The sequence below is a fragment of the Streptomyces erythrochromogenes genome (genome assembly GCF_036170895.1).
Classification (GTDB): Bacteria; Actinomycetota; Actinomycetes; order Streptomycetales; family Streptomycetaceae; genus Streptomyces; species Streptomyces erythrochromogenes.
Genome location: NZ_CP108036.1, coordinates 2041418 through 2155439, shown reverse-complemented (window position 1 = coordinate 2155439; position 114022 = coordinate 2041418). Strand labels below are relative to the sequence as shown.

Annotated in this window: 97 protein-coding genes, 1 tRNA gene and 3 pseudogenes (2 of these 101 cut by a window edge); 51 read left to right on the top strand and 50 right to left on the bottom strand. The window is 72.0% G+C overall.

The window, feature by feature from the left end; all coding sequences use genetic code 11:
• The 11 genes from OHA91_RS09875 to OHA91_RS09825 all read left to right on the top strand — a co-directional run.
• Nucleotides 1-542, top strand: the 3' portion of a protein-coding gene (locus tag OHA91_RS09875) for a GntR family transcriptional regulator (protein ID WP_031151082.1). The gene continues 169 nt to the left of window position 1, outside the view; 542 of the gene's 711 nt are visible here — the last part of the coding sequence; its start codon lies beyond the left edge, outside the window; its stop codon occupies nt 540-542.
• A gap of 81 nt (nt 543-623) precedes the next feature.
• Nucleotides 624-2744, top strand: coding sequence for a CHAT domain-containing protein (locus tag OHA91_RS09870; RefSeq protein WP_031151084.1), 2121 nt, complete (start codon nt 624-626; stop codon nt 2742-2744).
• 13 nt (nt 2745-2757) lie between these two features.
• Nucleotides 2758-3186, top strand: a complete 429-nt coding sequence (locus OHA91_RS09865) for a hypothetical protein (protein WP_328739076.1) — start codon at nt 2758-2760, stop codon at nt 3184-3186.
• Between the two features lie 26 nt (nt 3187-3212).
• Nucleotides 3213-3680, top strand: a complete 468-nt coding sequence (locus OHA91_RS09860) for a CD225/dispanin family protein (RefSeq protein ID WP_328739075.1) — start codon at nt 3213-3215, stop codon at nt 3678-3680.
• Complete coding sequence (locus tag OHA91_RS09855) at nt 3677-4111, top strand: DUF2752 domain-containing protein (protein ID WP_158714777.1); 435 nt, start codon at nt 3677-3679, stop codon at nt 4109-4111. The genes OHA91_RS09860 and OHA91_RS09855 overlap by 4 nt, the downstream gene beginning before the upstream one ends.
• Before the next feature lie 159 nt (nt 4112-4270).
• Nucleotides 4271-6013 carry an ABC transporter substrate-binding protein gene (locus tag OHA91_RS09850; protein ID WP_266492631.1) on the top strand — a complete coding sequence of 581 codons (1743 nt, stop codon included), beginning with the start codon at nt 4271-4273 and terminating at the stop codon, nt 6011-6013.
• Nucleotides 6014-6036: 23 nt separating this feature from the next.
• Nucleotides 6037-6990: an ABC transporter permease gene (locus tag OHA91_RS09845; protein ID WP_328739074.1), complete on the top strand. Its 954-nt coding sequence runs from the start codon at nt 6037-6039 to the stop codon at nt 6988-6990.
• Nucleotides 6987-7973, top strand: a complete 987-nt coding sequence (locus tag OHA91_RS09840; protein ID WP_031151097.1) for an ABC transporter permease — start codon at nt 6987-6989, stop codon at nt 7971-7973. Before OHA91_RS09845 ends, OHA91_RS09840 begins: the two co-directional genes overlap by 4 nt.
• A gap of 8 nt (nt 7974-7981) precedes the next feature.
• Nucleotides 7982-8980 (top strand): ABC transporter ATP-binding protein, encoded by a 999-nt coding sequence (locus OHA91_RS09835; RefSeq protein ID WP_031151099.1) that lies wholly within the window; start codon nt 7982-7984, stop codon nt 8978-8980.
• Nucleotides 8977-9981, top strand: coding sequence for an ABC transporter ATP-binding protein (locus OHA91_RS09830; RefSeq protein WP_031151101.1), 1005 nt, complete (start codon nt 8977-8979; stop codon nt 9979-9981). The genes OHA91_RS09835 and OHA91_RS09830 overlap by 4 nt, the downstream gene beginning before the upstream one ends.
• A 121-nt stretch (nt 9982-10102) precedes the next feature.
• On the top strand, nt 10103-10435 hold the full coding sequence (locus OHA91_RS09825) for a hypothetical protein (protein ID WP_266492641.1): 333 nt from the start codon (nt 10103-10105) through the stop codon (nt 10433-10435).
• A gap of 76 nt (nt 10436-10511) precedes the next feature.
• Here OHA91_RS09825 and OHA91_RS09820 read toward each other — a convergent pair whose 3' ends face one another.
• Nucleotides 10512-11504 carry a hypothetical protein gene (locus OHA91_RS09820; protein ID WP_266492644.1) on the bottom strand — a complete coding sequence of 331 codons (993 nt, stop codon included), beginning with the start codon at nt 11502-11504 and terminating at the stop codon, nt 10512-10514.
• 257 nt (nt 11505-11761) lie between these two features.
• Here OHA91_RS09820 and OHA91_RS09815 point away from each other — a divergent pair, with 257 nt between their 5' ends.
• Nucleotides 11762-14509, top strand: a complete 2748-nt coding sequence (locus tag OHA91_RS09815; RefSeq protein WP_328739073.1) for a M4 family metallopeptidase — start codon at nt 11762-11764, stop codon at nt 14507-14509.
• 90 nt (nt 14510-14599) lie between these two features.
• Here OHA91_RS09815 and OHA91_RS09810 read toward each other — a convergent pair whose 3' ends face one another.
• The gene (locus OHA91_RS09810; protein ID WP_328739072.1) at nt 14600-16651 is read right to left on the bottom strand and encodes a S9 family peptidase; all 2052 of its coding nucleotides are present in this window, start codon (nt 16649-16651) and stop codon (nt 14600-14602) included.
• Between the two features lie 83 nt (nt 16652-16734).
• Here OHA91_RS09810 and OHA91_RS09805 point away from each other — a divergent pair, with 83 nt between their 5' ends.
• The gene (locus OHA91_RS09805; RefSeq protein ID WP_266492651.1) at nt 16735-18297 is read left to right on the top strand and encodes an MFS transporter; all 1563 of its coding nucleotides are present in this window, start codon (nt 16735-16737) and stop codon (nt 18295-18297) included.
• A gap of 32 nt (nt 18298-18329) precedes the next feature.
• Here OHA91_RS09805 and OHA91_RS09800 read toward each other — a convergent pair whose 3' ends face one another.
• Genes OHA91_RS09800 through OHA91_RS09790 form a run of 3 tightly spaced genes read right to left on the bottom strand, consistent with a single transcriptional unit; the run spans nt 18330 to nt 21009 of the window.
• Nucleotides 18330-18842 carry an FBP domain-containing protein gene (locus OHA91_RS09800; protein WP_031151113.1) on the bottom strand — a complete coding sequence of 171 codons (513 nt, stop codon included), beginning with the start codon at nt 18840-18842 and terminating at the stop codon, nt 18330-18332.
• A complete protein-coding gene (locus OHA91_RS09795) occupies nt 18826-19536 on the bottom strand; it encodes a hypothetical protein (RefSeq protein WP_328739070.1) in 711 nt (236 codons plus the stop codon). The genes OHA91_RS09800 and OHA91_RS09795 overlap by 17 nt, the downstream gene beginning before the upstream one ends.
• 24 nt (nt 19537-19560) lie before the next feature.
• A complete protein-coding gene (locus OHA91_RS09790; protein ID WP_328739069.1) occupies nt 19561-21009 on the bottom strand; it encodes a cytochrome P450 in 1449 nt (482 codons plus the stop codon).
• Nucleotides 21010-21171: 162 nt separating this feature from the next.
• On the opposite strand from OHA91_RS09790, the pseudogene OHA91_RS09785 reads away from it, so the two are divergent.
• The 5 genes and pseudogenes from OHA91_RS09785 to OHA91_RS09765 all read left to right on the top strand — a co-directional run.
• Nucleotides 21172-21720: pseudogene (locus tag OHA91_RS09785) on the top strand (glycosyltransferase family 2 protein); the annotation flags it as partial.
• Nucleotides 21721-21940: 220 nt separating this feature from the next.
• Nucleotides 21941-23014, top strand: a complete 1074-nt coding sequence (locus tag OHA91_RS09780; protein WP_328739068.1) for a tyrosine-type recombinase/integrase — start codon at nt 21941-21943, stop codon at nt 23012-23014.
• Nucleotides 23011-25605 carry a tyrosine-type recombinase/integrase gene (locus OHA91_RS09775; RefSeq protein ID WP_209441498.1) on the top strand — a complete coding sequence of 865 codons (2595 nt, stop codon included), beginning with the start codon at nt 23011-23013 and terminating at the stop codon, nt 25603-25605. The genes OHA91_RS09780 and OHA91_RS09775 overlap by 4 nt, the downstream gene beginning before the upstream one ends.
• Nucleotides 25602-26219 (top strand): DUF6262 family protein, encoded by a 618-nt coding sequence (locus OHA91_RS09770; protein WP_051893177.1) that lies wholly within the window; start codon nt 25602-25604, stop codon nt 26217-26219. The genes OHA91_RS09775 and OHA91_RS09770 overlap by 4 nt, the downstream gene beginning before the upstream one ends.
• A gap of 208 nt (nt 26220-26427) precedes the next feature.
• Entirely contained in the window at nt 26428-27261 is an 834-nt protein-coding gene (locus OHA91_RS09765) for a S1 RNA-binding domain-containing protein (protein WP_031151124.1), read from the top strand.
• A gap of 93 nt (nt 27262-27354) precedes the next feature.
• Here the strand turns inward: OHA91_RS09765 and OHA91_RS09760 are convergent, their stop codons facing one another.
• Nucleotides 27355-28107, bottom strand: coding sequence for a hypothetical protein (locus OHA91_RS09760; RefSeq protein ID WP_328739067.1), 753 nt, complete (start codon nt 28105-28107; stop codon nt 27355-27357).
• A gap of 184 nt (nt 28108-28291) precedes the next feature.
• A complete protein-coding gene (locus OHA91_RS09755; RefSeq protein WP_031151129.1) occupies nt 28292-29167 on the bottom strand; it encodes a glycosyltransferase family 2 protein in 876 nt (291 codons plus the stop codon).
• 134 nt (nt 29168-29301) lie between these two features.
• Here OHA91_RS09755 and OHA91_RS09750 point away from each other — a divergent pair.
• Nucleotides 29302-29658, top strand: a pseudogene (locus OHA91_RS09750) (glycosyltransferase family 2 protein); the annotation flags it as partial.
• Here the strand turns inward: OHA91_RS09750 and OHA91_RS09745 are convergent.
• From OHA91_RS09745 to OHA91_RS09705, 9 genes and pseudogenes are all read right to left on the bottom strand, one after another.
• A complete protein-coding gene (locus tag OHA91_RS09745; protein ID WP_328739066.1) occupies nt 29655-29975 on the bottom strand; it encodes a hypothetical protein in 321 nt (106 codons plus the stop codon). The pseudogene OHA91_RS09750 and the gene OHA91_RS09745 overlap by 4 nt on opposite strands.
• A 5-nt stretch (nt 29976-29980) precedes the next feature.
• Entirely contained in the window at nt 29981-30400 is a 420-nt protein-coding gene (locus OHA91_RS09740; protein WP_328739065.1) for an Imm7 family immunity protein, read from the bottom strand.
• 4 nt (nt 30401-30404) lie between these two features.
• A complete protein-coding gene (locus tag OHA91_RS09735; protein WP_266492665.1) occupies nt 30405-30923 on the bottom strand; it encodes a GNAT family N-acetyltransferase in 519 nt (172 codons plus the stop codon).
• An 87-nt stretch (nt 30924-31010) separates the two neighbouring features.
• Nucleotides 31011-31478, bottom strand: coding sequence for a hypothetical protein (locus OHA91_RS09730; protein ID WP_328739064.1), 468 nt, complete (start codon nt 31476-31478; stop codon nt 31011-31013).
• Between the two features lie 64 nt (nt 31479-31542).
• Complete coding sequence (locus tag OHA91_RS09725) at nt 31543-32412, bottom strand: AraC family transcriptional regulator (RefSeq protein ID WP_031151139.1); 870 nt, start codon at nt 32410-32412, stop codon at nt 31543-31545.
• Nucleotides 32413-32483: 71 nt separating this feature from the next.
• Nucleotides 32484-33818 carry a tetratricopeptide repeat protein gene (locus OHA91_RS09720; RefSeq protein ID WP_328739063.1) on the bottom strand — a complete coding sequence of 445 codons (1335 nt, stop codon included), beginning with the start codon at nt 33816-33818 and terminating at the stop codon, nt 32484-32486.
• A 15-nt stretch (nt 33819-33833) separates the two neighbouring features.
• Nucleotides 33834-34424 carry a hypothetical protein gene (locus tag OHA91_RS09715; protein ID WP_328739062.1) on the bottom strand — a complete coding sequence of 197 codons (591 nt, stop codon included), beginning with the start codon at nt 34422-34424 and terminating at the stop codon, nt 33834-33836.
• Between the two features lie 239 nt (nt 34425-34663).
• On the bottom strand, nt 34664-36193 hold the full coding sequence (locus OHA91_RS09710; RefSeq protein WP_031151146.1) for a helix-turn-helix domain-containing protein: 1530 nt from the start codon (nt 36191-36193) through the stop codon (nt 34664-34666).
• Between the two features lie 381 nt (nt 36194-36574).
• A pseudogene (locus OHA91_RS09705) lies at nt 36575-36643 on the bottom strand (MarR family transcriptional regulator); the annotation flags it as partial.
• Nucleotides 36644-36710: 67 nt separating this feature from the next.
• Between OHA91_RS09705 and OHA91_RS09700 the strand changes: the two are divergent.
• Nucleotides 36711-36863 carry a hypothetical protein gene (locus OHA91_RS09700; protein WP_328739061.1) on the top strand — a complete coding sequence of 51 codons (153 nt, stop codon included), beginning with the start codon at nt 36711-36713 and terminating at the stop codon, nt 36861-36863.
• 16 nt (nt 36864-36879) lie between these two features.
• On the opposite strand, the gene OHA91_RS09695 is transcribed toward OHA91_RS09700, so the two are convergent.
• The gene (locus tag OHA91_RS09695; protein WP_031151150.1) at nt 36880-37740 is read right to left on the bottom strand and encodes a transglutaminase domain-containing protein; all 861 of its coding nucleotides are present in this window, start codon (nt 37738-37740) and stop codon (nt 36880-36882) included.
• A gap of 398 nt (nt 37741-38138) precedes the next feature.
• Here OHA91_RS09695 and acnA point away from each other — a divergent pair, with 398 nt between their 5' ends.
• The 4 genes from acnA (at nt 38139) to OHA91_RS09675 (ending at nt 44530) form a co-directional block, all read left to right on the top strand.
• The gene (acnA, locus tag OHA91_RS09690) at nt 38139-40856 is read left to right on the top strand and encodes an aconitate hydratase AcnA (RefSeq protein WP_031151152.1); all 2718 of its coding nucleotides are present in this window, start codon (nt 38139-38141) and stop codon (nt 40854-40856) included.
• Between the two features lie 322 nt (nt 40857-41178).
• Nucleotides 41179-42603 (top strand): N-acetylglucosamine/diacetylchitobiose ABC transporter substrate-binding protein, encoded by a 1425-nt coding sequence (gene ngcE / locus OHA91_RS09685; protein ID WP_031151154.1) that lies wholly within the window; start codon nt 41179-41181, stop codon nt 42601-42603.
• Nucleotides 42604-42645: 42 nt separating this feature from the next.
• On the top strand, nt 42646-43590 hold the full coding sequence (locus OHA91_RS09680; RefSeq protein ID WP_328739060.1) for a carbohydrate ABC transporter permease: 945 nt from the start codon (nt 42646-42648) through the stop codon (nt 43588-43590).
• Nucleotides 43591-43603: 13 nt separating this feature from the next.
• Nucleotides 43604-44530 (top strand): carbohydrate ABC transporter permease, encoded by a 927-nt coding sequence (locus OHA91_RS09675; RefSeq protein WP_031151158.1) that lies wholly within the window; start codon nt 43604-43606, stop codon nt 44528-44530.
• Nucleotides 44531-44534: 4 nt separating this feature from the next.
• On the opposite strand, the gene OHA91_RS09670 is transcribed toward OHA91_RS09675, so the two are convergent.
• Together OHA91_RS09670 and mgtA are read right to left on the bottom strand one after the other, a co-directional pair.
• Nucleotides 44535-45401, bottom strand: a complete 867-nt coding sequence (locus OHA91_RS09670) for a hypothetical protein (protein ID WP_328739059.1) — start codon at nt 45399-45401, stop codon at nt 44535-44537.
• Nucleotides 45402-45636: 235 nt separating this feature from the next.
• Nucleotides 45637-48357 carry a magnesium-translocating P-type ATPase gene (gene mgtA, locus OHA91_RS09665; RefSeq protein WP_328739058.1) on the bottom strand — a complete coding sequence of 907 codons (2721 nt, stop codon included), beginning with the start codon at nt 48355-48357 and terminating at the stop codon, nt 45637-45639.
• A gap of 585 nt (nt 48358-48942) precedes the next feature.
• On the opposite strand from mgtA, the gene OHA91_RS09660 reads away from it, so the two are divergent.
• The 6 genes from OHA91_RS09660 to OHA91_RS09635 all read left to right on the top strand — a co-directional run bounded on the left by OHA91_RS09660 (nt 48943) and on the right by OHA91_RS09635 (nt 57482).
• Nucleotides 48943-50157, top strand: a complete 1215-nt coding sequence (locus OHA91_RS09660; RefSeq protein WP_031151165.1) for an ROK family transcriptional regulator — start codon at nt 48943-48945, stop codon at nt 50155-50157.
• A gap of 117 nt (nt 50158-50274) precedes the next feature.
• Complete coding sequence (locus OHA91_RS09655) at nt 50275-51387, top strand: sugar ABC transporter substrate-binding protein (RefSeq protein WP_031151167.1); 1113 nt, start codon at nt 50275-50277, stop codon at nt 51385-51387.
• Nucleotides 51388-51550: 163 nt separating this feature from the next.
• Nucleotides 51551-52339 carry an ATP-binding cassette domain-containing protein gene (locus OHA91_RS09650; RefSeq protein ID WP_030847635.1) on the top strand — a complete coding sequence of 263 codons (789 nt, stop codon included), beginning with the start codon at nt 51551-51553 and terminating at the stop codon, nt 52337-52339.
• Nucleotides 52340-52365: 26 nt separating this feature from the next.
• Complete coding sequence (locus tag OHA91_RS09645) at nt 52366-53652, top strand: sugar ABC transporter permease (RefSeq protein ID WP_031151170.1); 1287 nt, start codon at nt 52366-52368, stop codon at nt 53650-53652.
• A 262-nt stretch (nt 53653-53914) separates the two neighbouring features.
• Nucleotides 53915-55864, top strand: coding sequence for a 1-deoxy-D-xylulose-5-phosphate synthase (gene dxs, locus OHA91_RS09640; RefSeq protein ID WP_031151172.1), 1950 nt, complete (start codon nt 53915-53917; stop codon nt 55862-55864).
• A 130-nt stretch (nt 55865-55994) separates the two neighbouring features.
• Nucleotides 55995-57482, top strand: a complete 1488-nt coding sequence (locus tag OHA91_RS09635) for an amino acid permease (protein WP_031151174.1) — start codon at nt 55995-55997, stop codon at nt 57480-57482.
• 78 nt (nt 57483-57560) lie between these two features.
• Here the strand turns inward: OHA91_RS09635 and OHA91_RS09630 are convergent, their stop codons facing one another.
• The 6 genes from OHA91_RS09630 to OHA91_RS09605 all read right to left on the bottom strand — a co-directional run bounded on the left by OHA91_RS09630 (nt 57561) and on the right by OHA91_RS09605 (nt 65257).
• The gene (locus OHA91_RS09630) at nt 57561-58601 is read right to left on the bottom strand and encodes an LCP family protein (protein WP_031151176.1); all 1041 of its coding nucleotides are present in this window, start codon (nt 58599-58601) and stop codon (nt 57561-57563) included.
• 91 nt (nt 58602-58692) lie between these two features.
• Nucleotides 58693-60822, bottom strand: a complete 2130-nt coding sequence (locus OHA91_RS09625) for a 3-hydroxyacyl-CoA dehydrogenase NAD-binding domain-containing protein (RefSeq protein WP_328739054.1) — start codon at nt 60820-60822, stop codon at nt 58693-58695.
• On the bottom strand, nt 60819-62045 hold the full coding sequence (locus OHA91_RS09620; protein WP_328739053.1) for a thiolase family protein: 1227 nt from the start codon (nt 62043-62045) through the stop codon (nt 60819-60821). The genes OHA91_RS09625 and OHA91_RS09620 overlap by 4 nt, the downstream gene beginning before the upstream one ends.
• A gap of 220 nt (nt 62046-62265) precedes the next feature.
• The gene (locus OHA91_RS09615) at nt 62266-63549 is read right to left on the bottom strand and encodes an HRDC domain-containing protein (RefSeq protein ID WP_031151182.1); all 1284 of its coding nucleotides are present in this window, start codon (nt 63547-63549) and stop codon (nt 62266-62268) included.
• Between the two features lie 124 nt (nt 63550-63673).
• Entirely contained in the window at nt 63674-64336 is a 663-nt protein-coding gene (locus tag OHA91_RS09610; RefSeq protein WP_007267191.1) for a helix-turn-helix transcriptional regulator, read from the bottom strand.
• 264 nt (nt 64337-64600) lie between these two features.
• Nucleotides 64601-65257, bottom strand: a complete 657-nt coding sequence (locus tag OHA91_RS09605; RefSeq protein WP_030651584.1) for a DUF3000 domain-containing protein — start codon at nt 65255-65257, stop codon at nt 64601-64603.
• A gap of 91 nt (nt 65258-65348) precedes the next feature.
• Here OHA91_RS09605 and hemE point away from each other — a divergent pair, with 91 nt between their 5' ends.
• On the top strand, nt 65349-66413 hold the full coding sequence (gene hemE, locus OHA91_RS09600) for a uroporphyrinogen decarboxylase (RefSeq protein WP_031151185.1): 1065 nt from the start codon (nt 65349-65351) through the stop codon (nt 66411-66413).
• A 120-nt stretch (nt 66414-66533) separates the two neighbouring features.
• Here the strand turns inward: hemE and OHA91_RS09595 are convergent, their stop codons facing one another.
• A complete protein-coding gene (locus tag OHA91_RS09595; RefSeq protein WP_031151187.1) occupies nt 66534-67916 on the bottom strand; it encodes an FAD-dependent oxidoreductase in 1383 nt (460 codons plus the stop codon).
• A 59-nt stretch (nt 67917-67975) separates the two neighbouring features.
• A complete protein-coding gene (locus OHA91_RS09590; protein ID WP_328739047.1) occupies nt 67976-68998 on the bottom strand; it encodes a DUF4349 domain-containing protein in 1023 nt (340 codons plus the stop codon).
• Between the two features lie 154 nt (nt 68999-69152).
• Between OHA91_RS09590 and hemG the strand changes: the two genes are divergently transcribed.
• Nucleotides 69153-70637 (top strand): protoporphyrinogen oxidase, encoded by a 1485-nt coding sequence (gene hemG / locus OHA91_RS09585; protein ID WP_051893185.1) that lies wholly within the window; start codon nt 69153-69155, stop codon nt 70635-70637.
• A 4-nt stretch (nt 70638-70641) separates the two neighbouring features.
• Nucleotides 70642-71355: a hydrogen peroxide-dependent heme synthase gene (gene hemQ, locus OHA91_RS09580; RefSeq protein WP_030032685.1), complete on the top strand. Its 714-nt coding sequence runs from the start codon at nt 70642-70644 to the stop codon at nt 71353-71355.
• A gap of 113 nt (nt 71356-71468) precedes the next feature.
• Here the strand turns inward: hemQ and OHA91_RS09575 are convergent, their stop codons facing one another.
• The 4 genes from OHA91_RS09575 to OHA91_RS09560 all read right to left on the bottom strand — a co-directional run bounded on the left by OHA91_RS09575 (nt 71469) and on the right by OHA91_RS09560 (nt 76581).
• The gene (locus OHA91_RS09575; RefSeq protein ID WP_031151193.1) at nt 71469-73142 is read right to left on the bottom strand and encodes an alpha/beta hydrolase; all 1674 of its coding nucleotides are present in this window, start codon (nt 73140-73142) and stop codon (nt 71469-71471) included.
• A gap of 101 nt (nt 73143-73243) precedes the next feature.
• On the bottom strand, nt 73244-74287 hold the full coding sequence (locus tag OHA91_RS09570) for a TIGR04222 domain-containing membrane protein (RefSeq protein WP_031151196.1): 1044 nt from the start codon (nt 74285-74287) through the stop codon (nt 73244-73246).
• A complete protein-coding gene (locus OHA91_RS09565; protein WP_328739044.1) occupies nt 74284-75696 on the bottom strand; it encodes a multinuclear nonheme iron-dependent oxidase in 1413 nt (470 codons plus the stop codon). Before OHA91_RS09565 ends, OHA91_RS09570 begins: the two co-directional genes overlap by 4 nt.
• Before the next feature lie 132 nt (nt 75697-75828).
• Nucleotides 75829-76581: an aminoacyl-tRNA hydrolase gene (locus tag OHA91_RS09560; RefSeq protein WP_266492791.1), complete on the bottom strand. Its 753-nt coding sequence runs from the start codon at nt 76579-76581 to the stop codon at nt 75829-75831.
• 71 nt (nt 76582-76652) lie between these two features.
• Here OHA91_RS09560 and OHA91_RS09555 point away from each other — a divergent pair, with 71 nt between their 5' ends.
• Nucleotides 76653-77324, top strand: a complete 672-nt coding sequence (locus OHA91_RS09555) for an AIM24 family protein (RefSeq protein WP_031151203.1) — start codon at nt 76653-76655, stop codon at nt 77322-77324.
• 285 nt (nt 77325-77609) lie between these two features.
• On the opposite strand, the gene OHA91_RS09545 is transcribed toward OHA91_RS09555, so the two are convergent.
• From OHA91_RS09545 to OHA91_RS09535, 3 genes are all read right to left on the bottom strand, one after another.
• Entirely contained in the window at nt 77610-78536 is a 927-nt protein-coding gene (locus tag OHA91_RS09545) for a polysaccharide deacetylase family protein (RefSeq protein ID WP_031151206.1), read from the bottom strand.
• A 71-nt stretch (nt 78537-78607) separates the two neighbouring features.
• A complete protein-coding gene (locus OHA91_RS09540) occupies nt 78608-79966 on the bottom strand; it encodes an alkaline phosphatase PhoX (protein ID WP_031151208.1) in 1359 nt (452 codons plus the stop codon).
• A 116-nt stretch (nt 79967-80082) separates the two neighbouring features.
• Nucleotides 80083-80640: a hypothetical protein gene (locus OHA91_RS09535; RefSeq protein WP_031151211.1), complete on the bottom strand. Its 558-nt coding sequence runs from the start codon at nt 80638-80640 to the stop codon at nt 80083-80085.
• Nucleotides 80641-80972: 332 nt separating this feature from the next.
• On the opposite strand from OHA91_RS09535, the gene OHA91_RS09530 reads away from it, so the two are divergent.
• Together OHA91_RS09530 and OHA91_RS09525 are read left to right on the top strand one after the other, a co-directional pair.
• Nucleotides 80973-82307 (top strand): cytochrome P450 family protein, encoded by a 1335-nt coding sequence (locus OHA91_RS09530; protein WP_328739043.1) that lies wholly within the window; start codon nt 80973-80975, stop codon nt 82305-82307.
• A 38-nt stretch (nt 82308-82345) separates the two neighbouring features.
• Nucleotides 82346-83437 carry an amidohydrolase family protein gene (locus OHA91_RS09525; protein ID WP_245240111.1) on the top strand — a complete coding sequence of 364 codons (1092 nt, stop codon included), beginning with the start codon at nt 82346-82348 and terminating at the stop codon, nt 83435-83437.
• A gap of 71 nt (nt 83438-83508) precedes the next feature.
• On the opposite strand, the gene OHA91_RS09520 is transcribed toward OHA91_RS09525, so the two are convergent.
• Nucleotides 83509-83934: an OsmC family peroxiredoxin gene (locus OHA91_RS09520; RefSeq protein ID WP_031151218.1), complete on the bottom strand. Its 426-nt coding sequence runs from the start codon at nt 83932-83934 to the stop codon at nt 83509-83511.
• Nucleotides 83935-83999: 65 nt separating this feature from the next.
• A complete protein-coding gene (gene zapE, locus OHA91_RS09515; protein WP_381627066.1) occupies nt 84000-85055 on the bottom strand; it encodes a cell division protein ZapE in 1056 nt (351 codons plus the stop codon).
• Nucleotides 85056-85139: 84 nt separating this feature from the next.
• Between zapE and OHA91_RS09510 the strand changes: the two genes are divergently transcribed.
• From OHA91_RS09510 to msrB, 4 genes are all read left to right on the top strand, one after another.
• Complete coding sequence (locus OHA91_RS09510) at nt 85140-85922, top strand: pyrimidine reductase family protein (protein ID WP_328739042.1); 783 nt, start codon at nt 85140-85142, stop codon at nt 85920-85922.
• Nucleotides 85923-86057: 135 nt separating this feature from the next.
• Nucleotides 86058-86525, top strand: coding sequence for a hypothetical protein (locus OHA91_RS09505; protein WP_037632411.1), 468 nt, complete (start codon nt 86058-86060; stop codon nt 86523-86525).
• A 58-nt stretch (nt 86526-86583) separates the two neighbouring features.
• Nucleotides 86584-87981 carry a UDP-N-acetylmuramate--L-alanine ligase gene (gene murC, locus OHA91_RS09500; RefSeq protein ID WP_328739041.1) on the top strand — a complete coding sequence of 466 codons (1398 nt, stop codon included), beginning with the start codon at nt 86584-86586 and terminating at the stop codon, nt 87979-87981.
• Nucleotides 87982-88004: 23 nt separating this feature from the next.
• A complete protein-coding gene (gene msrB, locus OHA91_RS09495) occupies nt 88005-88418 on the top strand; it encodes a peptide-methionine (R)-S-oxide reductase MsrB (protein WP_031151228.1) in 414 nt (137 codons plus the stop codon).
• A 108-nt stretch (nt 88419-88526) separates the two neighbouring features.
• Here msrB and OHA91_RS09490 read toward each other — a convergent pair whose 3' ends face one another.
• A complete protein-coding gene (locus tag OHA91_RS09490; RefSeq protein WP_031151230.1) occupies nt 88527-88850 on the bottom strand; it encodes a hypothetical protein in 324 nt (107 codons plus the stop codon).
• A gap of 430 nt (nt 88851-89280) precedes the next feature.
• Between OHA91_RS09490 and OHA91_RS09485 the strand changes: the two genes are divergently transcribed.
• Genes OHA91_RS09485 through OHA91_RS09470 form a run of 4 tightly spaced genes read left to right on the top strand, consistent with a single transcriptional unit; the run spans nt 89281 to nt 92993 of the window.
• Nucleotides 89281-91608 carry a sensor histidine kinase gene (locus OHA91_RS09485; RefSeq protein ID WP_328739040.1) on the top strand — a complete coding sequence of 776 codons (2328 nt, stop codon included), beginning with the start codon at nt 89281-89283 and terminating at the stop codon, nt 91606-91608.
• Entirely contained in the window at nt 91605-92024 is a 420-nt protein-coding gene (locus OHA91_RS09480) for a roadblock/LC7 domain-containing protein (RefSeq protein ID WP_030824337.1), read from the top strand. The genes OHA91_RS09485 and OHA91_RS09480 overlap by 4 nt, the downstream gene beginning before the upstream one ends.
• Nucleotides 92024-92395 (top strand): DUF742 domain-containing protein, encoded by a 372-nt coding sequence (locus OHA91_RS09475; protein WP_031151238.1) that lies wholly within the window; start codon nt 92024-92026, stop codon nt 92393-92395. Before OHA91_RS09480 ends, OHA91_RS09475 begins: the two co-directional genes overlap by 1 nt.
• A complete protein-coding gene (locus tag OHA91_RS09470; RefSeq protein WP_031151240.1) occupies nt 92382-92993 on the top strand; it encodes a GTP-binding protein in 612 nt (203 codons plus the stop codon). Before OHA91_RS09475 ends, OHA91_RS09470 begins: the two co-directional genes overlap by 14 nt.
• Here the strand turns inward: OHA91_RS09470 and OHA91_RS09465 are convergent.
• The 5 genes from OHA91_RS09465 to OHA91_RS09445 form a co-directional block, all read right to left on the bottom strand.
• On the bottom strand, nt 92983-93894 hold the full coding sequence (locus OHA91_RS09465; protein ID WP_328739038.1) for an NAD-dependent epimerase/dehydratase family protein: 912 nt from the start codon (nt 93892-93894) through the stop codon (nt 92983-92985). The two genes, OHA91_RS09470 and OHA91_RS09465, sit on opposite strands and share 11 nt — an antisense overlap.
• A complete protein-coding gene (locus OHA91_RS09460) occupies nt 93891-95153 on the bottom strand; it encodes a cytochrome P450 family protein (protein ID WP_328739037.1) in 1263 nt (420 codons plus the stop codon). Before OHA91_RS09460 ends, OHA91_RS09465 begins: the two co-directional genes overlap by 4 nt.
• Nucleotides 95154-95256: 103 nt before the next feature.
• A complete protein-coding gene (locus OHA91_RS09455; RefSeq protein WP_266492856.1) occupies nt 95257-96738 on the bottom strand; it encodes a class I adenylate-forming enzyme family protein in 1482 nt (493 codons plus the stop codon).
• On the bottom strand, nt 96738-97472 hold the full coding sequence (locus tag OHA91_RS09450; RefSeq protein ID WP_266496802.1) for a glycosyltransferase family 2 protein: 735 nt from the start codon (nt 97470-97472) through the stop codon (nt 96738-96740). The genes OHA91_RS09455 and OHA91_RS09450 overlap by 1 nt, the downstream gene beginning before the upstream one ends.
• A 5-nt stretch (nt 97473-97477) precedes the next feature.
• A complete protein-coding gene (locus OHA91_RS09445; protein WP_031151254.1) occupies nt 97478-98500 on the bottom strand; it encodes a 3-oxoacyl-ACP synthase III family protein in 1023 nt (340 codons plus the stop codon).
• Between the two features lie 337 nt (nt 98501-98837).
• On the opposite strand from OHA91_RS09445, the gene OHA91_RS09440 reads away from it, so the two are divergent.
• Nucleotides 98838-100898 (top strand): phosphocholine-specific phospholipase C, encoded by a 2061-nt coding sequence (locus OHA91_RS09440; RefSeq protein WP_328739036.1) that lies wholly within the window; start codon nt 98838-98840, stop codon nt 100896-100898.
• Here OHA91_RS09440 and OHA91_RS09435 read toward each other — a convergent pair.
• Nucleotides 100885-101598, bottom strand: coding sequence for a hypothetical protein (locus OHA91_RS09435; protein WP_266492863.1), 714 nt, complete (start codon nt 101596-101598; stop codon nt 100885-100887). The two genes, OHA91_RS09440 and OHA91_RS09435, sit on opposite strands and share 14 nt — an antisense overlap.
• Before the next feature lie 73 nt (nt 101599-101671).
• On the opposite strand from OHA91_RS09435, the gene OHA91_RS09430 reads away from it, so the two are divergent.
• Nucleotides 101672-102427, top strand: a complete 756-nt coding sequence (locus tag OHA91_RS09430; RefSeq protein ID WP_031151260.1) for an alpha/beta fold hydrolase — start codon at nt 101672-101674, stop codon at nt 102425-102427.
• Nucleotides 102428-102479: 52 nt separating this feature from the next.
• Here OHA91_RS09430 and OHA91_RS09425 read toward each other — a convergent pair.
• Nucleotides 102480-102552: transfer RNA gene (locus tag OHA91_RS09425), tRNA-His, on the bottom strand.
• Nucleotides 102553-102625: 73 nt separating this feature from the next.
• Complete coding sequence (locus tag OHA91_RS09420; RefSeq protein WP_328739035.1) at nt 102626-103423, bottom strand: CTP synthase C-terminal region-related (seleno)protein; 798 nt, start codon at nt 103421-103423, stop codon at nt 102626-102628.
• Between the two features lie 77 nt (nt 103424-103500).
• Between OHA91_RS09420 and OHA91_RS09415 the strand changes: the two genes are divergently transcribed.
• Both OHA91_RS09415 and OHA91_RS09410 read left to right on the top strand, forming a co-directional pair.
• Nucleotides 103501-104346, top strand: a complete 846-nt coding sequence (locus OHA91_RS09415) for a LysR family transcriptional regulator (protein WP_037632461.1) — start codon at nt 103501-103503, stop codon at nt 104344-104346.
• Nucleotides 104343-105482, top strand: coding sequence for an aminopeptidase P family protein (locus OHA91_RS09410; RefSeq protein WP_266492877.1), 1140 nt, complete (start codon nt 104343-104345; stop codon nt 105480-105482). The genes OHA91_RS09415 and OHA91_RS09410 overlap by 4 nt, the downstream gene beginning before the upstream one ends.
• Nucleotides 105483-105493: 11 nt before the next feature.
• Here the strand turns inward: OHA91_RS09410 and treZ are convergent, their stop codons facing one another.
• On the bottom strand, nt 105494-107242 hold the full coding sequence (treZ, locus tag OHA91_RS09405) for a malto-oligosyltrehalose trehalohydrolase (RefSeq protein ID WP_266492880.1): 1749 nt from the start codon (nt 107240-107242) through the stop codon (nt 105494-105496).
• Nucleotides 107243-107352: 110 nt separating this feature from the next.
• On the opposite strand from treZ, the gene OHA91_RS09400 reads away from it, so the two are divergent.
• Nucleotides 107353-107916, top strand: coding sequence for a DUF1707 and FHA domain-containing protein (locus OHA91_RS09400; protein WP_031151271.1), 564 nt, complete (start codon nt 107353-107355; stop codon nt 107914-107916).
• A 91-nt stretch (nt 107917-108007) separates the two neighbouring features.
• Nucleotides 108008-108493 (top strand): GNAT family N-acetyltransferase, encoded by a 486-nt coding sequence (locus tag OHA91_RS09395; RefSeq protein ID WP_037632414.1) that lies wholly within the window; start codon nt 108008-108010, stop codon nt 108491-108493.
• Here the strand turns inward: OHA91_RS09395 and OHA91_RS09390 are convergent.
• The gene (locus tag OHA91_RS09390) at nt 108448-109923 is read right to left on the bottom strand and encodes a M14 family zinc carboxypeptidase (protein WP_328739034.1); all 1476 of its coding nucleotides are present in this window, start codon (nt 109921-109923) and stop codon (nt 108448-108450) included. The two genes, OHA91_RS09395 and OHA91_RS09390, sit on opposite strands and share 46 nt — an antisense overlap.
• Before the next feature lie 135 nt (nt 109924-110058).
• Nucleotides 110059-111471, bottom strand: coding sequence for a dihydrolipoyl dehydrogenase (gene lpdA, locus OHA91_RS09385; protein ID WP_328739033.1), 1413 nt, complete (start codon nt 111469-111471; stop codon nt 110059-110061).
• 83 nt (nt 111472-111554) lie between these two features.
• On the opposite strand from lpdA, the gene OHA91_RS09380 reads away from it, so the two are divergent.
• Nucleotides 111555-112478 carry a LysR family transcriptional regulator gene (locus tag OHA91_RS09380; RefSeq protein ID WP_266492890.1) on the top strand — a complete coding sequence of 308 codons (924 nt, stop codon included), beginning with the start codon at nt 111555-111557 and terminating at the stop codon, nt 112476-112478.
• Here OHA91_RS09380 and OHA91_RS09375 read toward each other — a convergent pair.
• The gene (locus OHA91_RS09375; protein ID WP_328739032.1) at nt 112441-113541 is read right to left on the bottom strand and encodes a hypothetical protein; all 1101 of its coding nucleotides are present in this window, start codon (nt 113539-113541) and stop codon (nt 112441-112443) included. The genes OHA91_RS09380 and OHA91_RS09375 overlap by 38 nt on opposite strands.
• On the bottom strand, nt 113538-114022 hold the final stretch of the coding sequence (locus OHA91_RS09370) for a hypothetical protein (RefSeq protein ID WP_266492894.1). It continues 817 nt past the right edge of the window; 485 of the gene's 1302 nt are visible here — the last part of the coding sequence; the start codon falls outside the window, past its right edge — the gene reads right to left on this strand; it ends in the stop codon at nt 113538-113540. Before OHA91_RS09370 ends, OHA91_RS09375 begins: the two co-directional genes overlap by 4 nt.

Here is a 114022-nt window from a genome sequence, read left to right as displayed (position 1 = left end):
AGGCCATGCTCGACCTGGCACGGGAGGGCCTGGTCGAGCCGGTCCGCAACAAGGGCTTCCGGATCACCGAGGTCAGCGAGCGCGACCTCGACCAGTACACCGAGCTGCGCACCATGATCGAGGTGCCGACCATCGGCCGGATCACGAAGACGGCCACGGCCGAGCAGCTGGAGGAACTGCGCCCCATCGCGCAGGAGATCGTCACCAGCGCCCGCGAGCACAACCTCATCGGGTACCTGGAGGCCGACCGCCGCTTCCACCTCACGCTGCTGGGCCTCGCGGGCAACGAACGGCTCGTGGAGACCGTCGGCGACCTGCGCAAGCGCTCCCGCCTGTACGGGCTGACCGGCCTGGACGAGGCGGGCAAGCTGGTCTCCTCCGCCGAGGAGCACCTGGAGCTGCTGGACCTGATGATCAGCGGCGACGCGAAGTCGGCGGAGGCCTGCATGCAGCGCCACCTGGGCCACGTCCGCTCCCTCTGGGCCCAGGGCCGCGACGAACCGGTCGGCCGCACCGCAGGAGTCCTCGGGTCGGGCCTCTAGATACTCCTCCCCCCTCGTACCCCTGGGTGGACGCCGCGAAATATCGGGTGTGCAATATATCCAGGGGTGGAGGTGGGTTGGATGAAAAATCTCCCATTCCAGCTCGAAATTATTGAAGCCGACACCAACTGGATTGTGTCGTGTGCTTCCGAGTATGGCGAGGCGCTGATCCGTGTCGCGGCGCCGTATTCCGAGGGTGAACTCCAGTCGGCGCTCGCGTCCGTACAGGAGTCACTGGCCCGTTCGTACAGTCCTGTGGTGCGAGGTGCATCGGTCTCGGAAAGGCCGGTGAGGGAATTCGGAGAACGTCTCACCGAGGCGGTCTTTCGGGAGGATATATTCCTCCTCTTCGACCGCTGGCGGAGTCGTGCTCGGGCGCAGGAGCACCCGTTGCGTATCCTGCTGCGAACGAACGGGCCGAATCTCTCGCATATCCCCTGGGAATTCCTCGTCGATCCCACCCGTGATGACTACCTCGCGCTTCGCGTGCCGGTCGTTCGGTATTTGCGGCTTATGGATCCCGTGCCCCCGCTGCCGCTGACTCTGCCGTTGAGGGTGCTGGGAATTTCCGCCCAGCCCCACGACCTGCCCGCACTGGAAGGGAAGCGGGAGGGGGAGCAGATCTCGCGCGCCCTTCTGCAGGAGTGCAGCTCGGAGAGCGTGGACGTGCACTGGCTTGTGGGGGACCGGTGGCAGGATCTGGCGAAGGAGTTGAGATTCGGCTCCTGGCACGTCCTGCACTGTGTGAGTCATGGAGGGTTCGACGAGGAGAGGAACGCCGGATACATTCAGCTTTCGGGCTCCGACGGGTTGTCCAAGAAGATCTATGCCAGCGATTTCGAGCGGCTGATCGCGGACAGTCCGAACCTGCGTCTCATCGTGCTGAATTCCTGTGAGTCCGCGGTCGGTGGATCCGAGGACGTGTTCGCGGGCACCGCCGCCAACCTCGTACGAGCCGGTGTGCCGGCCGTGGTCGCCATGCAGTACGAGATCACCGACAAGGCCGCTCTCGTCTTCGCCTCGTCGTTCTACGAGCGGATAGCCCAGGGGGTGCCCGTCGACCGGGCGGTGACCCTCGCCCGGGAGTACGTGAAGGTGGAGCAGGAGAGCCTGGAGTGGGCCACGCCCGTGCTCTTCCTCGCATCCGACGAGACCCGGCTCTTCTCGCTGCCGAAGGCGGCTCAGGGCCCGCCGGCACAGGCCACACCGCCGACCCCGCAGGGACCGGATCGTCCACAGGTGCCGGGATCGGAGGCGCCGCGCCCTCCGCCCGCACCACCGCCGCTGCGCACGCCGTCGCCCAGGCTTTCCCAGAGGGCGCTGCTCGCCGAGATCGGTCCGTGCAGCGACCTGGTGCTCGGCCCCGGCGATCTCCTCGCAGCTGCCTGCGACGACGGAGCGGTGCGGGTGCTGAACGCAGCCGACGGGGCGCTGTACAGGCAGTGCCCGCCTGTACAGCGCGAGAACCCGGTGCGGGTGGCGTGGGGCCCCTGGAGACGGAACGTGGCCAGTCGGCACCATGACGGCACCGTCGTCGTCTGGGACCTCCAGACCGAAGCGCCGGCCCGTGTGATGAACGTGGGCGAAGAGGGCGACGCCCTCACGTTCAGCGCCGACGGCCACTGGCTCGCCGTGACGGTCAAGGACCGCGTCTACGTGTACAACACGTGGGGAGCCCGGGTACGCGACCTGCCCGCCCGTCCGGGCAAGGAGTCGAGGACCTGGCAGCGGATGGGCGGGCGCAGTCGCATCGGTCCCCTCGCCTTCGCGCCGGGCGACCGGCACGTCGTCGTCGCGACCGGGGACGGCCTGGTGCGGCAACTGGACGTGCAGGGACACCAGGTGGCGGCCTGGCGGCATCCGGTGCCCGTGAGCTGCCTCGGGCTCACCGCCAACGGTCTCGCCACCGGCTGCGGGGACGGGAGGGTGCGGCTGTGGTCCTGGGACGGCCGTCTCCTGCGACAGACGGAACACCGTCGGCAGGCCTCCCATCTCGTGTTCTCCGCGGGGGCTTCGGCCCTCGCGGTGTGCGACGGCGACGGGTCGGTGTCCCTGTGGGACCTGAGGACCGGACAGCTTTCCCTGGTGGCGGAGTTGGTGCACCAAGTCGTAGGGCTGGCATTCCTCGAGAACGGCAGGTGCCTGATGACCTGCACCCGCGCGGGTCGTATCGAACGCTGGTCGCTGCCTCACCGGTCGTAGAGGGAGAGATGTCATGACGCACTCCGAGGTCGAGATCTACTGGCCCGCCGCACTCCCTTCCACCCCTGCACTCGAGCAGCGCGACGTGTTGCGCGATGCCGGGGTGAGTGCCACGTGCTTGCTGAGGCCGACACGGAGGGGGGCGGCCGATGCCGTGCTGGTCCTGGTGACGTCCGCGGTTCTGGAGCCGTTCCTCAGCGCTCTGTTCGGACGCCTCGCCGAAGAGGCGCACAAGGCGCTGAAGGCTTTCGTGGACGGACTCCTGAGTGGAGGGGACGGCGCGCAGGCGCCCGGAGGTGTGGTCGTCGAGTCGGGGGCCGGCGGCCGCGTGACCTTCACCGCAGATCTGCCGGACCAGGCGTACGAGCAGGCCGTCGGCCTGGAGGCGTGTGGTGACCGGTGGGTCTGGGATTCCCGACGAGCAATGTGGACCCCTGCCTGAGGGCGGGTCCGGAGAGGTGCGCAGCCATGTCCGACCGTCAGCAACCTCCGTCTTCCGAAGGTGAGAACTGGGGCCCGGAGACGCCCTGGCAGGAGCCGCTCCTGCCGCCGCCCACCAAGCCGCCACCCCGGACGGCGTCCGCTCAGCCCCCGCAGCCCGAGGCCCCTCCCGCCCAGCCGCCGACCTCGCAGCCGGGGTGGGAGCGGGATCAGTGGGGAATGACCGCGCCAATGCGGATGCCCGAGACGTACCTGGCCGGTGCCATCCTCGTCACGCTCTTCTGCTTCCTGCCGACGGGTATCGCCGCCATCATCTTCGCCTCGCAGGTTTCGGAGAAGTGGAAGGCGGGGGATGTCGTGGGATCCGCCGAATCGTCACGGAAGGCGAGACTCTGGATGATCGTGAGCCTCGTCGTCGGCTGCATCGCGTGGTTGTTCTTCATCGCCATCGGCATGGCCGCCGACCCGAACACCACGTCCATGCCCGCGCCGTGAACAGGCCGAACGCCCGGGCCTTCCACCCGGTCCTGTGGGCTTCGAGGCCTCAACCCGTCCGCGACGCCTGGCTGGCCGCAGCACTCTTCGCATGGGTTGCCGTCGCCGTACGACTCGCGGATCCCACACGACCGGGCCGGTTCCCCCGGTGTCCGTTCCACGTACTCACGGGCCTGGACTGTCCGGGCTGCGGCAGCCTGCGGGCTCTTCACCAGCTCACGCGCGCCGATGTGGTCGCCGCCGCGGATTACAACCTCCTCCTCGTCCTCGCACTGCCGGCCATCGCCCTCGCGTGGCTACGAGTCGTCACCGGCAGGACCACCCGGCGAGCTCGCCCTGCCTGGAGGGGCCCCCGGGTGATCCTCGCCGGGATCGCCCTGTGGACGGTGGTGCGCAACCTTCCCGTCCTCGGGGGAGTGCTGGGCGCCTGACGCGCGCCGACCGGCTCGGCGGGCGAACGCCCGACCAGAGCAAGGGCTTTGGACACGGCTGGATAACGGGGGACCCAACCCCTTGTCAGTGCAATTTCACATTACTATGTTACCGGTCACATCGTAGAGCCGCTGAGCGTGCCCTTCCCTGGAGTGACCATGACCAAGCGCACCCAACTCGCCCTCGCCACCGCCCTGGTGGCCGCACTCGCACTCGGCGCCTCGGGCTGCTCCGGCACCAAGAAGGGCTCCAGCGGCGCCGGCGCCGAGAACCCGGCCGCCGCCAACGACGGCAAGGTCCTCGGCGGCACCCCGGTCAAGGGCGGCACCCTCACGGTCCTGTCCAACCAGGACTTCGCGCACCTCGACCCCGCCCGCAACTGGGTCATGCCGACCATGGACTTCGGCACCCGCCTGCTCTACCGCACGCTCGTCACCTTCAAGGCCGAGCCCGGCAAGGCGGGCAGCGAGCTGGTCCCCGACCTCGCCACCGACCTCGGCACCCCCTCCAACGGCGGCCGCACCTGGACCTTCACCCTCAAGGAGGGCGTGAAGTACGAGGACGGCACCCCGGTCAAGGCCCAGGACATCAAGTACAACGTCGAGCGCTCCTTCGCCCCCGACCTCACCGGCGGCCCCGACTACGCCGCCCAGTACCTGGCCGGCACCGAGGGCTACAAGGGGCCCCTCCAAGGGCAGCACCTCGACTCCGTCAAGACCCCGGACGACCGCACGATCGTCTTCGAACTGAAGCGCCCCGTCGCCGAGTTCTCCGCCACCGCCACCCTGCCGACCTTCGCCCCCGTGCCCCAGTCCCAGGAGAAGGGCACCCAGTACGACGCCCGTCCGTTCTCCTCCGGCCCGTACAAGATCGAGTCGTACGACCGCGACAAGAAGCTCGTCCTCGTCCGCAACGAACACTGGGACCCGGGCACCGACACCGTCCGCAAGGCCTACCCGGACAAGTTCGTGGTCGTCATGGGCCTCAAGGGCGGCCAGATCGACGACCGGATCATCGCCGGCGAGGGCGCCGACGCCTCCACCGTGCAGTACGCCGACATGCGCCCCGAGAGCGCCCCCAAGGTGCTGCCCAAGCCCGAGGTCAGGTCCCGGCTGCTCGCCGAGTCCCAGGGCTGCACCGAGATGCTCCACCTGAACAACTCACGCGCCCCCTTCGACGACCCCAAGGTCCGCGAGGCCATGCAGTACGCCGTCGACAAGGAGGCCGTCGTCACCGCGGGCGGCGGACCGGCCCTCAATGAGATCGCCACCGCTTACCTGCCCCCGGCCCTCTCCGGCGGCAAGCAGGCCGACACCCTGAAGATCCCCCCGGCCGGCGACCCGGCCAAGGCCAAGGAACTCCTCAAGGCCGCCGGCAAGGAGACCCTGAAGGTCTCCCTCTCCGTCTCCACCGGCGACAAGGGCAAGGCCGAGGCCATCCAGCAGGGCCTGTCCCGCGCGGGCATCGAGGTCGTCATCGACACCGTCGACCCGGGCGCCTACTACGACGTGATCGGCGACCTGTCCACCACCCCCGACATGACCCTCACCGGCTGGTGCCCGGACTACCCCTCCGGCTCCACCTGGATCCCCTTCGTCTTCGACGGACGCACCATCAAGCCGAAGGGAAACCAGGGCAACTACAGCCAGTTCCGCGACGAGGAGGTCATCAAGCGCATCGACGAGATCAACGCCATGGCCGACGCCAAGCAGGCCAACCAGGCCTGGATCGACCTCGACGCGACCCTGATGGCCAAGTCCCCGAACGTCCCGATCCTGCTGGAGCGCAAGCCGCTCCTCGTCGGCACGAACATCGCGGGCGCCTTCGGCCACCCCGTGTGGACCGGCACCATCGACTACGCCACGGTCGGCCTCAAGGACCCCTCGAAGAGCCAGGGCTGAGGCAACCCGGAGCCCCCGACCCCATGACCACCACAGCACCGGCCCCCGACGCCGCCGCGGCCGGGCCCGCGGCGGCGCCCGGCAGCAGCCCCTGGCAGCTCGCCCGGCGGGAACTGAGCCGCCGCCCCGCCGTCCGCATCAGCCTCTGCATCGTCGTCCTCTTCGCCCTGATGGCCGTCACCGCCCCCTGGCTGGGCGCGCTCGGCGGCTGGTCCCCGCGCGAGTTCGACAAGTCCGCCGTCGACCCCTATCTCGGGGGCCAGCCGCTCGGCCCCCTCGGCGGGATCAGCGCCGATCACTGGCTCGGCGTGGAACCCGTCACCGGCCGCGACCTGTTCGCCCGCGTCGTCCACGGCGCACAGGTCTCCCTCCTGATCGCCTTCGCCGCCACCGCCATCGTGGTACTCGCCGGCACCGCCGCCGGGATCGCCGCCGGCTACTTCGGCGGCCGCACCGACACGGCCCTGTCCCGGCTCATGGACCTGACCATGTCCTTCCCCTCCCTGATCTTCATGATCGCCATGCTGTCCGTGGCCAAGGACGTCAACCGGCTCGTCCTCATGACCGTCGTCATCGGCGTCTTCGGCTGGCCCGGCATCGCCCGCGTGGTCCGCGGCCAGACCCTCTCCCTCAAACACCGCGAGTACGTCGACGCCGCCCGCGTCGGCGGCGCCGGCCCCTGGCGGATCCTCACCCGCGAGATCCTGCCGGGCGTGGCGGGCCCGGTCATCGCCTACACCACCCTGCTCATCCCCGGAATGATCAGCACCGAGGCCGCCCTCAGCTACCTCGGCGTCGGCGTCCGCCCGCCCACCCCCTCCTGGGGCCAGATGATCGCCGAGTCCGTCGCCTACTACGAGACCGACCCCATGTACTTCGTCATCCCCAGCGTCTTCCTCTTCCTCGCCGTGCTCGCCTTCACCCTGCTCGGCGACGCGCTGCGCGACATCCTCGACCCGAGGGGCGGCCGCAGTTGATCGTCTACCTCGCCCGCCGGCTCCTCGCCCTCGCCGGCGTGCTCCTCGCCATCGCGGCCGTCACCTTCCTCATCTTCTACGTCCTGCCCGCCGACCCGGCTGCCGCCGCCTGCGGCAAGACCTGCAGCGCCGAACGACTGGCCGACGTACGCGTACACCTGGGCCTCGACCAGCCCCTGTGGAAGCAGTTCGCCGACTTCCTGACCGGCATCTTCACCGGCCGCACCCTCGGCACCGGCCAGTACGCCGTCGTCTGCGACTTCCCCTGCCTGGGCTACTCCTACGAGAGCTCCCTGCCCGTGTGGGACCTGCTCATGGACCGCCTCCCGGTCTCCGCCTCCCTCGCCCTCGGCGCCGCCGTGCTGTGGCTGCTCCTCGGCCTCGGCGCCGGGGTCACCGCCGCCCTGCGCAAGGACACCGCCACCGACAAGGCCCTGATGGTCGGCGCCGTCGCCGCCGCCTCGCTGCCCGTGTACTTCACCTCGGTGATGCTCATCTACGGCGTCATCCGCATCGCGGGACTGCTGCCCTACCCCACCTACCAGGCCTTCACCGACAACCCGCTCGGCTGGGCCTCCAACCTGCTCCTGCCCTGGACCGCGCTCGCGCTGCTCTACGCCGCCATGTACGCGCGCCAGAGCCGGGGTTCGATGATCGAGGCGATGGCCGAGCCCTACATCCGCACCGCCCGCGCCAAGGGCATGCCCGAGCGGACGGTCGTCGTCAAACACGGCCTGCGCTCCGGGATGACGCCGATCCTGACCATTTTCGGCATCGACCTCGGCGGGCTGCTCGCCGGCGCCGTCATCACCGAGTCGATCTTCGGACTCCCGGGCATCGGACGCCTCTTCTACGGCGCCCTCGTCAACTCCGACCAGCCCGTGGTCCTCGGCGTCACCCTCCTCGCCGCCTTCTTCATCGTCGTCGCCAACCTCGTCGTCGACCTCCTGTACGCCGTCATCGACCCGAGAGTGAGGTACTGATGGCGCTGATGGCCGATCCGCTCCTCGAAGTACGCGACCTGCGCGTCACCTTCACCACCCCTCGGGGCACCGTCCGGGCCGTCGACTCCGTCGGCTTCACCGTCGAGGCCGGCCGCACCCTCGGCATCGTCGGCGAATCAGGCTCCGGCAAGTCCGTCACCTCGCTCGCCGTCATGGGACTGCACCGCGGCGCCGTCGAGGTCGGCGGCTCCGTCGCGCTCGCCGGACGGCCGCTCATCGGCCTGAGCGAGCGCGAGCTCGGGAAGGTCCGCGGCCGCCGGATGGCCATGATCTTCCAGGACCCGCTCTCCAGCCTGCACCCCTACTACACCGTCGGCGAGCAGATCGCCGAGCACTTCAGGGTGCACTTCAAGGCCGGGCGGGCCGCCGCGCGCAGGCGCGCCGTCGACATGCTCGGCGAGGTCGGCATCCCGGAACCGGCGCGCCGGGCGGGGGAGTACCCGCACCAGTTCTCCGGCGGCATGCGCCAGCGCGCGATGATCGCCATGGCGCTGGCCTGCGAACCCGACCTGCTGATCGCCGACGAACCGACCACCGCCCTGGACGTCACCGTGCAGGCGCAGATCCTCGAACTGATCGCGAAACTCCAGCAGGAACGCGGACTGGGCGTCGTAATGATCACCCACGACCTGGGCGTCGTCGCCCGCGTCGCCCACGAGGTCCTGGTCATGTACGGCGGCCGCGCCGCCGAACAGGCCCCCGTCGACGCGCTCTTCGCCGACCCCGCCCACCCTTACACCCGGGGGCTGCTCGACTCGCTGCCCCGCCTCGACACCGCCGACGACGAACCCCTCCCCTTCATCCCCGGCTCCCCGCCGTCCCTCCTCGCACCGGCGCCCGGCTGCGCCTTCGCACCGCGCTGCCCCCGGGCGGCCGAACGCTGCACCGGCGAGCGGCCGGAGCCGGCCGCGTACGGGGACGGCCCCGGACGGACCGTGGCCTGCCACTTCGCCGGGGCCCGCGCCGTCGAGGAGGCGGCCCGATGACCGGGACCACGGCCGACACGAAGAAGCGGACCACCGCACCGCTGCTGTCCGTGCAGGACCTCACCATGACCTTCCCCGGCCGACGATCCGCGACCGGGCGCCGGGGGGCGCCCGTGCGCGCCGTCGACGGGGTCTCCTTCGACCTGGCGGCCGGCCGGACCCTCGGCCTCGTCGGGGAGTCGGGCTGCGGGAAGTCCACCACCGGACGGATGCTCGTACGGCTGCTGGAGCCCACCTCGGGCCGGATCGCCTTCGAGGGCGAGGACATCAGCCGCCTGTCGCAGGGGGCCCTGCGCCCGCTGCGCAAGAACATCCAGATGGTCTTCCAGGACCCGCACTCCTCGCTCAACCCCCGCCAGACCGTGGCCCGGATCATCTCCGAACCGCTGCTGGTCCAGGGCATGGGCGCGGGGGACGCCCGGCGCCGCGCCGCCGACCTGATGGAGCTCGTCGGGCTGATCCCCGAACACATCGACCGCTACCCGCACGAGTTCTCCGGCGGCCAGGCCCAGCGCATCGGCATCGCCCGCTCGCTGGCCACCAGCCCGCGGCTGATCGTCGCCGACGAACCGGTGTCCGCGCTCGACGTCTCCGTCCAGGCCCAGATCGTCAACCTGATGGAGCGGCTGCGCGCGGAACTGGGCCTCGCCTACGTGTTCATCGCGCACGACCTGTCGGTGGTCAAACGGGTCAGCGACCGGGTCGCCGTGATGTACCTCGGCCGGATCGTCGAGATCGGGGACAAGGCGTCCCTCTACGAGAACCCCCAGCACCCTTACACCCGGGCGCTGTTGTCCGCCGTACCGCTGCCCGACCCGGCGGCGGAGCGGCGGCGGGAGCGGATCGTGCTGCTCGGCGACCCGCCGAGCCCGGCCGCTCCACCTCCGGGCTGCACCTTCCACCCACGCTGCCCCAAGGCCCAGGAGATCTGCCGAACGGAGCGCCCGCTGCTGCGTCTTGCCGCCTCGCGAGAGGTGGCGTGCCACTTCCCGGGTGACTGACGGGGATCGCGGGAAGAGGGGGCCCGGGGCCGACACGATCGCCCCCGGGTCCCCCGACCGCCCCCGAGGGCGCGACACTGTGGCGAAGGACCACGGGTCGAGCCGGAACGGGGGGCACCGCATGACCGAGCAGGAGACACAAGGAACACCGGCGCCCACCCGGCGCCGTCCGGTGGCGACGGCCGCGTGGGCGACCGTGCTCCTGGGGCTGCACGCGGTGGCGGCGTTCTTCGTGCTGGGCGCGGTGCTCACCCACTCCGAAGGGCCCTGGGACCGTACGGTAACGGGCACCGCGCGGCTGATGGCGGGACTCGGGCTGGTGGCGGAGCTGATGGCCCTCGCGGGGACGGCGGCCGGTGTGAACACGGGCCGGCTGCGGCGTTGGTGGTACGCGCCGGTGGCGGTGCTGGTCGCCGTCGCCCTGCTGCGCATGGTGTTCGCCCCGCAGCCCTGACCGCTCCGCGGGCCGGCAGGACTGCGCAGGGCACGGCGCCGGTCGCGGGTCGCCTCCCGGCGGTCCTGGCCATCCGTCAGGTCGCCCCTGCCGGCCGGGGCGCGCCCTGGGGTTCGGCGGGGTGGGGTTGCAGCCAGCCACGGATGGCGGCTTGGACTCCGGCCTGGAAGCGGGTGTCGGCGTCGAGTTCCTCCAGCATGCGGGTGATCCGGCGGCGGGCGGTGTGTACGTGTACGCCGAGTCGGCGGGCGATGGTCTCGTCCTTCAGGCCGGAAGCGAGCAGCCCGAGGAGTTCCCCCTGCTCCGCGCTGAGGGGGCTGACGGGGCTGCCGACGGGGGTGGCGCGTGCCCACAGGGACTCGAACAGCGGTAGTGCGGCGCGGTGCAGCAGGGAGTCACCGAAGACCAGGGCCGCTCCCTCGGCTCCTCCGTCGTCCGAGGGCGGTGTGGGCAGCAGGCAGGTGCGCCGGTCCACGAGGACCAGGCCGGTGGGCAGGTGTCGTCCGATCCGGGCCTGGAGGCCGAGGCGGGTGAGGGCGATCAGTTCTCGGGCCCATTCGGGGAAGTCGGTACCGCGCCGGTCGGTGACTGTCCGTACGGCGACGCCGCGGGCCAGCAGAGGGCGTATGCGGTCAGCGCACGCTTCCCCCGCATCGCCGGCCTCCCCCGCTCCCGCGGACCGGGACGCCGTCAGCGCGCTGCGGTTGAGGACGAGTACTTCCGTCTCGGCGGAGTCGAGCATGGTGTCGAGGCGGGCCGTGACGGCTTCGGTGCCGGTGAGGACCTCTACACCGGCCGGGGGACCGGGGGGTAAGGAGGGCGTCGGCGGTAGCTCGTGGGCCAGCCGGTCGGCGTAGGTGCGCAGGGACCTCAACTCCGCCGATTCGCGGTGCAGGAGGGCCTGTCGGCGTTGGATGAGGATGCGCAGTACGGCGGCCGGATCGACGGGCGAGCCGGGGGCCGAGCCGACGACTGGGGCGGTGGCCGGGCCGGCGGCCGTGTGGGTCGTCGCCCTGCTGTCTTCCTGTGTGCGGGCCGGAGTCCGGTCGTGCGGGTCGGTTTCGATCATGCCGGGGATTTTGACCGCCTTCACAGGGCCCCCACAACTGTGCATGGCCACTTCTGAGGGGCTCTCGGCTCTGGCCGCCGGCCGCCTGCGGCGCTTGCATGGCGGCGACTCACAGCAATGCATCAGGCACTCATGGTTGAGGAGACCCCTTGCCCAAGTACAGCGCAGGTTCGTCGGCTCCGACCCCGACCGCACGACGGATATGGCGGAAAGAGCTCCGATCCGCCGGAGGAATCGCGGTTCTGCTGGCCGCCGCAATGACCTTGCAGGCATCGCCGGCGTGGGCCGCGGACCCCGGCCCCTCGAACGTCCTGCCCGGCCGGGACACGGCGACCCCGGTGCTCGTCGAGGGCATACGGGAGTCCGTGGACGCCAAGGCCGCCCCGGCCGACGCGGCCCGCAAACACCTCGCGGCGAACAAGAGTCGTTACAAGATCCCGCGGGCGGGCAGCGATCTCGCCACCCTGTCGGCGACGGCCACCGGAGCCCAGGACGAGACGGTCCGGCTGCAGCAGAAGCACCGCGGAGTCGACGTCCTGGGCGGCCAGTACGTCGTGCGCATGCAGAAGCAGGACGGCAAGCGCGTGGTCACCGGCACCTCGGGGCACTACTTCACGGCCCTGAAGACCGAGGTCACCCCCCAGGTCGCCGAGGACGTCGCGGTCCGCCGCGCAGTCGCCGCCACGGCCCGCCGGCTGGGGGCCACCCTCGACAAGAGCCAGGCGCCCCGGTCGGAGTCGGGTGATCCGGCGGCCACCGGCATGACCGGCGAGGCCAAGGGACTCGTCGTCCTGCCCAAGGGCGGCGGGGTACTCGCCTACCGCGTCACCGTGCGCGGCACCGCCCCCGGCACCGGCGCGCCGGTCATGGACGAGGTGTACGTGGACGCCCGCTCGGGCTACCCGGCGCTGCAGTACAGCGCGCTGAAGACGCTGGCGGCCCCGAAGGCCGCCACGGGGACGGCCGGTCAGCCCGCGGAGGGTGCGACGGCGGACGGCCCGCCCGCCGCTCCCCCGAACCTGGTCCCCGAGACCGGTTCCGGCGCCCGGCTCGGCGGCGCCGCGGCCTCGCTGGACATCGCCTACGACCCTGCGGCGGGGAACTACCTCCTCGCGGACGCGGGCCGGATGCGCGCCACATCGAAGAGCCTGCTGTCCACTTGGGACGCCCGGGGCAAGTCGGTGTCGGAGACGTCGGGCAAGTGGCCTTCGGGCATCAAGATCTTCTCCTCCCCGACCACCGCCTTCGGCGGGACGGCGACGGAATCGGGGGCCGTGGACGCCCACTGGAACGCGGGCCAGGTCTACGACTTCTACAAGAAGAACTTCGGGCGCGACAGCCTCGACGGGGCCGGTGGGGCGGTCAACTCCCTGGTCGGGGTGACCTATTACGGCCTGCCCTACGCCAACGCGTTCTGGGACGGCACCAAGATGGTCTACGGCAACGGCGACGACGAGTTCAGGCCGATGTCCGCCGACACCGACGTCGTGGGCCACGAGATGACCCACGGGGTCATCGAGCACACGGCGAACCTGGTCTACGCGGGCCAGTCCGGCGCCCTGAACGAGGCTCTGGCCGACTACTTCGGCAACGCGATCGACGTGACCGCGAGCGGCACACCGATGGGCGATCCGGCCGCAGGCCTGATCGGCGAGGACCTGTGCCGCACGAAGGCCGCTGCCGACTGCGCGCTGCGCGACCTCAACGACGGGGCCACCACGTCGAAGAGCTTCCTGGGCGTGTCGTTCGCCACCGACAACGGCGGCGTTCACCTGAACTCGACGATCTTCTCCGGCGCGCTGTGGGACATGCGCGAGGACCTCGGTGGGGCACTCGCCGACAAGATCGTCTACAAGGCCGTCACCGAGTACATGACGCCGATCGACGGGTTCACCGAGGCGCGGGGCGCGGTGCTCGCCGCGGCCAAGGCGCTGGGCGCGACCTCCGCCCAGCAGAACACCGTCAAGCGGTCCTTCAACGCCCACGGCATCGTCCCGGGCTGGGAGCAGGCCCTCGGCGTCGACAGCGACACCCTCTTCGGGACGCTGAACACCACGGACTCCGGGGTGGGCGCGGGCGGCGGCTGGTGGACCGCCTCCAAGTCCAACGACGACGGCTCCGAGCCCTACTCGGTCTACGCCGGCCGCCTTGACGGCAAGGGGGCGCCGAAGGTGATCAGCCCCAATGACGGCCGCTACCACACCGCCCCGGCTACGGACGGCAAAACGGTGGTGTGGACGGCGTACGGCCCGACCTCGGTCGACGTGCTCTCCCGTCCGGTGGCGGGCGGCCCGGTCAAGACGCTCTACAGCTCGACGACGGGCGTCGCGGGCCTGCGGGTGGAGAAGGACACGGTCGTGTTCGAGGAGTACGACGTTCTCGGCGGCCGCCACGTCGGCTACATGCGGCCCACGGACAAGGCGCCGGTCTTCACCGACGGCAAGAAGTGGAACACTCTGACGGCACTGCCTTCCATCAGCGACAACAGGATCGCCTACGCGAAGCTGTACTCGCAGGGCGGCGCGTACCGACTGGGCGTGGAGGTGGTCGACCTGGCCACCGGCAAGGCGGTCCTGACCGAACAGCTGGACGAGCCGGTGGGCCTGGGCCAGACCGGCATCAACGGCAAGAACGTGTTCTGGCTGGCGGACAGCGACGAGAGCGACGGCGGTCTGATGTCGGTCGTCAGCGCCGGCCTGGACGGCCGTGGCGCCTTCATCGTCAGCAGCGAGCACAAGCCGGGCGCGTTCATGGCCTCCGAGCTGACGGTCTCACAGGACGCGCTGACCCTGGTGGCCCGGACACCCGACACGCGGTACCGCAACGAGTCGCTGCCGAAGCTGTGGCAGCTGACCACCGACGGCTCCCGCCGCGAACGGGTGTCCTGCAACCGTGGTGAGCAGAACCACCCGGCGGCCGGCACCGGCCGCCAGGTCGCCTGGCTGGACGCGACGACCGGCTCCACCGACCTGGTGGTCCGGGAACGCCCGGCCGGTACCTGCTGATCCTCACTGCTGAGTGACGGGGCCGACGGCTGCAGCCGTCGGCCCCGTCCATGTGTCTTCCGTCATCGCCGAGGTCGTGCCGTAACACCTTCAGGCGAGTTCGCGGCGGAAGAAGTCGAGTTCCAGCGCCATGATCTTCTCGCGGGTGCCGCCCGGGGTCATGTGGGTGACGCCGGGGAGGGCCAGCAGCTGGTGGGGGCGGCCCGCGTCCGTCAGGGCCTGGGACAGGCGCAGGGTGTGCGAGGGGTGGACGTTGTCGTCGGCCAGGCCGGTGACCAGCAGCAGCGGCCGGGACAGCTTCGGGGCGTCGGGCAGCAGCGAGTCCCGTTCGTAGACGTCCGGGTGCTCCTGCGGCAGGCCCAGGTACCGCTCGGTGTACGCGGTGTCGTAGTGCCGGAAGTCGGTCGGCGCGGCCCCGGCGGCCGCGGCGTGGAAGACGTCGGGACGGCGCAGCACGGCCATCGCCGACAGGTAGCCGCCGTAGGACCAGCCGCGGATGCCGACCCGGCCGAGGTCGAGGTCGCCGTGGCGCGCGGCCAGCGCGTGCAGCGCCGCGACCTGGTCGTCCAGGGTGACCTCGGAGAAGCCGCGGTACATGGCGTGGGTGTGGGCGGGCGAGACGTGCGCGGTGCCGCGGTTGTCGACGGTCACCACCGCGAAGCCCTGGTCGGCCCACCACTGGCGGTGCTGCCAGCGGCGCGGGTCGGCGGTGATGTCCTGGGCGCCGGGGCCGCCGTAGCTGTCCATCAGGACGGGCAGCTTCCGGCCGGGGACGTGACCGCGGGGCAGCACGAGGGCGGTGGGGACGCCGTGCTCGGTGACCCGCTCCAGGACCGGCGCCACGCGGTACGGCAGCGGCTGCGACAGGTCCGCGGGGGCCAGCTCCCGCCCGTCGGGGGTGCGTACGACGCGCCGCACGCCGCCCGCGTCGGCGGAGGTCAGCAGCAGGAACCCGGCCGAGGCGGTCACGTTGTGGACGCCGGGCCCGTCCGCGAGCGGGGTCGCCTCCCCGGTGGCGGTGTCCAGCAGCAGCACCTGCTGCTCGGCCGGGTCGCGCAGTCCGGCCTCGATCAGCAGCCGGCCTTCGTGGACCCCGGCCACGCGGCGCACCTGGACGTCGTCTCCGGTGAGGAGGACCCCGTCCACGGCGAGGGCGCGGGCGGCCCCGCCGGGGGTGTCGGCCGAGGTCAGCATCCGCCCGTCGGGCAGGCGCGCCGGGGTGCCGGGGACCAGGGGGTCCACCCACTGGGGGTGCGTGGTGCGGGACAGCTCCCGGGTGCGGCCGGTGGCCGGGTCGGCGGAGAGCAGCAGTACCGTGCGCTGGAGCCGGTCCTGGACCGTCAGCAGGATCTCCTCGGCCGACTCCCAGCCCGCGTCGGAGACGTAGGGGTAGCTCTCGGCGTCCCACTCGATCCGTACCCGGGTCTCCCCGAGCACCCACAGCTGCACCTCGGCGTTGGGTCCGCCCGCCTCCGGGTAGGCGAAGTCCTCGGCCGCCAGCTCGGGGTGGGCGGGGTCGGCGAACCACCGTCGCTGCAGGGCCGATTCGTCGACGCGGGCGGCGAGCAGCGCGATCCCGTCGGGGGACCACCAGTGGCCCCGGGAGCGGCCGAGCTCCTCGGCGGCGGCGAATTCGGCCAGGCCCCAGCGGGCTCCGTCGTCGGGGCTGACCCGGCCGCCCGGGGCGACGTACAGGGCGTCGTCGGCGACGTACGCGGTGCGCGAGCCGTCGGAGTCGGGCCGCGGGTCCAGCGCGGGGCCGGCGGCGGGGATCTCCCTGAGGGTTCCGGCGCCGTCCGCGGTGACCTCGAAGAGCCGTCCGTACAGCGCGAAGGCGGCGCGGCGCCCGTCGCCGGACAGGGCGTAGGAGCCGATCCCGGCGGCGACGAGCCGGGTCCGCTCGCGCAGCCGCCGCTCGGCGGTGGGCAGGGGGCCGGGCTCGGGGCACAGCTCGCGGGGATCGGCAAGCCGGATCTCTGCGCCGGTGCTGGTATCGAGCACCCAGAGGCTGTCGAAAGCGTCGGTGGGTCCGGTCGACCGGAGGAACCAGAGCAGGCGGCCGTCGTCCCCGAAGGACAGTGCCCGCGGGGCGCCGTGGGTGAATCGGGCCGTGCTCGCGGAGAGCCTGAGGAAGTCATCCATGATCGTAGTGTGACATGTGAAATGTCACCGGCACTAGGCCGTTCGAGTGGTGACCCCAGGGGCGCGGGCTTAGCGTCGGGAGGGTGGACCCGAACGCAACGCCGAGCAGCAAACGGACCGACGGCAAGGACGGCACGGTCCGAGGAAGCGGCAACGGACTCGCCCTGTTCGTCATCGCGTCCTGCCAACTCATGGTGGTTCTCGACATCACGATCGTGAACATCGCCCTGCCGCACATCCAGACCGCGCTGAACTTCTCGACCGAGAGCCTCTCCTGGGTCGTCAACGCCTACACCCTCGCCTTCGGCGGCCTGCTGCTCCTCGGCGGCCGCACCGGCGACATCCTCGGCCGCAAACGCGTCTTCATCTTCGGCGTCCTGCTCTTCGGCCTGGCCTCGCTCCTCGGCGGGCTCGCCCAGAACGAGGGCCAGTTGATGGCCGCACGAGCCCTCCAGGGCGTCGGCGGCGCCATCGCCTCACCGACCTCCCTCGCGCTGATCACCACCACCTTCCGCGAAGGCCCTGCCCGCAACCGGGCGTTCGGCGTGTTCGCCGGGGTCTCGGCGGCCGGCGGCGCGATCGGACTCCTCGCGGGCGGCATCCTCGTCGAGTGGCTCGACTGGCGCTGGGTCCTCTTCGTCAACGTCCCCATCGCGCTGGTGATCGCCGTACTGGCCTCGAAGGTCCTGCGCGAGTCCGAACGCCACCCCGGACACTTCGACTTCGCGGGCGCGCTGCTGTCCACCCTGGGCATGGTCGCGCTCGTCTACGGCTTCATCCGTGCCTCCCAGGAGGGCTGGCGCGACCCGGTGACGCTCGCCTCCTTCGGCACCGCGGTCGTCCTGCTGACGCTGTTCGTCCTCAACGAGCGGCGCTCGCCGCAGCCGATCACCCCGCTGCACATGTTCGCCGACCGCAACCGGGCCGGGACCTACGGGATCATGCTCATGCTCGCCTGCGCGATCTTCGGCATGTTCTTCTTCCTGACCCTCTTCGTGCAGATCGTGCTCGGCTTCAGCCCGATCCAGGCCGGCCTCGCCTTCCTGCCCGTCAGCGTGGTGATCGCGGTGGGCGCGGGCCTCACCGCGAAACTCCTGCCGAAGTTCGGGCCCAAACCGTTCATGGTCTGCGGCGCGTTGTCATCGGCGATCGGACTGGCCTGGCTGACCCAGATCGACGTCCACTCCACCTACCTCGGCAGCATCCTCGGCCCGATGCTGTTCTTCGCCCTCGGCATGGGCCTGCAGTTCGTCTCGCTGACGCTGATGGCCCTGTCCAACGTCCCCGACCGGGAGTCGGGAGCGGCATCCGGACTGCTGAACACGATGCAGCAGGTGGGCGGCTCGCTCGGCCTGTCGATCCTGGTGACCGTCTACGGCACGGCCAGCCGCAACGAGGCCAAGGAGCAGGTGCCGGACTTCCTCGCCACGGCGGGCCCCGTGCAGAAGGCCTTCTTCGAACGCACCGGGCAGCTCCCGAAGCCGTGGGGCGACCTGGTCCTGACCTCGGGCATCAGCACGGCCTTCGTCGTGGCGGCCCTGTTCACCCTGGTCGGGGCGGCGATCGCGCTGTTCGTCATCCAGGTCCGCCCCTCCGACCTCGAACGCCTCCAGGGCAACCACCAGCCGGCGGCCGACCGTATCTGAGCCTTCGGCCGCCGGGTAGGGGTGCGGGCGGTTCAGGCGACCGTGACCCCGGTGACGCGGGACACGAAGCCGTTCAGGTTGGCCTCCAGGCGCGCGAGGCGCTCGTCCACGGTCAGCGACTCCTCCTGCCGGCCGGCGCGCAGCTTCGGCTGCCGCTTGCCGCGCACGTACAGGGAGCAGGCCAGGTCCGCGCAGATGTACGTGCCGACCGTGTTCCCCTCGCGGCCGCGGGCGCCCGCCAGCGGCGCGGCGAGCAGGGTGACGCCGGAGGAGGCGTGGCCCGTCAGGCAGATCTGGCACAGGCTGGACTTCACCGCGCTGGTGCGGCCCACGGACGGCACGCGCAGGGAGATCCCCAGCGGGCCCTCTTCCCGGGGCAGCACGACATGGGCGCGCAGCGGTGCGCCCGGGTCCACCCAGCCCAGGAAGTCCAGGTCCTCCCAGGGCAGCTCGGCGAAGTCGAGGGGCAGGCGCATGCGCGCCGCCTCGCCCTTGGTGCAGTTCACGAAGGACGCACGGATCTGTTTCTCACTGAGTGGTTCCACGGGCATCGACCCTATGGGGTGCCCCCGCCGGCCCGCACCCCGATATCGGGCTCGGGCTCGGGTGGGAAAGCCGGTGCCGGTGCCTGTGAGGTGACGATGCCGTGCCCGGTACGGCCGTACTCCGCGCGGGCCCGAGCGCGGCGCGCAGCCGGGCGGCGTCGGCCCGGGTGTTCAGCCGCAGGGCGAGCCACGAGCCGTCGGCGAAGACCAGGTCCACCCTGACCGGCCTGCGGCGCAGCCGGGGTACGCGGCGCAGGGAGCAGACGGCGGTGTGCGCCCCGCGGCCCGGGTCGCCGCGGCCCCAGGGCGGCCGGGCGGTGACCGTGCCCGCGGCCCCCGGGCCGTCGCCGCGCCGGGCGGTGAACATGGCCTCGGGCCCGTCGGTCTCGGCCTGCCAGTGCGTCCAGTGGAAGCCGTGCAGGGCCAGGGCGAAGCGGCGGGCCGCGCTCGTCCGGCCGCCGCGCAGGGCCGGCCCGTGGACGAGCCGGCCGGCCAGGCGGGCGGCCCGTTCGAAGGGATCGAGCAGCGCGGCCACGGCGTCGGCGAGGTCGTCGGGCAGCGCGGTCAGGAACCGGAAGAGGAAGAAGCCGCCGATCCGGCGCCGCAGCGGCAGCGGGGCGGGCGACCCGGGCAGCAACGCGCGCTTCGGCCTGCGTGCGTACGGGGACAGACGGCCCGGAATCTCCTCGTCCATCCGGCCATGATGGCCGGGCGGCCGCTACCGGTCCAAGCGACGGACCCGGCAGCGCGCCGGACCCTCCGTCCGCAGGGTGATTCCCGCGCCGACCGGGATCTCCGTGTCCACCGCCTCGAACGAGTACGCCCGAAGGATCATCGCCAGGGCGACCACCGACTCCAGCATCGAGAAGTGCTGCCCGATGCAGGCGCGCGGGCCGCCGCCGAAGGGGAACCACGCGTAGCGCGGCCGCCCGGCCTCCGCCTCCGGGGTGAAGCGCTCCGGGTCGAAGCGGTCCGGGTCGGGCCAGTGCTCCGGGTGGCGGTGCGTCACCCAGGGAGCCAGGATCACGTCCGCGCCCGCGGGGATGGCGTGCTCGCCGATCCGGGTGGCGGCGACGGCCTTGCGGCCGATGACCGGGGCCGCCGGGTACAGCCGCATGGCCTCCTTGACCACCTGCGAGAGGTACGGGAGCCGGTCCAGGTCGGAGGCCTGCGGCGTCCGGCCGCCCAGGACGCGGGTGATCTCCTCGCGGGCCCGGTCCTGCTGCTCGGGGTGGCGGGACAGCAGGTGCAGGGCGAAGCAGAGGGAGGTGGCGGTCGTCTCGTGCCCGGCGAGCAGGAAGATCAGCACCTGGTCGCGGAGTTCGGCGGCGTCGAACTCCCCGTCGTCCGAACTCCGGGCGGCGGCCAGCAGCGTCAGCAGGTCCTCACCGGAGGCGTCCTCGGCGCAAGCGACCCCGGCGGACGCGTCTTCGGCGGCGTCTTCGCCCGGGGCGTCCGCGCCGGCCCGCCGACGCTGCCCGATGATCTGGTCGCAGACCCCGTACAGCTCGTCCATCGCGGCGGCTGCCCGCCTGTTGCCCGGGGTCGGCCAGTGGCGCGGGACGTTGGCGGGGGAGTACCCGCGGCGCAGCACGTAGTCCGTGATCACCGGGAAGCAGCGGGCCACCACGTCGGCGGTGGCCTCGACGTCGGTGCCGAAGAGGATCCGGGCGACCGCCCGCAGCGCGAGGTGCGTCATCTCGTCGGAGACGTCGACGACACCGTCCACCGCCTCCTCCCACGCGGCGACGACCGACGCGGTCTCGGCGGCGACGGCCCCGGCGTACCCGTCCACCCGGCGCCGCGTGAACAGCGGCTGCACGAGGCGGCGCTGGCGCAGGTAGTCCTCGTCCTGGCTGGTCAGCAGGCCGTTGCCGAAGGACTCCCGGACCTCCTGGTAGAAGGCGTTGTCCTTGCGGAAGTTGGCCGCCTGCGAGGCGAGTACCTGCTGGACGCCCTCGGGGGAGAACACGCAGTACAGATCGGCCCGCATCCCGGGCGGCCCGGCCGAGACCCGTACGACGTCACCGCGCCGCTGCTGTGCCCGCAGATAGGTGCCGAGGGAGTCCGACTTCAGGTCGTGGAGCGATCCGAGCAGCGGTGCCCCGGGGAGTACGGGAACCTCCGTACCCAAGTCGACGCCGCCTGCGTTCCTGCCGAATGCCATGCCGATGCCCGTCCCCTCGTTCCCTGCCGGAGCCCGATTCTGCCGCCCCGCCTCCGCTCCTGGCGAGACCGCGTGCCCCATCGGGCCGAATCGGGCCGGGAGGGGCCGGGGCCGGGCGGCGGTAGGCTCGCGGGGCGGGTGGCCTGGTGCCGGAGGGACGTGATGGGTGTGGCCCGACCGCGGGTGGGCGTGGCCGTGCTGACGATGGGCGACCGGATGCCCGAGCTGCGGGCTCTGCTGGACTCGGTCGCCGCGCAGGACGAGCCCGCGGCCCGGATCGTCGTGGTCGGCAACGGCTGCGCGCTGCCCGGCCTGCCGGACGGCGTCGTCGGCGTGGAGCTGGCGGAGAACCTCGGCGTCTCCGGCGGCCGCAACGTCGCCTGGCGGCGGCTGCGGGAGTACGGGGACGTCGACGTACTCGTGGACCTCGACGACGACGGGCTCCTCGTCGACACCGACGTCGTCCGCCGTACCGCCGACCTGTACGAGACGCGGCCCGGGGCACGCCTGGGCATCGTCGGCTTCCGGATCGCCGACGAGGCGGGCGGGACCCAGCGCCGCCACGTCCCGCGCCTGCGCGCGACGGACCCGATGCGGCGGGGCCTGGTCACGACGTTCCTCGGCGGCGCCCACGCCCTGTCGATGGAGATGCTGGAACAGACGGGCGGCTGGCCGGACGCGTTCTTCTTCACCCACGAGTTAACTTCCCTGCCCGCCATGTGTAGTTGATGTGTGTCTATGGCGTTGCCTTCTGCGTCCCAGCCTCGTTAACCGGCCGAGCACACGGTGTGTGTGATGTGTGACCAGGTGAGGCGAGGGGTGGAGAGTGAGCCGACGTACAGTCATCGGCGATCTGCGAGTACAGGAGATCCGTCGACGGGACGGCAGAGTCGCGTACACGATCGTGGAACCTGGCGGACAGGTGGATCCTGTGGCCGACAGCTTCCTGCGAGCATGCGACGTAGGTACGGCGAGAACGTACGCCTACCTCCTCGTGGACCATTTGCGATGGCTGCCATACGAGGGCCTGTCGCCGGAGACGGTGACGCTCTATGACCTCGAGCGGTACATGGGCGCGGTCGGTGCCGAGTTCAACGGCCCGATCGGACAGCCATGGCGGGCGGGGAAGAAGCCGTACCAACAGAGGACCCTGGAGACCGCGGCGGCGGCGTTGAAGGGGTTCTATAACCACCAGGGCAAGCTGGGAATCAACGAGGCCGTCGCCGGAGAGTTCGGCGGGACGCGCCTGCCGACGAAGGCAGACCGGAACCGCGCCCTGCTCGGGCACATCCTGAAGGAGATGCCGACCAACAAGCTACGGCCGAAGCGCGTGGTCCGGCGGCGCCATCCGAAGCTGCCTCCGGAGGGCGCCCGGGAGGTCCTGCTGGAGGACTTCAAGACGGCACGGGACCGGATGGTCGTGACGTGGCTGGACGACGGCGGCTTCCGTATCGGTGAGCTGACCGGAATGCACCTGGTAGATCTGCACCTTCGAGAGAACGCGCAGTGTGGTGAGTGCAGTTCGGCGCATGTGCACATCTGTCATCGCGAGACGAACGTGAACCGCTCCCGCGTGAAGACCAAGCAGGACTGGAGCATCCGTAGCGGGGTCGTGCAGGGAGGCAAGATCCGGCGAGCGAGTCCCGCGATGGTCCACACCTACTTCGCGTACATGACGACCGAGTATCCGCCGGATGCCAAGCACGGGATGCTCCTGGTCAATCTCTGCGGACCAACCGCCGGCCTGCCCTGGACGACCGACTCGGCACGCAAGCTGCTGAAGCGGGCTGGCTACCGGCTGGACCTTGGCCCGGTTCGGCCACACATGTTCCGGCATCAGTTCGGCAGCGATGTCCTCGACGCCGCGGGCGGCAATGCGGTGATCGCGCGGGATGCGGGCGGCTGGGCCTCCGCGCAGACCGTCGAAGAGATCTACGGGCACGTCGACGTCCACGACCCGGCGTTCGTCACTGCGCTGAACGCCGTTTGGGGTGAGTCGAGTTGAGCTCGCCTCTGCGCGCACTGCCTGATCGCGGTCTCGGACAGGTCGGACGGGACCGCCTCGAACTGCTGGAGGCTCTGATCAACGGGCCGCGCTTTGATCCTCTGTTCCGCGGCGACGTGCTGGACATCCCACCCGATCACGAGGAGTACGGGTGGGGCTGTGCGGTCCCGGAGTGCCTGCGCACCCGGACCAGCACCAGTGATTTCTGCTCTACACACCGGAAGGAGTGGATCGACCACCTGGCCCGTGATCCGCAGGACGCGACCCGGGCCGGATTCCTGGGCGTCGCCGAGCCACTGGAGCCCACCGAGGGGCGCGAGGAGATCCTCTGCGCGGTCTGTCCAGACCGGCCCGCCTATAACTATGCGAAACGGGTCTGTATGTTCCACTACCGACTGTGGGACAACTACACCCGCCGGGCGGGGGCATCCGCCGACTTTGCCTCATGGCTGATTGACCAGGTCCCCTATCCGCAGGGCTACGGGACCTGCCGCGCGGTGACGTGTGCACGTCTGGCTGACACGCCTCTGGGATTGTGTTCTCAGCACAGGGAGCGGTACATCGCCGCTGGCCGGCCAGGCAGAGTTAGCCTCCCCCGGCTGTGGGAGCGGCACTACGAACGGACAGGCGGGGCCGTCCCCGTGTCTACCGAGGATCCCTCGGCGTTCGCGGCATGGTGCGCCAGGCAGCAGCCCGTCTACCAGATCGGGCAGATCAGCATGGTCGGCATGCGCCCGCTGGCCAAGGCCGAGTTGCGGTGGGGTCTTGAGGCCCACACCCGAGATGGCAGCCGCACTCGGTGGACCGTCACTGACCTGCGGATGCTGACGAACGAGTGCAGGGAGTACGACGTCGAGTCGCTCGCGGGTCTCGATCTGGACCGGTGCCGGATGAGGCCCCGCCAGATCGTCAGGGAGGTTCTGAGTCGGCTGCGCCCCCTCTACTACACGAAGGAGGACAGCCGGGAGGCAGGGTTCATCGAGACCGAGCATTTCGGGCGTCGGTTCCCAAGCATGGACACCTGTTTTGACTTGTCCGCGGTGCCGCAGCGCTGGCTACGCAACGTGCTGTGGGACCACGTCGCCCGTCTGTTGCAGTCAGTGGACTGCCCCCGCTCGCGCAGTCCACTGGACTCGGCCCGACGGGCACTGTCGGAACTGGGGGCCTTCCTGGAGATCGATGCGCCGGAAGCTGGCCGCGCCCCGAAGCTGCTGACGAGCAGGCATGCAGAGAACTTCGCCGCCGATCACCGACAGCGGGCGGCCGGCAACCTGCCGTCACTGGTCCTGCGCCGCACCGACGGCACCCCTGGCACCGTGACGCAGGACAGCGCCAGGATCACCTTCAACTACGTACGCAAACTCCTCTACGAGCTCCTGGAACAAGGGAAGGCCGAGGCAATCGGCCTGGACCGGTCGTTCATCACCGCGCTGCCACGCGGCGGAAGGCTGCCGGAGCGCAAGCGGCGTCCGTTCGACGACCGGCTCGCGCGGGCACTGGCCGACGAGGACAGCCTGCGGCGATTTGCTGCGACGTGGGACGGCAACGACCGCGGGCTGCGGGACGCCTGGGAGGCATTGGTCTACACCGGCCGACGGTGCTCGGAGGTCCTGAAGCTCCGGTTCAACTGCATCTCCTACCTCAACGGGGTCCCGATGCTCTGGCACGATCAGACCAAGGTCGGCAACCTCGACGAAGGCATCCGCATCCCCGAATACCTCTTCACACGCCTCGACGACCGGCGCAAGACCACGCTTCAGCGTTTCGAGCGGCGCCAGGGACGCCTGCCCACCGTGCTGGAGCAGGAGCGGATGGCCCTGTTCCCCACCCATGTGAAGAACCCCCGGGAGACCGAGTCGATCTCCTACGGCTTCTTCAGCAGCTCGTTCCGGGAGTGGGTGGCGACCCTCGACCTGGGGCGGGGAGTCCCTCACCAGGCTCGCCACACGCTGGCCACCAAGCTGCTCCGGGCCGGGGCGTCGCTCGCGCACATCAAGAAGTACCTCGGGCAGATCTCCGAGCACATGGCCGAGCACTACGTCGACATCGCCAGCTCCGAACTGGACGACGTCCTGCCCCGCGTCTGGGTCAACGGACCGGGCTCCGCCAACCCCGGTGAGCCGCTCTTCAACACCGCCACGAACCCGCTCAGCCGGGAAACCGCGCTGGCCATGGCGGTGGACGTGGGGCGCCGTTGCACACCAACCCTGGGCGGTCTGTGCACGGCCCAGGTCGTTGTGGACGGCGGGAAATGCCCCCGGGATCTGGACTGCGACAGCTGCGACAAGCTCGTGATGACCGGTGCCGACCTTCTCTACTGGCGGCGCAAGCGCGAGCAGTGGTACTCCGTCGCTGAACGGGCTCCGGACGACGCAACCGCCAGCTACCTCCACAAGGTCTTCGAGCCCACCGCGCGGGCGATCGACGGCCTGGAGAAGGCCCTCGCTGGGCTCGATCTGCTCGACCAGGCACTCGCCATGGACCTACGGCGCCCGCAGGACTACTTCAGCCACATGTGGAACACCGGCTTCCCCATCGAGTACCTCGCCGATCCGGACAGCTTCGACCGCGCGGAGGATGAAGTCGCATGAGCGGCAGTACATCAACCCAGACAGCCGGCGCCATCCAGGCCCGTCGCCAGCACACCGAGAAGCTCCTCACCCGGGTCCGGAGTACGCTCGCGGCGATGCGCAAGGAGAGGGCCCAAGTGACTGTCCGGGCCGTCGAACGACGCGCCGGGGTCTCGCGCGCCTTCCTCTACCAGAACGCCATTGCCCGTCAGCTCGTCGCCGAAGCCGTCGCCCAGGCGGAGGGACATCAGGCCCGTGGCCGGCAGGAAGCTGCCGAGGCGGTGGAATCGTCCTGGCGCGAACGCGCGCTGAACGCCGAGGACGCGCTGCGGCAGGCAGTGGCAGAGATCCAGGTCCAGCGCAGGCACATCGGTGAACTCATGGGCCGGATCCGGGACCTCGAGCTGGACCTGCCCGCGGACGCCGTCCAGCGGCTGACCACCGAAAACACCACCCTCAAGCAGCAGCTCCGCACGCTGACCGCGGATCACCACACGCTGACGAACCGGCTCGCCGCCGCCCGGGACAACAACCGCTCTCAGGACCGCAAGATCGCGGAACTCCAGGCGCTTCTGCTCGAACAGCAACCGTCAGCGACCGTCCGCCCCCTTCGTCCTCTGCGTGACCGCAAGTGAATTGCCCGGAGCTGCGCTGGGTCTTCTCACCGTGGTCGGGTGGCGCCACGCCGCCTCCCCCCGTTGGACGCCCTGGCCACCGAACGCCGCGAGCGTGCCCGGGGCCGCAAGGAGAAAGGCATCCGCTCGAGCGGGCCTACCTTCAAGCCGAAGCCTGACAACACCGTCGCCGAGTCAGCACACGGCTCTCCATGAGAGGCTGGCCTGCATGGGGGCAGCGACGGGCGATCAGGATTTTCGGGAGTTCCTGGCAGGAATCCACATTGGCGACATCTGCAGCGGGACTGTCGCGGAGGTGACACGGTCTCAGGGGGTGACGGTCACCCTGGACGGATTCTCCGCACGCCCGCTGGGGACCATCTGGCCTTTGGACATCTCCTGGAGTTGGAAGCAGCCTGCGGCCGTGAAGGTCGGCCAGCGGATCACCGCCGAGGTGCTCGCCGTTGATCTGGATGAGGGCCAAGCCCGACTGGCAATGACCGCCACCGAGAACCCGGAACTATGGGCGTTCTTGAAAGCACGTTACCGCGGCGAGATTCTTTCCGGCACGATCGCGGCCATCGAACGGTTCGGGGTGTTCGTGGCGCTGGACGACGGCCCCAACCATCCGGTGTTCCCCGGCGTCGGGTTCATCACAATCCCCGAATTGTCCTGGCGACACAACGAAGCGGTTTCAGACGTCGTCCAGGTCGGACAGCGCGTCTCATGTGAGTTCCTTCAGTTCGATACATGGAACGGAGAGGCCAGGCTGTCCCTGAAAGCGAAACAGCCGGACCCCTTCCAGGCTTTCGCCGACAGCGTCGAGGTTGGCCAAACGCTGCAGGGGCAGGTCACCAAACTGGTTCCGTTCGGCGTCTTCGTCCAGGTCGCCGACGGTATTGAGGGGCTGGTCCATCTTCAAGAGCTCACCTCAGCGCCCGTGGCAACGCCACAGGGCGTCGTTGAGGTCGGCGACGAGCTGACTGTCGTCGTCACGGACGTCGACCGAGAGTGGCGCAGGCTGGCCCTCTCCCGTCGGCAGCTGCCTCCCGACTCTTGGTGACACCTGCACGTCACGGTCACAGCGGTTCCCTTACCCGGGCACTCAGGGGCCGAGCGCTGTCACGCAGATGAAGCACACAAGTCGAGCGCCCAGCTACAGCGAGGGCGCGGCTTTCCATGTCGTGGATACCAAGGCTCCCGCCGGTGTGCCCTTGAGTAGCTCTTCCCATCTGGCATCCGTCATCCGGGAGGACCAGCGGAAGCTGCCAGAGACCGACAGATAGTCCGACAGCCCGTGCGTGGTGAGGACGGCGAACTGGACCAGGACGCTCAGAGCATTCGTGGCGTGGTGCGAATGGATGGAAATCTTATCCTTCGGGGTGAGGGTAGCAATCCCCGGGAATGCGGGAGGCTTTTGAGCCTTGTCTTGATGTGCGAAGCCGTGTCGGACCTTGACCATGGCGTCTAGAAACGTAGAAGCGTCAGATCCTTGGTACTGCTTGGCTGCCACACGCCAGGCACTGCCCCGACCAATTTCGGCCGGGGCAACCTGGACGACCCAGTCCCAGACTGTGGTGGGGTCGTAGCGGAAGAAGGTCCAGAACATCTTGCGAAGGTTGTATGGACTGGGTGTCTGCACCATCCCGCTCTTACCGTCGATCTTGTACCAGTCGCTCGGTGGAGTGGCCTGGGGGTCGAGGGGCTGCGCTGTCAGTGCGAGGTCTTCGTTGAATGCCTCGAGTGCCCCCACGGCCGCCACGACGACGGCACGGTTGAGGGAAGAATGCTCCCTGCCTGGTTGACCGCCACCAGTCTTGCCCTGAGCCCGCCGGTCGGCGGTCGTCTGTTGGAGCCGCTGCTGGATCACCCCATGTATGAGCTGGGCGTCACTCAGGTAGTCGATCACGCTGTCCAGCGGCCGCTGGAGTGGGTGCAGTGCCATTGGAGTGCCCTTTCAGGGGCGTCATTCGGGCGGTTCACCAACCGAGAGGTCGGCAGGCTACTGGAGTGGGCTAGCGAGACAGTGCTTTGCCCGGCCGCATGAGCGGGTCCCGAGACCCTGAGCTGGCTGGGCTCTGGGCGATGATCACTCAGAGGATCGGCGGGCGCCCCAGCCGGGTCATACGCCAAACCGTGCGCCACTTCATCGGCTTGCGGGGGCCGCACGGCGTTCGCGCACCCTCGAGGAAGCCGCCCCACCATGCCTTCGCGCCCGCCAGGGACCGCATCCGCAGCATGGCGAGGAGGATCCATACGCCGAGATAGACCGGAATCAGGGGGATCGGGAGTCGGCGGCGGGCCAGCCAGACACGGTTTCGGGCGGTGAACCGGTAGTAGACCGCGTGCCGCGCTGGGGACGTCTTCGGATGTTGGAGGACGAGCTCGGGTTCGTAGAGGATCTTCCACCCCGCATCCAGCGCACGCCATGCCAAATCGGACTCTTCATGTCCAAAGAAGAACTCCGCCGGCCACAGATCGATCTGCCTGAGCATGGGCAGCGAGAAGGCGTGGCCACCCCCGAGGAAGGCGGTCACCAGACCGCGGCGCATCGGATCGTCCGCACGCAACCGGGGCACCCAGCGTCGCTCCGTATGCCCGTTTTCGTCGGCAACCCTGAACCCGATGATCCCCAGCTTCGGGTCCTCAGCGAAGAGCTGCTGGACTTTGCGGAACACGTCTTCGGCGATTAGGAGGCCGTCGTCGTCCAATTCGATGACGACGTCGACCTCGCCCGACTCGCGCAGCATCTTCAAACCGACGTTGCGGCCGCCGGGACAGCCCAGATTCTCCTCAAGTGGAATCTTGGTCGCGTCCGTCGAGATCTCGGTCAGGGGCGTCGCGTTGCCCACCAGAGCTACCCGCGCCGCAGGCACATCCTGCTTCTCCACCGAAGCGAGCAGAGCCTTGAGCTCCTGCGGGCGAGTGCCCATGGTCACGATGACGACTCCGATACGCGGCAACGACATAGTGGCGAACTCCAGTGGTCGGCAGACTGCCGATGCTAGCGTCGCGCGACGCGGTCACCTCACCGCGTCACACACATGCCTGCAGCGTGCTGTCCCACGTCAATCGGCACGCTCAGGGCCTCGAGGTCAGAAAACACGAGGAGACCGACCTGGCCTGGCGCGCACTGGACGCGGGCTGGGACATCCTCTACGAGCCGCAGCTCGTGCTGCAGCACCCGAGGACTTCGCCCGCCCGGCACGCGGTCTACCACCGGATGACCGCCCGCAACCGGGTCTGGCTCGCCAGACGCCACCTGCCGGCGCCGCTCGTCCCCGTATACCTCGGCGTGTGGACCGTGCTGACGGTGGCCCGGACGCGTTCGGCGTCCGGGCTGCGGGCCTGGTTCGGCGGCTTCGCCGAGGGCCTGCGGACGGACCCGGGCCCCCGCAGACCGATGCGCTGGCGCACCGTCGCCCGGATGACGAGCCTGGGCCGGCCACCGGTCGTCTAGGGGGTGTCCGCAACCCCCTGGGCCGGCCACGGGCCGAGCACGCCGAGCCCGACCTCCTCGAAGACGCGCGACCACCAGGAGTCCTCGTCCTCGAACGCCCCGAGGAACGCGGCCCGTCCCTGCGGAAGTTCGCGGCCCGACAGCTCCCGGCCTGCGTCCCTGACGTACATGCGGTCGCAGTCGCCCAGGCCGCGCCCGCCCGGCTCGGCCGCGCCCTCGCCCGGCCCGAGGCGGGCGAGGGCCTCTGCGTCGTACGGGGGCGGTCCACGTACGCATCCATGGAGGCCGATCCTCCCGGACCCGGCGGGCCGCACCATCCGGTCTATCCCGGGTAGGGGTCTTCCAGTACGGGGATGCACGGCGACAGCGCCGCCTCCACGTCCTCGTGCACCCGCCCCCGGACCATCCGCAGGACGCGGACCTCGTTCTCGCGACCGGGGTCCTCGTCATCGCGCACGTGCATCACTCCGTACGAACCGGGTGCCAGGCGGCCGACCTCGCCGAAGAACTCCAGGACCTCCGGGTCGCGGTGGTTGCGCAAGCCGCCGAGGTGGAGGAACAGCTCGCCGTTCATCCACCGCAGGTCGAGCAGACCGGGACTGTCGATCTCCCCGTTCCGGGCCTCGACGGCCTCGGCGATCCGGGCGAGCAGGACGTCCCCGTGGTCGCTGTCGCTGTCGCTGTCGCTGTCGTCGGCGTCGGCGCTCTCCTGGACGCTGATCCAGCCGTGGTACTCGAACACGCCGTCAGAGCGCCCGCCGGTAGCGGAGTTCGGAGAGGGTGACGTCGTCGTAGACGTCGTCCTGCGTCGCGCCGTCGGCCCGGTAGCCGGCGCGTTCGTAGAAGCGCCGGGCCCGGAGGTTGTCCTGCAGGACCCACAGGGCCGACGTCTCGAAGCCCCGGCCCGTCATCGCGGCGTGGGCCTCGGTGAGGAGCCCGCGGCCGATGCCCGTGCCGATCAGGTCCGGGGCCACGTACAGGGCGTAGACCTCACCCACCCGCTCCGTCACGCCGGACACCTCACCCCGGGACGGCCCGAAGCAGACCCACCCCACCGGGCCGCGGTCGCCGACCGCCACGAGGTCCCCGGACTCGCGCCCGGGGTGGCGGAACCACTGCCGCCGCCGGTCGGCGTCGTCCTCGACCGTCATCGCGTCCAGGTGTCCCTGGGGAACGATGCCGGCGTACGCCGCCTGCCAGCCCCGGACCCGGACCGCCGAAACGGCCTCGATGTCGGCCTCTTCCATCTCACGCACGCGCACCATCGCGCCAAGGTAGGCCACGCCCCCGGCGCCGAGCCACCGATTACCGCCCGTCGGCCGGTGCCCCGTGCTGGTGCTCGGCGCTGGTATTCAGACGTGGGCCCGGACCTGCTTCACGGGATGACCGAGAGCGTCCGCCACGGCGGCCAGCTCGGCGTCGTCGAACCAGAGCCGCTCGGGGTTCCAGACGGCGATCTCGAACCGGGCGAAGCCGCAGGGCCATTCGTACCGCAGTGCGTCCAGGGTCGTCGCTCCTGCGCAGCACGGCGTCACGGTGTCCAGCGTGGTGAAACCGTCGTCGCAGTGGGCCTCGAGGAGATCTCCCCACCACTGCGTGTCGATCGACGCCCCGCACAGCGGGCAGCCGATCCTCTCCAGGTTGGCCCCGCAGTCCACGGCGCTCACCGCGTCGTGCCACGTCATGTCGATCTCCACGTCCGCCCCGTCGGTGACGCCGGGAGTCAGCCTCTCGACCAGCACGAGTGCGCGGTCGGCCGCGTCCTGGCCGGGCTGCCACCCGGGATCGGTCGGAATGATCGACAGGACGTCATCGCTCATGGCTCTCCACCTGCTCGGATACGACGAAACCGCATCGCGATGCTATCGATGGTCCGCTACGCGGCTACGCCGGTTCGACGGGCAGCCACAGCTCGCACGTAGCGGTGCTGAAGTCGGCCGCGCGCTCCAGGGTGGCGACGATCGAGGGACCCGGTCGCAGGCGCCACGGGTTGGAGGGGAACCAGTCGGTCGCGGTCGCCGCCCAGGTCGTCTGCAGGGCCTGCGGATGCGGTCCGCTGGTACGGAAGACCGCCCACATCCCGCCCGGCACCTCGATGGTGTCGAGGCCGTCCGGGGCCGGGGTGTCCCGGTCGAGGGCGACCCCGTGCAGGTAGGTCAGTTCGCTGCCCTCCGTGCCGTCGGGGTCGACGTCGTCGGAGACCTGCAGCAGGCCGCCCGGTTCGGTGTCGCCCAGGGCCTTCAGCCGCAGGTGTTCCTCCGGCGGCAGTGCCGCGATGTGCTCCTGGATGTGCGGGTTGACGCCCTGGTGGATGAGCGGGACCCGGGTGGCGTGTCCGGCGAGCCGGAACGCGGGTCGGCTGACGAGGCGGGTGTCCATGGGAGTGCTCCCTTCGACGGTCAGGCGGAACCTGAGCTGCGGTTGTGTGCGCAAGGGGCCGCCGGTACGCCGCACTTCACCGGGCCCGGCACCGTGGACCGCACGGAACGCCCGTCCGAACGCTTCGCTCGATCCGTATCCGTGCCGGACCGCGATGCTCAGCAGATCCGCCTCGCCGCGGACGACTTCGGCCGCGGCAACGGTCATGCGCCGCCGCCGCACGTACTCCGACAGCGGCATGCCGGCCAAGGACGAGAACATCCGCCGCAGGTGGTACTCGGTGGTGCCGAGCGCCCCCGCCAGCCCATGGACGTCGGGCTCTTCGGCGAGATGCTCCTCGACTAGATCGACCAGCTGGTTCAGTGCAGAGATCACGAGGCCTCCTTTCGACTCCCACCCTGACAGCGGACGCCCCTGCCGCACCCGACCGCTGCGGACCGATCCGATCAGAGATGCTCTCTCCGGAGCACCTTCGGGCCGTCCAGGCGGTCACGGAGCAGAGCCACCGCCCGGTCCGGCTCGCCGCGGCGTACGAGGCGCTCGGCGCGGGCGATCGCCCCCGCCGACGTCCCGTCGAGGGCCTCGTCCTCGGGGTCGTCGGTGTACTCGATCCCGAGGTCGTGGCCCGGAAGGAGTCTCTCCAGGGCGTCCCCGACGTACCGGGTGACGGGTCCGGCGGCGCGGATGTCGGCGACGACCTCCGCGGGGCGCCCGCAGCGGGCATGGACCTCGGCCCGCTCCCAGAGGCGTTCGCCGACCGTGCCCCCGTGGCGGGCGTAGAAGTCGTCGATGTGGGCGAGGGCCTCGTCGGGGCGGCCCTCGTCGGCGAGCAGGCGGCACAGGGGGCGCATGATCCACTCCGGATCGCCGCCCATGGTGTGCGGTACCGGCCGCAGCACCTCGATGGCCTCGGCACGACGGCCGTGCCGGACCAGGAGCTCGGCGAGGTGCAGGGCCACATGGGGATCGGCCGGGACGCCGGCCGCACGTCGCAGGGTCTCGACGGCCTCGCCGACCCTGTGCCGCCCCTCCAGGTGGTCGGCCAGGGCGAACAGGGCGTACTCCTCGCCTCCGTCCGCGGCGAACGCCCGCAGTTCGGCCTCGCGGCCGTGCCGGGCGAGGAGGCGGGCGAGCTGCTGCGCGTGGTCGGCGTACATCACGCCGTCGACGTGTACGTGACGGCGCAGGAGGCCGGCGGCCTCGTCCACGCGGCCCTGGCGCTCCAGCAGGGTGGCGTGCAGGGGGACGGTGTTCCACGCGTCCGACGACCCCCGTCCGAAGGGATCCGTCGCACCGACGCCCACGGCGGGGATGAGCGCGGCGATCTCCGCGTCGCGCCCGTGGCCGCACGTCACCTCCACCAGGATCTCGGCCGACGACGGGTCTGCGGCACGCGGTCCCAGCAGGGCGACGACCTCGTCGATGCGGCCCAGTCGGGCCAGCAGGGGCGCCAGTTGCAGGGCGGCCCGCCGGTCCCCCGAGCCGGCGGGCCCGCTGAGCAGGGCGACGGCCTCGCCGACGCGGTCCCACTCGGCGAGCATCCCGGCGACCGTACGGAGCGCCGGCATCCATCCGGTGGCGACGAAGGGTTCGAGGAGCGCCAGTGCCTCCCCCTGGTCCGCCGCGGCCCGAGCGAGGCGGTGCGCGCAGAACCAGTCGCCCGCCCCGGCGCGGTCGCGCAGGACGCGGAGGTGCCCGTACTCCAGGAGCAGCGCGGCCACGGTGGGCGGTATCCAGCCGTCGTAGGTGCGGTGGCGGCGGTCGAGATCGACGGCATCCATGCGTGCCCCGCCCCCCTACCGGGTCAGTGCGAACGTGGCGGCCGCGACGACCCCGCCCATGGCGGCGCCCGCAAGGACCTGGGCGGGGGTGTGGTCGCGGAGCTCCACCCGGGACCAGCCGACGACGGCGACCAGCGGGCAGGCGAGGAGCATCCAGGCGCCGTAGGTCATGGCGAGCATGGCCACGCTCCCGCAGGACACGCCCGCGTGCACGCTGATCTTCCATGCGGGGGTCACGGCGAGGAGGGCCGCCAGGGTGACCAGCATGGCCGCGATCAGCGCGATCATCGTCCGGGGAGCGCCGAAGGCCCACAGCAGCAGCGTGCCGGTGGCGACCGAGGCGCTGGCGAAGGTCATCACGAGGATGCGCTGCGGCCGCGGCCCGACGTGCCGGTCGGCCCAACGGCCCCGGCGGATCCCGTACTTGATAAAGGCGAGCGGGATGCCGGCGGCGAACAGGCAGCCGAGCAGCCCCCATCCGACCCCCGCGAGGCGGCCGGTGTGCCAGCCGATGAGCACGGTGTCGGCGATGATCCAGGTCTTGGGATCGAGCCCGTCGGTGACCAGCCGCGCGGCCCGGGACGCGCCGTCTTCCGTACGGGGCATCAGACGCTGTCGAGGATGCTGCCGAACGTTTCCGTGAGCCGGTGCCTCCACTTGTGCCGGCGGTTGCAGTACTGGCTCGGGAACCAGCGCCGTTCCTGCGGAAGCTGCCGGTTGCACCATTTGCACAGGACCGTTCGGCCCCTGCTCGCGAAATCCCCCATGGGGGGAGTTTAGCGACCGTGACCTGCGCCTTCCCCTGCAGGGCCCGGCAGTTCGCCGGGCCCCGGCCTGCGGGCGGCTCAGATGTCGCGGAAGATCTCGATCTGGGCGCCCACCGAGTTGAGGCGTTCGGCGAGTTCCTCGTAGCCGCGGTTGATCACGTAGACGTTGCGCAGGACCGAAGTGCCTTCGGCCGCCATCATCGCCAGGAGGACGACCACCGCCGGGCGGAGGGCCGGCGGGCACATCATCTCCGCCGCGCGCCAGCGGGTGGGGCCCTCGACCAGGACGCGGTGGGGGTCCAGCAGCTGGAGGCGGCCGCCCAGGCGGTTCAGGTCCGTCAGGTAGATGGCGCGGTTGTCGTACACCCAGTCGTGGATGAGGGTCTGGCCCTGGGCGACGGCAGCGATGGCCGCGAAGAAGGGGACGTTGTCGATGTTCAGCCCGGGGAAGGGCATCGGGTGGATCTTGTCGATCGGCGCCTCGAGCTTCGAGGGGCGGACCGTGAGGTCGACGAGCCGGGTGCGGCCGTTGTCCGCCGAGTACTCCGCCGAGCGGTCGTGGTCGAGGCCCATCTCCTCCAGCACCGCGAGCTCGATCTCCATGAACTCGATCGGCACCCGGCGGATCGTCAGCTCCGACTCCGTGACGACCGCGGCGGCCAGCAGGCTCATCGCCTCGACCGGGTCCTCGGAGGGGGAGTAGTCCACGTCCACGTCGATGTTCGGGACTCCGTGGACGGTGAGCGTGGTGGTGCCGACGCCCTCGACCTTGACGCCCAGCGCCTCCAGGAAGAAGCACAGGTCCTGGACCATGTAGTTGGAGGAGGCGTTGCGGATGACGGTGACGCCGTCGTGCCGGGCGGCCGCCAGCAGCGCGTTCTCGGTGACCGTGTCCCCGCGTTCGGTCAGCACGATCGGGCGGTCGGGGGAGATCCCGGCCGCGACCTTCGCGTGGTAGATGCCCTCGGTCGCGGTGATGTCCAGGCCGAAGCGGCGCAGGGCGATCATGTGCGGCTCGATGGTGCGGGTGCCGAGGTCGCAGCCGCCCGCGTAGGGCAGGCGGAAGGTCTCCATGCGGTGCAGCAGGGGGCCCAGGAACATGATGATGCTCCGGGTCCGGCGGGCCGCGTCCGCGTCCATGGCCTCCATGTCGAGGCGGGCCGGCGGGACCAGCTCCAGGTCGACACCGTCGTTGATCCAGCGGCTGCGGACGCCGATGGAGTTCAGGACCTCCAGGAGGCGGTAGACCTCCTCGATGCGGGCCACCCGCCGCAGGACCGTACGGCCCTTGTTGAGCAGCGAGGCGCAGAGCAGCGCGACGCACGCGTTCTTGCTCGTCTTGACGTCGATGGCGCCCGACAGCCGGCGGCCGCCGACCACGCGCAGGTGCATCGGGCCGGCGTAGCCGAGAGAGACGATCTCGCTGTCGAGAGCTTCACCGATTCGGGCGATCATCTCAAGGCTGATGTTCTGGTTGCCGCGCTCGATCCGGTTAACTGCGCTCTGGCTGGTGCCGAGGGCTTCGGCGAGCTGACTCTGTGTCCAGCCCCGGTGCTGCCGGGCGTCACGGATGAGCTTGCCGATGCGTGCGAGGTAGTCGTCTGCCATGGGGGCACCGTATCTCAGATATGAGATGACTCCTGCGCCGGGTGGGGCAGACGGGTGTGTCGGACGGCGTGTCGTGCGCGTGTTGCCGCGCCCTCTCGCGGCCTCCCGCGCGTTACTGACCGTCAGGTCCCATGGCGGGGCCGCCGTATGCGTGGTGCTCGACGATCCGCCCCAGCAGGCGGGTGAGCTGCTCGCGCTCCGCCGCCGACAGCGGCGCCAGGAGTTCGTCCTGGGCCGTGTCGAGGATCTGCTCCAGCCGGCGCAGCCGCCGCCGGCCGAGCGGGGTGAGGGTGATGGCATTGCGCCTGCGGTCCTCGGGATCGGGGGCCGTTCGACCAGTTCGCGCTCGGCGAGTTCGTTGATGACGGCGACCAGGTCGCTGCGGTGGATGCCGGTGCGGTCGCTGAGCGCGGCCTGGCTCGCCGGCCCGGACTCCTCCAGGGCGACCATGGCCGCATAGTGCCTTTTGCGGGCATCTGCCCGACTGAGGGCGTCGGTCACCAGGCGTTGCGCGCGGGTGGACGCCTGCCCCAGTAGCCGGCTGGGCAGTTCGCGCAGTGGCGAGAGCGAGTACTGCGGGCCCGCCGCCCACCTCTGCCCGGAGGACCGGCCCGAGGAGACCGCCGCGGCCGTCAACGCCTGGGCCGCCCGCCACGCCCTCGCCGAGTGACCCGGGCGGACACCCCCTAAGCCGCGCCCCGGCGGCCCAGGACCGGTTCGGCCACCAGCCTGGCCAGGCCGCACAGGGTCTGGCCGTGCCGTGCGAAGAGTTCGTCGCGCGAGTCGTAGTGGCCGAGGTCGGACAGGACGTACGCCGACAGGTCGCACGCGGCGCCCGCTCCGGGGCCAGTGCCCGGGCAGGCGGCCGGCGCCGCGTCCCAGTCGATCGCCGTCCGCGAGAGCGCCTCGAAGAGGGTCTCCGACCCGGCGTTGGTGAAGCCCCCGCCCCGTGCCCCGCCCTGCTCCCCGCCCCCGGGGCGCATTCCGCCGAGGAGCTGCGACACCGTCAGCCAGGGCGCGGGAGCCCCACCCGCCCCCGCCGGGCTTCCGAGCCGGAACTCCGGCCAGGCCAGCAGCACCTGGTCCGGCACGATCCGGCGCAACCGGGGGAACCGCGGGTACCAGAACGTGCCGTCCACCAGCAGGCCGCGCACCCGCGTGGGTACCCCGTACGCCCGCGCCACCGCCTCCAGTACGGCCAGCCGCTGGCTGCACGAACCCCGCCCCCGGCGCAGCACCTCCGACACGGGCCGCTCGTCCTGGACGGAGTAGACCGGCCGGACGGCCGCGGCGATCCACGCGTGGGCCCGGTGCAGGGCCTCGATCTGCCGCGCGGGGTCCACGGGGTCCGCCGGGCCCCCGTCCGCCGGGTGGCCGGAAGCCGCGCCCAGCTCGCGTACCAGCGCGGCGACCCGGGGGTCCCGCCAGTCCAGGATCCGGGTCGGGGCGGCGCTCCCCTCCGGCGCCGCCCCGACCGGCATCCCGCCGGACGACCCGCCGGACGCCGTGCGGGCCCGGCCCCGAGGCCTGAGCAGCGAGCTCGTCATGGACGCGTCCTCTCGTCAGGCCCTCCCGCCGAGGGCTGGACGCATCCTGACAGAAAATCTGAACACGTTCAATGTCGGGGCGCGCCCCGCTTTCCCGCCGCTTTCCCGTCACCCTTCCGCCGCCTGCCCCGCCGCCCTCCTCGCCGTCTCGCGAGCCGGATCAGGGCATGCGGAATCGCCCTCCCGGCCCGTCGCCCCTCCGGGCTCGGGTGCGTGCCTCGTCGTCGCACCCGGACATGTACTAGAGTTATCTCGACATCGAGATATCTGCCGAAGGCGTACCGCAGCCGCCCCCGCTGGTAAGGGTTACCTAACTTAGCCTTACCTTAGCGGATTGGCCAAGGGGCGTGGCGGCAGGATGCGGTAAACGCGCGAATTCATGCATGAAGGAGACTGTCGTGTCGGCGAACAGCTTCGACGCCCGCAGCACGCTGCAGGTGGGCGACGAGTCGTACGAGATCTTCCGGCTGGACAAGGTCGAGGGCTCCGCCCGCCTGCCCTACAGCCTGAAGGTGCTGCTGGAGAACCTGCTCCGCACCGAGGACGGCGCGAACATCACCGCCGACCACATCCGGGCGCTCGGCGGCTGGGACTCCCAGGCCCAGCCCAGCCAGGAGATCCAGTTCACGCCGGCCCGCGTGATCATGCAGGACTTCACCGGCGTCCCCTGCGTCGTGGACCTCGCCACGATGCGCGAGGCCGTGAAGGCCCTCGGCGGCGACCCGGCGAAGATCAACCCGCTCTCGCCCGCCGAGATGGTCATCGACCACTCGGTCATCGCCGACAAGTTCGGTACGAAGGACGCCTTCGCGCAGAACGTCGAGCTGGAGTACGGCCGCAACAAGGAGCGCTACCAGTTCCTGCGCTGGGGCCAGACCGCCTTCGACGACTTCAAGGTCGTCCCCCCGGGCACCGGCATCGTCCACCAGGTCAACATCGAGCACCTGGCCCGCACGGTCATGGTCCGCAATGGCCAGGCCTACCCCGACACCCTCGTCGGCACCGACTCGCACACCACCATGGTCAACGGCCTCGGCGTGCTGGGCTGGGGCGTCGGCGGCATCGAGGCCGAGGCCGCGATGCTCGGCCAGCCGGTCTCCATGCTGATCCCGCGCGTCGTCGGCTTCAAGCTGACCGGCGAGCTGCCCACCGGCACCACCGCCACCGACCTGGTGCTGACCATCACCGAGATGCTGCGCAAGCACGGTGTCGTCGGCAAGTTCGTCGAGTTCTACGGTGAGGGCGTCGCCGCCACCTCCCTCGCGAACCGCGCCACCATCGGCAACATGTCGCCGGAGTTCGGCTCCACCGCCGCGATCTTCCCGATCGACGGCGAGACCCTGAAGTACCTGCGTCTCACCGGCCGCTCCGAGCAGCAGGTCGCGCTCGTCGAGGCGTACGCCAAGGAGCAGGGCCTGTGGCTGGACCCGGCCGCCGAGCCGGACTTCTCCGAGAAGCTGGAGCTCGACCTCTCCACGGTCGTCCCCTCCATCGCCGGCCCGAAGCGCCCGCAGGACCGCATCGTCCTCGCCAACGCCGCCGAGCAGTTCGCCGTGGACGTGCGCAACTACGTCGACGACGTGGACGAGGCGGGCAAGGAGTCCTTCCCGGCCTCCGACGCCCCGGCGAACCACCCGAACGGCAGCCCCTCGAAGCCCACCCTGGTCACCCTGGCCGACGGCTCCTCCTTCGAGATCGACCACGGCGCCGTCACCGTCGCCGCGATCACCTCCTGCACCAACACCTCGAACCCCTACGTCATGGTCGCCGCGGCGCTCGTGGCGAAGAAGGCGGTCGAGAAGGGCCTGACCCGCAAGCCGTGGGTCAAGACCACCCTGGCCCCGGGCTCGAAGGTCGTCACCGACTACTTCGACAAGGCCGGCCTGACCCCGTACCTCGACAAGATGGGCTTCAACCTCGTCGGGTACGGCTGCACCACCTGCATCGGCAACTCCGGTCCGCTGGACGAGGAGATCTCGAAGGCGATCAACGAGCACGACCTCGCGGTCACCTCGGTGCTCTCCGGCAACCGCAACTTCGAGGGCCGGATCAACCCCGACGTCAAGATGAACTACCTGGCCTCCCCGCCGCTGGTCGTCGCGTACGCCATCGCGGGCTCCATGAAGGTGGACATCACCACCGAGGCCATCGGCATCGACACCGAGGGCAACCCGGTCTACCTCAAGGACATCTGGCCCTCCGAGGCCGAGGTCAACGACGTCGTGGCGAACGCCATCGGCGAGGACATGTTCAGCAAGTCCTACAGCGACGTCTTCGCGGGCGACGCCCAGTGGCAGGCGCTGTCGATCCCGACCGGCAACACCTTCGAGTGGGACCCGCAGTCCACCTACGTCCGCAAGCCCCCCTACTTCGAGGGCATGACGATGGAGACCACCCCGGTCTCCGACATCGCCGGCGCCCGCGTGCTGGCGAAGCTGGGCGACTCGGTCACCACCGACCACATCTCCCCGGCCGGTGCGATCAAGGCCGACACCCCGGCCGGCAAGTACCTCACCGAGCACGGCGTCGAGCGCCGCGACTTCAACTCGTACGGTTCCCGCCGCGGCAACCACGAGGTCATGATCCGCGGTACGTTCGCCAACATCCGCCTGCGCAACCAGATCGCGCCGGGCACCGAGGGCGGCTTCACCCGCGACTTCACCGTCGAGGGCGCGCCGGTCTCGTTCATCTACGACGCCTCGCAGAACTACCAGGCCGCCGGCATCCCGCTGGTCATCCTGGCCGGCAAGGAGTACGGCTCCGGCTCGTCCCGCGACTGGGCGGCCAAGGGCACCGCGCTGCTCGGCGTCAAGGCCGTCATCGCCGAGTCCTACGAGCGCATCCACCGCTCCAACCTGATCGGCATGGGCGTCCTGCCCCTGCAGTTCCCCGAGGGCGCCACCGCGGTCTCGCTGGGCCTCACCGGCGAGGAGACCTTCTCCTTCACCGGTGTGGAGGAGCTGAACAACGGCACCACCCCGCGCACGGTCAAGGTCACCACCGACACCGGTGTGGAGTTCGACGCGGTCGTCCGCATCGACACGCCGGGTGAGGCCGACTACTACCGCAACGGCGGCATCATGCAGTACGTCCTGCGGAACCTCATCCGCGGCTAAGGGCGCGCCAGGCGGAGCGATCCGCCGTCTGTCGGCACCATAGGGCCGTACCCCCGACGAGGGGGTGCGGCCCTTGTCGCTTTTCGCGGCGGCGGTCTCAGGTGACGGACAGGTCTCAACTCGGAAAAGCCGGGAACGATCCTTGTGCACGATCTTGCTCAGTCGAGCGGAAGTGGACTATACCTGTGCCCGTCCGGGCCACTGCGTGACGAGCGGTCCCGGGCCGGGGGATGCCGGGGGACCTGCGGTGATGCCCGCATGCACGGTAACTGCCGCGATTTCCGGCCTCCTTCACACTCCTGACGAAGGCGAGGACATGAGCATGGGATCCACCGGTGAGGGCTTCGGCCGCCGTGATCTGATCAAGCGTTCCGCAGCGCTCGGACTGATCAGCGTGCCGACGATGAGCTTCCTGTCCGCCTGCGCCTCCGGCGGTGAGGACACCACGAAGGGCCCCGACAAGGGGGCCGTGTCCAAGGAGAACCCCTTCGGCGTCGCGAAGGGCGGCAAGATGGACGTCGTCGTCTTCAAGGGCGGCTTCGGCGACGACTACGCGAAGGCCTGGGAAGCGGCCTTCGACAAGAAGTGGGGGACCACCAGCTCCCACCTCGGCACCCAGGAGATCACCGGAAAGCTCCAGACCCGCTTCAACGGCGGCAACCCGCCGGACGTCGTCGACAACTCGGGCGCCCAGAAGATCAAGCTGGACGTGCTCTTCAAGAGCAACCAGCTCGCCGACCTCACCCCCGTGCTGGACGCCCCGTCCCTCGACGACCCGAGCAAGAAGGTCCGCGACACGCTCATCGCGGGCACCATCGAACAGGGCACGCAGGGCGGCAAGTTCGTCTCGCTGAACTACGTCTACACCGTCTACGGCTTCTGGTACTCCGGGAAGCTCTTCAAGGAGAAGGGCTGGACGCCGCCCAAGACCTGGGACGAGTTCCTCGCGGTCTGCGCCAAGGCCAAGGAGGCCGGCCTCGGCGGCCTCGCCCACCAGGGCAAGTACCCGTACTACATCAACGTCGTCATCATGGACCTGATCGCCAAGAAGGGCGGTCTGGAGGCCATGAAGGCGATCGACAACCTGGAGCCGAACGCCTTCGAGGGCAACGCGGCCGCCCTCGCCGCCGTCGAGGCGGTCTACGAGGTGGTCGAGAAGGACCTGCTCCTCCCGGGGACGAACGGCCTGACCCACACCGAGTCCCAGACCGCCTGGAACCAGTACAAGGCCGCCTTCATCCCCTCCGGCTCCTGGCTGGAGAACGAGCAGCTCAAGCAGACCCCCGACGACTTCGACATGCAGTTCCTGCCGGTCCCGGTGCTCGCGGACAGCAAGCTGCCCTTCGAGGCCATCCGGGCCGGCGCCGGCGAGCCCTTCATCGTCCCGGAGAAGGCCGCCAACAAGCCCGGCGGCCTGGAATTCATCCGTTCGATGCTGTCCCGCGAATGGTCGACCATCTTCGCCCAGCAGGCCAACTCGCTCACCGTGGTCAGGGACGGCGTGGACCCGGGCGTGAAACTGCGGCCCGGCACCCAGTCGGCGGTGACCGCCCTCAAGGCGGCGGGAACGAACACCTTCAACTACCTTTACACCGACTGGTACAGCGAGATGGACACGGCGATCCAGGACGCGTCCAACGAGCTGATGGCCAAGCGGATTCAGCCGAAGGAGTGGATCAAGCGGGCCCAGGCGGCGGTCAACAAGGCGGCGCAGGATCCCAACGCCAAGAACAACCGTCGCAGCTGACAGCACGCCCCACCGGTCACCGGCACACCAGGGACGGACACCATGAGCCAAGTAGTCCGGGGCAGGGGAAGGACCGGCTTCATCGCCGGCTTCCTCCTCGCACCCCTCGCGCTGTATCTGACCTTCGTCATCTGGCCGTACGTACAGACGTTCGGCTACTCCTTCACCAACTGGACGGGTCAGTCCCCGACGTTCGACTTCGTCGGCGTGGACAACTACTCCGCCCTGATGAAGGACGAGGTCTTCCGCGGGGCCCTCTGGAACAACCTGCTGCTCCTGGTGTTCGTCCCGGCGGTCACCATCCTGCTCGCCCTCTTCTTCGCCTTCATGGTGAACGCGGGCGGGCGGGGTGGGGCCGGCGGTGTGCAGGGCGTGGCGGGATCACGCTTCTACAAGATCGTCTACTTCTTCCCGCAGGTGCTCTCCCTCGCCATCCTCGCGGTGCTCTTCGGCGCCGTGTACCGCACCGACGAGGGCGGCCTGCTCAACGGCGTCCTCATCCGGCTCGGCATCGTCGACCGGATGCACCCGATCGAATGGCTGAACGAGCCGAGGCTCGTCCTGTGGTGCCTGCTCCTCGTGGTGGTCTGGCACGGCGTGGGCTTCTACCTCGTCCTGTTCTCCGCGGCCATGCAGTCCGTCCCCAAGGACATCTACGAGGCGGCCCTCCTCGACGGGGCGGGCCGCGCCCAGACCTTCTTCAGGGTCACCCTGCCCCTGCTGTGGGACTCCGTGCAGACCTCCGCGGTCTATCTGGGCATCGCCGCGATGGACATGTTCGTCCTGGTGTCGACCATGACCTCCGGCCAGTTCGGCGGCGGCCCCGACCACCACAGCGAGGTCATGGCCACGGTGCTGATGAGGAACTTCCTCTACTTCGGCAAGAGCGGCTACGCCTGCGCCATGGGCGTGGTCATGCTCGTCCTCACCATGATCCTTTCCGTCATCACGCTGCGCGCCACCCGCCGCGAGCGCATCGAGTTCTGAGCGGGAGACCGTCATGACCACAGTGATCAAGGCTCCGGGCGAATCCGCTGCGGAGCGGTCCGGCGGAGCCGGCCCCAGCGGGGAACAGAGCGCCGGACGCTCCGAGGGCATGGTCCTCAACGTCTTCTCCCACGGCTTCCTCGTCCTCTGGGCCGTGCTGATCGTGCTGCCCCTGATCTGGCTGGCGCTCGGCTCCTTCAAGACCGACGCGCAGATCGGCGGCTCGGCCCTCAGCTGGCCCTCCAACTGGAACCTCGACGCCTTCGGGCGGGCCTGGGACAAGGGCATCGGCGACTACTTCGCCAACACCCTCATCGTGATGGTGTTCTCGGTCCCGCTGACGATGCTGCTCGGCTCGATGGCGGCGTACGTCCTGGCCCGCTACCCCTTCCCGGGCAACCGGTTCGTCTACTACTTCTTCGTCAGCGGGGCGATGTTCCCCGTCTTCCTCGCACTCGTCCCGCTGTTCTTCATGGTCAAGCGGTTCGACATGCTGAACACGTACCAGGGCCTGATCCTCGTGTACGTGGCGTACTCGATGCCGTTCACCGTCTTCTTCATGCACTCGTTCTTCCGCACGCTGCCCACGGCGGTGCACGAGGCCGCGGTGATCGACGGCGCCTCCGACACCCGGATCTTCTTCCAGGTGATGGTGCCGATGGCCAAGCCCGGCCTGATCAGCGTCGGGATCTTCAACGTCCTGGGCCAGTGGAACCAGTACATCCTGCCGTCCGTGCTGATGCAGCCCCAGACCGGATCCGACCCCGAGCGCTACCTGCTCACCCAGGGCCTGATCCAGCTCCAGCAGCAGCAGGGCTACGAGACCGACCTGCCCGTGCTCTTCGCAGGCGTGACCATCGCGATGATCCCGATGCTGGTGGTCTACCTCTCCTTCCAGCGCCAGATCCAGGCGGGCCTGACCTCGGCGACGCTGAAGTAGCGGCTCAGGAGACCTTGCGCAGCTTGTACAGCTGCCCGGAGCCCGGGTCGCCGACCTCCTGGCTGATCCGGGGCTCCCGGTCGGTGCCGTCGACGCCCCAGGCCGGCCAGTGGCACTCCGGGATCTGTACCCGGACCTTCTGCGACCGGACGTCCCGCCCGGGCTCGTACGACCAGGTGCCGGAGCCCGAGCACCGCCCTGACGGGTCGCCGGTGCGGTCGCCGGGGCGGTGCAGGCCGACGCCGGAGGCGGTGACCCGGCCGTCCGGGGTGAAGACCAGTGTCCCGGTGGTGTGGTCGATCCAGGTGCCGGTCATGGTCTGCGGCCCGATCCTCGGCGGCTCGTAGGAGGGCAGCAGGCCCACCGCGAGTCCGAGCGCGCCGAACAGGCCCGTCCCCGCCACCACCGCCGTGCCCCACAGCCCCACCCGCCGCAGCAGGCCCTCGCCGCGGGGGAGGGCGATCAACGCCCCCAGGGAGAGCGAGGCCGTGGCCGAGGCCCAGAAGACCAGCGTGGATTCCGTCTCCGTGTCGTTGTGGGTCGCGAAGATCAGGACGGGCGGCGCCAGCAGCGCCGCCACCGCCGGCGGGGCGGACCACCACGCCGCGCGCCCGCCGAGCCCCCGGGCGACGAGGTCGGCCAGCGCGACCGCCGGCAGTACGAAGACCAGAGACAGCAGGAACGCGATGAAGCCGACGAGCGGCACGGCGGAGACCAGGCTCCCCGCGATGGCCGCCCAGTCGGGGGCCGTGTCCGGCGGCGGCTGCGTCTGCACGTACAGCAGGACCACCACGACCGTGAGCGCGACCTCCAGGCACCCCACCAGCGTCGAGACCACCAGCACGCGGCCGTACGACCGTTTCTGACGCATGCCCAACCCCCCTAGCGGCCCGGCGGACCGACGCTTCAGCCCGGCCGGCGAATCCTGGATCCATAGTGCCAGCCGGGCTGAACGTGTTCAATTCATTCTTCGCGCCGCCTCGTGAGGGGACCACCGGCCAGCTGTCCGCCGACACCGACGGATCCGGCGAGAGGTCGCTGACCGCCTCCTCCAGCGCCCGGGCCAGGACGAACAGGCCCGCGCGCGGCGGCCGGGTGCGCGGCTCCTACAGCCAGGTGCCGAAGCGGCGGATGTACCAGGTCTTCACGAGCTGGGTGAGCGTGCAGTACGCGAGCAGTACGCCGATCAGCCACGGGAAGTAGCTCGCCGGCAGGGCGACGAAGCCCAGCGAGGGGGCCAGCGGCGAGAAGGGCAGCCAGAGCCCGGTCAGCACCGCGAGGACGGTCATGACCATCACCGGCCAGGAGGCGCGGGACTGGATGAACGGAATCTTCCGGGTGCGGATCATGTGGACGATCAGGGTCTGCGAGAGCAGGCCCTCGATGAACCAGCCCGACTGGAAGAGGGACTGGCTCGCCTCGCTGTTGGCGGCGAAGACGTGCCACATGATCAGGAACATCGCGATGTCGAAGATCGAGCTGATCGGGCCGATGGTGACCATGAAGCGGCCGATGCCCTTGGCGTCCCAGTTGCGGGGCCTGCGCAGGTACTCCTCGTCCATCCGGTCCCACGGGGTGGCCAGCTGGGCGATGTCGTAGACGAGGTTCTGCACCAGCAGCATGATCGCGAGCATCGGCTGGAAGGGGATGAAGGCGCTCGCGACCAGGACCGAGAAGACGTTGCCGAAGTTCGACGACGCCGTCATCTTGATGTACTTGATCGTATTGCCGAAGGTGGTGCGGCCCTGGAGGACGCCCTGCTCCAGGACGGTGAGGTCCTTCTCCAGCAGGATGATGTCCGCGGACTCCTTGGCGATGTCGACGGCGCTGTCCACGGAGATGCCGACGTCGGCGTCGCGCAGCGCGGCGGCGTCGTTGATGCCGTCGCCGAGGAAGCCGACGGTGTGCCCGTCGGCCTGGAGGGCCCGGACGATCCTGGCCTTCTGGACCGGGTTGACCTTGGCGAAGACCGTCGTACGGGCGGCCAGCGCGCGCAGTTCGGTGTCGTCGAGGGCGTCGGTCTCGGGGCCGAGGACCACGGTGCCCACGGCGATGCCGACGTCCGAGCAGACCCGGGCGGCGACGAGGTCGTTGTCGCCGGTGACGACCTTCACCGCGATGCCCTTGTCGGCGAGGGCCTCCAGGGCCCGGGCGGCGTCGGCCTTCGGCGGGTCGAGGAAGGCGAGGAAGCCGACCAGGGTCAGCCCGTCCTCGTCGGCGACGGAGTAGGCGTCGCGCGGGGTGTCGACGGTGCGGGTGGCGACGGCGAGGACGCGCAGGCCCCGCCGGTTGTTGTCCTCGGCGATCCGGGTGACGTGCCACCGCAGCTGCTCGGTCAGCTCCACGGTCTCGCCGCGGTCGGTCATGTGCGTGCAGAGGTCCAGGACCTCTTCGACCGCACCCTTGGTGATCATTACGTGTTCGCCGGGTCCGGAGCCGCCCATGAGCGTGTTGCGGGCCAGGACCACGGACATCCGGCGCCGGGCGAAGTCGAAGGGGATCTCGTCGACCATCGAGAACCGTGCGTCGACGACAACCTCCTCGGCCTCGCCCGCGCGGTCGATGACCGCCTGGTCCATCAGGTTGCGCAAGCCGGTCTGGAAGTGCGCGTTGAGGTAGCCGTACTCCAGGACCTCGCCGTCCTCGTTGCCGTGCACGTCCAGGTAGCGGTCCAGCACGATCCGGTCCTCGGTGAGGGTGCCGGTCTTGTCGGTGCACAGCACGTCCATCGCGCCCAGGTTCTGGATCGCGTTGAGCCGCTTGACGACCACCTTGTGCTCGGCCATGGCGACGGCGCCGCGCGCCAGGTTGGCGGAGACGACCATCGGGAGCATCTCGGGGGTCAGGCCGACGGCGACGGCGATGCCGAAGAGGAAGGCCTCGTCCCAGTCGCCCTTGGTCAAGCCGTTGATCATGAAGACGACCGGGACCATGACCAGCATGAAGCGGATCAGCAGGAAGCTGACCTTGCGCACGCCGGTGTCGAAGTTGGTCTGCGGGCGCTCGCCGACCAGGGAGCCGGCCATCGAGCCGAAGTAGGTGTCGCCACCGGTGGCGACGACGACCCCGGTGGCGGTGCCGGAGGTGACGGAGGTCCCCATCAGGGCCAGGTTGTCGGCCTCGACCGGGTCGGTGGTGGCCCGCTGGCCCGGATCCTGTGCGCGCGTGTCGGCCTTGGCCACCGGCAGGGACTCGCCTGAGAGCGCGGCCTGGCTGATCATCAGGTCCTTGGCGGTGAGGAGCCGCAGGTCAGCCGGTATCAGGTCGCCGGCGGCCAGCTTGACCACGTCGCCCGGGACCACCTGGTCCATGGGCACCTCGAAGGTGGTGGGGGCGGAGCCGCTGCCGGCCCGGCGCTGGACCGCGCAGGTCGTGGTGACCAGCTGCCCCAGGGCGTCGGCGGCGCGGCCGGAGCGGTACTCCTGCCAGAAGCGCAGCAGCCCGCTGATCCCCACCATCACGGAGAGGATGACGACGCCCGGGTCCGCGGGGTCCTGCCAGTACATGACGGCGGCCAGGAAGGCCAGGACGGCGATGAAGGGGTTCCGGAAGGCCTTCGCCAGCTGGACGTACCAGCGCGGCGCACGCTCCTGGGCGACGACGTTGGCGCCGTGGCGCTCCAGGCGCAGTGCGGCCTCGGCGTGGGTGAGGCCGCTCGGGGAGGCGTCCACGGACTGCAGGGCGCGCACGCCCGGGCCGGCGCTGATGGCGGCGAGGCGCTCGCCGACGAGCCGGGTACGGGACTCCAGCTCGGCGGCCCTGCGCTCGCGACGGGACCGGCCCGGCGGCGCGAGCTTGGCCGGGGTGCGGGGAGTGAGCATGGTCATGGCAATTACCTCCCTCCACGGTTCCGGGCAGCGCGAAGCCGAACGGTCACGTGGAGTGATCAGGAGTCGGCGTGCGGCGGCCGCGCGGGCCGTCGCCTGCGCCGACGGACATGGATGACGCACGCCGGACTGAGCCGTCCGGTCATGCGGAAGGGGAGGAACGCGGGAGGAACGCAGCAGCGCACGGGAACAGCGGGAGATCGCTGCCGTGCGCACTCATGGAAAGGTCGGCCGATCAGCCGTTCGGCGGGTCAGCCGCAGAGAGCGCTGCGAGGACTTCGATCGGGACTCATCCCGAACACCTCCTCGCGTCGCGCTGACATGGCAGGCGCCCGGTCCGGCCGGAAGGGCCGCAGAGGACCGGCGCCTCAGCGACCGTAACACGATCCGGTGGGCCGCTCCCTCCCACTTTCGGCCGTTAGGCCCGTTTCGTGTCGTGTCAGCCTCTTGACGTGCGGATGCGCAAAGGCTCGACTTAAGGTTCACAAGTTGGAGAGACGCCGGGGTCTCGGAGCGCGAAGCCGCGATGTGTCCCGGCCGGGGGGCGACGGCCAGCCGTCGCTAATGGGCAGGAGTGGATGAGTCGTGCAGACTCCCGGATCGCAGTCGTCGCTGCACCGCGCGAATCTCGAACGGGTCGTACGGGCGGTGCGGCTCGCGGGGTCGCTGACCCAGGCGGAGATCGCCCGTACCACCGGACTGTCGGCGGCCACGGTCTCCAACATCGTCCGGGAGCTGAAGGACGGCGGGACCGTCGAGGTCACCGACACGTCGGCCGGCGGCCGGCGGGCACGGAGCGTGTCGCTCAGCGGTGACGCGGGCATCGTGATCGGCGTCGACTTCGGCCACACCCACCTGCGGGTGGCCGTCGGCAACCTCGCCCACCAGGTGCTGGCCGAGGAGTCCGAACCGCTGGACGTCGACGCATCCTGGGCGGACGGCTTCGACCGGGCGGAAGCGCTGGTCGGGCGCCTGATCGCGGGCATAGAAGTCGGGCTGGACAAGGTCATCGGCGTCGGCCTCGGCGTCCCCGGCCCCATCGACGTGGAGTCCGGGACCCTGGGCTCCACCGCGATCCTGCCGGGCTGGGCGGGGATCAATCCGCGCCAGGAGCTCTCGCAGCGCCTCGGCGTGCCCGTCTACGTGGACAACGACGCCAACCTCGGCGCCCTCGGTGAACTCGTCTGGGGGAGTGGGCGGGGGGTGAAAGACCTGGCCTACATCAAGGTGGCCAGCGGCGTCGGCGCCGGCCTGGTGATCAACGGCCAGATCTACCGCGGCCCGGGCGGCACGGCGGGCGAGATCGGGCACATCACGCTCGACGAATCGGGCCCGGTCTGCCGCTGCGGCAACCGCGGCTGCCTGGAGACCTTCGCCGCGGCCCGGTACGTCCTGCCGCTGCTCCAGGGCACGCACGGGCCGGAGTTGACGATGGAGCGGGTGGTGGAGCTGGCCCGGGACGGGGACCCGGGCTGCCGCCGGGTGATCACCGACGTCGGCCGCCACATCGGCAGCGGGGTGGCCAGCCTGTGCAACCTCCTGAACCCGAGCCGGGTGGTGTTGGGCGGCTCTCTGGCGGAGGCGGGTGAACTCGTCCTGGCCCCCATCCGTGAATCAGTCGGGAGGTACGCGATTCCCAGCGCGGCCCGGCAGTTGTCGGTGCTGACGGGGTCCCTGGGCGGCCGGGCCGAGGTGCTGGGCGCACTGGCTCTCGTGCTGAGCGAGATGGGCGATTCGACACTTTTGTCAGATCATGGAAGTGGAGTGCGAGCTCCAGCCGTCTTGCCTTCAGGTAGATAACGAATGGCACCGTTGTCATCTCGTTAAGAATTCACTCCTTGACGGCAAAACGCGGCCGGGGTTGACTCACATCCACCTCGGCCGCGGCGTAGCGGCCTCGTCAGGGAGGTTCAAGTAATGAACACGCGTATGCGCAGAGCCGCCGTAGCCGTTGCCGCCGGCGCCATGGCCGTTTCCCTTGCCGCTTGTGGCAGTGCCAAGGAGGCCGGCGACAAGACGAAGGAGTCCTCCGGCGCTGCCAAGGGCGACGCGATCAAGGTCGGTCTGCTCCTGCCGGAGAACCAGACCGCGCGTTACGAGAAGTTCGACAAGCCGCTCATCGAGAAGAAGGTCGCCGAGCTCACCGGCGGCAAGGGCGAGGTCGTCTACGCCAACGCCAAGCAGGACGCGACCACGCAGAACTCCCAGGTCGACACGATGATCACCAACAAGGTGGACGTCCTGATCATCGACGCGGTGGACTCCAAGGCGATCGCCGGCTCGGTCAAGAAGGCCAAGGACGCCGGCATCCCGGTCGTCTCCTACGACCGTCTGGCCGAGGGCCCGATCGACGCCTACACCTCCTTCGACAACGAAGAGGTTGGCAAGGTCCAGGGCAAGGCCCTGCTCGAGGCGCTGGGCGACAAGGCCAAGGACGGCCAGATCGTCATGATGAACGGTTCGGTCACCGACCCGAACGCCAAGCTCTTCAAGTCCGGCGCGCACTCCGAGCTCGACGGCAAGGTGAACGTCGGCAAGGAGTACGACACCGTCGAGTGGAAGCCGGAGAACGCCAACACCAACATGGCGGCCGCGCTCTCCGCGCTCGGCAAGGACAAGGTCATCGGCGTCTACTCCGCCAACGACGGCATGGCCGGCGGCATCATCACCGCCCTCAAGGCCGCCGGCGTCTCCCCGCTGCCCCCGGTCACCGGCCAGGACGCCGAACTCGCCGGCGTCCAGCGCATCGTCGCGGGCGAGCAGTTCATGAGCGTCTACAAGCCGTACGCCCCCGAGGCCGAGGCCGCCGCGAAGATGGCGGTCGCCCTCGCCAAGGGCGGGAAGCCCGAAGGCACCACCTCCACGGTCGACAGCCCCACCACCAAGGGCGTCCCCTCCGTGCTGATCCCGGTCATCTCGCTGACCAAGGCCAACATCAAGGACACCGTCGTCAAGGACGGCGTCTACACGGTCGACGAGATCTGCACCGACAAGTACGCGGCCGCCTGCGCCGCCGCCGGCCTGAAGTAGCGGCCCCCGTCGCCTCCCCGTGAGGCGGCCCCACGTGCCTGACCGGCGCCCCTCCCCCTCCATCCCCGCCACCGGGCGGGGCGCCGGGCAGAAACGTTCCTCCCCCATTCGTCCCGCTCCTGCTCTTTTGCACGACATCCCCGCCGGTCAGGCGGCGAAGGAGATGGTTCATGTGTCCGCTGCGCCCGTGCTGGCGTTGCGAGGGGTCTCGAAGCGGTTCGGCGCCGTTCAGGCCCTCACCGACGTAGAACTCGAGATCCACTCCGGTGAAGTGGTCGCCCTCGTCGGCGACAACGGAGCCGGAAAGTCCACGCTGGTCAAGACGATCGCCGGCGTGCACCCCATCGATGAAGGTGTCATCGAGTGGGAAGGGCGCCCGGTCTCCATCGGCAAGCCCCACGACGCCCAGAACCTGGGCATCGCGACGGTCTACCAGGACCTGGCGCTGTGCGACAACATCGACGTCGTCGGCAACCTCTTCCTCGGCCGGGAACTCAAGAAGTTCGGCGTCCTCGACGAGGTGGAGATGGAGCGGCGCGCCCGCGAGCTCCTGACCACCCTGTCCATCCGGATCCCCAGCGTCCGGATTCCCATCGCCTCGCTGTCGGGCGGTCAGCGCCAGACCGTGGCGATCGCCCGTTCCATGCTGGGCGAGCCCCAGCTCGTCATCCTCGACGAGCCCACCGCGGCCCTCGGCGTCGAGCAGACCGCCCAGGTCCTCGACCTGGTCGAGCGGCTGCGCGAGCGCGGCCACGCCGTCATCCTCATCAGCCACAACATGGCCGATGTGAAGGCCGTCGCCGACAAGGTGGCGGTCCTGCGGCTGGGCCGCAACAACGGTGTCTTCAACGTCGCCGACACCTCGCAGGAAGAGATCATCTCCGCCATCACCGGTGCCACGGACAACGCCGTGACCCGCCGGGCGGCCCGCACCTCGGAGGCCGGCAAGTGAGCACCCAGAACCCTGCCACCGGTCCACTGGACAAGGGCCCCGTCGCGCAGGAGCACATCGACCCGGTCAACCCCGCGGCCGCCCACGACGCGATCCCGGCCGTGGACCCCCGCCTGCTCGTCAGGGAAGAGGGCCTCGCCGGCTACTGGGGCGAGTTCAAGCGCAAGATGAAGGCCGGCGACCTGGGCTCCCTCCCGGTCGTCATCGGTCTCATCGTCATCTGGTCCATCTTCCAGGGGCTGAACTCGAACTTCCTCTCCCCGGAGAACCTCACCAACATCGCGATCACGATGACCGGCACCGGCATGATCGCCATCGGCATCATCTTCGTGCTGCTCCTCGGCGAGATCGACCTCTCGGTCGGCTCGGTCAGCGGTGTCTCGGGCGCGATCGTCGCCGTCCTCGCCGTCACCCACGGCGTGAACGAATGGCTGGCCATCCTCGCGGCCATCGTCGGAGGCGCCCTGATCGGCTCCATCCACGGCTTCTTCTTCGCCAAGGTCGGGGCCCCGGCCTTCGCCGTCACCCTGTCGGGCCTGCTCTTCTGGCTCGGCGCGATGCTGCAGATCCTCGGCAGCAACGGCACGATCAACATCGACTCCGACGGCGTGGTCGGCCAGCTGACCACGTACTTCTTCTCGGACGTGGCCGTCGCCTACGGGCTGGCCGCGCTCGCGGTGGCCGGCTACTTCCTCGCGGCCTTCCTCGATGCGAGGCGCCGCGAGGCCGCCGGGATGCCCTCCCGGCCGCTCGCCGAGATCCTGCTGCGCACCGGCCTGCTCGCGCTGTGCGCCTTCGGCCCCGCCGTGCTGTTCAACCAGTACAAGGGCCTGCCGCTCGCGGTGGTGCTCTTCCTGCTGGCCCTGGTCGTCACGGACTTCCTGCTGCGCCGCACGACCTTCGGACGAAACGTTTTCGCACTGGGCGGCAGCGTCGAGGCCTCCCGCCGTGCGGGCATCAACGTCACCCGCATCCGGATCACGGTCTTCGCGATCTCCAGCACCTTCGCCGCCGTCGGCGGTCTGTTCTGGGCCTCCAAGATCGCGGCGGCCAACCAGAGCGCCGGCGCCGGCGACCTGCTGATGAACGTGATCGCGGCGGCCGTCATCGGCGGCACCAGCCTCTTCGGCGGCCGCGGCCGGACCTGGAACGCCCTCCTCGGCGTCATGGTCATCGTCTCGATCCAGTACGGTCTGGCACTGGAGGGCATCGCGACGCCGATCCAGTACATGATCACCGGCGCGGTCCTGCTCGCCACCGTGGTGATCGACTCGATCACCCGCAAGACCCAGAAGACGGCCGGACGCGCCTGACCGCGCGCCCGACTGCCCGCCGCAGCACATCGCGGCGGTAAGAACGGTCACAGTGCCCGGCGCCACCTCGCGTGGCGCCGGGCATCCGTGCGTACAAATGTGGGCACTCCTGTGCGGGTATACGCCCGTATGCGATGTGTGGCTGTGCGGTGGTGCGCACATGTATGACAAAGCTGTAACTCCGCCGGGACGGCCCGATGACCGCGCCCGCGAGCGGAACATTAGACTCGACAGACCAGCAAGCAACTGCAAGGAGGCACGGGTGCTGCTGACCCGCATCAAGGGACCGCGCGATCTGGACCGGCTCAGCCAGGAGGAGCTGACCCAGCTCGCCGCAGAGATCAGGTCCTTCCTCGTCGACGCCGTCTCCAAGACCGGCGGGCACCTCGGCCCCAACCTCGGCGTGGTCGAACTGACGATCGCCCTGCACCGGGTCTTCGAATCGCCCAAGGACAAGGTCCTCTTCGACACCGGCCACCAGGCCTACGTCCACAAGCTGCTCACGGGCCGCCAGGACTTCGCCGGCCTGCGCACCAAGAACGGCCTCTCCGGCTACCCCTCGCGCGCCGAGTCCGAGCACGACGTGATCGAGAACTCGCACGCCTCCACCGTGCTCGGCTGGGCCGACGGCCTGGCCAAGGCCAACGAAGTGCTGGGCCGCGAGGACCACCACGTCGCCGCCGTCATCGGCGACGGCGCGCTGACCGGAGGCATGGCCTGGGAGGCGCTGAACAACATCGCCGCCGCCAAGGACCGCCCCCTCGTCATCGTCGTCAACGACAACGAGCGCTCCTACGGCCCCACCATCGGCGGCCTCGCCAACCACCTGGCCACCCTGCGCACCACGGACGGCTACGAGCGCTTCCTGGCCCGCGGCAAGGAGCTCCTGGAGCGCACCCCGGTCGTGGGGAAGCCGCTCTTCGAGACCCTGCACGGCGCCAAGAAGGGCCTGAAGGACTTCATCGCCCCGCAGGGCATGTTCGAGGACCTAGGCCTGAAGTACATCGGGCCCATCGACGGCCACGACATCGAGGCCCTGGAGTCCGCCCTGCAGCGCGCCAAGCGCTTCAGCGGCCCGGTCATCGTCCACTGCCTCACCCAGAAGGGCCGCGGCTACACCCCGGCCCTGGAGCACGAGGCGGACCGCTTCCACGCGGTCGGCGTCATCCACCCGGACACCGGCCTGCCGGTCAAGACCGCGGCCGCCAGCTGGACCTCCGTCTTCGCCGACGAGATGGTCAAGATCGGCCACGAGCGCGAGGACATCGTCGGCATCACCGCCGCCATGCTCCACCCGGTCGGCCTGAACAAGTTCGCCGAGGCCTTCCCGGACCGCATCTACGACGTCGGCATCGCCGAGCAGCACGGCGCCACCTCGGCGGCGGGCCTCGCCACCGGCGGCGTCCACCCGGTCTTCGCGGTGTACGCCACCTTCCTCAACCGCGCCTTCGACCAGGTCCTGATGGACGTCGCCCTGCACAAGTGCGGCGTCACCTTCGTCCTGGACCGGGCCGGCGTGACGGGCGACGACGGTGCCTCCCACAACGGCATGTGGGACATGTCCATCCTCCAGGTCGTCCCTGGCCTGCGCCTCGCCGCCCCGCGCGACGCCGAGCAGCTGCGCGCCCAGCTCCGCGAGGCCGTCGAGGTCAAGGACGCCCCGACCGTGGTCCGGTTCTCCAAGGGCGTCGTCGGCCCGGCCGTACCGGCCGTCGGCCGCATCGGCGGCATGGACCTGCTGCGCACCCCGGCCCCCGAGGTCACCCACCCCCTCGGCCCTTCGGGCCTGGGGGGACCCCTTGGGGACGTACTGCTCGTCTCGGTCGGCGCACTCGCCCCGATGTGCCTGGAGATCGCCGACCTCCTCGACAAGCAGGGCATCTCCACCACCGTGGTCGACCCCCGCTGGGTCAAGCCCGTGGACGAGGCCCTGGCCCCGCTCGCAGACCGGCACCGGGTGGTCGTCACCGTCGAGGACAACGGCCGTACCGGAGGTGTGGGCGCCGCCGTCTCGCAGGCACTGCGGGACGCGGGTGTCGACGTACCGCTGCGCGACTTCGGCATCCCGCAGCGCTTCCTCGACCACGCCCTCCGCAAGGAGATCATGGCCGAGATCGGCCTGACCGCGCCGGACATCGCCCGGCAGGTCACGGGCCTGGTGGCCAAGCTCGACGGCCGCTACGACAGCGAGGCGGCCGCCACCGTCGACTAGACGGCTACCGGCCACTAGATCGCCGCGCGGTTGCACGTCACGGGCCGGGAGATCACTCTTGAGGAGTGGGCCTCCCGGCCCGTTCGCGTGCGTCGACACCTGTTTCGGAGGTGCGTCGGTGAGTAGGGATATGAACAGCCCCTTCCGCACCAAGACGGTGGAGCAGTCCATCCGCGACACGGAGGAGCCGGAACACGCGCTCCGGAAGTCGCTCTCCGCCTGGGACCTGACGGTGTTCGGTGTGGGTGTCATCATCGGCACCGGCATCTTCGTCCTGACGGGCATCGCGGCCCGGAACAACGCCGGCCCCGCCACCGCCCTCGCCTTCGTGGCAGCGGGCATCGTCTGCGCCCTCGCGGCGCTCTGCTACGCCGAGTTCGCGTCCACCGTGCCGGTGGCCGGATCGGCGTACACCTTCAGCTACGCCTCCATCGGCGAGCTGCCCGCGTGGATCATCGGCTGGGACCTGGTGCTCGAGTTCGCGCTCGGTACGGCGGTGGTCGCCGTCGGCTGGTCCGGCTACGTGCGCCACCTCATGGACACCAACCTCGGCTGGACCCTGCCGACCTCCCTGTCCGGCCCAGACGCCGGCGGCCACTTCGACCTGCTGGCGTTCCTGCTGGTCCTGGTCCTGACGTGGATCCTGGTCGTCGGGACGAAGCTCTCGGCGCGCATCACCGCCGTCGTCGTCGCCATCAAGGTGACCGTCGTCCTGCTGGTCATCATCGCGGGCCTGTTCTTCATCAAGGCCGACAACTACTCGCCGTTCATCCCGCCGGCCCAGCCGCAGGCCGAGGGCGTCAGCGGCTGGCACTCGCCGCTGGTCCAGCTGCTCTTCGGCTACGAACCCACCAACTTCGGCGTCATGGGCATCTTCACGGCGGCCTCGCTCATCTTCTTCGCCTTCATCGGCTTCGACGTGGTGGCCACGGCGGCCGAGGAGACCAAGAACCCCCAGCGGGACATGCCGCGCGGCATCCTCGGCTCGCTGCTCATCTGCACCGTGCTCTACGTCGCGGTGACCCTCGTGGTCACCGGCATGCAGAAGTACTCGGAGATGTCCGCGACCGCGCCGCTCGCCGAGGCCTTCAAATCGGTGAACCAGCCATTCTTCTCGGGTGCGATCAGTCTCGGCGCGTCCGTCGGGCTGATCACCGTGTGCATGATCCTGCTGCTCGGCCAGACCCGTGTGTTCTTCGCCATGAGCCGTGACGGACTCCTGCCCCGGGTCTTCTCCGTGACGCACCCGAAGTACCGCACCCCCTACCGGGCGACCATCCTGCTCGGCGGGATCATCGCGATCGTCGCGGGCTTCACGAGCCTGGAGAGCCTCGCGGAACTCGTCAACATCGGCACCCTGTTCGCCTTCGTCGTGGTCGCGCTCGGTGTCATCGTCCTCCGCAAGACCCGCCCCGACCTGCACCGGTCCTTCCGCACCCCGTGGGTGCCGGTCGTCCCGATCCTGTCGATCGCGGCCTCGTTCTGGCTGATGCTCAACCTGCCGGCCGAGACCTGGGCGCGATTCGGCATCTGGATGGGCATCGGCGTCATCGTCTACTTCCTCTACGGCCGTCAGCACAGCCGTCTGGGCAAGGTCGGCGCGGACGCCAAGTTCTGAGAACAATGACAGACGCGCGAACGCCGAAGCCGGCCGTACGGGTCACCCGTACGGCCGGCTCCGTGTGCGCGGGACCCGTCAGCCCTTGGCCGGGGAGTCCTTCGCGGAGGCGGGGACCTTCTCGTCCTTGCGCAGGGCGTCCCACAGCTGGGTGGCCTGCGGCTCGGCCACGACCACGCGGTTGGGGTCCACCTTGTCGTAGGCGACCGGCAGCATGATGGTCTCCATCGTCTCCGGGTTCACGCCCTTCATGCTCTGCGCGAAGTCGGACAGCGCCGTCAGCGAGGCCAGATCGGAGTCCGTGGTCAGCGACTTGGTGCCGGCGTCCGCGAGCTTGTAGAGCCGCGCCGGATTGCCGAGGGCGTCCTGCTTCTTGATCTCCGACAGCATCGCCAGCATGAACTGCTGCTGCAGGCCTATGCGTCCGAGGTCGCTGCCGTCGCCGTAGCCGTACCGGGTACGGACGAACTTGAGCGAGTCGGTGCCGTTCAGCCGGTGCGTGCCCGCGTCGAGCTTCAGACCGCCCTTGGCGCCGCTCATCGGCTTGTCCAGGGTGACGGTGACCCCGCCCAGCGCGTCCACCAGGCCCTTGAAGCCGGCGAAGTCCACCTCGACGAAGTGGTCCACGCGCACACCGGACATCTGCTCGACGGTGTTGACGACACAGGCCGGGCCGGCCAGCGAGTAGACGGAGTTGAACATGACCCGCTTCGCGGACGGCACGGACTTGCCGGCGCGGTCCTTGCACTCGGGCCGGGTGACCAGGGTGTCGCGGGGGATGCTCACCGCGGTCGCCTTGGCCCGGCCCTCGGGTATGTGCACCAGCATCGCGGTGTCCGAGCGGGCCCCGCTGACGGAGCCGTGGTCGAGGTCCCCGTTGGCCCCGGCCCGCGAGTCGGAGCCGAGCACCAGGACGTTCTGCGCGTTCGCGACCACCTTGGCGGGCCGGTTGTCCCCGATCGCCTGGTCCAGGTCGACGCTGTCGATGTTGTCGTTGAGGTGGCTGTACGTCCACCAGCCCGCCCCGGCCGCGCCCAGGATCAGCACGGCGACCAGCAGCAGGGTGATCCGCAGAATGCGGCGTCGGCGGCGCCTGGGCCGCGCGTGCGTTTCCGTCATGGGGGTGAATCTTAGACAGGTATTCGAACGGCCGGAGCCCGCCCCCCGGAGGGAGCGGGCCCGGCCGTCGAACAGCCGTCTACGACCCGGACTACGCCGGGACGCTCGCGATGCCGGGGGCGAGGAACTTCTTGCCGTTCACGCGCTCCGAGACGCCCTCACGGTCCAGGTACGGCGTGATGCCGCCCAGGTGGAAGGGCCAGCCGGCACCGGTGATGAGGCAGAGGTCGATGTCCTGGGCCTCGGCCACGACACCCTCCTCCAGCATCAGGCCGATCTCCTGCGCCACCGCGTCCAGGACGCGGATCCGGACCTGCTCCTCGGTCAGGACGGAGTCGCCCTGGACCAGGAGCGCGGCGACCTCGGGGTCCAGCTCCGGCTTGCCGGAATCGTAGACGTAGAAGCCGCGCTTGCCGGCCTTGACGACCGCAGCGAGGTTCGGGGAGACGGTGAAGCGCTCGGGGAAGGAGCGGTTCAGGGTCTCGGAGACGTGCAGACCGATCGCCGGGCCCACGAGCTCCAGCAGCACCAGCGGGGACATCGGCAGGCCGAGCGGCTCGATGGCCTTCTCCGCCGTGACGACCGGGGTGCCCTCGTCGATGACGTTCTGGATCTCGCCCATGAAGCGGGTCAGGATGCGGTTCACGACGAACGCCGGGGCGTCCTTGGTGAGGACCGCGGTCTTCTTCAGCTTCTTGGCGACACCGAAGGCCGTGGCCAGCGAGGCGTCGTCGGTCTGCTCACCGCGGACGATCTCCAGCAGCGGGAGGATCGCGACCGGGTTGAAGAAGTGGAAGCCGACCACGCGCTCCGGGTGCTGGAGCCCCGCGGCCATCTCCGACACCGACAGCGAGGAGGTGTTGGTGGCGAGGATCGCGTGCGCCGGGGCGACCGCCTCGACCTCCGCGAACACCTTCTGCTTGACGGACATCTCCTCGAACACGGCCTCGATGATGAAGTCCGCGTCCGCGAAGCCCTCGGCCTTGTCCAGGACACCGGTCACCAGGGCGGTCAGGCGGTTGGCCTTGTCCTGGCTGATGCGGCCCTTGCCGAGCAGCTTCTGGATCTCGGCGTGGACGTAGCCCACACCCTTGTTCACGCGCTCCTGGTCGATGTCGGTGAGGACGACCGGCACCTCCAGGCGGCGCAGGAACAGCAGCGCCAGCTGCGAGGCCATCAGGCCCGCGCCGACGACGCCGACCTTGGTGACCGGACGGGCCAGGGACTTGTCCGGGGCACCGGCCGGGCGCTTGGCGCGCTTCTGGACCAGGTTGAAGGCGTAGATGCCCGAGCGCAGCTCGCCGCCCATGATGAGGTCGGCCAGGGCCGTGTCCTCGGCGTCGAAGCCGGCCTGGAGGTCGCCGTCCTTGGCCGCGGCGATGATGTCCAGGGCGCGGTAGGCGGCCGGAGCGGCGCCGTGCACCTTGGAGTCCGCGATGAAGCGGCCCTTGGCGACGGCCGCGTCCCAGGCCTCGCCGCGGTCGATCTCGTCGCGGACGACCTCGGTGGTGCCGTTCAGGACGTTCGCGGTCCACAGGAGCGACTGCTCCAGGAAGTCCGCACCCTCGAAGATCGCGTCGGCGATGCCGAGCTCGAAGACCTGCTTGCCCTTGAGCTGGCGGTTCTGGTTCAGCGAGTTCTCGATGATGACCGAGACCGCGCGCTCGGCGCCGATCAGGTTCGGCAGGATGGCGCAGCCGCCCCAGCCGGGAACCAGGCCGAGGAAGACCTCGGGCAGCGAGAAGGCCGGGATGGCCTTCGAGACGGTGCGGTAGCTGCAGTGCAGACCGACCTCGACGCCGCCGCCCATCGCCGCACCGTTGTAGTACGCGAAGGTCGGGACGGCCAGCGCGGAGAGGCGCTTGAAGACGTCGTGGCCGCCCTTGCCGATGGCGAGCGCCTCGTCGTGCTTCTTCAGCAGCTCGACACCCTTGAGGTCGGCGCCGACCGCGAAGATGAACGGCTTGCCGGTGATGCCCGCGCCGACGATGGTGCCGGCGGTGGCCTCCTGCTCGACCAGGTCGATCGCCGCGTTCAGGTTGGCGAGGGACTGCGGGCCGAAGGTGGTCGGCTTGGTGTGGTCGAAGCCGTTGTCCAGCGTGATGAGCGCGAAGCGCCCGGCGCCGAACGGCAGGTCCAGGTGGCGGACGTGCGCGGACGTGACGACCTCGTCCGGGAACAGCTCGGCCGCGCCCTTCAGGAGCTCAGCGGTGGTGCTCACTTGGAGTCTCCCTCGGCGTTGAAGTTCGGGTTCTCCCAGATGACCGTGGCGCCCATGCCGAAGCCGACGCACATGGTGGTCAGGCCGTAGCGGACGTGCGGCTGCTCCTCGAACTGGCGGGCCAGCTGCGTCATCAGGCGCACGCCGGAGGAGGCCAGCGGGTGGCCGAAGGCGATGGCGCCGCCGTACTGGTTCACGCGCGCGTCGTCATCGGCGATGCCGTAGTGCTCCAGGAACGCGAGGACCTGGACCGCGAAGGCCTCGTTGACCTCGAAGAGACCGATGTCGTCGATGGTCAGGCCGGCCTGGGCCAGGGCCTTCTCGGTGGCCGGGATCGGGCCGTAGCCCATGACCTCCGGCTCGACACCCGCGAAGGAGTACGAGACGAGGCGCATCTTGACCGTGAGGTTGTTCTCGCGGGCGAAGTCCTCGGACGCGATGATCGCGGCGGTGGCACCGTCGTTGAGACCGGCGGCGTTGCCCGCGGTGACCCGGCCGTGCGTACGGAACGGGGTCTTCAGGTTCGCCAGGTTCTCCAGCGTGGTGCCCGGGCGCATCGGCTCGTCGGTGGTGACCAGGCCCCAGCCCGTCTCGCCCGCGGCCTCGCTGGTGTTGCGCACCGAGATCGGGACCAGGTCCTGCTGGATCTTGCCGTCGGCGTACGCCTTGGCGGCCTTCTCCTGCGAGCGCACGGCGTACTCGTCGGCGCGGAGCTTGGTGATCGTCGGGTACCGGTCGTGCAGGTTCTCGGCGGTCATGCCCATGAACAGGGCGGACTCGTCGACCAGCTTCTCGGAGACGAAGCGCGGGTTCGGGTCCACGCCCTCGCCCATGGGGTGGCGGCCCATGTGCTCGACACCGCCGGCGAGGGCGACGTCGTACGCACCGAAGGCCACACCGCCCGCGACGGCGGTCACGGCGGTCAGCGCGCCGGCGCACATGCGGTCGATGGAGTAGCCCGGGACGGACTGCGGGAGACCCGCGAGGATGCCGGCCGTGCGGCCCAGCGTCAGGCCCTGGTCGCCGATCTGCGTGGTCGCGGCGATGGCGACCTCGTCGATCTTCTTGGGGTCCAGGTCCGGGTTGCGGCGCAGCAGCTCCCGGATCGCCTTCACGACGAGATCGTCGGCGCGGGTCTCGTTGTAGATGCCCTTCGGGCCCGCCTTGCCGAACGGGGTGCGGACGCCGTCGACGAAGACGACGTCCCTGACGGTACGAGGCACGTTGGCTCTCCTCCAGGTGCGGGATGGCACTGCTGCGCGGGGGTGCGTTCGGCATACGTTGCTGAGCGCCCGCTCACCCGACCATGCTACTTGCGGGTAACCAATGTGCACACCCCCTCCCCGAGGAGCGGCGAAGGTCACACTCGGACCGCGCCGCCGAGGCGGGCGACGAAAGAGCCCCCGGCCGGGGGCCGGGGGCTCTGCCGCTGTGCGGGAGGGGTCAGTCCGTGGCCGCCAGGGCCGTGACCAGGACCGGGGTCACCTGCTCGATCTGCCACGGCCGGGCGCCGTGCAGGGCCAGGGCCTGGGCCACCGCGTCCGCCTCCAGCCGCTGCGGGGGCTCCCAGCACAGGCGGCGGACCGTGTCCGGGGTGATCAGGTTCTCCTGGGGCAGGTTCAGCTGCTCCGCCAGCGCAGAGACGGCGGTGCGGGCCGCGGCCAGCCGGGCCGCGGCGGCCGGGTCCTTGTCGGCCCAGGAACGCGGCGGGGGCGGGCCGGCCGGGGTCGCACCCGGCTGCGGCAGCTCGTTCTCGGGCAGCGCCTTCGCCCGGTCCACGGCGGCCATCCACTGGTCGAGCTGGCGGCGGCCCATCCGCTGCCCGTAGCCGGGCAGGGCCGACAGGGTGTGCACGTTCGCCGGCAGGGCCAGCGCGGCCTCGACGATCGCCGCGTCGCCCAGCACCTTGCCCGGCGACACGTCGCGCCGCTGCGCGATCCGGTCCCGGGACTCCCACAGCTCCCGTACGACGGCCATCTGCCGACGGCGGCGCACCTTGTGCATGCCGGACGTACGGCGCCAGGGGTCCTTGCGCGGCGGGGCCGGGGGAGCGGCGGCGATGGCGTCGAACTCCTGCCGGGCCCACTCCAGCTTGCCCTGCCGGTCCAGCTCCTTCTCCAGGGCGTCCCGCAGGTCCACCAGCAGCTCCACGTCCAGGGCGGCGTAGCGCAGCCACGGCTCGGGCAGCGGGCGGGTGGACCAGTCGACGGCGGAGTGGCCCTTCTCCAGGGCGTAGCCGAGAACGCTCTCGACCATCGCGCCGAGTCCGACCCGCGGGAAGCCGGCGAGCCGGCCCGCCAGCTCGGTGTCGAACAGCGAGGTGGGAACCATGCCTATTTCGCGCAGGCACGGCAGGTCCTGGGTGGCGGCGTGCAGGATCCACTCGGTGCCGGAGAGGGCCTCGCCCAGTGCGGACAGGTCGGGGCAGCCCACCGGGTCGATGAGGGCTGACCCGGCACCCTCGCGGCGCAGCTGCACGAGGTAGGCGCGCTGGCCGTAGCGGTATCCGGAGGCGCGTTCGGCGTCGACGGCCACGGGGCCGGTGCCCGCGGCGAAGGCCGCGACCACCTCGGCGAGGGCGTCCGCGTCGGCGACCACCGGCGGAATCCCCTCGCGGGGCTCCAGCAAAGGAGTCGGCACCCCACCGGGCGGAACAACGACGTCGTCCGGGGGGCCGCCCCCGGTGGTGGTGCGCAGGTCTGCTGCGGTCTCTTGGGCGTCGGTCACCGGTCAAGGGTATCCGTGTATACGACGCGCCCGTCGCCGGAACGTTCCGTCGACGGGCGCGATCAGTAAGCGGGATGTTTTCCGGGGGTATCCCGGACGTCTATCCGGGCGCTCCGGCCCGTGCTCAGTGGATGATCCCGGTCCGCAGGGCCACGGCGACCATTCCCGCGCGGTCACCGGTGCCCAGCTTGCGGGCGATGCGGGCGAGGTGGGACTTGACGGTCAGGGCGGACAGGCCCATCGAGACGCCGATGGCCTTGTTGGACTGGCCCTCCGCGACGAGGCGCAGGACCTCGACCTCGCGGCCGGAGAGCTCCCGGTAGCCGCCCGGGTGGCTCGGGGCACCCGGGGGGCGGCGGTGCATACGGGCGGCGGCAGCGCCGATGGGGGCGGCGCCGGGCCGGGTGGGGAGCCCGATGTTGGTCCGCGTACCGGTGACGACGTAGCCCTTCACGCCGCCCGCGAGGGCGTTGCGCACGGCGCCGATGTCGTCGGCGGCGGACAGGGCCAGGCCGTTCGGCCAGCCTGCGGCACGGGTCTCGGAGAGCAGGGTGAGACCGGAACCGTCGGGCAGGTGTACGTCGGCCACGCAGATGTCGCGCGGGCTGCCGACGCGGGGGCGGGCCTCCGCGATGGACGACGCCTCGATCACGTCACGGACTCCGAGGGCCCACAGATGGCGGGTCACGGTGGAACGGACGCGCGGGTCGGCCACGACGACCATGGCCGTCGGCTTGTTCGGGCGGTAGGCGACCAGGCTTGCGGGCTGCTCGAGAAGAACGGACACCTAGGCCTCCTGGGGGAGTGGCGGGACGGCCGGCTCGGGGAAGGAAGCCGGTGCGAACCGTGCGGATGGTCACTGACTCCTTCGGCACGTCACCCGCCCGGCTTTAGAGAATGATCACGATTTGGTGAGTAACAATTCGGGCAATTCGGACGCACGATCGATCATCGGGTGATCAGAAGCCCACAACGGAGGCCGGGTTGTGACACTCCGTTGCGGGCTTCGGCCGGGCGTTCCCCGTCCCGTGGCGGCCGTACGGCCCCGTGCCTACGGGTGGTGCGGACCGCGGCGCTGTGGCAGGGAGACCACGCCCGTCGCCGTGTCCGTCGGACCCACCGGCGGCAGCCCCGCGATCTGGCAGATCAGTTCGCACCACGCCGACAGGTGCGCCGGGGTGTCCGGGACCCCGCCCACGCCCTCGCGCGGCGTCCAGGAGGCTCTGATCTCGATCTGCGTCGCGGGCCGCCGCTCCGCGAGCCCGCCGAAGTAGTGCGAGCTCGCCATGGTCACCGTTCCGCTCGCCTCGCCGTAGGCCAGCCCGCGCGCCTCCAGGGCCCCCGTCAGCCAGGACCAGCACACCTCGGGCAGCAGCGGGTCCGCGGCCATCTCGGGCTCCAGCTCCGCCCGTACGAGCGTCACCAGCCGGAAGGTCCCGTGCCAGGCGTCGTGCCCGGCCGGATCGTGGAGCAGGATGAGCCGGCCGTCGGCCAGGTCGTCCTCCCCGTCCACCACCGCGGCCTCCAGCGCGTAGGCGTACGGGGCCAGCCGCTGGGGCGGCTTCGTCGGATCGATCTCGACCCCCGGGCGCAGCCGGGCCTTCTTCAATCCTTCGACCGCCCGGCGGAACGGGAGTGGGACGGAGCTCTCCTTCGCACTGTCCGTACCGTCGGCGCCATCTGAAAATCGTCCCTGAGCCGCAGCCATGCGGGGAAGACTAGGCGGTATGTGCGGCCGTACGGCGCAGGGACACCCGCGCCGGGACGGGCACTTCTTCATACGTGCGAAGATTTGGGTCGTGAGCGCCAACGACAGCCCCAAGGGCCAGCCGAGCCAGACGTACGATTCCGCCTTCCTGAAGGCGTGCCGGCGGGAGCCGGTGCCGCACACGCCGGTGTGGTTCATGCGGCAGGCCGGGCGCTCACTCCCCGAGTACCGCAAGGTCCGCGAGGGCACCGCGATGCTCGAGTCCTGCATGCGGCCCGACCTGGTCACCGAGATCACCATGCAGCCGGTGCGGCGCCACAACGTCGACGCGGCGATCTTCTTCTCCGACATCGTGGTCCCGCTCAAGGCCATCGGCGTCGACCTGGACATCAAGCCGGGCGTCGGCCCGGTCGTAGCCCAGCCGATCCGCCGCCGCGAGGACCTCGCACAACTGCGCGACCTCACCCCTGAGGACGTCTCGTACGTCACCGAGGCGATCGGCATGCTCACGGGTGAACTGGGCTCCACGCCGTTGATCGGTTTCGCGGGCGCGCCTTTCACCCTCGCGAGCTACCTGGTCGAGGGCGGCCCCTCCAAGAACCACGAGCACACCAAGGCCCTCATGTACGGGGACCCGCAGCTCTGGGCCGACCTGCTCGACCGCCTCGCGGAGATCACCTCCGCCTTCCTGAAGGTCCAGATCGAGGCCGGCGCCTCCGCCGTCCAGCTCTTCGACTCCTGGGTCGGCGCGCTCGCCCCGGCGGACTACCGCCGCTCCGTCATGCCCGCCTCGGCGAAGGTCCTGCAGTCCGTCGCCTCCTACGGGGTCCCGCGGATCCACTTCGGCGTCGGCACCGGCGAGCTCCTCGGCCTGATGGGCGAAGCCGGTGCGGACGTCGTGGGCGTCGACTACCGCGTCGCGCTCGACGAGGCGGCCCGCCGGGTCGGCCCGGGCAAGGCCCTCCAGGGCAACCTGGACCCGGCCGTGCTCTTCTCCACCACGGAGGCGGTCGAGGCCAAGACGGACGAGGTCCTCGCTGCGGCCGCCGGCCTGGAGGGCCACGTCTTCAACCTCGGCCACGGCGTCCTCCCGACGACCGACCCCGAGGCGCTGACCCGCCTGGTGGACTACGTCCACACCAAGACGGCCCGCTGAGCGGAACCCGCACCCGAGCAGGACCGAAACGTCGGTCCGCGCCCTGCATGACATGGCACGGACCGACGTTTCGCATGTCCGACGGAGGGTCCGCTCGGAGTCGAGCCCCGGGCAGAGCGGTCAGACGCCCGCTGCGCGGACCGCGGAGACCGCCTTGCGGGCCGCCACCAGGACCGGGTCCCAGACCGGGGAGAACGGCGGGGCGTAGCCGAGGTCGAGCGAGACCACCTGCTCGACCGTCATGCCCGCCGTGAGGGCCACCGCCGCGACGTCCACCCGCTTCGCGGAACCGGCGCCGCCGACGATCTGTACGCCCAGGAGGCGGCCCGTACGGCGCTCCGCCAGCATCTTCACCGTCATCTGCGCCGCCTGCGGGTAGTAGCCCGCCGTGTTGGTGGAGGTGATGGTGGCCGTCACGAAGCGCAGGCCCGCCTCCAGCGCGTCCCGCTCGCGCAGCCCCGTACGGGCGATCTCCAGGTCGCAGACCTTGCTGACCGCCGTGCCGACCACCCCCGGGAAGGTCGCGTAGCCGCCGCCCACCCCGGAGCCGATGACCTGGCCGTGCTTGTTGGCGTGGGTGCCCAGCGGGATGTGCCGGGTGCGGCCCGCGACCAGGTCGAGGACCTCCACGCAGTCGCCGCCCGCCCAGACGTTCTCGTGACCGCGCACGCGCATCGACAGGTCCGTGAGGATCCCGCCCGAAGGGCCGAGCGGGAGGCCGGCGTCGCGGGCCAGCGCCGTCCGCGGCTCCACGCCGATGCCGAGCACGACCACGTCCGCCGGGTACTCCTCGCCGGCGGACGTTGCCACCGCGCGGGCCCGGCCCTCTTCGTCGGCGAGGATCTTGGTGACCTCGGCGCGCGCCACCGTGACGATCCCCATGCGGTTCATCGCGCTGTGCACCAGGCCGCCCATGTCCGGGTCCAGCGTGGCCATCGGCTGCTCGCCCCGGTGCAGGACGGTCACCTCGTAGCCCCGCAGCACCAGGGCCTCGGCCATCTCCACGCCGATGTAGCCCGCGCCGACCACGACCGCCCGCCGGCCCCGCGTGCGCTCCAGCGAGTCCATGAGCCGCTGGCCGTCGTCCAGGGTCTGGATGCCGTGCACCCCGTGCGCGCCGATGCCGGGCAGGCGGGGGCGCACGGGCCGGGCGCCGGTGGCGAGGACGAGCTTGTCGTAGGGGGTCCACGACTCGGATCCGCCGTCCAGATCGCGGGCGCGGACCCGCGACCCGGCCAGATCGAGCTCCACCACCTCCGTGCGGGTGTGCAGGTCGATGTCCCGGGCCCGGTGCTCCTCGGGGGTGCGGGCGATCAGGTCGTCGCGCTCGGCGACCAGGCCGCCGACCCAGTACGGGATGCCGCACGCAGAGTAGGAGGTGAAGCGGCCGCGCTCGAAGGCGACGATCTCCAGCTCCTGCGGACCCTTCAGCCTGCGGGCCTGCGACGCGGCGGACATCCCCGCCGCGTCGCCCCCGACCACCACCAGTCGTTCCGTCGCCATCGCCCGTACCGCCCCTTCACCGCTGTCGAATGGTGAACACGCTACGGGCGAACGCGCGTTCAGTCCCGCACGTCGGCCTCGGAGTCCGGGGCAGGAGCCCCGGCCGGAGGCGCCGTCCGCGCCGCCGGCACCGGCACCCGCTTCGGGGTCAGGCCCGTCTTCGGCCGCGCCGGCCGCCACCGCCGGTACACCCGGACCAGCACCACCACCGCCGAAGCCGTCAGCAGGAACGGCAGCAGCGCCCCGAGCGCCACCATCAGGTAGCGCAGGATCTTCGTGAAGACCTCCCAGCCGCCGCTCAGCGCACCGAGGAAGGTGGGCTCCTTCTCCTTCTTCTTCTCCTCCTCCGCCGCGGGGGCCGGTTCGGAGACCTCCAGCGTGATCGTGCCCATCGAGGTCTGGTCCTTCAGCGCCGTCTGCTGCGCCAGCAGCGACTCCAGGTCCGACTGGCGCCGGCTCAGCTCGCTCTCCAGCATCACCACCTCGCTCAGCGCCGAGGCCTTGCCCATCATCTCGCGCACCCGCGCCACGCTCGCCTGCTGCGAGGAGACACGGCTGTTGATGTCGGCGACCTTCTCGGTGACGTCCTGCGCGTCGACCTTGCGGTGCAGCAGCTTCCCGCTGCCTTCCATGGCGCCGAGCACGGCGTCGTAGCGCTCGCCGGGCACCCGCAGGGTCACCGTCGAGGTCATCCGGCCGTCCTCGCCGCGCTTGGTCGACTCGTTGCCGACGTAGCCGCCCGCGCCGTCGGCCGCGGTGCGGGCGGCCGCGAGCGTCTTCTGGACGTCGGTCGTCTCGATGCCGAGCGTGGCCGTACGGATGACGTTCGGGCGCACCGCGACCGGCGCCCCGTCGTTCTTGGCGGCCGACCCCGCCGACCCCGCCGACCCCGCCGGCGCCGGGGCCGCCGCGGCGCCCGCCGCCCCCTCCCGGGCCTTGCCGTCCGCCGCGGGCGGTGCGACCGCCGCCTTGTCGCTCGCCGAGCCCTGGCCGTCCGCGCCGCAGCCGGTGAGCGCGAGCACCCCGGTGAGGGAGAGGGCGGCCAGGGCCGCCGCGGAACGGTGTCTGCTGATGCTGTGCATCGCTGTAAACCCCCGATGATCGGCTGGTGTTGCCGTTTCGACGTACAGGGTCCCGTCGCGGGTTTCGCACACGCGGTTCCGGGCCGGTCCCGATGCGGTCACGGTCCGGCCTCGGTGATCGGTCTGAGACGATGTGTCCATGCACGAAGCGGACATGCGTACGGATCGGCCGGGGAGCCCCACCCGGCCCGCCGGCTCCCCGGGCCACGTCGTCGTCATCGGCGGCGGGATCGCGGGCCTCGCGGCGGCCCACCGGCTGCTCGCCGAAGGCGCCCGCGTCACGCTGCTGGAGGCCGGACCGAGGCTCGGCGGAAAGCTGTACTCCGGCGAACTCGCCGGGGCCCCCGTCGACCTCGGCGCCGAGTCCATGCTCGCCCGCCGCCCCGAGGCCGTCGCCCTCGCCGAGGCCGTGGGCCTGGCCGACGCCGTGCAGCCGCCCGCCACCGCCACCGCCCACCTGTGGACCAGGGGCGCGCTGCGGCCGATGCCGCGCGGCCACGTCATGGGCGTCCCCGGCGACCTCGGTCCGCTGGCCGCCTCCGGGGTCCTCTCCGCAGAGGGCCTGGCCCGCATCGAGGCCGAGCGGACGCTGCCGCCCACCGAGATCGGCGAGGACGTCGCCGTCGGCGCGTACGTGGCTGCCCGCCTCGGCCGCGAGGTCGTCGACCGGCTGGTGGAACCGCTGCTCGGCGGGGTCTACGCGGGCGACGCCTACCGCATCTCCATGCGGGCCGCCGTGCCCCAGCTCTTCGAGGCCGCCCGCACGCACGCCCTGCTGGGCGACGGCGTACGGGAACTGCAGCGCAAGGCGCAGAGCGGGCCCCAGCAGGCCGGCCCGGTCTTCGCCGGTATCGACGGGGGCATCGGACGCCTCCCGCTCGCCGTGGCCGAGGCCTGCCGCAAGGCCGGTGCGCGGATCGTCACCGGCACCCCCGTGCGGGAGGTCCTTCGTACGGCTGAAGGCTGGCGGGTCGTGGCCGCCGAGGAGACCTTCGAGGCCGACGGCGTCGTCCTGGCCGTCCCGGCCGGGCCCGCCGCCCGGCTGCTGGACTCCCTCGCGCCGGCCGCCGCGGCCGAGCTGAACCAGGTCGAATACGCCTCCATGGCGCTGGTCACCATGGCCTTCCGGCGCCGCGACCTGCCGGCCGCCGTCACCGGCGGCGGCGCCAGCGGATTCCTCGTGCCGCCCGTCGACGGCCGGACCATCAAGGCGTCCACCTTCTCCAGCAACAAGTGGGCCTGGGCCGGCAAGGACCCCGACCTCTTCCTGCTGCGCACCTCCGTCGGCCGGTACGCCGACGAGCGCGACCTGGAGCGCGAGGACGGCGAGCTCGTCGAGGTGTCCCTCACCGACCTCGGCGAGGCCGTGGGCCTGACGGCCCGGCCGGTCGCCTCCACCGTCACCCGCTGGGACGGCGGACTGCCCCAGTACCCGGTCGGCCACCTCGACCGGGTCGCCCGGATCCGCGCCGCCGTCGAGGCCCTGCCCGGCCTCGCGGTGTGCGGCGCGCTCTACGACGGGGTGGGCATTCCGGCCTGCGTCGCGAGTGCCGGCCGGGCCGCGGACACGGTGATCGCCTCGCTCGGTGCGCGTACGGCACCCCTGGCTCCGACCACTGATCAGCGCACGGGACAATAGGCACATGACTGCACCAGAGAAGATTCCCAACGCGGGGAAGAAGGCGAAGGACCTCAACGAGGTCATCCGCTACACCCTGTGGTCCGTCTTCAAGCTGAAGGACGTCCTGCCGGAGGACCGCGCCGGTTTCGCCGACGAGGTCCAGGAGCTGTTCGACCAGCTGGCCGCCAAGGACATCACCGTCCGCGGCACCTATGACGTCTCCGGTCTGCGGGCCGACGCCGACATCATGATCTGGTGGCACGCGGAGACCGCGGACGAGCTGCAGACCGCGTACAACCTGTTCCGCCGTACCAAGCTGGGCCGCGCGATGGAGCCGGTGTGGTCGAACATGGCCCTGCACCGCCCGGCCGAGTTCAACAAGTCGCACATCCCGGCCTTCCTGGCCGACGAGGTCGCCCGCGACTACGTCAGCGTGTACCCCTTCGTCCGCAGCTACGACTGGTACCTGCTGCCCGACGAGGACCGCCGCCGCATGCTCGCCGACCACGGCAAGATGGCCCGCGGCTACCCGGACGTGCGCGCCAACACCGTCGCCTCCTTCTCGCTGGGCGACTACGAGTGGCTGCTGGCCTTCGAGGCGGACGAGCTGTACCGCATCGTCGACCTCATGCGTCACCTGCGCGCCTCCGAGGCCCGTATGCACGTCCGTGAAGAGGTGCCCTTCTACACCGGGCGCCGCAAGTCCGTCGCCGACCTGGTGGCCGGGCTCGCCTGATACCTCCCCTGGGGGGAAGGACCGGAGGACGACCACACCGTCAGGTGAGTGCCTCCGGTGGATCGGGAGGCACTGCCCCCGAAACGACGCAGCCGGAGATCCCGCCCGGAAGTTCAGACGACCGGCGGCAGCAGCGCCCTGCGGGCGCCAGCCGCCCTGTCGTCCAGCGACACCGGTGCGGGCTCCGGATGCGGCGCGCACGTGACGCGCCACCCCGGGGTGGCGCCCGTCAGCAGATACCGCTCCACGTGTCGGTCCACGCAGTTGTTGCGTCCGCCGACCACTCCGTGGGAGCCGGCTCCCGTCTCCGTCACCAGTGACGCCCCGGCGCCGAGCCGCCGCTGGAGTTCCAGCGCGCCCGGGTACGGGGTCGCGCCGTCCCGTTCCGCCGCGACGACGAGAGTCCGCGGGAGCCGTTCGGGCTGGGCCCCGACCGCCACCGGCGACTGCCGTCCGCGCACCGGCCAGGACGCGCACGGCAGGTTGAGGAAGGCGTTGGCCCAGGTCTCGAAGGGGGCCGTACGGGCCAGTTCGGAGTTGTCGCGGTCCCAGGTCGACCAGTCGGCGGGCCAGGGGGCGTCGTTGCACAGCACCGCCGTGTAGACGGCCGTCGCGTTCTCGGCCTCGGCCGCCGCAGCCGGATCGGGGGCGGCCTGGGCGGCCAGCAGTGAGGGATCGCCGAGCAGGAACGCGGCCAGGGCCGCCGCCCGGTCCGGCCAGACGTCGTCGTAGTAGGCGGCCTGGAGGAAGGCGGCCCGCAGCTCGCCGGTCCCCACGGCCCCGCCGGCGGGGGTACGGGCCACCGCGTCGCGGACCCGCTCGTAGGCGGCCTGCACGGCCGCGGGGGTGGTGCCGAGCCCGTACGTGCCGTGGTGCCGGGCCACCCAGGCCCGGAAGTCGTGCCAGCGGCCCTCGAACCCGCGCGCCTGGTCGAGGTTGTTGCGGTACCAGACGCGGCGCGGGTCGGGATCGACCGCCGAGTCGAGGACCATCCGGCGGACGTGGCCGGGATAGAGGGTGGCGTAGACGGCGGCGAGGTAGGTGCCGTACGAGGCGCCCATGAAGGTCAGCTTCTCCTCGCCGAGCGCGGCGCGCAGCACGTGCAGGTCACGGGCGTTGTTCAGGGTGGTGTAGTACGGCAGGGCCGCGCCGGTCCGGTGTGCGCAGCCGTTCGCGTACGCGCGGGCCTGCGCGAGTCGTTCCGCCTTGTACGCGGGAGAGGGGTGGACCGGCTCCTGGACGGGACCCTTCGGGCGGGCCGCGGGGTCCGTGCAGGACAGCGGGGCCGAGCGCCCGACCCCGCGCGGGGCGTAGCCGACGAGGTCGTAGGCGGCGGCGATCCGCTCCCAGCCGGGGACGTCGGCGACGAGCGGGAAGTACATCCCGGAGGCCCCGGGGCCGCCGGGGTTCTGCACGAGCGCGCCCTGGCGGGCGGCGCCGCCGGCGCCGGTGGCGGCGGCCCGGCTGACGGTCAGGGAGATCTGCGGGCCGTCGGGGCGGGCGTAGTCGAGCGGTACGCGCAGGGTGGCGCACCGGACGCGGGACGGCAGGTCCTCGACGGCGGGGCAGGCGCGGAAGTCGAGACCGGCGGCGCCGCCACCCCGGGAGGCGGCCGCGAGGGCCGCCCGGCGGGCGACGAGCGCGGCTCCCGCGCTCTCGGCGTCGGCGGCGCCGGTGTCGGCGGTGTCCGGGGTCCGCGGGACGGGTGCGGCCACCGCGGTGGGCGCGCACAGGGCGAGGAAGAGCGCGGCCGCGACGGATCCGTGGCGTGCGGTTCTCGTTCGCATGGCGCCCCTGCCTCTCATCCGATGAACCGATGAGAGGCCTGGGCGCCGCACTTGTAAAGGATCACCGGCCGGTGTCGGCGGCCGTGACCCCGGTTGCCGTATCAGGAACTGCTGGAACTGGAACAGCTGGAGCTGCTCGAACTCGAACAGCTGGAGCTGCTCGAACTGGAACAGCTGGAGGACGAGCCACCGCAGCTCGAACCGCTGCTGCCCGAGCAGCCGGAGCCACCACCGCCTCCGCAGCTGCTGCCGGAGGAGCCGCAGCCCGAACCGCCCCCGCCGCCCCCGTCGCTCGTCGCGCACCACATCACCGGCAGCAGCTCGGGCGAGGAGTCGGACGAGGACGAGCGGGTGTGCGTGCGGTGGGAGCGCGCACCCGACTGGGCTGCCGCGAGCCGGGTGCTGCGCGCGGCGGGCACCAGCTGCTGGCGCAGGAACGGGTCGCGCAGGCCGCGCAGGCCGAAGAGCGCGGTCTGCACGTGCGGGGTGCGGTCGTTCACGTACGCGGAGCGCAGCGCGAGCAGCGCCCGCAGCCCGGCCGGGGTGACCCGGTTCCCGGCGCGGGCCATGCAGAACAGGCCCAGGACGATGCCCGCCAGCAGCACGGGCGCCACCATCACGATGAACGGCACGCCGGGGTCGGGATCGAGGGCGTAGCCCACGACGGTCAGCGGGATCGACGCCACCAGCCAGACCACGCACGCGACGGCCTGGACCAGCCCCCAGCGGCGCCAGCGCCGGCCGCTGCCGGGCGGGGCGACGAGCCCGCGGGCGGCCAGGGCGTCCCCGATCTCCTGGACGGCCGGGTCGCACATGGCGCCGTAGCGCACCTGGTAGAGCCAGCCCGAGGGGGCTGCGGCGTGGGCCTGGAGCACGGCGCGTTCGGCAGGGTCGCCCGCCCGCGCCCCGGGGCGTACCTGGACGATGCCGGGACCGCCGACGACCAGCCGGCCGTCCCCGAGCATCGAGACGAGTGCGGCGTCCACGACGGTGCCGGGGCCGCCCACCAGGAACGCGGCCTCGGACAGGTCGTGGAGGGCGGCCGACGCGACCGCGGCTCCGGGCCGGGCGCGGCGCAGCCCGCGCACGAGCAGGACGGAGGAGACGACGACGGCGATCCAGATCGCGACGGCGAGGATGTTCACGCGGCCCTCCCCGCGAGCGTCCGGGCCCAGCGCACGATGCGGCGGGGCGGCCTCGCCCCCGCCCGCTCCCGCCACCAGGCGGTGAGCCGGCGCCGGGCGGCCGGGTCGGCCGGCAGGTCCTGGATCAGCAGGTGCTCCGCGAAGTCCAGCGCGTCCCTGCGGTATCCGGCGGTCATGGGGCGGCCCTTCGCGTAGGCGAGGAAGGCCTTGCGGTACGGGTCGGGTCCGCCGAGGATCCCGGGCAGCTCCGGAGCCACCTTGGCGACCACGTCGGCCCGCTTGGCGGCCAGCGCCCGCACCTGCACCCGGATGCGCGCGCGGTCGAAGCCCTCGGGCACGGGGGTCCCGGCCACGAGCGCGGACAGCAGCGCGGCCTGCCCGAGCGCCACACGGGTCCGGGCGGCCTCGCCGGCCCCCCGCCCCTCGGGCTCCGGCCCGGAGTCCGGCTCAGGCGCGGATCCCGGCTCCGGGGCGGCTCCCGACTCCGGCGCGGCGGCGCGAGCGGCCTGCGCCGCAGTGTCCGGAGCGGGTCCGCGTACGGTGTCCGGCCCGCCCGCGTCCGGCCTGGCTCCCGACCCTTCCGCGGCCGTGCGGCCGGCCGTCACGACCTCGCGGATCGCGGTCAGTTCGCCCGCGAGCTCCGCCTCGGGCGGGAAGTCGTCGTCCCGCTCCAGCAGGACGCCCGCCGGTTCCACCCGCGAGCGCAGCTCGGCCAGCAGGTCGAGCACGACCGGCGGCACGGGGTGCGCGTGCGTGTCGTGCCAGACGCCGTCCCGCTCCACACCGCCCGCGACGTGCACGTACGCCAGCGCCTCCAGCGGGATCGCGTCCAGGACGGCGGCCGGGTCCTCGCCCCGGTTGACCCGGTTGGTGTGCAGGTTGGCCACGTCGATGAGCAGCCGGACCCCGGTCCGCTCGACCAGCTCCGTGAGGAACTGCCCCTCCGTCATCTCCTCGCCCGGCCACGAGAACAGCGCGGCGATGTTCTCCAGCGCCAGCGGCACGGGCAGCGCGTCCTGCGCGATCCGCACGTTCTCGCACAGCACGTCCAGCGCGTCGCGGGTGCGCGGAACCGGCAGCAGGTGCCCGGCCTCCAGCACCGGCGAGGAGGCCCGTACGAAGGCGATGTGCTCGGTGACGAGCGGCGCCCCCAGCGCCACCGCCCGCTCCCCGAGTGCCGCCAGCTTCTGCGGATCCGGTCGGTCGGCGCCGCCGAGGCCGAGCGAGACACCGTGCGGCACGATGCGCGTGCCCCGCTCGCGCAGCCGCTGAAGGGCCTCGGGCAGGTGGCCCGGGCAGATGTTCTCGGCCACCACCTCGACCCAGTCCAGGCCGTCCAGCCGGGCGACCGCGTCCGCGATCTCCGGCCGCCAGCCGATGCCCACCCCCAGGTGTGCCATGGGCTTCATGTCCCCTCGCCCCCTCTCAAAGCACTGTGTGCGGATGTCATGCACCCGCCGCGGTCGCGCCAATCCGCCCGACGGGACGTTCAGAGCAACATTTGAGGTTCCCGGCAGACCGGAGCGGCCGCCGAGGAGCCGTCAGAGCCGGGCCCGCAGCGCCGGATGGTCGGCCACGACCGTCGCGCTGCCCGGGGCGATCTCGGTGAACCCGGCGTCGCGGACCACCGGCAGCCCGCTCCCGCTCAGCTCCGCCCACCGCTCGCGCGCGGCGGTCCGTACGGCCAGGCGGAAGCCCGACTCCTGCCAGGCGTCCCGCTCCGCCCGCGCCAGTTCCCACCACGCCAGCTGGGCCGCGTGCCCGGCCTGGGCCATCGCCTTGCCGGCCGACATCTCCAGAGCGGGGTTGAGCCACAGCACCGGCAGGGCGGGTCCGTCGGCCGCGGGGACCGGCCGCGGGTCGTCGAGGTCGGTGCCCGACACCTGGAGCTTGGCCAGTTCCTTGGGCCAGCCGTCGAGGGGCACGGGAGGGAAGACCCGGACCTGCGCGGCGTCGCCGCGGACCGTGATGCCGGGCAGGGTCTCCGCCTTGCGCCACTCCGCCCCGCGCGCCCGCCGGACCACCTTGCGGATCCGCGCGTCCTGCCAGTCCCGGACGGCCTGTGCCCACTCGCCCTCGCCGTGCGCCCGCTCGTCGGAGAGCAGCACCAGCACGGCCCGGGCCGCGGTCTCCAGCGCGTCGGTCCGGGCGGGCGGCTCCGCCTTCTCGATGCGTACGACCAGCGGCAGGACGAACTGCGGGGCCTCGTCGCGCAGTACGTGCTCCCGCCGGAAGGCACTGTCGGCCCCGACCGCGGGTACGCCGGAGGTGTCGTTCGTGTGCTGGCTGCTCATCCCGCCAAGGATGCCAGGCTCCGCCTTGAGGAGGATGTCCCGGGGGGCCGGCCCGGGTGAGGATCGGGGCCATGAAGAGTGATCTTTTCGCGTCCGAGAACCTGGCCCGGGCCGCCGTCACCCCCGGCATGAGCCTGCAGAACGCCAAGTCCGTGAAGTACAACGTCAACGGGGAGATGCTGGCCCGTCAGGGCTCGATGGTCGCCTTCCGCGGCGACCTGCAGTTCGAGCGCAAGGGGCAGGGCATAGGCGGCATGCTCAAGCGCGCGGTCACGGGCGAGGGCCTGGCGCTGATGTCCGTACGCGGCCAGGGCGAGGCCTGGTTCGCCCACCAGGCGGGCAACTGCTTCATCATCGACATCGAGCACGGTGACGCCCTCACCGTCAACGGGCGCAACGTGTTGTGCTTCGACCCGACGCTGTCCTACGAGATCAAGATGGTCAAGGGCGCCGGCATGACCGGCGGCGGCCTCTTCAACAGCGTCTTCACCGGCACCGGAAAGCTCGCCGTCGTCTGCGACGGACACCCGATCATCATCCCGGTCACCCCGCAGGCCCCCGTCCACGTCGACACGGACGCCGTCGTCGGCTGGAGCGCCCAGCTGGAGACCGGCCTGCACCGCTCCCAGTCGGTCGGCTCGATGATCCGCGGCGGCTCCGGCGAGGCGGTCCAGCTGAAGCTGAGCGGCGAGGGCTTCGTCATCGTCCGCCCGAGCGAGCTCACCGAGACGGCCGCGCACTGAACCTCATCGGGGTGGGCCGCCGCTACGGCCGGCGCCGGCCCTGGGTGCTGCGCGGGATCTCCCTGGAGGTGCCGCCCGGCGCGCTGGTCCGGGTCGAAGGCGGCAACTGCCGGTCCCGTACGGGTGCACGCGGCGGCCCTGCTCACCGGCCTCGCCGGGGCGCTCCTCACCGGAGCCTGGCGGCCTCCGCGGCGCTCCTGGTCTGCGACCGGGCCGCGGCCGGCCCCGCCGCGGGCACGGCGGCCTGTCCGCGGCCCGGCGGGGGTGAGGGAGCGCGACCGACCGCTACGTCCCGATCAGCTCGGACACCTTCACGAACCGGTAGCCGCGCTTGCGCAGTTCCGGGACGATCTTCTGGATGGCCTCCTCGGTGACGGGGGCGGCGCTGCGCGTGCAGTGCATCACCACCACCGAGCCGGGCTTCACCCCGGCGAGGACCTGCTCGGCCACCGCGTCAGGGTCCTTGGCGAAGGCGTCCCCGCTGACCACGTCCCACTGCACCGCCGTGACCTTGGCCGTGGACAGGGCCCGCAGCGCCGGGTCGTCGTAGCAGCCGCCGGGGAAGCGGAAGTACGGGACGGTGTTGACGGCGCCGGCCTGGCGGAAGGCGGCGAAGGCCCGGTCCACGTCGGCCCGGGCGGCGGCCCCGTCGAGCGCGGGCAGTCCGTAGCAGGGGGACTTGAAGGCGTGGTGGCTGTAGGAGTGGTTCGCGATCTCGAAGTTCGGATCGGTCCCGATGGCTTTGGTCTGGTCCGGGTACTCCTCGGCCCAGCGGCCCGTCATGAAGATCGTCGAGGGCACCTTGAGGGTGCGCAGCGTCGAGATCAGCTGCGGGTTGTCGAAGCGCTCCCCGCCCGCGGCGCGCGGCCCCTGGTCGGAGGTCATGTCGGCGTCGAAGGTCAGTGCCACGGTCTTGTCCGTGTGCTGCTTCGCCCGCTCGAAGACGGGGGTCAGGCCGTTCGGGCCGGGTGCCAGGGTCGGCGCCTTGCCGGGCGCGCCGGCCGGCGGGGCGCCCGGGGCGCCGGGGGAGGGGCTCTGGGAGGCGGCCGCGGCGCCGGGCGCGGAACCCGCGGGGGCGGACGCCGCGGGCGTTCCCAGGCGGGCTTCGCGGCCGGCGTCCTTGGTGCCGGAGCCGCCGCAGCCCGCGAGGGAAGCGGTGAGGGCGGCACTGAGTGCGGCCGCGGCCGCAACCTTGCGCACAGAAATGGTCACGCACGCAAAATATATGACTATGTGACAAGTGGATGTCTGCGGCACTCCCACTTGTGCCGCGAGACCCCCGGTCAGCGCCGCCAGGGGCCCGTCACGGCGAAGGTGGTGCCCGGCGCGTAGGCGTTGACGTACAGGGTCCGCCCGTCGGGGGAGAAGGCGACCCCGGCGAACTCCCCCCACTCCGGGGCCCCCGGCCCGCCGATGTCGTCGGCGTTGCGGGCCACCGGATAGACCTCGCCACCCGCCGTCACCCCGAACACGTACTGCGCCCCGCCGCCGTCCTCGCACACCATCAGCCCGCCGTCCGGGGCCAGACAGATGTTGTCGGGGGAGTCCCCGGGCAGCTGCACGTCGGCGGCCGGCCCGAAGAGCACGTCCAGGCGGAGCCGGGCCCGGCGCGGATCGTAGAACCACACCTGTCCGTGGTGGTCGGCGGGCGCTCCCTCGCCCCTGCGGGCGTAGCTGGACACGAAGTGGACGCCGTCGCCGCCCCAGTAGCAGCCCTCCAGCTTCTGCGCGTGCGTGATGCCGCCCGGCCCGAAGTCCTGGTGGCGGATCGGGGTGACGGCCGCCGAGGGGTCCGGTACGGGCACCCACTCCACCGGGAACTCCGCCCCGGGCTCGTCCACCGCCGCCAGGTCCGCCAGACCCGGGACCCGCAGGGCCTCCAGGGCGCCGCCGGCCCGCAGCGAACCGGTGCCGCCGAGCGGCCGGTCCGGCAGGAACCGGTAGAACAGGCCGAAGGGCCGGACGAAGGCGTCCTCGGTCTCGTAGACCACCCCGCGGTACGGGTCCACGGCGACGGCCTCGTGCGCGAAGCGGCCCATCGCGGTGAGCGGGACGGCGCCCGTGCGCTGCGGGCGCGCCGGGTCCACCTCGAAGACGTAGCCGTGGTCCCGCTCGCAGCCTGCGGTGCCGGCCCGGTCCTCGGTCTCCTCGCAGCTCAGCCAGGTGTTCCAGGGGGTGCGACCGCCCGCGCAGTTGACGGCGGTGCCGGCGAGGGCGACCCGCTCGCCGGTGACCCGCCCGTCCGCGGCGAGGTCCAGCGCCGTGCAGCCGCCGAGCGCCCCGGGGTCGTACGTCAGCCCCGCCACGGCGGGCACGCGCAGGGCGGCGGTGGCCCGGTTCTCGTGGTTGCGCACCAGCCGGACCCGGCCGCCCCCGGCGTCGAAGGCGGCCATGCCGTCGCAGTTGGCGGGGACGGCGCCCTCACCGGAACGCAGCGGGTCGCCCGCCCGCGAGAGCACCCGGTAGGCGAACCCGGCGGGCAGATCGAGCAGCCCGCGCGGGTCGCGGAGCAGCGGCCCGTACCCGCCGCCGGCCCGGGCCGCCCGGGAGGAGGCGGGGGAGCCGCCGGCGAACAGTGCGCCCAGTGCTCCGCTGAAGGCGATCGCGCCGGCGGCGAGCAGGCTGCGTCGGGTGACGGACATCGGCGGCTCCCGGAGGACGTCGGGCCCCGTAGGGTTTGTCCCGCCGATCATGCCGGGCCCGTGACCGGCCCGGCCGACAAGACACAGCCGTCAGGACACAGCCGTCAGGACACCTCCTACGGCCGGGTGGTGCCCGGGAGGCAGGCCACCGCCGGGTTGAAGGTCTCGTGCAGGCCGCGGGGGTTCTTCTTCCAGAGCCACAGGTGCAGGGCGTAGTGGACCGGCTGGCCGGGGAAGTTGCCGGGCTTGGGGCCCTTGAACGCGGTGCCGAACATCGTGGGGCGGTCGTCGTCCGTCGTCAGCTTCTGGTCGCGGTCGTAGACCAGCCACTGGACGCCGACGAGGCGCTTGCCGCCGCGCCCGTCGTCCTCGTAGTAGAGCGCGGCGGGCTTCGTCGGGTCGACGGAGTTGTCGTACTTGTGGTTGAAGTGCGGGTAGCCGAGCGCGCCGGTCCTGCCCACCTTGTCGAAGACGCAGTACTTGTCCGGCACGTAGCCGGCCGCCACCGCGTTGGCGTGCACCTGGAACCGGGCGGTCGCGGCGTACGCGACCGCCCGGTCGGCCAGGGCCCGGCCGGCGTCCGGGCCGTGGCCGGCGGCGGCCGGCGGCGCGGCGACGGCAGCAAGGACGAGCGCGGCGGCAGCGGTGAGGGCGGGGGCGAGACGTCGGACCATGCGCGGGCTCCTCGTGACGGGCTGGCTGGTGGCACAGCAGCCCTTCCCACGGGCCGCCGCACCCGCCCCGCGCCCGGCCCGTACACGGCTCGGACGGGCGACCGCCGATCGGCCGACGCCAGGAGGGCGGCCGGCCCGCGGCCGACCCGCCGCCGCCCGGCCGACCGGTGACCGGGCAGCCGCACCCGGGGACGGCCCCGGCCCCGGGCCGGCGGCTCACCCGAACGGGAGCCGGGCCGTTTCGCGGCGCACCGGCACGGGGAACCGGTGAGTCCGCGGACGGCCGTTGCGACGGCCACAGCCACGGCGGAGTGCGACGGAGGGTGCGGAACATGGCGCAGCGGGATGCGGCACCGAACGGCGACGGAGAACTGCACGACATCGTGTCGGCCGTCTCCAGGGGCGCGCCGGAGTACCGGCAGTGCCCCCACCCCCTGTACGCGGCCCTGCGCGAGCAGGCCCCGGTGTGCCGGCTGACCCCGCCCCACGGGGTCGACACGTACCTGATCACCCGCCACGACGACGCCCGCGACGCCCTGTCGGACCCCCGGTTCAGCAAGGACATGCGCGGCGCCATCGACACCTACCACGCCGTGTACGGCAGCTTCTTCGACGCGCTCGACGACAACGTCCTCTTCTCGGACCCGCCCCGGCACACCCGGCTGCGCCGCATCCTGCGCAGCGCCTTCACCCCGCGGCGGGTGGAGCAGATGCGTCCGAGGATCACCGAGATCGCCGAGACGATCCTCGGCGAGTGCCGCGGGGCCGGCACGGTCGACCTGATGGCCTCGTTCGCGTTCCCGCTGCCCGTCGCGGTCCTGTGCGAACTCATGGGCATCCCGCAGGAGGACCGTCCGGAGATCCTGGAGCAGTTCGCGGTGGTGACGCGCTCCCGGTTCGACCCCAGCCGCAGGGCGGAGCTGAAGGCGGCCGAAGAGCGGCTCCAGCACCGGCTGGAGCGGCTCATCTCGGACACCCGCGACCACCCGTCGGACACCTTCCTCAGCGACCTCCTCCAGGCGGAGGAACGGCTGGACGACCCCGAACTGGTCGCGTCGCTGTGGGTCCTGTTCTTCGCCGGACACAAGACCACCGCCTACCAGATCGGGAACTCCGTCCTCAACCTGCTGCTCCACCCCGACCAGGCGGCCAGGCTCCGCGAGGACCCCCGGCTCATCCCGGGGGCGGTCGAGGAGATGCTGCGCTTCGAGGGGTCGGTGGAGACCTCGACCTTCCGGTACGCGGCCGAGGAGGCCCGGATCCGGGACACGGTGATCCCCAAGGGCTCCCTGGTGCAGATCGCGATCGCCTCGGCCAACCGGGACCCGGAGAGGTTCGACGCGCCCGACGAGCTGGACGTGACCCGCGAGGGACTCCAGGGCACGCACCTGGGCTTCGGCCACGGCACCCACTACTGCCTGGGGGCGCCGCTGGCGCGGCTCGAACTCGAGATCGCGCTCGCCTGCCTGCTGCGGGAGTTCCCGGACATGGAGCCCGCAGACCTGGAGGAGACCCGGGGCGCGTGGCTGAAGGGACCGGTGGCGGCCTTCCGGGGACTCGAGCACCTCCGGATCGTCCTGGAGCCGTCGCGCCGGGACGGCGACCCGGGCGACCCGGACCGCGACCCGGGCGAGCCGACCCTGGCCTCCGTGGCCTCCGGAAAGTGACCCAGACCCATGGGCGGTGGATTGGCATGACGGATTCCGTGAGTACCCCCGCACTGCGGCTCCTGGGAACGCCGGCGGACGAACTGCGCATCGCCGCGGTGGGCACCAGCGAGGTCATCCGGATCGCCCGGGGGCCCTCGGCGCCGGGCGCGGACACGGCGGGCACCGTCCACTCGAAGATCGACATGCACCATCACTTCTGCGCCCCGGAGTGGCGCGAGTGGGCCGTGCACCACGGGCTGGTCAAGCCGGAGCAACTGCCGCCGTGGACCCGCCTCGACACCGAGGCGACGATCCGCTTCATGGACGACGCGGGCATCACGACCGCCGTCCTCAAGCCGATGCTGCCGGCGCCCTACCGCTCGTCGGCCCAGCTGCGCGAGGCGATCAACATCACGCTGCGGTCGATGACGGAGGTGGCGGCCTCCCATCCGGGACGGTTCTCGTACTACGTGCCGCTCTTCCTGGACGACCAGGAGGCGTCGTCCTGGGCGGTGCGCCGCGGTCTCGGGCAGCTCGGCGCCGTCGGCGTCAACGTGACCGCCAACTACGGGGGCGTCTACCTCGGGGACCCCGCCTACGACCGGCTGTTCCACGAGCTGAACGAGCGCTCCGCGGTGGTGGACACCCACCCGCACAACCTCCCGGGCGGCCCGCCCGGCCCGCCGGGCGCGTCGACCGTTCCGGGCATCCCGAACTTCGTGTGCGACTTCCTGCTGGACACCACCCGGGCCGCGGTGAACATGATCAGCCGCAGGACGCTGGACCGCTTCCCGGACATCTCCGTGGTCCTGCCGCACGCCGGCGGCTTCCTGCCGTACATCGCGACGCGCCTGCAGGCCCTCGGGCGGTTCTGCGAACCGAGCGTCGAGCCCGCCGCCGTCCGCGACCACCTGAGCCGCTTCTACTACGACACCGCGGGTCCCATGGCGCCCGCCGCGACCCTGCTGGAGCACGTGCCGGCCGACCACGTCCTGTTCGGCACGGACTGGCCCGCCGCCCCCGCGGACACGGTCACGGACCTGGCCCTGCCCGCCCTCGACGCGGACCCGGCCTTCACCCCGGAGCAGCTGCGGGGGATCTACCACGACAACGCCATGCGGCTGATCCCGCAGCTGGCGACGGCCTGAGGGACACGCCAGGGGGTGAGGGCCGCACGGCGCGGCCCGCACCCCCTGGCGGTGATCGCGTGGTCCCGCGGTCAGACGAGCTTGGCGCTCAGGGTGATCGTGGTGCCCGTCAGGGCCTGGCTCACCGGGCAGTTCTTCTTGGCGTCCTCGGCGGCGGCGGCGAAGGCGGCCTCGTCCAGCCCCGGGACCGTGCCCTCGACGGACAGGTGGATGCCCGTGATGCCCTCACCCGGCTGGAAGGTGACGTCGGCCTTGGTCTCCAGGCGGGTGGGCGGGGTGCCCGCGCCCGCGAGGCCGTGGGAGAGCGCCATCGAGTAGCAGCTGGAGTGGGCGGCGGCGATCAGCTCTTCGGGGCTGGTCTTGCCGTTCGCGGCCTCGGAGCGCGCGGGCCAGGAGACGTCGTACGAACCGATGCCCGAGGAGTCGAGGCTGACGACGCCCTTGCCCTTCAGCAGGTCGCCTTCCCAGACGGTGTGCGCGTGACGCGTGGTGGCCATGGTGGTCCCTTCGCAGATGGTGGGAAACGGCCGGGCTCCCCGAGGGGTGCCCGGCGCTCCCAAACCTACTGGGACACCAGGGGTTTCGCGTCGCGCGCCAGCGCGGTGAGCCGCGATATGGCGCGGAAGTACTTCTTCCGATAGCCGCCGTTCAGCATGTCCTCACTGAACAGCTTGTCGAAGGGGACCCCGGAGGCCAGGACCGGGACCTCGCGGTCGTACAGCCGGTCGGCGAGGACCACCAGCCGCAGCGCCGTGGACTGGTCCGGCACCGGGCCGACGTCGGTCAGGCAGACGGCCGTGATCCCGTCGGTCAGCGCGCCGTACCGGCTCGGGTGCACCCGGGCCAGGTGTTCCAGCAGGCCGGGGAAGTCGTCCAGGCTCGCGCCCTCGGTCGCGTACGCGGCCTTGGTGACCTGCTCGTCCGAGAACGGCGCCGGGGCCTCCGGCAGGCCGCGGTGGCGGTAGTCCTGGCCGTCGATCCGCAGCGGCCGGAAGTGCGCCGACAGCCCCTGGATCTCCCGCAGGAAGTCGGCGGCGGCGAAGCGGCCCTCGCCGAGCTTGCCGGGCAGCGTGTTGGAGGTGGCGGCCAGCGCCACGCCCTGCTCGACGAGGCGGCTGAGCAGGGAGGACACCAGCACGGTGTCGCCCGGGTCGTCCAGTTCGAACTCGTCGATGCACAGCAGCCTGTGCCCGCCCAGGGTCTGCACGGTCTGCTGGAAGCCGAGCGCGCCCACCAGGTTCGTGAGCTCCACGAAGGTGCCGAAGGCCTTGAGCGCGGGCTCGGCCGGGGTGGCGTGCCACAGGGAGGCGAGCAGGTGCGTCTTGCCGACGCCGTAGCCGCCGTCGAGGTAGACCCCGCGGGGCGCGGCGGGAGCCGCCGGCTTCTTGGAGAACCAGCGCTTCTTGCCCGAGCCGCTCGCGTGCGCCCCGCCCAGGCCCGCGGCGAAGCCGCTCAGCACGGTGACGGCCTCGGCCTGGCTCGGCTGGGCCGGGTCGAGGTTGTAGGTGTCGAAGCGGACGGAGTCGAACCGCGGCGGCGGCACCATCTCGGCCACCAGCCGTTCGGCGGGAACCCGCGGCTCGCGCGCGCACAGGGCCTGCGGCCCGGCGTCGGCTATCGGGGGCCGGCCGGAGGTGTAACCGGAGGTGGAGAGTGATGTCGACACAGCCCTTAACTCTACGGGGCGTGGCACACTGCACCGATGCGACGCCTGTTCCCTGTGACCGATCAGACACCAGCCCGGAGCCAGGACGGGGCGGACCGGGAGTGGTCGCTCGACGAGCTCGCGGACGCCTACGCGTACCCCGCCCTGGCGGCGGACGGCCGCTGGCTGCGGGCCAACATGGTCTCCACCCTGGACGGCGCCGCCCAGCACGAAGGCCGCTCGCAGCCCATCTCCGGCGAGACCGACATGCGTATCTTCGGCACCCTGCGAGCGCTGGCCGACGTGGTGGTCGTCGGCGCGGAAACGGTTCGCCAGGAGGGCTACCGCCCGGCCCGCGCCCGGGAGGCCTTCGCGGCCCGCCGCGAGGCCGCGGGACAGGGCCCGGCCCCCGCCATCGCGGTGGTCACCGCGAGCATGGACCTGGACTTCTCCCTGCCCCTGTTCACCTCCCCGCTGGTGCCGACCCTGGTGGTCACCGGCGCCGTCGCGCCCTCCGACCGGGTGGCCGAGGCGGAGGCCGCCGGCGCCGAGGTGGTGGTGGCCGGCGAGGGTGCGGCCGTGGACGCGGCCCGGGCCGTGCGGGAGCTCGCCGCGCGCGGGCTGCGCCGCCAGCTCACCGAGGGCGGGCCCCGGCTGCTGGGCCAGTTCGTGGCGGCCGACGTGCTGGACGAGCTGTGCCTGACGATCTCCCCGACGCTCACGGCGGGCGGCGCCCAGCGCATCGCCGGAGGCCCATCCGTCACCGTTCCGCACCGGCTCGCGCCCGCCTGCGTCCTGGAGGAGGCCGGGTTCCTGTTCACGAGCTACCGTCGGATCTGACAAGGGGCGGAATTTCCCGTTCCGCTTTGCTTCCGCTGGGCACATATACCTGCGCAGGCCCCGTGCGAGAGCGGGGCAGGATGGTTTCCGCAGGGGCCGGCCGGCCGGCCTCGGCCCATGAAGGAGAGGGCGTCCGTGTTCACGAGCGTATTGATGATCGAGCAGCCGCTGACCACGGTGGACGTGGACTTCGTCACCAGCCTCCACGGAGACGACCCGGTCTCCTTCGTCGTCCTCATGCAACCCCGGGGCGACCAGGACCGACTGCTGCGCGCCATCGACGACGTAGCGCTCGGTGAGCTCCCCGAGGCCATCCGTGAGGGTGACGAACCCGAGGGCGAGGACGCGCTCGGCCCCGCCGCGCACGCCCTCGCGCACTCCCTGAACGCCCTGCGCCAGAAGGGCGCCAAGGCCGTCGGGCAGATCGTCGAGAAGCATCCGCTCGACAAGCTGCAGTCGGTCGTGGACGAGACCGGGGCCGACGAGGTGATCGTCCTGACCTCCCCGCACTTCGTGGAGGAGTTCTTCCACCGGGACTGGGCCTCCCGGGCGCGCCACAAGGTCGGCGTTCCCGTGCTCAAGCTCTTCGCCCACAACGAATAGGCTTGGGCCCCAGAGCCCGACGCACACAAGCACCGCACTCGATCCTGGAGCGACCTGAATGAAGCCCGGCCTGCCGACCGCCATGGAACGGCCCCACTTCATCGGCATCGGCGGCGCCGGAATGTCCGGCATCGCGAAGATCCTGGCCCAGCGCGGAGGGAAGGTCGCCGGCAGTGACGCCCGCGGCGACTCCGAGACCGCCGAGGCGCTGCGCGCCCACGGCGTCACGGTCCACGGCGGGCACGCGGCCGGCAACCTCGCCGCCGACTCCACCTGCGTGGTCGTCTCCAGCGCCATCCGCGCCGACAACCCCGAGCTGGCCCGCGCCGCAGAGCTCGGCATCCCCGTCGTGCACCGCTCCGACGCCCTCGCCGCGCTGATGGACGGACTGCGCCCGATCGCCGTCGCCGGTACGCACGGCAAGACCACGACCACCTCGATGCTGGCGGTCTCCCTCTCGGCCCTGGGCCTGGACCCCTCCTACGCCATCGGCGGCGACCTGGACGCCCCGGGCTCCAACGCCCACCACGGCGAGGGCGACATCTTCGTGGCCGAGGCCGACGAGAGCGACCGCACGTTCCACAAGTACACCCCGCAGGTCGCGATCATCCTCAACGCGGAGCTCGACCACCACGCGAACTACGCGTCGATCGAGGAGATCTACGAGTCCTTCGAGACCTTCGTCGGCAAGGTCGTGCCCGGTGGCACCCTGGTCGTCGCCCACGGCCAGGAGGGCGCCGCCGAGATCGCCCGCCGCGTCGCGGGCAAGGAGGGCCTGACCGTCGTGACGTACGGCGAGGAGGAGGGCGCCGACATCCGGATCACCAAGATCACCCCGCGTGGCCTGACCAGCGAGGTCACCGTGGTCCTGGACGGCCGGATGCTCACCTTCACCGTCTCCGTCCCCGGCCGCCACTACGCGCACAACGCCGTCGCGGCCCTCGCCGCGGGCGTGGCCCTCGGCATCCCCGCGCACAACCTGGCCTCCGCGCTCGGCAAGTACACCGGCGTCAAGCGCCGCCTCCAGCTCAAGGGCGAAGCCGCCGGCGTGCAGGTCATCGACTCCTACGCGCACCACCCCACCGAGATGAACGCCGACCTGGAGGCCATCCGCGGAGCCGCCGGCGACTCCCGCATCCTGGTCGTCTTCCAGCCGCACCTGTTCTCCCGCACCCAGGAGCTGGGCAAGGAGATGGGCCAGGCGCTGGCCCTCGCCGACGCCTCCGTCGTCCTGGACATCTACCCCGCCCGCGAGGACCCGATCCCCGGCGTGACCAGCGACATCATCATCGCTGCCGCCCGGGCCGCGGGCGCCGACGTCACCGCCGAGCACGACAAGGCGGCCGTCGCCGACGTCATCGCGGGAATGGCCAAGCCCGGCGATCTCGTTCTCACCATGGGCGCGGGAGATGTCACGGACCTCGGTCCGGCCATCCTCGCCCGCCTTTCGAGCTGACGGAACGAGGGAGCGGAAGAGTCATGTCGTACGAGGTCGAGAAGACGGACGAGCAGTGGCAGGCGGAGCTGACCCCGTCCGAATACCAGGTGCTGCGCCTCGCCGGCACCGAGCCGGCCTTCCGCGGTGAGTACACCGACACCAAGACGGAGGGCGTCTACTCCTGCCGCGCCTGCGGGGCCGAGCTGTTCCGCTCCTCGGAGAAGTTCGACTCGCACTGCGGCTGGCCGTCCTTCTTCGACCCGAAGGACACCGACGCCGTCGAGCTGCTCGCCGACACCTCGCACGGCATGGTCCGCACCGAGGTCCGCTGCGCGAAGTGCGGCTCCCACCTGGGCCACGTCTTCGAGGGCGAGGGCTACCCGACGCCCACGGACCAGCGGTACTGCATCAACAGCATCTCGCTGCGCCTGACCCCGGCCCCGGACGCGGGCTGACCTCCAGGCCAGGACGGTTCAGGGCCGCTCGGGCTGTACAGACCGCACAGGACATCGGTGGGCCCTCCCGGCCCCGTGCGGGCCGGGAGGGCCCACCCCTGTGCGCGCTCAGCCGCTGCACTGGGTCAGTTCGCCGCCCTGGCGGACGCTGTACTGGCCGGGCGGCACGTTCATGACCTGGAAGCCGCCGTTCTGGGCGATCTCGACCGTCCCGCCGAAGCCGGCCGACCCGTACACGTAGGCCGGGCCCGGGGTGAAGCCTCCGCCGGACAGGTGCACCTTGCCGTTCTCGAGGACCCCGGAGGTCGAACACGTCGCGGCCGGGACGGCGGCCGGCGGGGTGTGCGGGACCGCCGCGAGGGCGGCGGGGGCGGCGACGAACGAGGCGGCCACGAGGGGGCCGAGGACGAGGAGCCGTGTGCGCCGGTTCATGAGTCTTCCTTACCGGGAGGAAACGGGAGGCCGCGGGCCGCACGGCGCGGGCCGCGAGGACCGTTCTTCCATCGTCACCCCGCCCCCTGCCCGGTGCGAGCGGAGGGGCTGCTGGCCGGAACCGGACGGGGATGGTGTCGAGGACGTCGCGGTTCGATTCCGATCCGGTCTCTGGCCTGGGGTGATCCGACGGAGATAGCACGGCCGGCGTGTGAAGACACCTATCCGTTTCTTCCGTCTGTCTGGTTATGATCGGCCCCTCACATCCCGTCACAACCAGACCGGTTGTGGCCGTCCCCTCTGCAGTGCCGTGCCCGGTCCGGCCGTTCGGCCATCCTTGACGTCCCCACGCCCCCGCTCCCGAGGACCGATGTCTCCCATAGAACCCGAAGGCGTAAGAGGGAAGTCGACGCCGCGTCGGTGGCGCAACGTGCGCCTGCGCACCCTCCTCATCTGGCTGGCAGTGGTCCCCACCGTGGCGATGGGCACCCAAGTCACGGTGTCCGCGCAACGGTTGCTGGAGCAGTCGGCCCAACTGCGGGCCGACGTGGAGGCCGCCGAGCGGGTCGGAGCCCCGCTCTACACGCTGATGGTCGACATGCAGGCGGAGCGGACGGCGACCGCCTCCCTGTGGGCGGGCACCGCCGGGTCCGAGGGCGAACTGCGCGTACGGCGCGCCGCCACGGACTCCGCCGCCGCCGAGTTCCGCGTGCTCGCCGACGATCCCTCGCGGTCCTTCACGGAAGTGACCCGGCAGCTCGAAAAACTGGCCGCCTACCGCCAGCGCGCGGACACCCGCAGCGGCGCCGCCGACAGCACCCTCGCCTACTACTCCGAGGTCATCGGCAAGGTCATCCAGGTCTACCAGCAGGAGTTCAGCCACGCGGAGGACGCCGAACTCGCCCAGGCGAGCCGCCCCGTGGTCTCGATGCTCCAGGCCACCGAGATGGTCGCGCGCGAGGACACCGTCCTGGCCCTCGCCGGGCCGTCCGGAGAGCTGAGCTTCGTCGGCTACGACCAGTTCGTCAGCTCCCTGGGAGCCCAGCGCTACCTGCACGAAGCCCTGATCGTGCCGCACCTGACGGCGCGGGACGAGCGGTTCTACGAGCGGGTCGTCGGCTCCGAGGACTGGCAGGAGAAGACGCGCATCGAGAACGCGGTCCTCTCCGGGCACAAGGACACCGTCTCGGGCATCAAACTCCCCGGCGAGGTGAGCGGCTGGTCGTCCGCGCACGCCAACTTCTCCGTGCAGATGACCACGCTCAACATCGACCTGGCGCGTTCGGTGCTCGCCCGCGGCGAGGCCAAGGCCGCGGAGCTGCAGGCCGAGGTCGCCTGGCTGATAGCCGGCAGCGGCGGCGGGCTGCTGGCCGTCGTCGTCGTGGTCGTGTTCACGACCCGGTCGGTCCTCCGCCGCCTGCACGACCTGCACGAACGCACGGTGACCGTGGCCGAGCAGACCCTCCCGGACGTCGTCGCCCGGCTCCAGCGCGGACAGACCGTGGACCCGGAGGCCCTGCCGGCCGTGAGCGGGGACCGGGACGAGGTCGGCCGCATCAGCGACGCGTTCGCCCGGGCCGTCGCCGTGTCGGTGGACGGCCACCGCCGGCTCGCCGCCGAGCGCCACGGGTTCGGCCTGTTCGCCTCGGGCATCGCCTCGCGCACCGGAAACCTCGTGAGCCGCCAGCTGAGCCTCACCGAGGACCTCCAGGACACCTTCGGCCACGACGAGGCCCTGCTCGCCCAGCTGATGCGGTCCGACCAGCTGACGGTCGGCATGCGGCGGCAGATCGAGAACCTCCTGATCCTGGCGGGCGGCGAGGTCCCCGACCCGCACACCGAGCCCATGCGCGTCGCCGACCTGCTGCGCGAAGCCGCCGCGGAGGTCGAGGACTTCCGGCGCATCGAGCGGCAGGCCCTGGACGAGACCAGCGTGGAGCCGAGCGCCATCAGCCAGATCAGCCACCTGCTGGCCGAGCTGCTGGACAACGCCACCCGGTTCTCCCCGCCGAAGTCCAAGGTGGTCATCCGCGCCGAACTGGTCGCGGACGGCCTGTCGGTCGAGATCGAGGACCGCGGCCCGAGGGTCACCCCCGAGCGGTACGAGGAGATGAACGGGCGCCTGCACCAGGCTCCGCCGTACTCCGTCCTCGCGCAGAACGCCCACCGGCTCGGCCTGTTCGTCGTGGGCCACCTCGCCGACCAGCTCGGCGCCACGGTCACCCTGCGCCGCTCGGTGTACGGGGGCACCTGCGCCGTGGTGGTCCTGCCCGCGGAACTGCTGCTGCCGAGCGAGGGGGAGACCCCGCGCGAGCCCGCCCGCCGCGAGCCAGCCCACCGCGAACCCGCGCTCGTGGGCGCGGTATCGGCCCCGGCCGCGGCCCCTGCCGCCGAGGCCGCTCCCGCCCCCGCTCCCGCCGAGGAGCACGAGCCCGAGCACGTGCCGGAGCCGGAGCCGGAGCCGGAGCCGGTGGCGCACACGAGCGCCGGACTGCCCAGCCGCCGTACCAAGACGCCCCGGCACGCGCCCGCCACCGCACTCGCGGCCCGGCCGGCCCCGGCGGCCGCCCTCGCGCGGCCGGCCCTCCCCGAGCGGGTCCCGCAGACCCACATAGCCGACGAACTGCGCGCGCCCCACGCGCCGGAATCACAGGTCCCCCAGGACACCGCGACACCCGAAGAGGTCGCCGACGCCTGGGCGGACTACGAACAGGGGACCCAGACAGTGGAAGAAGAGCTCCGACGGGATCAGCCATGACCACCTCATCGAACACCGCGGCATCCAACGACGCGATCTACAGCGTCCTCGACAACAACCTGAGCAGGATCGCCGGCATCCAGGGAGCCGTGCTCCTGTCCAACGACGGCATCCGGCTCAGCGACTACCTGCTGGACCAGCCCCAGGCCGAGCGCATGGCGGCCGCCGCCTCCGGCATCGCCTCCACGATGAAGGCGATATCCCGGGAGATCGACGGCGGCCGCGTCATCCGCCAGCTCGTCGAGATGGACGACAGGTACCTGTGCATCGTCGGGTGCGGTGAAGGCAGCACGCTCATCGTGGTGACCTCCCGCAAGGCGCGCCTCGGCGAGCTGGGCGGCGAGGCCGTACGCACCGCGCAGGCGCTCGGCGAATGGCTGGGCACCCCCGAGCGCGGCCAGGCGCCGAACTCGTAATGCCGCAGGACGAGCCGCCACAGCCCGCGAGCCGCCGCCGTACGCGGCTGTACGCCCTCACCGACGGCCGTACCGCCGCTGAGCACACCGTCCTGACCATGGACACCACCATCACGGCGGCGGTCGCCGGCGACGCGCACGGGGGACTGCCCACCGAGTGGCAGGAGATCCTCGTGATGTGCGCGCCGCCGGGCGGGCGCGCGGTCGCGGAGATAGCGGCCCGGATGAACATCCGCCTCACGCCGATGACGCTGCTCCTCGGCGAACTCGCCGACCGCGGGCTGATCAACCACCGGCCGCCCCTGGCGGCCTCCGACACCACCGACGTCAACCTGCTCATGAGAATCAGGGACAACCTTGCCCGGATATGACACGCCCGCCCCGCCCTCCTCCCGGGAACCGGCCCCGGTCAAGATCCTCATCGCCGGCGGCTTCGGAGTCGGCAAGACCACCCTGGTGCAGACGATCTCCGAGATCGAGCCGCTGCGGACGGAGGAGCGGCTGACGGCCGCGGGCATCGGCGTCGACGACCTCGACGGCATCGAGTCCAAGACCCTCACCACCGTCGCGATGGACTTCGGCCGGATCACCCTCACCGACGCCGGAGTCGTCCTCTACCTGTTCGGCACACCGGGCCAGGAACGCTTCTGGTTCATGTGGGACGACCTCCTGGGCGGCGCCCTCGGGGCGATCGTGCTGGTCGACACCCGGCGCCTCGACCGCAGCTTCCCGGCCGTCGACTTCTTCGAGAGCCGCGGCCTGCCCTTCGTGGTCGGCGCGAACTGCTTCCACGGCGAACAGCCCTACACCGCCGAGGAGATCGGCGCGGCGCTGCACCTGCGCGACCCGAACACCCCCGTCCTCATGCTCGACGCCCGCTCGCGCACCGACGTCCGCGCGTCCCTGCTCTCCCTCCTCGACGTGCTCATAGACAAGGCACAGCAACCCGAGGCGGCCGTCACCGGCTGACCACCCCCGCCCCACCCGGCAGCGCATCCAGGTGGTCCGCCAGGGTGCGGTGCGGGGTCCAGCCCCGGGAGCGGGCCCGGGCCAGGTCCAGGACCACCGGGTGGGCCAGCTGGTCCACCGCGTAGCGGCTGAGGGCCGGCTCGGCGGTCGGGAGCGCCTCAGCGATCCGGGCCGCCGCACGGGCGGCCCGCAGCGGCAGGTGGCGGACGCGGGCCCGGACGCCGTGCGCGTCCAGTACGGCGCGGACCGCGGCGTCGCGCCCGTACGGCTGCCCGTCGGCCACGTTGTACGCCCCCGGCGGCCAGGCCGCGGCCGCGAGGCAGGCCTCCGCCAGGTTCTCCACCGCCGTCAGGCTGAGCCGCACGTCCGGGCCCGGCAGCAGCAGGGTGCCCGCCCGGACCCGTGACAGCAGCCGCGGCAGCAGCGTGGTGTCGCCCGGTCCGTACACCGCGCGCGGGCGCAGCACCACCGCCCCGGCGGCCAGCGCCAGGGCCTCGCCCGCCGCCTTCGTCCGGCCGTAGGCGTTCAACTGGCCGGCGCGCGGATGGTCCTCGCCGACCAGGGAGCGGTCCAGGCGCGGGTCGTAGACGCTGGCGCTGCTCACCCACACCACCGGCCGTCCCGCGGCGGCCCGCATCAGCCGCTCCGTGCCGGCGACGTTGACCTCGTGCATCAGCGCCTCCGCCGCGGAGCCGGGGGAGGGGTCGCCGACCGCCGCCGCGCAGTGCACCACCAGGTCCACCCCGGTGAGGTCCGGGTCGCCGGCGGTCGCATCCCAGAAGCGGTGCCCGCCCACCGGGCCCGGTCTGCGCCCCAGGCCCACCACCCGCGCACCGGCCGCGGCGGCGGTGCGCGCCACGTGCCCGCCGCAGAAGCCGCTCGCGCCCGTGACCGCGATCATGACGCCGCCCGTACGCACAGCCTCCGCCAGCCCGGCAGCGCCGCACCCCGGTCCACCCGGGCCCGCGTCACCACCGGCCGGTACGGGGCCAGAGCCGCCAGTACGTCGGCCAGCTGGACGGACGCCAGCCGGGCTCCGGGGCAGGCGTGCGCGCCGGCCCCGAACACCAGCCGGGACAGGGCCGGTTCCGCGGGCCCGCGGGCGTCCGGGTCGCGCCGGTGCGCGTCCGCCGCGTGCCGGGCGACCAGCAGCAGCCGGTCTCCGGCCCGCACCGGGCAGCCGCCGACCGTGCCGTCCGCGGCGGCCACGCGCGGCAGCAGCGGCGAGGCGGCCGTGACCCGCAGCAGCTCGGCAGCCAGCACCGGGCGCAGCGCCGCGTCACCGGCCTGGTCCCACAGCCCGGCGTCGGCGCACCAGGCCACGGCCCGCGGCAGCGCCGCGACCGTGGTGTTCACGGCGGCCACCGCCACCATCGCGACCAGTGCGCCGTCGGCCTGGCCCAGGCCGTGTCCGTGCCGCGTCGTCGCCCGCCGGTCCGCCGCACGGCGGTCTTCCCCCGCCTCGCCGTCGCGTGCACCGGACGCCGCCGAACCCGCCCTCGGGGCGGCCGGAGCCGCTGCGCGGACACTTCCCAGCAGGTCCCGCAGCCGTCCGGCGGCCCTGGCCGCATCGGCCTCGGCGCGGGGGCGGCGCGGCCCGGGCAGGTGGCTGCGTACGGAGGCGGCCGCGGCCTCGGAGGCGGCCCGGGCGACCTCGCACGGATCGGCGCCGGAACCCAGCAGGGCGCACACCACCGTCCCGGACAGCTCGCGGGCCAGCTCGACGAGGTCCACCTCGCCGCCCGCGGCGAGCGGCGCGAGGCGGCGTGCGAGCAGGGGCTGCCACCGCGCCCGCAGCTCCTCCACGCCGGCCGCGCCGAGGCCGGCGGCCAGGTCACGCCGGTCGGCCCGGTGCTCGCCGCCCTCCTGGTCGAAGAGCACACCGCCGTCGCCCGCCAGCGCGGAGCGCGCCGCGCCGCCCGTCGTACCGGCCGCCGTCCGGTCGAGCGGCAGCCGCGTCAGGGCCTGCCGGTAGGCGTCCGCCCCGTGCACCAGCAGGGTGCCGCCGATCCGGCGGACGGGCCGGCCGCGCGTCGCGGCGAGCAGCCCGAACAGCACCGGGTGCCCGCCCAGGTAGACCCGCCGGTCGCGGCGCCGCGCCCGGGCGTGGGACGTCGGGTTCTTCGGGGACTTCGGGGACTTCAGGGCCGTCTGGGCCATCAGGGCTTTGCCTCCGTGGATCGGCCGGCCGGGAAGGCCGGGGGGTGCACCGGGTGCCGCCGGGGCCGAGGCCGCGCACCCGGTCGTGGACCGGCGGCGCGGGTCATCGCGCCGGGCCCAGGCGCCGCGCCGCCAGCGCGGCCGTCGCGGCACGGTCCGGTTTGTGCGAGCGCCCCGACAGCGGGATCCGAGCGAGGAGCACCTCGTCGGGGCGGGCCGTGCCCATGCGGGCGACCGGCTCCGACAGGGCCGCGCGCAGGGCCGGTTCGTCCGCGCCGCGCCGCGGTTGCACGACGGCGACGAGGCGTTCGTCGCCGTCGCCCGCCGGGATCCCGACGAGCACGGCCAGCTCCACCCCCGGCACGTGCAGGGCGGGCTCGTACAGGCCCGGGTAGATGTTCTCGGCCCGGCGCAGCACCATGTCCTTGCACCGGCCCTCCAGGACGATCCGGCCCGTGTCGTCCAGCCGCGCCCGGTCGCCCGTACGCACCCACGGGTCGGGCTCCTCCCCGAGGTAGCGGTGGCGGGCCGCCGGCCCGGACAGCAGCAGCTGCCCGTCCTCGTCCCGTTCGGCCCGTACGCCGGGCAGCGGCGCCCCGACCAGGTCCCCGGGCCCGTCGAAGGCGGACTTCTCCCGGGACTCGACCGCGGCGGCGGGGAACAGCTCGGTGAGCGCGTACACGCCCCACGCCTCGGCAGCGCCCGCCTCCCGTACGCGTTCCAGCAGGCCGGCGCCGGCCGGTGCGGAGCCCGTCCACACCCGGCCGTGGAAGCGGGCGCCCGCGCCCAGCGCGTCCCGCAGCCGGGGCGGGGTCAGGTAGCTGTCGCAGGGCCGCAGCCGGTGCAACTGCCGTGCCAGCAGGCGGGTGCCCGCGGCCGGAAGGGCCACGGGGGCGCCGCGCGTCAGCGAGGGGACGAGGACGAAGAAGGTGCCGCCGAGCACCGGGTCGTCCCCGCGGGCGTCGAAGAGGGACGACACCGTGGCCATGCCGGCCGACAGGCTCGCCCGGGTGTGCACCACCGCCCGCGGCCGGGAGGTGGTCCCGGAGGTGAACACGATCACCGCGTCGGCGTCGCCGTCCACGGAGGCGTGCGCGGGGACGCCGAGCCTCTGTGCCCCCAGGTCCAGGGCGGGCGCGCACCCCGGCAGCCGGGGCCCGACCGTGGCCACCGGCCCCAGGCCGGCCAGGTCGGGCAGCGCGAGCCCGGCCCGCCGGGCCAGCGGCCGGGCCCAGCCCGCCACCGCCTGCGCGGCCGCGTCGGCCAGCACCAGCGCGGGCCGCGCCAGCGCCAGCCGGGCGCGCAGCACGTCGGGCCCGGCGCCCGGGTCCAGGACGGCCCCGCGCAGGCCGAGGCGCCACAGGGCGAGCAGGACGGCGAGGGCCCGCGGCCCGGGGCGCACGGCGACCCCGACGGTGTCCCCGGCCCGCAGTCCGCGCGCGTGCAGGGCGGCGGCGAACGCGTCCGCCAGCTCCGCGAGTTCGCCGCGGGTGGCCCGCACGCGCGGTGCGCCGGTACGGGTGGCGGTGAGCACGGCGGGCCGCTCGGGGCGACTGCGCAGCGCGTGGTCGAGTCGGTCCAGCATCAGCGGGGGTCGTCCGTTCCGTGCGTGCCGCTGCCCTGGTCCAGGTACCAGCGGGCGGTGCCGGCGAGCCCGTAGGCCCGCAGGCGCCGCGTCGAGTTCTCCACGACCATCTCCCGGCAGTGGACGATCCGGTCGGTGTGGCGGCGTACGGCGTTGAGGAAGAGCCGGTCGGTCGGCGAGGGGCGCCGCGGCATGCCGCCGACGGCCAGGTACAGCTCGGCGGTGATCGCCATGTTGTTCCCGGCGTGCATGCGGTACGGCGCCCGGTAGCCGTGCCGGCGGGCGTGCCGCGGCCGCAGCCGGCCGAAGAGCGCGGCGAGCGCCACCAGCGCGCCGAAACCGGCCCGGCCCAGCGGGCCGTGCTCGTCGCGGCGGGCGGTGATCCGCCCGCACACGAGCCCGGGGCGGCGGGTGAGCGCGGTCCGCGCGGCCCCCGTCCAGCCGGGCCGCGGCAGGCAGTCGGCGTCGGTGCGGGCGAGCAGCCGCGCTCCGCGCGCGATCGCGTACCGGAAGCCGGTGTCCACGGCGGAGCCGACGCCCTTCTCGGGCTCTTCGATCACCTCCACCGGGAAGGGCGCGTGCGCCGCGAACTCCCGGGCGACGGCGCCGGTGCGGTCCGCCGAGGCGTTGTCGACGACCAGCAGGGTGAAGTCCCGGTCGCGCTGCGCGGCGAGCGCCCGCAGGGTGTCCGCGAGCCGGGCCTCCTCCTCGTGCGCGGGTACGACGACCCACATGCGGCTCACGACTTCTCCCAGACCATCGTCATGATGCTGATGCCCCCGCCCAGGCCGACGAACAGCACCCTTTCCCCGGGCGCCAGCTGCGGGAACACGCGGTCCAGCTGCACTCCGATGCTCGCGCTGGCCACGTTGCCGAGCTCCGGCACGGTCACCACCAGCTTGTCGGCGGGCACTCCGGTCAGTTCGGCGAACCGCTCCAGGTAGGGGACCGTCACCTGGTGCACCAGCACCTTGGCGAAGTCGTCCCACCCCATCCCCGTGCGGTGCAGCGTCCGGTCGATGACGGCGGTGCCCACCTTCTCGAAGACGCCGCGCAGTTCGTGCCCGTCGCCCCGGAAGTAGGTGTACGCGTCCCCGCGCGGGTGCCGCGAACCGCCGCCCGGTATGCCGCCGACCTCCCAGTGCTCGGAGTGGGTCTCGGTGTCCACGTGGAGGATGCCGCCCCGCTCCACGGCCTCCACCACGACGGCCGCGCCCGCGTCGCCGAAGGTGTAGCCGGCGAAGCCGTCACGCAGCTCCGCGAGCCCGGACGGGTCCTTGCGCACCGCCCGGCTCGGGGTCTCGCCCGTGACCACCAGGGCCCGCCGGGCCCGCCCGGCGAGGATCATGGACCGGGCGAGGTCGATGCCGTTGACGAAGCTGTTGCAGGCGTTGGTGACGTCCAGGGCGTGGGCCCGCGAGCCCAGCTCCGCCTGCACGATGTGCGCGGTCGCGGGCTCGACCATGTCGCGGGAGGCGGAGGCGAAGAGCAGCAGGTCGATGTCGAGCGGGGAGAGGGAGGCGGCGTCCAGGGCCCGGCGGGCGGCGCCCACGGCGAGCGTGGAGGCGTACACGCCCTCGCCCGCGACACGGCGGGAGAGGATTCCGGTGGCCTGCGTCAGCAGCCTGGGCGGCAGCGCCAGGCCACTGCGGCGCGCCACCTCCTCTTGCAGGGCTTCCGAGGACAGCACCTCCTCGGGCAGGAAGCTGGCGACGGCGGTCGGCCCGGCGCTCCGCGGCGGGTCACACGGCTCGATGAACATGCCCTCACGATGGCAAGGCGGGTGCGCCCGGGGCCTGAGTACGGATGCTCAAGCAGCCGGGTTCCGGTGCGCGGTCCGGATGAGTAGGAACACGTCGTTCCGGCCATATGGCCCGTTCGTGCCGCCTGTTGTGGGCGCGTGGTTCGCCGTACCCTCCCAGCGGCGCGGCAGCGGCACGACAGCGGCGGGCCGCAGGGCGAGCGCGCCGTACCGGAACGCCGTCCGTTCGCCAGGTGTACGGCGCCGTGTCACGAAGGCATCTCCGTCCGGTACCCGGGGGCCGCTGTCCTTGGGGCGCCCCTCGACTCCTCCCTTCACCCCCAGAGGTCGTCACCCCATGGCAGAACTCAACCGCCGCAGGTTCCTGCAGATAGCCGGCGGCACGGCCGCCGTCGCGATGCTGAACGACAGCATCGCCCGGGCCGCCGCCATCTCGGCGCAGGGCACCACCGGAACGATCCAGGACATCGAGCACATCGTCGTCCTCATGCAGGAGAACCGGTCCTTCGACCACTACTTCGGCGCGATGAAGGGGGTCCGCGGCTTCGGGGACCCGCGGCCGGTGCTCCAGGACAACGGCAAGACGATCTTCCACCAGTGGAACGGGACGAAGGACGTCCTGCCCTTCCACCCGCAGATCGCGGACCTCGGGATGCAGTTCCTGGAGGGGCTGAACCACGACTGGGCCGGCGGCCACCAGGCCTACAACAACGGCAAGTACGACAAGTGGATCCCGGCCAAGACGGCCACGACCATGTCGTACATGACGCGGAACGACATCCCGTTCCACTACGCTCTCGCCGACGCCTTCACGGTGTGCGACGCCTACCACTGCTCCTTCATCGGCGCCACGGACCCCAACCGCTACTACATGTGGACGGGTCACACCGGCAACGACGGCGTCGGCGGCGGCCCGGTCCTCGGCAACCAGGAGCTCGGCTACGGCTGGAAGACCTACCCCGAGCGCCTGGAGGCCGCCGGGATCTCCTGGAAGGTCTACCAGGACATCGGCGACGGCCTGAACGCCGCCGGCTCCTGGGGCTGGATCAACGACGCCTTCCGCGGCAACTACGGCGACAATTCGCTGCTCTACTTCAACACCTTCCGCAATGCCCAGCCCGGCAGCCCCCTGTACGAGAAGGCGCGCACCGGCACCGACGTCAAGGCGGGCGGCGGCTACTTCGACCGGCTGCGCGCCGACGTGGTGAACGGCACGCTGCCCCAGGTCTCCTGGATCGCCGCCCCCGAGGCGTTCAGCGAGCACTCCAACTGGCCGACGAACTTCGGCGCCTGGTACATCTCGCAGGTCCTGGACTCGCTGACGGCGAACCCGGCGGTGTGGGCGAAGACCGCCCTGTTCATCACCTACGACGAGAACGACGGCTTCTTCGACCACGTCGTCCCGCCCTACCCGCCGGCCTCCTCCGCGTGGGGCCTGTCCACGGCCGACGTGTCGAAGGACCTCTACGCGGGCGGCGGCGGCTACGCGGCCGGACCGTACGGGCTCGGCCCGCGCGTCCCGATGATCGTGGTCTCCCCGTGGAGCAAGGGCGGCTACGTCTGCTCCGAGACCTTCGACCACACCTCGGTGATCCGCTTCATGGAGAAGCGCTTCGGGGTGCAGGAGCCGAACATCTCCCCGTGGCGCCGCGCCGTCTGCGGAGACCTGACCTCGGCCTTCGACTTCACCCGGGCCGACGCCGCCCCCGCCGCGCTGCCGTCCACGGCCGGCTACGTCCCGCCGGACAAGGACCGCCACCCCTCCTACCACCCGACGCCGCCGGCCACGGGCGCCCTGCCGCCGCAGGAGGCCGGGTCCAAGTTCACCCGCGCGCTCGGCTACGTCCCGTACGTGGACGGCGCCCGCACCGTCTCCACCGGCAAGTTCACCCTCACCTTCGCCTCCGGCCCGACCCTGGGCGCCCACTTCCACAGCACCTCGGGCAACCGCACGGACGGCCCCTGGCCCTACACGGTCGAGGCGGGCAAGACGCTTGCCGACACCTGGTCCACCAGCAGTTCCACCGGCAACCAGATCAACCTGACGGTGTGGGGCCCCAACGGCTTCCTGCGCACCTGGAAGGGCCCGGCGAAGAAGGCCGGCCCCGAGGTGACGGCCCGCCACGTGAGCGCCACCGGCGACCTGGCCCTGACGATGACCAACCCGGGCACGGCCGCGGTCAACCTCACGGTGACCAACTCCTACGGCGGCGCGGTCCAGACCTTCCGGGTCGCCGCCGGCGGCACGGTCACCCACACCGTGAACCTCGCCTCCACGGGCCGCTGGTACGACGTCAAGGTCGTCTCCGACCTCGACACGACCTTCCTGCGGCGCTTCGCGGGACACGTGGAGACCGGCGCCCCGGGCGTCTCCGACCCGGCGATCAGGACCGCCTGATCCGGTCCTCCGGCGCGCGCAGCAGCCGCCGTTCCAGGACCGCCAGGTCCCCGGGGCGGTGGCTGCGGGCGTGCCGGAGCAGGAGGTCGCGGGCGGTGTCCGGGACGCGGCGCCGCTTCGGGTGGCGGGTGGTGAACTCCTCGCCCGCGAAGAACCGCACGGCCCCCTCCAGCCCGGTGCGGTCCGACTCCCGCACCGCCCAGGCCAGTTCCATCGTCGCCGCCCCGGCCAGCAGCCGCACGGGGGCCCGTTCGGCGAGCAGCCACGCCGCGTCGCGCGGCTCCTGACGTACGGCGCCCAGCCAGCCGAAGACCACGCTCAGCGGCACCCCGCGCGGCGGCGCCGGCTCCTCGGCGCCCGCGGCGAGGGCCCCGGCGTACTCGCGCAGTGCCCCAGGCGCCGCGGCCGCCCAGCGGGCGCGGTGGCGGGCCGGGATCCCGTCGGGGGACAGCGGGTCCAGCAGCCGGTGCGACTCGGGGGTGGGGTGGAGGGTCCCGTCGTCGTCCCCGCACGAGCAGGCGAACAGGTCGGGGCCGGCCGCGGCGGCGAGCCTGCGGCCGAGCTCCCTGACGGCCCGGACCTCGTCGGCCTCGGCGGGGTCGGTGATCTCGTAGCTGCGCGGGTGATGGGGGTGCCGGGCCCCGTCCGGCCGCGAGAAGCTCCCCATGACCAGCGGGTCCGTGCGCGATGTCGGGCTCACGGTGTGATGGTAGGCGCGGTGGGCATGACGTACGGCGTCGGTTGTCACCATCCCCGTCACCGAGGGAGAACGCATGGCCATCGCCCACCGCCGGATCGGCACCGGACCCGTCCGCGTCATCGTGCTGCACGACTGGTTCGGCACGTCCGCCAACTGGGGCTCGGTGCTGGACCACCTGGATCCGGAAGGGTTCAGTTACGCCTTCCTCGACTACCGCGGTTACGGCGAACGCCGGGACGTCGCCGGCCGCCACACCCTCCCCGAGATCGCCGACGACGTCCTCGAACTCGCCGACCAGCTCGGCTGGGACACCTTCTCCCTGCTCGGCCACTCCATGGGCGGCAAGGCCGCCCAGCAGGTCCTCGTCCGCGCCCCCGAGCGGATCGAGAAGCTCGTCGGGATCAACCCGGTCCCCGCCGCGCCGTACGAGATGGACGACACCGCCCACTCCCTCTTCTTCGGCGCGGCCGAGAGCCCCGAGCACCGGCGCGCCATCCTCGACCTCGTCACCGGCAACCGGGCGAGCCGCCACTGGATCGACCGGATGGTCGCCCACTCCCTGGAGATCTCCCGCCCGGAGGCCTTCGCCGACTACCTCGCGAGCTGGCAGTCCCTGGACCTGTCCGCCGCCGTCAAGGGCAACACGGTCCCGGTGCTCGTCCTGGTAGGGGAGTACGACCTCGCGCTCACCGCCGACGTGATGCGCGCCACCTGGCAGGTCTGGTACCCGAACTGCCGCATCCACACCCTCCCCGGCGCCGGACACTACCCGCCGCACGAGACCCCCGTGGCTTTCGCCACCGAAGTGGAAGCCTTCCTCCGCGACTAGGCGACGAAAAAACCCCTGGGGTACGAGGAGACCTCGTACCCCAGGGGATCAGGGTGAGTGACGGGACTTGAACCCGCGGCCACCTGGACCACAACCAGGTGCTCTACCAACTGAGCTACACCCACCACGAGGGGCGGCGGACCGCCCGTCGATGTGCATGCACAGCATAGCCGATCTGCGGGGTGGTCCTGCGACGCGTTATCCGGCCGACCGGCTCGCGGCCGGGGTGGCGGCGAGCCGGGCCGTGACCCCGCCGGCGCGGCCGGCGGCGTGCCGGGCGGCCGCCACGGCGAGGGCCCTGATGATCGGGTGGGGCCTGGTCCCGTCGCCGTGGAGCTCCGGCTGGAAGAGCGTGGCCAGGAAGAAGGGGTGCCCGGGCAGCTCCGCGATGCGCACCTGCCCGTCCTCGTCGTGCCCCGACAGCCGCAGCCCGTGGGCGGTGAGGACCGGCAGGTGCCGCGGATCGGGCCCGTAGTTGCAGTGGTAGCGCTCCGTCGACCGCTCCGCGCCGAGCGCGGCCTCGGCGAGCGACCCGGGCTCGGCCCGTACGACGCCCTCGTGGCCGACCAGCGAGCAGGCGAGCGGGGCGATCAGCAGGTCCCGCGCCCCGGGGTCGTTCTCGGCGTGCGCGACGTCGGCCAGCCCGCACACCGCCCGGGCGTACTCCAGCAGCGTGTGCTGGAAGCCGCCGCAGGTCCCGAGGAAGGGGATGCCCCGCTCCCGGGCCACCCGGATCGCGGCCAGCGCCCCGGCCTCGCTGGCGTACGGGCTGCCCGGCAGCACCCACACGGCGTCGAAGCGGTCCAGGGTCCCGGCGGCGGCCTCGGCCGCGGCGTCGCCGGTGGGGATCCAGTAGGCGTCGAGGACCAGCCCGTCGCGGGCGGCGAGGGCGTCGAGGAGGAGCGGGATCCGGGTGTGGGACTTCACGTGCGCGGAGCGGTCGCCGACCAGGGCGATCCGCGCCACCTCTGTGGGTGCGGTGGGTGCGGTGGTCATGTGGATCATCTTGTGACCGCCGCCCGCTTCAGCGCCAACGATTGTTCGTGCACCGCCGATAAGTGATCCTGATGACCATGGATCCACACCTGCTCCGCACCTTCGTCGCCGTGGCCCGGCTCGCCTCCTTCTCCGGCGCCGCCCGCGAGCTGGGCTACACCCAGTCCGCCGTCTCCCAGCACATCGCCGCGCTGGAGGGGGACCTGCGGGCGGAGCTCCTCACCCGCCGGCCCGTCGCACCGACCGCGGCCGGGGTGCGGCTCCTGGAGCACGCCGGACCGCTGCTGCTGCGGCTCGACGCCGCACGGGCCGACGTGCTGCGGCTGGCCGCCGCCCCGCCCGGGCGCGTCACGCTCGCCGCGTCCCCGCTCGCCGTCGGCCCCCGGCTGCTCGCCGCCCTGCCCGCCACCGGGGTCACCCTGCGCGTGCTGCCCCCGGCCGAGGTGCCCGCCGCCGTGGCCACCGGCGGCTGTGACCTCGGGCTGGTCGACGGCCCGGCCGCGCCGAGCGACCCGCTGCGGCTGCCCGACGTCGCACCCCTCACCGTGACCGGCGCGGGGGAGGAGGAGCTGGCCGTGCTGCTGCCCGAGGGACACCCCTTCGCCGGGCGCGCCGCCGTCCGCCTGGACGACCTCGCCGACGCCCGCTGGATCGACGCCCCCGGCATCGGCCTGCCGCTCACCGCCGCCCGGGCCTCCGTCCGCTACGAGGGCACCGACCTGCTCGCCCTCTGCGCGCTGGCCGCCGCCGGGCACGGCCTCGTCCTCCTCCCGCGCCGCGTCGCCGAGGCCGCCGGCGCGGGCGTCGCCGTACCGCTGTCCGCCCCGCGCCTGGTGCACCGTACGGAACTGCTCTCGCCCGGAGCCCCGACCGGCGCGGCCGCCGCCCTCGCCGCACGGCTCACGGCAGGATCCCCCGTATGACCGATGACACCGACGCCGCCGGCCCCGCCCCCTTCACCGCGGCCGACTACGCCGCCCGCATGGCCGCGGCCGCGCAGAGCGCCGCCGGGGCGGGGCTCGCCGGACTGCTGATCGCCCCCGGCCCCGACCTCACCCACCTCACCGGATACCGCCCCACCGCCGAGACGGAACGGCTGACCCTCCTCGTCCTGGCCGCCGGGCAGGACCCGGTGCTCGTCGTCCCCGCCCTGGAGGCGCCCGACGCGGCCAAGGCCCCCGGAGCCGGTGCGCTGACCCTGCGCGACTGGGCCGACGGGAAGGACCCGTACGCCCTGACCGCCCCGCTGCTGGACCTCCGCGGCCGCTTCGGGGTCAGCGACAACACCTGGTCCCTGCATCTCCTCGGCCTCCAGAGGCAGTTGCCGAACACCTCCTACGCGGCGCTGACCGACTGCCTGCCCATGCTCCGCGCCGTCAAGGACGCGCGGGAGCTGGAGCGCCTCGCCGCGGCCGGAGCCGCCGCCGACGCCGCCTACGCGCAGATCCTCCACCTTCCCTTCGCCGGCCGCCGGGAGACCGACGTCGCCGCCGACCTGGCCGCCCTGCTGCGCACGCACGGCCACTCCCAGGTCGACTTCACCGTCGTCGGCTCCGGGCCCAACGGGGCCGACCCGCACCACGAGGCCGGCGAGCGCGTCATCCGCCACGGCGACACGGTGGTCCTCGACTTCGGCGGCCTGCGCTTCGGCTACGGCTCCGACATCTCCCGCACGGTGCACGTCGGCGAGCCCACCGCCGAGGAGCGGCGGGTCCACGACATCGTCCGCGAGGCCCAGCAGGCCGGGTTCGCGGCGGTCCGGCCGGGCGTCGCCTGCCAGGACGTGGACCGGGCGGCCCGGGCCGTGATCACCGAGTTCGGGTACGGCGACCGCTTCATCCACCGCACCGGCCACGGCATCGGCGTCACCACCCACGAGCCCCCGTACATGGTCGAGGGCGAGGAGCAGCCCCTGGTCCCCGGCATGTGCTTCTCCATCGAGCCGGGCGTGTACCTGCCGGGCCGGTTCGGCGTCCGCATCGAGGACATCGTGACCGTCACCGAGGACGGCGGGCGCCGCCTGAACAACGCCCCGCGCGAGCTCGCCGTCGTCGAGTAGCCCCCGCGCGCTCAGGGGCCGAGGACGACCGCCGACTCGCCGGGCAGGTGGATCCGCCCGTCGGGGCCGGGGTGTTCGAGCGGTTCCCAGGACGCCAGCACCCGTACCCCGTTGCGGCCCAGCGCGATCGTCACCGGCTCGGCGGAGAGGTTCACGGCCACCCGTACGTCGCCCCGCCGGAAGGTCAGCCAGCGCCGCTCCTCGTCGTGGGCGACCCGGACCGCCGCCAGGTCCGGGTCGCGCAGGTCCGGGTGGGTGCGGCGGAGCGCGACCAGGGTGCGGTACCACCCCAGCAGGCGGGCGTGGAGCGGCTGTTCGGGCTCCGACCAGTCCAGGCAGGAGCGGTCCCGGGTCGCCGGGTCCTGCGGGTCGGGGATCTCCTCGGCCTTCCAGCCGTGCGCCGCGAACTCCCTGCGCCGGCCGCTGCGCACCGCCTCGGCTAGCTCCGGGTCGGGGTGGTCGGTGAAGTACTGCCACGGGGTGCGGGCGCCCCACTCCTCACCCATGAACAGCATCGGCACGAAGGGCCCGGTCAGCGCCACCGCCGCCGCGCAGGCCAGCAGCCCGGGGGAGAGCGAGGCCGAGAGCCGGTCGCCGAGGGCCCGGTTGCCGATCTGGTCGTGGGTCTGGGAGTAGCCGACGAACCGGTGGGCCGGGGTGCGGCGGTGGTCCACCGGCCGGCCGTGCGTGCGGCCCCGGAAGGAGGACCAGGTCCCGTCGTGGAAGAAGACCCGGCTGAGGGTCTTGGCCAGGGCGGCCAGCGGGGCCTCGGCGAAATCGGCGTAGTACGCCTGGGACTCACCGGTCAGCGCGCAGTGCAGGGCGTGGTGGAAGTCGTCGTTCCACTGGGCGTTCAGGCCCAGGCCGCCGGTGGCGCGCGGGGTGGTGGTGCGCGGGTCGCACCGGTCGGACTCGGCGATCAGGAACAGCGGCCGGCCGGACTCCGCGGCGAGCCCTTCGACGGCCGCGGACAGCTCCTCCAGGAAGGTCAGCGCCCGCCCGTCGGCCAGCGCGTGCACGGCGTCCAGCCTCAGGCCGTCGAGGCCGTAGTCGCGCAGCCAGGCCAGCGCGCTGCCGAGGAGGTACGCGCGCACCTCGTCGGAGCCGGGCGCGTCCAGGTTGACCGCGGAGCCCCACGGGGTGTGGTGGGTGTCGGTGAAGTACGGGCCGAAGGCGGGCAGGTGGTTGCCGGACGGCCCGAGGTGGTTGTGCACCACGTCGAGGACCACGCCCAGCCCGGCCGCGTGCGCGGCGGCCGTGAACCGGGCCAGGCCGGCCGGGCCGCCGTACGGTTCGTGCACCGCCCAGGGCGCGACCCCGTCGTAGCCCCAGCCGTGCCGGCCGGCGAAGGAGCACACCGGCATCAGCTCCACGTGCGTGATCCCGAGGGAGACGAGGTGGCCGAGGCGGGCCGCGGCCGCGTCGAAGGTGCCCTCGGGGGTGAAGGTGCCGACGTGGAGCTCGTAGAGGACCGCGTCCTGGAGCGGGACGCGCGGTGACGGCGCGGGCTGGGGGGCCAGGACGTCGAAGTCGACGACGGCCGACAGCCCGTCGGGGCCGTCCGGCAGCCGCCGGCCGCGCGGGTCGGGCCGCGGGGAGGTCTCCTCGTCCAGGAGGAAGCCGTAGCGGCTGCCGTCCCCGGCCGGGGCCTGCGCGGTCCACCAGCCGTCCCGGTCCGGATCGCGTGCCATGTCGTACGTCACGTCGTCGAGTCGCAGGGCGACCCGGCCCGACAGCGGTGCCCACACCTCGAACTGCACGGGCGGTCCCCTCGTCTCCGGCGGTGTCCAGCATGCTTATCGTGCCCATCATTCCGGGCGTGGCGGGGGAGTTCTGGACACTCTGCCCCCGACGGGCCGACAATCACCCTGTGACGTCGAGTTTCGAACTTCCTGCCTTTCCCGCGCCGCGGCTGTCGGACGCCGAGCGAGACCGTGCGCTGGGCCAGCTCAGGGAGGGCGCGGCCCTCGGCAAGCTGTCCCACGACACCTTCCTGCGCCGCATGGAACTCGCCCTGGTGGCCCGCCGTTCCGAGGACCTCGCGGTCCTCACCGCCGACCTCCAGTCCAGGGAGGCCGCCGAAAGCCCGTGGACCCGTCGGCTGTTCGGCTGGGTCGGCCGGGTCTCGGCGGTGTCCGCCGGTGTCCGGCGCGCCTGGACCGCCGAGCGGCTGCCCAAGCTGCTGCTGCCGCATCCGAGCGCGGCGGCCCTGCGGATCGGCCGCGACCCCGGCAACGGGCTGCGGCTCAGCCACGAGACCGTCTCCCGGATGCACGCGGAACTGAGCCTGCGCGACGGGGTGTGGGTGCTCAAGGACCTCGGCTCCACCAACGGCACCAGCGTCAACGGGCGCCGCGTGACGGGCTCCGCGGTCGTCCGCGACGGGGACCAGGTCAGCTTCGGGAACATGAGCTTCCGGCTCTCTGCGGGCTGAGCCCCGGCCCGGGCCCTCACCGGTCCGCTGCCGGTCCGCTGCCGGGCCCCCACCGGTCCGGCGCGGGGAGCGACCGCGCAGGATGGCGGACATGGAACACACGCCTGTCATCCGCCGCGCCCGGGTCGGGGACCTGCCCCGGCTGGTCGAACTCATCCACGAGCACGTCGCCTACGAGAAGTCGGCCCCCCGCCCCGCGGACCTCGCCGGGCGGCTCGGCCCGCGGCTGTTCGCCGAGGACTCCCGGCTGTGGGTGCTGCTCGCCGAGAACGCCGACGGCGTCGTCGCCGGATACGCCGCCTGCTCGGCCGAGTTCGCCTTCTGGGACGCGCGGGAGCACCTGCACATGGACTGCCTCTACCTGGCCGCGGCCGCCCGCGGCCAGGGCCTCGGCGCCGCCCTGATGGAGGGCGTGACGGAGCTGGCCCGCGAGCTGGGCCTGGAACAGGTCCAGTGGCAGACCCCCGACTGGAACGAGGGGGCGATCCGCTTCTACGACCGCCTCGGCGCCGCCTCGAACCCCAAGTTCCGCTACGCCCTGCCCGTGGAGCGGCCGGCCGCCACGAGCTTCTCGTAGGCGGCCAGGACGGTACGGGACTGGTGCTCCACCTGGGTGGCCACGGGGATCCAGCGGGCCCCGAACCGGGCCGCGAACTCCTCGCACCACCCGGTGACCAGCCGGTCCAGCCCGGGCGCCGCCGGATGCCCCTCGGGGCGCAGGACCCGCAGCAGCATCGCCGCCGCGCGCAGCGACAGCCGGCGCCCGAAGGCGTCGATGCTGGCGATGTACGCCGCCGTGGCCTCGGCGGGGGCGCCGGCGCCGGTCCACTCGGCGGTGATCAGGGGGATCAGCGCGAGCGTCCAGTCCACCGCGCGCAGCAGCGGGGCCGCCGCCGGGTCCTCGTACGCGCCCGGAACCGGCCGCTCCCGGCTCCGGGCCCGCTCGCGGGCCGCGCCGACGAGCGCTGCGTCCGCCGTGAGCCGCCCGGCCAGCATCCGCAGGGCGCCGCGCGGGTCGGGGTGCGGGGCCGGATCGTCCACCAGGTCGGAGGCCCACATGGGGACTTCGACGATCGCGGTGGTGCCGGCGTACCGGTGGGCGTGGTACCAGGTGCTCAGGCGGGTGTCCTCGGGGTGGAACGCGCCGGCGGCCTCGCTCCCCGGCTGGGGTATCACGAAGATCCCGGGCCCGGGGGAGGGCCAGCCGGCGGCGTCCGAGGCCCCGTTCTCCACCGGGATGCGCAGCTCGGCGGCCGATTTGCCGAACGGCTCGGCGAGGCCGGGGATGTCCCGCGTGAGCTGCACCCAGGAGCCGCCGAGATCGGTGGCGTGCAGGGAGACCTGGAGGACCGGCCGCAGCTCGTCGATGAGCGCGGTCAGCGCCAGGGTCTCCGGCGGCAGCCGGTCCGCGGGCAGTAAAGACGGCGCCCACTCGGGCTGTTCGGGTCCGGGAGGCCGGTAGAAGTACCGGTGGTAGTCAAGCAGCGAGTACGGGCGGGGCGTGCGGTGCAGGTCCGCGCCGTCCGGGTCGGCGCAGAGCAGGAAGTGCCAGCCGCAGCCCGCGCGCGGTGCCGGCTCGCGCAGGATCCGGCGGGCGAGCGCGAGCGCCGTGGCGCCGCCGACGGGCTCGTTGGCGTGCGCGCCGGCGACGACGAGGACGTTGCGGGTGCCGCCGGTGCCGCCGGTGCCGCCGATGCCGCCGGGGTCGCCCGCGCCGACCGCGCCGCCCGGGCCGCCCGGGCTGTTCGCGCCGCCGGGGCCGCCGGGGTCGCCCGCGCAGACCGGGCGGGCCGGGCTGTCTGTGCCGACCGGGCTGTTCGTGCCGCCAGGGCCGACCGCGCCGCCGGGGCCGACCGTGCCGGGCCCTGCTGTCGCCGCGACGGACAGTACCCAGATCGGCTGCCCGGCCCGCGAGGTGCCGGCCTGGCGGAGCCGGACCTCGCCGGGGTGTTCGTCCGCCAGAGCGCGGGCGGCCAGCCCGAGTTCCTGCGGTGTGGGGTAGCACATGTCACGGAGGAGAGTCACAAGGGATGCCATGCCCGCCGGGCCCGCCCCCTACTGCTGCGCGGGCCCCGCAGTTCGCCGGAACTCCGGGGAAACCCCTGGCCAAGGCTATGCCGTACCCTCCCGGGAGGCCGCGCGCTACTGCTGGTGCAGGCCGCGGCCCGCCAGGCTCAGGAAGGCCTCGCCGACCGCCTCCGAGAGGGTCGGATGGGCGTGTACGTGGCGGGCAACGTCCGAGGGCTCCGCGTCCCAGCCCACGATCAGCTGGCTCTCCGCGATCATCTCCGACACGTGCGGCCCCACCAGGTGCACCCCCAGCACCCGCCCGTCCCGCTCCGCGACCACCTTCACCGTGCCGCCCTGCCCGTGCACCATGCCCTTCGCCACGGCCGTCAGCGGCATCGTGTTCACCACCACGTCGTACGCCGCCTCGCGCGCCTGCGCCTCCGTCAGCCCGACGGCGGCGGTCTGCGGCGCCGAGTACGTCACCCGCGGCACCGCCGCGTAGTCCACCGGCGCGCTCGCCACCCCGGCCAGGGTCTCGGCGACCAGCAGCCCCTCCGCGAAGGACGCGTGCGCCAGCCCGAGCGAGGGCGGCGGCAGCAGGTCGCCCACCACGTGGACCCCCGGGACGGCCGTCTCCAGCCGCGACCAGTCGGCCGGCGCCACGAACCCGCGCTCGTCGGCCGTCAGCCGGGCCGCCGCGAGGTCCAGCCCGTCGGTGACCGGGACCCGCCCGACCGCCACGAGCAGCCGCTCCGCCCGCAGTTCCCGCAGCTCCCCGCGCGCGGTGCGTACGGCCGCCCGCACCCCGCCGTCCGCGAGCCGTTCGGCCCCCTCCAGCCGGGCGCCGGTCTGCACGTCGATCCCGCGCTTCTTCAGCCCGCGCGCCAGATGGCGCGACACGTCCGCGTCCTCCAGCGGGACCAGCCGGTCCGCCGCCTCGACCAGGGTCACCTCGGCGCCCATGGAACGGTGGAAGGACGCGTACTCCACCCCGATCGCCCCGCCGCCGAGCACCAGGACCGAAGCCGGCAGCCCGGGGGCGAACAGCGCGTCGTCGCTGGTCACCACCGTGCGGCCGTCGGGCTCCAGGCCGGGCAGCGTACGCGGCCGGGACCCGGTGGCCAGCACGATCCCGCGGGTGGCGGTGAACTCCCGCCCGTCCTCGGCCCGTACCGACCGCGGACCGGTCAACCGCACGCTGCTGCGCACCACACGCACCCCGGCATGCTCCAAGTGCCCTTCCACTCCCTTGTGGTTGCGGGACAGGATGTCGTCCCGGGTCGCGGTGAGCGCCGCCCAGTCCACCGACTCCACGCTCGCCCGCACCCCCCAGCGCTCACGCGCCTCGGCCACGCCGTCGACGAGTTCGGCCGCGTGCAGCATGGCCTTGCTGGGGATGCACCCCCGGTGCAGGCAGGTCCCGCCGACCTTGTCGCGCTCCGCCAGCAGAACGGTCAGGCCCAGGGCCGAGGCGCGCAGGGCGGTGCTGTAGCCGCCGGTGCCCCCGCCGATCACGATCACATCCACGGTGCTGTCGTTGGTCATGTCCCCAGCGTGCACGGCCCGTTCTGTCCGGTCCAAGGAAATGATCTTCTGGTTGCCATGCAGGCTGTTTATGCTTTGAGGCCATGAGCCTGCGCCAGATGGAGTACTTCCTCGCCGTGGTGGAGGAGTCCTCCTTCACCCGCGCCGCGGACACCCTGCACGTCACCCAGCCGGCGCTCTCCCACCAGGTCAAGGCCCTGGAACGGTCCGTGGGCGGCGCCCTGCTGGAACGCATGCCGCGCGGGGTCCGGCTCACCCCCATGGGCCGCGCCTTCCTCCCGCACGCCCAGCTCGCCGTGCGCAGCGCCCGCCAGGCCGAGCGGGCCGCCCGGGCCGCGGCCGGAGTGGCCGGCGGTGAACTGCACCTCGCCACCGTGCACGCCGTCGCCGTCGGGCTGCTCCCGGGCGTCGTGGCCCGCTGGCGGGCCCTGTACCAGGGGGTGTCGCTGGTACTGCGCGAATACGGCTCCACCGAGGCGCTGGAGGAGCAACTGGAACGGGGCGTCGCCGACCTCGCGGTGGGACCGGAGCCCGCGCGGTGGACCGGGCCGCTGCTGCGCCTCGACCGGGAGGAACTGGTCGTCGTCGTCCCCTTCGACGATCCGCTCGCGCGGAGGGGCTCCGTCCGCCTCGCCGAGCTCGCCCACCGCGACTGGATCCGCTGCGCGATGGAGCCGCTGGTCGACGGCGTCCTCGTCCTCGACCGGGCCTGCGGCGAGGTCGGCTTCACCCCGCGCACGGTGCTCCGTACGGAACACACCTCGACGGCCGTACGGATGGCGGCCGCCGGGGTGGGCATCGTCATGGCCCCGGCCCACATGGTCCGGGGCGCCGTCGGCGAGGACTGCGTGCTGCTCTCCCTCGACCCGGCGTGGCACCGGCGCCTGGCGGTCTTCTCCCGGGTCCCGCTGACCGGCGCGGCCGCCGCCTTCGCGGAGCTCGTCCGGGCCGGGACCCCGACGGCGGGGGTTACGCCGACGCGGGACGGGAGTGGTCGGCCAGACTGAGCAGCAGGTGAGCCGTCTCGGGATGGTAGAAGTCGGAATGCGCCCCGACCGGGTTGATCCTGGTGCTCCGGTACCGCCAGCTCGCGTCGACGTTCACGAAGGCGTGGTCCAGCGACGTGTGCGGATAGGGCGTGTCGGCACGAAGCAGCCGGGTGGCCCACACGTCGTTGGGCGCGAGTCCGGCGCCCGCGCGCGACAGGCGCATGCCTGAGTGCCCGATGCCGGGCTTGCGCTCGCCCAGCAGGTGCCAGAATCCCGTCGCCCGGTCGAAGCGGGAGTGGGTGAACACCAGCGGCCCGCCGACCGGTGAGGTGTGCCCCACGGGCCCGGGGCGCAGCCGCTTGAAGAGGGACTCGAAGGCCTCGGTGGGGGCGGCCATCTGGAAGACCGTCAGGGTGTCGACGGTGAACGGGCGCGAGGGGTGGACGGTGGTGCTCCAGCCCAGGGTGCCGCCCTGCTCGGTGTCCGCGGCCCGGATCACCGCCTCGCACAGGAAGCGGCCGCCGAAGGAGTGGCCCACCAGGTGCAGGTACTGGCCGCCCCGGGTGCGCAGGGTCCGGTCAGACGGATCGCCGCGCTCGGCGTGCAGGTATCCCAGCAGGTGGCCCAGGACGTGCGGGGCGTATCCGGTGCCGCCGGAGCTCATCGCGTGGGCCCGCTCGCGGATCTTCTCGTAGCCGCCCTTGGTGATCAGCGACGACGAGGGCCAGCGCACCACGACCGTCCACGGCGCGTAGCGTTCGCGCAGCCCCGGGTAGAGCGTCGCGCGAGCCGTGTGCTGGCGGTCCATGAGGGCGAGCAGGCGCTGCGCCGAGCGTATGGCCGAGCGACTGCCCGTCCGCCAGCCGTGCACGTACACGATGATGTCGGTGGCCCAGGACGGTGGACTGAGCCGTTCGGCCAGGTACCGGGCCAGCCGGTCGGCGCGCACCGGCCGGCCCGTGGCGGCGGACACCAGCCACCCGTCCTTGTCCAGGTCGACGGTGGTCAGTGCGTCGGGCGCCAGGGCCGTGGGCCGTACCGGGCGCCGCGTGTGCACCCGTCGCGGGCTTCGTTCGGTCATGAACTCGTCGGTCCTTCCTGGGGTGCGGGCAGACGGCTGTCCATCCCGCAGACGAGGCCGTATGTCAGGGCCAGCGGATTGCGGTACGTCGTGGCGAACCAGCGCACGGTCTCCAGCACGGCCCGTCCGGCGGGCAGGCCCTGGACCGCGTAGCGGGTCAGGAACTGCAGCGCGAACTCGGCTCCGAAGACCTGGGGCATGGCGATGGACGGTGCCAGGACCCCGACGGCGCCGTGCTTGACGAGGGCCGCGGCGATGCCGGCGTAGCCCGCGGTGGCCGGAGCCCCGGCGAAGCACACGTTGAGCAGGACCATGGGGTGGAACAGGCAGAGCGCGCCGTCCCGGGCGTTGGCCTCGGTGTGCCGTTTGCGGTACCGGTCCACGATCGACGCGTCGATCGGCATGGGATCGCTGAGGCGCAGGGCCTGCCAGGTCCGGTCCCCCTGCCTGACGTACTCGCCGTGGCAGTAGAAGTACATCA

What these genes read in the sequence shown, in the direction of transcription:
- OHA91_RS09870 (WP_031151084.1), top strand. Translation starts at nt 624, where the DNA reads ATGAAAAATCTCCCATTCCAGCTCGAAATTATTGAAGCCGACACCAAC.
- OHA91_RS09865 (WP_328739076.1), top strand. Translation starts at nt 2,758, where the DNA reads ATGACGCACTCCGAGGTCGAGATCTACTGGCCCGCCGCACTCCCTTCC.
- OHA91_RS09860 (WP_328739075.1), top strand. Translation starts at nt 3,213, where the DNA reads ATGTCCGACCGTCAGCAACCTCCGTCTTCCGAAGGTGAGAACTGGGGC.
- OHA91_RS09850 (WP_266492631.1), top strand. Translation starts at nt 4,271, where the DNA reads ATGACCAAGCGCACCCAACTCGCCCTCGCCACCGCCCTGGTGGCCGCA.
- OHA91_RS09845 (WP_328739074.1), top strand. Translation starts at nt 6,037, where the DNA reads ATGACCACCACAGCACCGGCCCCCGACGCCGCCGCGGCCGGGCCCGCG.
- OHA91_RS09835 (WP_031151099.1), top strand. Translation starts at nt 7,982, where the DNA reads ATGGCCGATCCGCTCCTCGAAGTACGCGACCTGCGCGTCACCTTCACC.
- OHA91_RS09830 (WP_031151101.1), top strand. Translation starts at nt 8,977, where the DNA reads ATGACCGGGACCACGGCCGACACGAAGAAGCGGACCACCGCACCGCTG.
- OHA91_RS09825 (WP_266492641.1), top strand. Translation starts at nt 10,103, where the DNA reads ATGACCGAGCAGGAGACACAAGGAACACCGGCGCCCACCCGGCGCCGT.
- OHA91_RS09820 (WP_266492644.1), bottom strand. Translation starts at nt 11,504, where the DNA reads ATGATCGAAACCGACCCGCACGACCGGACTCCGGCCCGCACACAGGAA.
- OHA91_RS09815 (WP_328739073.1), top strand. Translation starts at nt 11,762, where the DNA reads ATGACCTTGCAGGCATCGCCGGCGTGGGCCGCGGACCCCGGCCCCTCG.
- OHA91_RS09810 (WP_328739072.1), bottom strand. Translation starts at nt 16,651, where the DNA reads ATGGATGACTTCCTCAGGCTCTCCGCGAGCACGGCCCGATTCACCCAC.
- OHA91_RS09795 (WP_328739070.1), bottom strand. Translation starts at nt 19,536, where the DNA reads ATGGACGAGGAGATTCCGGGCCGTCTGTCCCCGTACGCACGCAGGCCG.
- OHA91_RS09790 (WP_328739069.1), bottom strand. Translation starts at nt 21,009, where the DNA reads ATGGCATTCGGCAGGAACGCAGGCGGCGTCGACTTGGGTACGGAGGTT.
- OHA91_RS09770 (WP_051893177.1), top strand. Translation starts at nt 25,602, where the DNA reads ATGAGCGGCAGTACATCAACCCAGACAGCCGGCGCCATCCAGGCCCGT.
- OHA91_RS09765 (WP_031151124.1), top strand. Translation starts at nt 26,428, where the DNA reads ATGGGGGCAGCGACGGGCGATCAGGATTTTCGGGAGTTCCTGGCAGGA.
- OHA91_RS09755 (WP_031151129.1), bottom strand. Translation starts at nt 29,167, where the DNA reads ATGTCGTTGCCGCGTATCGGAGTCGTCATCGTGACCATGGGCACTCGC.
- OHA91_RS09745 (WP_328739066.1), bottom strand. Translation starts at nt 29,975, where the DNA reads ATGGTGCGGCCCGCCGGGTCCGGGAGGATCGGCCTCCATGGATGCGTA.
- OHA91_RS09735 (WP_266492665.1), bottom strand. Translation starts at nt 30,923, where the DNA reads ATGGTGCGCGTGCGTGAGATGGAAGAGGCCGACATCGAGGCCGTTTCG.
- OHA91_RS09730 (WP_328739064.1), bottom strand. Translation starts at nt 31,478, where the DNA reads ATGAGCGATGACGTCCTGTCGATCATTCCGACCGATCCCGGGTGGCAG.
- OHA91_RS09720 (WP_328739063.1), bottom strand. Translation starts at nt 33,818, where the DNA reads ATGGATGCCGTCGATCTCGACCGCCGCCACCGCACCTACGACGGCTGG.
- OHA91_RS09715 (WP_328739062.1), bottom strand. Translation starts at nt 34,424, where the DNA reads ATGCCCCGTACGGAAGACGGCGCGTCCCGGGCCGCGCGGCTGGTCACC.
- OHA91_RS09710 (WP_031151146.1), bottom strand. Translation starts at nt 36,193, where the DNA reads ATGGCAGACGACTACCTCGCACGCATCGGCAAGCTCATCCGTGACGCC.
- OHA91_RS09695 (WP_031151150.1), bottom strand. Translation starts at nt 37,740, where the DNA reads ATGACGAGCTCGCTGCTCAGGCCTCGGGGCCGGGCCCGCACGGCGTCC.
- ngcE (WP_031151154.1), top strand. Translation starts at nt 41,179, where the DNA reads ATGGGATCCACCGGTGAGGGCTTCGGCCGCCGTGATCTGATCAAGCGT.
- OHA91_RS09680 (WP_328739060.1), top strand. Translation starts at nt 42,646, where the DNA reads ATGAGCCAAGTAGTCCGGGGCAGGGGAAGGACCGGCTTCATCGCCGGC.
- OHA91_RS09675 (WP_031151158.1), top strand. Translation starts at nt 43,604, where the DNA reads ATGACCACAGTGATCAAGGCTCCGGGCGAATCCGCTGCGGAGCGGTCC.
- OHA91_RS09670 (WP_328739059.1), bottom strand. Translation starts at nt 45,401, where the DNA reads ATGCGTCAGAAACGGTCGTACGGCCGCGTGCTGGTGGTCTCGACGCTG.
- mgtA (WP_328739058.1), bottom strand. Translation starts at nt 48,357, where the DNA reads ATGACCATGCTCACTCCCCGCACCCCGGCCAAGCTCGCGCCGCCGGGC.
- OHA91_RS09655 (WP_031151167.1), top strand. Translation starts at nt 50,275, where the DNA reads ATGAACACGCGTATGCGCAGAGCCGCCGTAGCCGTTGCCGCCGGCGCC.
- OHA91_RS09650 (WP_030847635.1), top strand. Translation starts at nt 51,551, where the DNA reads ATGGTTCATGTGTCCGCTGCGCCCGTGCTGGCGTTGCGAGGGGTCTCG.
- OHA91_RS09635 (WP_031151174.1), top strand. Translation starts at nt 55,995, where the DNA reads ATGAACAGCCCCTTCCGCACCAAGACGGTGGAGCAGTCCATCCGCGAC.
- OHA91_RS09630 (WP_031151176.1), bottom strand. Translation starts at nt 58,601, where the DNA reads ATGACGGAAACGCACGCGCGGCCCAGGCGCCGCCGACGCCGCATTCTG.
- OHA91_RS09605 (WP_030651584.1), bottom strand. Translation starts at nt 65,257, where the DNA reads ATGGCTGCGGCTCAGGGACGATTTTCAGATGGCGCCGACGGTACGGAC.
- OHA91_RS09595 (WP_031151187.1), bottom strand. Translation starts at nt 67,916, where the DNA reads ATGGCGACGGAACGACTGGTGGTGGTCGGGGGCGACGCGGCGGGGATG.
- OHA91_RS09590 (WP_328739047.1), bottom strand. Translation starts at nt 68,998, where the DNA reads ATGCACAGCATCAGCAGACACCGTTCCGCGGCGGCCCTGGCCGCCCTC.
- hemG (WP_051893185.1), top strand. Translation starts at nt 69,153, where the DNA reads ATGCGTACGGATCGGCCGGGGAGCCCCACCCGGCCCGCCGGCTCCCCG.
- hemQ (WP_030032685.1), top strand. Translation starts at nt 70,642, where the DNA reads ATGACTGCACCAGAGAAGATTCCCAACGCGGGGAAGAAGGCGAAGGAC.
- OHA91_RS09575 (WP_031151193.1), bottom strand. Translation starts at nt 73,142, where the DNA reads ATGCGAACGAGAACCGCACGCCACGGATCCGTCGCGGCCGCGCTCTTC.
- OHA91_RS09565 (WP_328739044.1), bottom strand. Translation starts at nt 75,696, where the DNA reads ATGAAGCCCATGGCACACCTGGGGGTGGGCATCGGCTGGCGGCCGGAG.
- OHA91_RS09560 (WP_266492791.1), bottom strand. Translation starts at nt 76,581, where the DNA reads ATGAGCAGCCAGCACACGAACGACACCTCCGGCGTACCCGCGGTCGGG.
- OHA91_RS09555 (WP_031151203.1), top strand. Translation starts at nt 76,653, where the DNA reads ATGAAGAGTGATCTTTTCGCGTCCGAGAACCTGGCCCGGGCCGCCGTC.
- OHA91_RS09540 (WP_031151208.1), bottom strand. Translation starts at nt 79,966, where the DNA reads ATGTCCGTCACCCGACGCAGCCTGCTCGCCGCCGGCGCGATCGCCTTC.
- OHA91_RS09535 (WP_031151211.1), bottom strand. Translation starts at nt 80,640, where the DNA reads ATGGTCCGACGTCTCGCCCCCGCCCTCACCGCTGCCGCCGCGCTCGTC.
- OHA91_RS09530 (WP_328739043.1), top strand. Translation starts at nt 80,973, where the DNA reads ATGGCGCAGCGGGATGCGGCACCGAACGGCGACGGAGAACTGCACGAC.
- OHA91_RS09520 (WP_031151218.1), bottom strand. Translation starts at nt 83,934, where the DNA reads ATGGCCACCACGCGTCACGCGCACACCGTCTGGGAAGGCGACCTGCTG.
- OHA91_RS09510 (WP_328739042.1), top strand. Translation starts at nt 85,140, where the DNA reads ATGCGACGCCTGTTCCCTGTGACCGATCAGACACCAGCCCGGAGCCAG.
- murC (WP_328739041.1), top strand. Translation starts at nt 86,584, where the DNA reads ATGAAGCCCGGCCTGCCGACCGCCATGGAACGGCCCCACTTCATCGGC.
- msrB (WP_031151228.1), top strand. Translation starts at nt 88,005, where the DNA reads ATGTCGTACGAGGTCGAGAAGACGGACGAGCAGTGGCAGGCGGAGCTG.
- OHA91_RS09490 (WP_031151230.1), bottom strand. Translation starts at nt 88,850, where the DNA reads ATGAACCGGCGCACACGGCTCCTCGTCCTCGGCCCCCTCGTGGCCGCC.
- OHA91_RS09480 (WP_030824337.1), top strand. Translation starts at nt 91,605, where the DNA reads ATGACCACCTCATCGAACACCGCGGCATCCAACGACGCGATCTACAGC.
- OHA91_RS09475 (WP_031151238.1), top strand. Translation starts at nt 92,024, where the DNA reads ATGCCGCAGGACGAGCCGCCACAGCCCGCGAGCCGCCGCCGTACGCGG.
- OHA91_RS09465 (WP_328739038.1), bottom strand. Translation starts at nt 93,894, where the DNA reads ATGATCGCGGTCACGGGCGCGAGCGGCTTCTGCGGCGGGCACGTGGCG.
- OHA91_RS09460 (WP_328739037.1), bottom strand. Translation starts at nt 95,153, where the DNA reads ATGGCCCAGACGGCCCTGAAGTCCCCGAAGTCCCCGAAGAACCCGACG.
- OHA91_RS09455 (WP_266492856.1), bottom strand. Translation starts at nt 96,738, where the DNA reads ATGCTGGACCGACTCGACCACGCGCTGCGCAGTCGCCCCGAGCGGCCC.
- OHA91_RS09450 (WP_266496802.1), bottom strand. Translation starts at nt 97,472, where the DNA reads ATGTGGGTCGTCGTACCCGCGCACGAGGAGGAGGCCCGGCTCGCGGAC.
- OHA91_RS09445 (WP_031151254.1), bottom strand. Translation starts at nt 98,500, where the DNA reads ATGTTCATCGAGCCGTGTGACCCGCCGCGGAGCGCCGGGCCGACCGCC.
- OHA91_RS09440 (WP_328739036.1), top strand. Translation starts at nt 98,838, where the DNA reads ATGGCAGAACTCAACCGCCGCAGGTTCCTGCAGATAGCCGGCGGCACG.
- OHA91_RS09430 (WP_031151260.1), top strand. Translation starts at nt 101,672, where the DNA reads ATGGCCATCGCCCACCGCCGGATCGGCACCGGACCCGTCCGCGTCATC.
- OHA91_RS09420 (WP_328739035.1), bottom strand. Translation starts at nt 103,423, where the DNA reads ATGACCACCGCACCCACCGCACCCACAGAGGTGGCGCGGATCGCCCTG.
- OHA91_RS09415 (WP_037632461.1), top strand. Translation starts at nt 103,501, where the DNA reads ATGGATCCACACCTGCTCCGCACCTTCGTCGCCGTGGCCCGGCTCGCC.
- OHA91_RS09410 (WP_266492877.1), top strand. Translation starts at nt 104,343, where the DNA reads ATGACCGATGACACCGACGCCGCCGGCCCCGCCCCCTTCACCGCGGCC.
- OHA91_RS09395 (WP_037632414.1), top strand. Translation starts at nt 108,008, where the DNA reads ATGGAACACACGCCTGTCATCCGCCGCGCCCGGGTCGGGGACCTGCCC.
- OHA91_RS09390 (WP_328739034.1), bottom strand. Translation starts at nt 109,923, where the DNA reads ATGTGCTACCCCACACCGCAGGAACTCGGGCTGGCCGCCCGCGCTCTG.
- lpdA (WP_328739033.1), bottom strand. Translation starts at nt 111,471, where the DNA reads ATGACCAACGACAGCACCGTGGATGTGATCGTGATCGGCGGGGGCACC.
- OHA91_RS09380 (WP_266492890.1), top strand. Translation starts at nt 111,555, where the DNA reads ATGAGCCTGCGCCAGATGGAGTACTTCCTCGCCGTGGTGGAGGAGTCC.
- OHA91_RS09375 (WP_328739032.1), bottom strand. Translation starts at nt 113,541, where the DNA reads ATGACCGAACGAAGCCCGCGACGGGTGCACACGCGGCGCCCGGTACGG.